This window comes from Streptomyces sp. NPDC020845, from assembly GCF_044334165.1.
GTDB lineage: Bacteria > Actinomycetota > Actinomycetes > Streptomycetales > Streptomycetaceae > Streptomyces.
In genome coordinates this window covers 454522-568447 of sequence record NZ_JBIRSJ010000003.1, presented here as the reverse complement: position 1 = coordinate 568447, position 113926 = coordinate 454522, and the positions used below count along the sequence as shown (strand labels likewise).

Here is a 113926-nt window from a genome sequence, read left to right as displayed (position 1 = left end):
GCGGAGGCCTACGACCCCGAGCCGATCGCCCTGCGCTACGAGCGCCTTTTCGAGGACCTGGCGGCGAGCCGCCTCTCCCGCGGCTGGGAGCGCGGCCGGGCAGCCGCGCGCCGCCGCGCGGGGCGGGTGGCGCGCCGCTGGCTCACCGCGGCCCGCCGCGCGACCCACTCGCACCGCCCGGCCCCCGCGACCCCCGCGACGGGCGCCAAGCGCCCATGAGGAACGGTCCCGGCCCCCGGACCACCCCGCCCACCGACCGCCGCCCGGCCACCTGGCCGCGCCACCCCGGCACGCGCATCGCGCGGGGCCCCGGGCGCCCCGCCACGCGGTGCGAAACGCCCGCCGCCCCGCGAGGCCGACGAGGCCACGTGGGTCTCGCGGGAGCCGGCGCCACCCCATGTCCGCCCATGCCCGGGCGCGCGCGGGGGGCCGCGCGCCCGGCGGCGGGCGGCGGCCGCGTCCCGATGGCGGCCCGCGCGCGACGCGGCGCGGCGGCGGTGGCCGCGTACGCCGCCGCGCCCCGGTGGGAAGCCGACGGGCGGGCCGAGCCGTGACCGCGACGGTGGTGGGCCGGCCCGTCGCCGCGCAGAGCGCGGCGCGGGCTCGGCGGGAGGTGCCGTGGCTCGCGGTCGTCGCGGCGGTGTACGCCGTGGTGCAGCTGGCCATGGTCGTACCGCATATGGGCGGTGGGCTGCTGTGGGACGAGAGCGTCTACGCCTCCCAGGTGGATCCGCACCGTCCCGCGGCCTTCTTCAGCGCGCCGCGGTCCCGCGGTATCAGCTATCTCGTCGCGCCCGTGGTCGCCGCGACCTCCTCGGTCGGGGCGCTGCGGGTGGTCCTGGCCCTGCTGTCGGCGGTCGCGCTGTATGCCGTCTTCCGGGTGTGGGGGCCGCTGGTGGGGCGGGGCACCGGCGCGCTGGCCGCGCTGTTGTTCTCCGGGCTGTGGATCACCCAGATCAGCGGGTCGCAGGTGATGCCGAATCTGTGGGTGGCGCTCGGCGCGGTGGCCGCCGTCGGCTGGTTTCTGCGGGCCCCGGCCGAGCCGCGCGGCCGCTGGTGGCTGGCCGCCGCCGTGGCCGGGGTCACGCTGCTGCGGATGCCGGACGGCGGCTGGCTCGGGCTGCCACTGCTGGCGGCCGCGGTGTGCGTACGCCGGTGGCGGCCCGCACTGCCCGCGCTGCTGGGCGGGCTCGCGCTGGGCGCGGCGCCCTGGGTGGCCGAGGCGTACGCGCGGTTCGGCGGCGTCGGGGCGCGGCTGCGTGCCTCAAGCGCCACGGAGGGCGGGATGGTGCCGCAGCTCAACGTGGGCACCGCGCTGCGCAGCCTCAACGGCCCGCTGCTGTGCCGCCCGTGCCAGGTGCCGCTGCGCCATCCGGAGCTGACGCTGTGGTGGCTCGCCCTGCCCCTGCTGGCCGCCACCGCGCTCGCCGTGGCCGTACGAGACCACCGCGCCGGGCGTGGCCGGGCGCTGTCCGCGACCGTGCTGCCGGTGGTGTGCGCCGCCTCGATGGCCGTGCCGTATCTGCTGCTCATCGACTACTCGGCGCCCCGCTTCCTGCTGCCCGCCTACGCACTGCTCGCCCTGCCCCTGGCCGCCTTCGCGGCGCGCGCGGTACGGGCCGCGCGCTCGCCGGTGCCGGTCGCGGCCGCCCTCGGGCTCGTACTGGCGCTGCAGCTGGGCAGCCAGTACGCCGTCCTCGCGGACACCACGCGCCAGGCCGCCGCCACCGCCGAGCGGTACCAGCGGGCGGCCGCCGGACTGCGGGCGCTGGGGCTGCGGCCGCCGTGTCTGGTGGCCGGCCCGCGCGCGCTGCCGATCGGCTACGCGGCGGGCTGCGCCTCCGCCGAGGTGAGCGGCAACAACACCTCGACCACGGCGGCCGCGCTGCTGCGCCGGGCCGCCCATGAGCCGACCGCGGTATTCGGCCACACCCCCGGGCACGGCCTGCCGTCGCTGCGGGCCCGCGGCTGGACCCGGCACACCCTGCCCGGCACGGGCGGCTTGAGCGTGTACGTGGCCCCGGTCTCCGGACGCGCCGAGCATCCGGGGCAGCGGTAGATTGTGAAGGTCCGGGGCGCCCTCCAGCCCACGTGACCACTCCCTTGCGACCACTCCCGGTGTCACCTCTCTGCCGACCCCTCCCGCCGAGCCGAAGGAGTCCGCTCATGTCCAAGGGCTACTGGGTCGTCGCCTACCGCTCGATCTCCGATCCCGCGAAGACGGCCGCCTATGTGAAGCTGGCCGTCCCGGTCGTCGAGAAGGCCAAGGGACGGTTTCTCACCCTCGGAGGACAGGTCGTCGCGCACGAGGCCGGGGTGGCCGAGCGAACGGTCGTCATCGAGTTCGACAGCTTCGAGCTGGCCGTCGCCACGCATGACAGCGAGGACTACCAGAAAGCGCTGACCGTGCTGGGCGACAGCGCGGACCGGGACTTCCGCATCGTCGAGGGCGCCGACTGACCGCCTACCGGTCCGTACGCCTACCAGTCCGTGGGGGCGTAGTCCTTCAGGAAGCAGCCGAACAGGTCCTCGCCGCCCTCGCCCCGCACGATCGGGTCGTAGACGCGGGCCGCGCCGTCGACGAGGTCGAGCGGGGCGTGGAAGCCCTCGGCCGCCAGCCGCATCTTGTCGGGGTGCGGGCGCTCGTCGGTGATCCAGCCGGTGTCGACGCTGGTCATCAGGATGCCGTCGGCCTCGAACATCTCACGCGCGCTGGTGCGGGTCAGCATGTTCAGGGCGGCCTTGGCCATATTGGTGTGCGGATGACCCGCGCCCTTGTAGCCGCGGCTGAACTTGCCCTCCATGGCGGATACGTTCACCACGTACTTGCGCCGCGCGGGCGAGGCCGCCATCGCCGGGCGCAACCGGCTGACCAGGATGAACGGCGCCGTCTCATTGCACAGCTGCACTTCGAGCAGTTCGACGGGGTCCACCTCGTGCACCCGCTGGATCCAGGTGTTGGTGTCGTCGAGGTCGGGCACAAGACCGCCCGCGTCGATCGCGGTCCCCGCCTTGATCCGCGCGGGTGAGGCGGAGCCGCTGGTCAGGGCGAGGGCGGTGAGGTCCTGTGGGCTCAGCGCACTGTCCCGCGCGGCCGCCGGCCCCGGCAGGGCCGCCTGCGCGCCACTGCCGAACGCACCCAGAACGGCGGAGTCCGGCAGCTCCCCGGCGGGCAGCGCGGCCGATTCGCCCGCTATGAGCTCCGCGTACGCGGCGGGCGTACGGCGCACCGTCTGCGCGGCGTTGTTGATCAGGATGTCCAGCGGGCCCGCCGCGCTCACCGAGTCGGCGAGCGCGATCACCTGGGCCGGGTCCCGCAGATCGATGCCGACGATCTTCAGCCGGTGCAGCCACTCCCCGCTGTCCGGCATGGCCTTGAAGCGGCGGATCGCGTCGTTCGGGAAGCGCGTGGTGATGGTGGTGTGCGCACCGTCGCGCAGCAGCCGCAGCGCGATATACATGCCGATCTTCGCCCGGCCGCCGGTGAGCAGCGCCCGGCGCCCGGTGAGATCGGTGCGCGCGTCGCGGCGGGCCCGGTTCTTGGCGGCGCAGTCCTGGCAGAGCTGGTGGTAGAAGGCGTCGACCTCGACATAGCGGGTCTTGCAGGTGTAGCAGGACCGGGGCCGCTGCAGGATGCCCGCGATCGGGGTGGTCACCGAGCTGGTCAGGGCCAGGCCCAGCGTCTCGTCGTCGATGCGGTCGGCGGCGCCCGTGGCCGTGGCCTCGGTGACCGCCTTGTCGTGGGCCGTCTTCGCGGCCCGGCGCTCCTGGCGCCTGCGCTGCTTGACCGTCCGGTAGATGCCGGAGGTGGCGCGGCGCACCGCGATGGCGTCGGGGTGGTCGACCGGCAGCCGGTCGAGCTCTTCGAGCACGCTCAGGCAGGTCGCCAGACGCTCCGGGTCGATGCCCGCCTGCTCGGCCCGGCCCTCTTCAGTCACCGTCATTCGCCGCTGCCGCTTTCTGCTGAGCCCGTTCCAAGGGCGGTGCCCTGGGTGGTGGTGGGGTGGGTAACGGCGAAACTTTACGGAAGCGGGGGCGGCAGCGCCAAACCCGGGGCCGGCTCACCCCCGCCCGGGTTTGCGGTAGACGTAGCCCGGGCCCACCGCGGCGGTGTCGTCGTCGGTGTCGTCCGGCCCGGGCCCAGGGGCTCCGGCGAGCGCGCGGATCAGACCGTGGTGCGGGGAGAGCCTACAGGCCGGGTCCGCGGCGGCGGCGTCGCCGGTCAGCGCGTACGCCTGGCAGCGGCAGCCGCCGAAGTCCTCCGCGCGGTGCGCACAGCTGCGGCAGGGCTCCTTCATCCAGGTCTCGCCGCGGTAGTGGTTGAAGGCCCCGGAGTGGTTCCAGATCCAGTCCAGCCGGTGGTCGCGTACGTTCGGCGGGTCCAGGCCGGGGATCGTGGCCGCCGCCGGGCAGGGCAGCGCGGTGCCGTCGGGCGCCACGGTGAGCGAGACCGCTCCCCACCCGCCCATACAGGGCTTGGCCACCCCTTCGAAGTAGTCGGGGACCACCCACACCAGGTCCATCGAGCCGTCCAGCCGCTCCCGCCACCGCTCGACCGCGTCGCGGGCCCGCGCCAGCTGTTCGCGGGTGGGCAGCAGCGCGGTGCGGTTGCGCAGGGCCCAGCCGTAGAACTGGGTGTTGGCCAGCTCGATCCGCTGGGCGCCCCAGGCGGCGCCCAGCTCCACCAGGTCGTCGAGGGCGTCGAGGTTGTCGCGGTGCAGCACGGTGTTGAGGCCCAGTGGCAGCCCCGCGTCCCGGACCAGAGCGGCGGCCCGCTCCTTGGCGGCGAAGGACCGGCGCCCGGCGATCCTGTCGGAGGCGCCCGGGTCAGAGTGCTGGACGGACAGCTGGACGCCGCGCAGCCCGGCGTCCACCAGCGCCGCCAGCCGCGCGGCCGTCAGCCCGACGCCGCTGGTGACCAGCTGGGTGTAGATCCCGGCGGACTCGGCGGCCGCGGTGATCGTCTCCAGATCGGTGCGCAGCAGCGGCTCCCCGCCCGAGAGATGGGTGTGCACCACGCCCAGCTCCCCGGCCTGCCGCATCACCTCGGCCCACTCCTCGCCGGTCAGCTCCCGGGAGCGGCGGACCAGCTCCAGCGGGTTGGAGCAGTACGGGCAGTGCAGCGGGCAGCCGTGGGTGAGCTCGGCCAGCATGGCCCAGGGGGGCGGCGCACCGGTCATCGCAGCCAGCCCTCCCGCCGCAGTCGGCCCAGGAAGGCGGGGACCTCGGTGGCCACGGGGGCGCCGGGGAAGCGCCCGGCCAGGTCCGCGACGATCGCGTCCACGTCGCGGATGCCGTCGCACAGCCGCAGGATCTCGCCCGCGGTGCCGCGCAGCACCACGACCCGCTCGGGCAGCACCAGCAGGTCCCCGTCGCGCACCCGGTCGTGGCGGAGGTGGACCGTGGGCTCGAGGGCGGGCCGCCACGGGGGCGTGGCGGCCGGGGTGGTGTCGGCTTTTTTGGCCGTGTCGGCTTTTTTGGCCGTGTCGGCTTTTTTGGCCGTGTCGGCGGTTTCCTTGGCCGTGTCGGCGGTCACGGCCCCTCCTTGGGGTCGGCGTGGTCGATCGCGTCCAGCAGCGACCAGAGCACATCGCATTTGAAGGTGAGCGCCGCCACGGCCCGCTCCCGGTCGTCCTCGGTACGCGCCCAGGACAGCACCAGGTCCAGGGCCTCCCGGCTGTCCTGGCGCCCCTGGGTCTCGCGGGTGCGGAAGTACGCGAGCCCGTCGCCGTCGATCCACCGGTAGTGGCGCTCGAAGGCGTCGATGCGGGTGCGCATGATGTCCGGGGCCGACAGCTCGGTGAGCGAGGCGGCGACCGCCTCCAGCGGGGAGCGCAGCCGGCAGAAGTTGACGTAGCCGTCCACGGCGAGCCGCACCCCCGGCAGCACGCTCCGGCCGGACAGCAGCAGGGTGCGGTCGAGGCCCGCGGCCTCGCCGAGCCTGAGCCACCGCTCGATCCCGCCCTCGCCCTCGGCCGCGCCGTCGTGGTCCTGGATGCGCCGCAGCCACATCCGGCGCAGCGCCGAGGTCTCCAGCTTGGCGGTGATCAGGGCGTCCTTGACGGGGATGTAGCGCTGGTAGTGGAAGCGGTTGGCGATCCACCTGCGCAGCTCATCGGGGGTCAACTCACCTTGGTGCATCCGGATGTTGAAGGGGTGGCGGTCGTGATAGCGCTCGCGCGCCACGGTCCGCAGCCGCTCCTCGAACTCCTCGACGTCGCTCATGGCCACTCCGTTCGCTTCTCCGTCCGCGCGGCGCAGAGGTGCGGGCATCGTCGTCGTCTGCGGCCCGGCGGCCGCGCGTACGACGCTCATAGCTCGATCACCATCCCGTCAGCGGCCACCTCGAGACCGAGCCCGGCCAGCGCCTCGTACTGGGGCGCCGCCGGGTCGGCGAGGGGGTTGGTGTTGTTCAGATGGGTGTAGAGGCAGCGGCCCGGCAGTTCGGCGAGCCGCTTGGCGGTGCCGCCGGGGCCGTCGATGGGCAGATGTCCCATACCGGTGGCGGTGCGGGTGGAGAACCCGGAGCGCCGGGGCTCCTCGTCGTCCCAGAACGTGCCGTCGACGATCACGCAGTCCGCCTCGGCGGCCGCCCGCTGGAAGGCGTCCGGCCAGGCGGCGAGGGCGGGGGCGTAGAGCAGGGACCCGCCGGTGTCCCGGTCGGCCAGGCGCAGCGCCACCACCCACGCGTCGTCCCCTGCCACGTCGGCCTCCATGTCCGCCGCGTAGCGCGGGCGTTTGGCGGAGACCGGTACGGCGCTGACGGTCAGCGGCGAGCCCTCGGCCAGGGGCATCGGATCGCCGTCGAGGTCACGCCACCGCAGGGTGGTGTACGGGCCCAGGACATCGCCGAGGTGGAGGCCGTCGAGCAGGGCGCGGCGTACGGGCGCGGTGGCGAGTACGTCGACGCCGCCGGCCGCCTCGCGGAGCCGGGCGATGCCGAGGGTGTGGTCGAGTTCCGCGTCGGTGAGGACCACTCCGGCCAGTGGGGTCTGGCGGGGCCGCGGCCCGGGGTGCAGTTCCGGGCAGTCCTCGATCTGGTCGCCGAGGTCGGGGGTGGCGTTGACCAGGTACCAGTGGCCTTCGGTGGCCCGTACGGCGAGGGAGGCGTGGCGGCGGCGCCGGCCGGGGTGGGCGCGTGCCCCGGAGCAACCGGGGCACGCGCAGTTCCACTGAGGCAGTCCGCCGCCCGCCGCGGTGCCGAGCACGCGCAGCAGCATGGCGGCGCCGTCAGCGGGTGGTCAGCGAGTAGGCGGTGACCTCCAACGCGGTGTCCACGACCACGTAGTCGGGGGTCTGCCAGGCCGTCTCCTCGATGCGGGGGCGGGCCTGCTCCGCCGTGCGCCTCGACTGGGGTTCGTTGCGCTGCACGGTCTCGTTCATGTCCGTACCTGCCTTCCTGTGTGTTGGGGGTGATCCACGGGACGGTTTCCCGCGGATCCGCACGGAGGGTGAAGGGGTGCCGGGGGGTGAGAGGGGGCGAGGGGTTCAGGGGTCTTATGAGCTCTTCCCCGCATAGCCGGAGCCGATCCGCACCTCGTCGATGAGCAGCTTTTTGTAGCGCTTGGTGTCGGTGGCGGCGGCCCAGGTGCTGTTGACGGTGAGCCGGACATAGCGCTTGGTGGTGGCGGGGATGTCGATGAACTGCACGCCGCGGGCGCTGGGGAGGGTGCCGGTTTTGACGGCGCTCCCCCAGTCGGTGCCGTCGCTGGAGACCTGGATCTGGTAGTCGCGGATGCGGGCGGACTGTTCGGTGTCCGAGCGGGCGTAGCTGACCGACCATTCCCGCTGGTTGATGGCCAGGTACTGAATGCTCTTGGCGGAGCGCAGATCGAAGATGAGCGAGACGGGGAGCTTGGTGTTGTTGTCCCAGTAGCTCTGGGGATCGGCGTCGAGGACGGCGGACGCCGGGTGTCCGCTCGCCGAGGAGCTTGCGCTCGCGGTCATGGAGTCGGCGGGGATCAGGCCCTGCCTGCCGTCGGTCTCGACCTTGAGGACCGTGTCGTACGGGTCCCAGTCGGCGATCCCGGTGATGGTGATCTTGCCGCCGCCCTGGCTGAAATTCAGCTGCTTACCGGTGCGGAAGTCGGTGATCCGCTGGGCCCGGTAGCCGTTGTCGCGCAGCGTCAGGGTGGTGCCGGAGGGCTTGGTCAGAACGTGTACGAAGTGCAGATCCGGATCGGCCTTGGAGACCGTGGTCACGCCGTGGGCCCCGTCGTTCCAGGCCCCGGGGGCGAGCCCGCCGTAGCTGTAGCCGCCGCCCTCGGTGCCGTTCAGCGAGCCCCAGATGGCGTCCAGATAGGTCTTGGCGACGTTGTTGAACGCCTCCTGTTTGCTCGGGAACCGGCCGTTCACCTGAGCGGTCTCGGCCATGAGCGATTTGACGGAGGAGCCGGAGTTGGCGATCAGCCGGCGGAGGGTGAGCGCCTGGTCCACCGCCGAGTCGGTGCCGCTGTACCACCAGGCGCCGCTGCTGGGCAGCTTGAAACAGGCCTCGGTCAGCCGGGGCTGGGGGCTCCAGACCGCCTGCGGGTAGTCATAGGCCGGGGTCATGCCGGTCTTCTGCTCATTGCTGACCGTGTCCATGATCGGCGTGTCTTCGTTGTTGTTGCTCAGCAGCCAGCCGGGGCGGTCCGCGCGGACCTTCTCGTAGAGGCCGTGGTCGATCCAGTAGTCGTTGTCGTTGTCGATCCAGAAGCCGGACAGCTTCGGGTAGTTCCGCATGACCTCGACGAAGTTGTCGTACGAGAACTCACCGAACCCGTCGCGCGTGGTCAGATCGACATCGCGCCCCTTGTAGTCCGAGTACGCGTCCGAGTCCAGCCATTCATGGCCGCCCTCGTCGTGCCACTGCGGATCGTCGGTCATGTAGAGCACGACCTTGAGCCCCCGGGCGTCGGCGGCGCTGATCAGCTCGCCCAGGAAGTCGCGTTTGGTGGAGCAGCTGCCGGGGATGTCGGACGGCCAGGCGCGGGAGTACCCCAGACGGCTGTGGAAGGAGGCCAGCACGAGGTATTTCGCATGCAGTTTCTCGGCCTCGCCGACCCAGTAGTCGGCGTTCCAGCCGCCGTCGGTCACGGCCTTCTCCCAGGCGGAGCAGCTGGTGTAGCCCGGTGAGGTGCGCATGCCCCAGTGCAGGAAGAGTCCGGCCTGGGAGTCGCGCAGCCACTGCTGCCGCGCATGCACGACCTCGGCCCGCGCGGGGGCGGGGCCCGCGAAGAGGAGGGTGCCGACGGCGAGCAGTGCGGTGGCCAGCCAGGCGCGAAGACGTCCGCGCGGTCTGCGGCTCATGGGGCTCCTTCCCCGGGGCTGTCGGTACCGGGCGAGGGGAGACGAGTGGTGGTGTTCGGGGGTGGTGTTCTGTTGAAGAGTTGCGAGCCACTTGGCCCGGGTCAATGGGGCGGACACAAAAATCCTCCGATCTCTATTGCCCGACCTGACGGATTATCACTTATCAAGTCAGCAGAAATCGCAGGTAGTTAGCCGCAGGCGTGCCACCGAGCGGCCTCTGGTCATCTTCTGGCCCGTACCAATCCTTGACTCGGCAGACCACACCTCCTACCTTCCGCGATGCATCGCACACGGATGCCTCAGCTGCGTTCGGAGGAGATGATCATGCGAGGAAACGTACGATCCGGCGGACTCCGCTCATTGGTCGCGGTGGCCACCGCCACCGCGACCACCGCGGCAGCCGCCATCACCTTCACGCTCACCGCCGGGGCCGGACAGGCCGCCGCGCTGGACAACGGCCTGCTCCGCACGCCCCCCATGGGCTTCAACAACTGGAACGCCACGCACTGCGACTCCTCGTTCAACGAGTCCATGGTCAAGGGGGTCGCCGACGCCTTCGTCTCGCTCGGCCTCAAGAACGTCGGCTACGAGTACGTCAACATCGACGACTGCTGGGCGGAGCCCAGCCGGGACTCGGACGGCAATCTGGTGCCCGACCGCACCCGCTTCCCGAACGGCATCAAGGCCGTGGCGGACTATGTGCACTCCAAGGGGCTCAAGTTCGGCATCTACACCAGCGCCGGCACCAAGACCTGCAACAGCGCCGGCTTCCCGGGGGCGCTGAACCACGAGAAGCAGGACGCCAAGCAGTTCGCGTCCTGGGGCGTGGACTACCTCAAGTACGACAACTGCAATAACCAGGGCGTGGACGCCCAGCAGCGCTACAAGGCCATGCGCGACGCGCTCGCGGCCAGCGGGCGGAAGATCGCGTACAGCATCTGCGAATGGGGCCAGACCAACCCCAAGGTGTGGACCTGGGGCGAGCCGGTCGGGAATCTGTGGCGCACCACCGGCGACATCAGCGACAAGTGGTCCAGCATGATCGACAAGGTGCACATCAACGACGACCTCGCGCAGTACGCGGGCCCGGGCCACTGGAACGACCCGGACATGCTGGAGGTCGGCAACGGCGGGATGACCGCCACCGAGTACCGCACCCACTTCAGCCTCTGGGCGATGATGGCGGCGCCGCTGCTCATCGGCAGCGATATCCGTGACGCCTCGGCCACCACCCAGTCGATCCTGAAGAACACCGACCTCATCGCGGTGGACCAGGACACCCTGGGCAAGCAGGCGACCATCGTGTCCTCCAGTGGCGGCAAGGTCGTGTACACCAAGCAACTGGCCAACGGCGACCGGGCGGTCGCCCTGCTCAACGAGAACTCGTCCACCAAGACGATCTCCACCACGGCCACCGCGATCGGCCTCGGCGGCTCGTCCTCGTACGGGCTCAAGGACCTGTGGTCCAAGGCGACCAGCACCACGACCGGTTCGATCAGCGCCTCGGTGCCCGCGCACGGCACGGTGGTGTTCCGGGTCTCCCGCGGCTGAACCGCGGCAGAACCACGAACCCGCGCCGGGCTGTTGACGGGATAGGAACGTTTCTTTACAGTCCCCCTCAACAGCGATTCACCTCATGCGTCACTCCCCCACCGCGGCCTCTCCATATCCAGTCAGTTCATGGATATGACCAAAGGTCAGACAGGAGAATCACTGATGAAGCGCAAACGGCTGCCCGGGCCCCGCACCACGGCGGCCCTGGCGGCGGCGGTCGCGCTGCTCCTCCCCACCACAGTCGCCGCCCACGGCGCGGAGCGCACACGGCAGGCACCCACGGCTTCCTGGAGCCTCAAGTGGAGCCCCGCGTCGGGGGCCGGCGTCGCCGACTCCTTCGAGGGCGCCGAGGACGACCGCGCCGACTCCCACCCCGGGGTCACCCATATCTACCCGAGCGGGGGCGGGTTCCGCACCGACATCCACTATCCCAAGGACGTGGACACCAGCACCGACCGCCAGCGCAACGAGGTCAGGGGCATGCGGCAGAACGGCGCCGCCGTGAAGATCCTCAAGGACGAGACCTGGCGGGTCCAGTACCAGATGTATGTGCCGGACACGCTGGACGCGACCACCGGCTTCACCCACATCATGCAGATCAAGGTGGGGGACGTCGCCGCCCCGCTGTTCACCATGTCGCTGCACCAGCACGACAACGGCCCGAAGGTCGAGATGCGCACCTCGGACGACGCGGAGAACCTGACAGAGGCCGGGGCCGCCGATATGTCGCCGATCCAGGGCAAGTGGAGCGATGTGTCGGTCGAGGTGAAGGCGTCCGACTCCGGGGCATACATCGACTGGTCGGTCGTCACCGACGGGAAGACCGTGGCCAAGTACAAGCGCACGGGTCTCGACATGTGGCGCGGCAAGAACTATCTGCGGCCCAAGTGGGGCATCTACCGCAGCCTCAACAGCAGTGGACTGCAGACGACTTACCTGCTCACCCGCAACTTCAAGGCGTACAAGCTCCAGTAGGAGGAGACGCGCGATGAAGAGCCATCGGAACCTCGTGGTGGCGGCCACCGCCGCCGCACTCGCCGCCGGGCTGCTGGTCGGAACGGCAGGCACGGGCAACGCCTCGTCCGACAGAGTCGACTCGGCACCGTCCAGTATCAAGACCGTCTCGTCCGGCTGGTCGATCCCCTGGGGGCTCAGCTGGCTCCCCGACGGGTCGGCGCTGATCACCGAGCGGGACTCGTTCAAGGTGTTCAAGCTCACCCAGTCGGGTACCAAGACCCAGGTCGGCACGGTGCCCAACGTCGTGACCACCAGCGGCGAGGGCGGGTTACTGGGGATCGCGGTCTCCCCGAACTGGAACACCGACCACTACGTGTACCTCATGCACACCGCGTCCGAGGGCAACCGGATCGCCCGGATGACCTTCGACGGCTCCTCGCTGAGCGGCTACACCACGCTGGTCAGCGGCATCAAGAAGAACAAGTACCACAACGGCGGACGCCTCAAGTTCGGCCCGGACGGCTATCTGTACGCCACCGCCGGGGACGCCCAGACGTCCGACCTCGCCCAGGACAAGAACGCGCTCAACGGCAAGATCCTGCGGATGACCACGGACGGCAAGCCCGCCCCCGGCAACCCGTTCGGCACCCTGGTCTACTCCTACGGCCACCGCAACCCGCAGGGCCTCACCTGGGACTCGGCGGGGCGGCTGTGGGAGGCCGAGCTCGGCAACAGCAAGTACGACGAGCTGAACCTCATCGAGCCGGGCAAGAACTACGGCTGGCCGACCTGCGAGGGCAACTGCTCCACCTCCGGGATGACCAACCCCAAGCGCCAGTGGTCGGTCGGCGATGCCTCGCCCAGCGGGGTCACCTACGCCGACGGAGCCCTCTACATGGCGGCGTTGAGGGGCGAGCGGCTGTGGCGGATCCCGGTCGACGGCACCTCCGCGGGCACCCCGCAGGCGTACTACGTCAGTGAGTACGGGCGGCAGCGCACCGTCGAGACCGTCCCGGGCAAGAACACCCTGTGGCTGTCCACGACCAACGCCGACAACAACGGCGGGGAGCCGGACGGCGCGGACAAGGTGTTCCAGGTGGAGCTGAAGTAGTCTTCGCCACCGGCGCCCGGACACCTCACCTCACGTCGCGCTCCGCGGTCCGCCGCGGAGCGCGACCGTGCGGGTGGTCAGTACGCGAGCTGCTCATTCATGAGCAGGAAGGCGCCCAGGCCATGGAGATCGTTGGTGTTGCGCTTGCGGCCGAAGTAGTAGGCCAGATCCCCGACGTTGGTGCCCTCGCTGATGTCGGTGATGTCGGTCAGCCCGTCGGAGTTGACCTTCACCTTCTTCAGGACACCCTGATATCCGCGGCGCGCCGCGGACACATAGTCGCCACCGGTGATGTAACCGCGCTCCAGCGCCGCGTGCAGCATCAGGGTGTACATGCTGGAGGCCGAGGTCTCGGTCCAGTTGCCCGTCTCGCTCCCCTTGTCGACCACCTGGAACCAGCGGCCGGTGTTCCGGTCCTGGTAGCGGACGAACCCCTTGGCCAGGTGTTTGACGTTGGCGATGAGCTCGGCGCGCCGCGGGTGGTCCGCGGGCAGCAGATCCAGCGCCTCGATATGGGTCATCGCGGTCCAGCCGATGGCCCGGGCCCAGTGGTAGGCGGAGGTGCCGGTGGTCGGGTTGGGCGACCAGGGGGCGTCGCCGTCCGCGTCGAAGGCGTGGTAGAGCAGCCCGTTGGACGCCTTGAGGTGGGTGAAGTACACGGCCAGATTGCGGGCGACCTCGTCGTACGCGTAGGCCTCGTCCCCGTACGCGATGCCGTAGCGCAGCAGGAACGGCTGGGCCATGAACACGCCGTCCGCCCACAGCTCGTTGGTCTTGCTGGTGGCGTGCCACATGCCGCCGTCGGAGGTACGCGGATAGGTCGTGATGCGGGTGCGGATCTGGTCGGCGGCGGTGCGGTAGCGCGGATCGCCGGTCTCCTTGTGGAGGATCAGCAGCAGGTTGCCGGACTGCATGGCGTCGAGGTTGTTGAAGCTGTGGTCTATGTGGCCGCCCGCGTCCACGTAAGTGTCCACCCACCCCTTGATGTACGCGAGGTAGGACGGCTCCTTGACCCGCTGGTACACGCGGTAGGTGCCGTAGAGGAACAGCCCCTGCGTGTAGCCCCAGCCGCCGAGCGACTTCGGGTCGGGCTTGCGGGCGATGGTGGAGTCCACCACGGCCCGGGACCAGTCGGCGGGGGCCGCTTCCGCGGCGGTGCCGAGTGCGAGGCCGCCGGTGAGGCCCAGGGCGCCGGCGAGTACGGTCCTGCGTTTGATCACTGGTCGGCTCCCGAGTGTAAGGTTTCCGGATTTGTTCTGGACATGTCATCAATCGTAACGCTTGTGAGCCACGCGCGTTAGACCTCGATGACCCGCGAACACACCGGATGAGCGCACCCCGGACAGGAGCCGCCCGTGGACACCGAACACCGCGCACAGGCTCGGGCCCGGGCACGCGAGGCAGCCGGGGAGCTGGCCGCCCAGGGGATCGTCGGCACCGCGCTGACCTGGGTGGACAACGCGGGCCTCACCCGCGTCAAGGCCGTCCCCACCGCCCGGCTCGAACACGCCGCGCAGTGGGGCGTCGGCATGTCCCCCGTTTTCGATGTCTTCCTGGTGGACGACTCCATGACCACCAGCCGCCACATCGGCGGCCCCGACGGCGATCTGCGGCTCTTCCCCGACCTCGACCGGCTCACCCCGTTGGCCGCCCAGCCCCGCTGGGCCTGGGCCCCGGCGGACCGGTACGACGTGAGCGGGCGGGAACACCCGGTATGCCAGCGCCGGTTCGCGCACCGGATGGCCGAGCGGGCCCGGGAGCGCGGCCTTGGGGTGCTCATGGGCTTCGAGACCGAGTGGGTCGTCGCCACCGCCGACGCGCCGGAGTCGGAGCCGCGCTACCCCACCGCCGGGCCCGCCTACGGGATGAGCCGCCTGGTGGATCTCTCCGACTATCTCGCGGATGTGCTCGACGCCCTCCAGGCCCAGCGGGTCGAGGTGTTGCAGATTCACCCCGAGTACGCGCAGGGGCAGTTCGAGGTGTCCGTGGCGCCCGCGGGCCCGGTCGGCGCGGCCGATCTCGCCGTGCTGGTGCGCCAGACCATCCGGGGCGTAAGCGCACAGCACGGCCTGGCGCCGTCGTTCGCGCCCGTGGTCACCCCGGACACCGTCGGCAACGGCGGCCATCTTCATCTGAGCCTGTGGCAGGGCGAGCGCGATCTGTGCCGCGACGGGGACGGGCCGTGCGGTATGACGGCGACCAGCGAGGCGTTCCTGGCCGGCGTGCTGCGCGCGCTGCCCGCCCTGCTGGCCATCGGCGCCCCCTCGCCCGCCAGCTATCTGCGTCTTGAGCCCTCCCGCTGGGCCGGGGCGTATCAGTGCTGGGGGCTGGAGAACCGCGAGGCCGCGCTGCGCTTCGTGGCGGGGGCGCCGGAGGACCCCAGCGGGGCCAACGCCGAGGTCAAGTGTGTCGACCAGGCGGCCAATCCGTATCTGCTGACGGGCGCGGTCATCGCCGCCGGGCTCGCCGGGCTCGACTCCGGTCTGACACTGCCCCCTCCGGTGGCCGGCGACCCGGTGCACGCGGGCCATGAGCAGCGGCTGCCGACCTCGCTGCCCGCCGCCCTGGAACACTTCGACGCCTCGGACACGCTCCGCGAGGCGCTGGGCGATCCGCTCTTCGAGTCGATCGCCGCCGTGCGCCGCGCCGAGGCCGAGCTGTTCGAGGGGGCGAGCCCGCAGGACATCGCCGAGGCCACCCGCTGGAGGTACTGAGCCATGTCCGGCCACGGCGCGGCACGGCCCCGGCCGCCCCTAAGCGACCCCGAGGAAGTAGAGGCACGCCCCCACGCCGCCTGGCACGGCACCTCGCCGCGTTGTCGGAGTCGCCCAAGTACGCCCAGTACGAGGGCGCTCCTCCGCCTTGCGATGCTCCCCCAGCTACCGCTGGGAGGTGCCCCCTGACCAGACGACGCGGGAACCCACCCCTACTTCCCCGGGGCCGCTTGGTGGACCACCACTGCCACGGCCTGCTGCGCGGCGAGCCGGACGCCGCGGCGTTCGAGGCGTATCTGACCGAGTCGGACGCGCCCGCCGCGCCCGGCACCAGCTACTTCGACACCCAGCTCGGATTCGCGGTGCGCCGCTGGTGCCCGCCGCTGCTGGGTCTTCCGCCGCACTGCCCGCCCGAGCGCTATCTCGCCCGGCGGCGCGAGCTGGGCGCGGCGGAGGTCACCCGGCGGCTGCTGCGCGCCGCCGGTATCACCGAGTTTCTGGTGGACACCGGGCTGCCCGGGGATCTTATGAGCCCTCAGGAAGTGGCCGAGGCCGCCGGAGGCGCGGCGCGCGAGATCGTACGCCTGGAACACCTCGCCGAGCGGGTCGCGGACGCCTCACGGACCGCCGACTCCTTCCTCGCCACGCTCGACGGCGCCGTACGGGGGGCCGCGCTCACCGCCGCCGGGTTCAAGTCGGTGGCCGCCTACCGCTACGGTCTCGACCTCGCGCCCACACCGCCCGCCCCGGCCGCGCTCCGCGCGGCGGCGGACCGCTGGCTGGCCGCCCGCACCGACGGCGGCGACCCGGACGCGGCGCGGCTCGCCGATCCGGTGCTGCTGCGCCATCTGCTGTGGTCCGCCGCGCGTACCGCCCTGCCACTGCAGCTGCACACCGGGTTCGGCGACCCCGATCTGCGCCTCGACCGCTGCGACCCGCTGCTGCTCACCGACTTCATCCGCGCCGTGCGCCCCACCGGCTGCCCGCTGATCCTGCTGCACGGCTATCCGTACCACCGCGGCGCCGCCTATCTGGCCGCGGTGTATCCGCATGTGTACGCCGATGTGGGCCTGGCCCTGACGCACACCGGGGCGCGGGCGGGGGCGGTGCTGGCCGAGGTGCTGGAGGTGGCCCCCTTCGGCAAGGTGCTCTTCTCCACCGACGCCTACGGCCTGCCCGAGCTGTACGCGGTCGGGGCGCTGCTCTTCCGGGAGGCCCTGGACGCAACTCTGGCCCGCTGGGTCCGCGACGGCGCCTGGAGCGCGGCGGACGCGGAGCGGGTGGCGGCCCTGGTGGCCGCGGGCAACGCCCGCCGAGTGTACGGGTTGAACAGCACAATCACCGGCAATATCTAGAGTCGACCGTAAAATCATCTGCAACTGACGCGTATGGCACGGGTTTTCGTCACGATGGTGTCATGGACGAAGAGCACTTCCTGGAGCGCGCCAAGCAGTTCGCCCACCGGCTGGCCGAGCTCCAGAACCGTCTGGACCCCGATTCGTACGACCTCCTGCTGCGCATCCTCCGCGGTATCAACGACGCCATCGTGCACCGCCGCGACGGCGGCAGCGACAGCGGCAGTGTTGACGTGGCGTTCTCCCCGCGCGACCAGGATCGGTTCACCCCCGCCCTCAGCCGGGAGCTGGAGGAGCTGACCAGCCTGCTCGGGCCGCATGGCCTGCGGCTGGTGGTGGACTTCGGGGCCGAGCAGGAGCGCGACCGGATGGAGGTGGAGGCCATCGCGCGGGTGAGCGGCATGGACCCCGGGTGGTCGTGACATGAGCCGCGCGCCGTCGGGCAGTACCGTTCGTCCGGTAGTCCTGACCGGCCGTACGGCCACCACCCGGACAAGCCCACTACGCGGAGGAGACACGCATGCGGATCGGCGGCGCGACCGTCCTGCTCACCGGAGCGACCGGAGGCATCGGGCAGTCACTGGCCCGCGCCCTCGCGGCCAGGGGGGCCAAGCTGCTGCTCACCGGCCGCCGCGAGGAGGTGTTGCAGCCCTTGGCCGACCGGCTGGGCGCCCGGGCCGTCGTCGCCGATCTGGCCGACCGGGCTCAGGTGGACGACCTGATCGCCGAGGCCGCCGATGCCGACATCCTCATCGCGAACGCGGCGCTGCCGTCCAGCGGTGAAGTCCTCGGCTACGCCCCCGACGAGGTCGACCGCGCCCTGGAGGTCAATCTGCGCGCCCCGCTCCAGCTGGCCAGGGCGCTGGCGCCGCGGATGGTGGCGTCCGGCTCCGGCCACATCGTGATGATCGGCTCGCTGTCGGGCCGCACCGCCTCCCCCGGGGCGGCGCTCTACAACGCGTCCAAGTTCGGGCTGCGCGGCTTCGCGCTCGGGCTGCGCCAGGATCTGCACGGCACCGGGGTAGGGGTCTCGGTGGTGCAGCCGGGGTTCGTCCGCGACACCGGGATGTTCGCGGACTCCGGCGCCACCACGCCCCCCGGTGTCCGTACGGTCTCCGTCCGCCAGGTGGCGGTGGCGACCCTGCGCGCCATCGAGCGGGACCGCGCCGAGGTGAACATCGCGCCGCTCGAACTGCGCCTGGGCAGCGCCCTCGGCGGGCTCTTCCCGAGCCTGGCGGCGGTGGCCCAGCGCAACTCCGGGGCCGACCGTACGACCCGCCAGCTGGCGGAGGGCCAACGGCACAACCGCTGAGCCGAGCCTCGCGGCCCTGGCACGGGCTTCGTTCGCCGTACTCCCCCGGGCGCGGCGCCCGTGCTAGGGTCCACGCACCGTTCCTAAGCTGATTGGCCAGTATTGGCCGTATCGGGCATTCCGGACAGCTTGAGTTGCTGGTCGTGGATGCTGGGCCCCGAACGGTGTTGGGGCCGTGGGGCGGGTGCTTTCCGGGTGGGCGCGCTCGCGTCTGACGCACCACGGGGGTGCTGCGCGAGGTCCGTGCCGGAGCTGTCCGCTCCGTACGGTCTGAGGTGTGGTGACTCGACGCTGCGGGGGCGGTTGTCCCGGTGCGATCCTCCGGTCGCACGGCCCCTGTCTCAGCACACCGCAAGGCGGTGGTGGCAGGGGTTTGGCGGGGTCCGTCATGCCTGCGTCGGGCCGTACGGCCCAGACCGCGTCTGCCGACGACCACCGCGGCGGCATGATGCCCGCTCACGACGGTCGTCGAGCCGGTAGAAGTCTGCTCCTTCAAGGGGTTCAGCCAGTGCTGGGCGCCCCATCTACTCGTGTACGCCGGGTCGACCGCGATCACGGAGAGCCCGGCGTGGTGGGCCATCCCGGACAGGCGGTCACGAAACTTGGCCGTCGGGATCCCCGCCACCATGCGGCGGAAAGCCCTGCCGCGCCGCCCACGGCCCAGTTTCCGATACGCACCCGAGCTGCCAGATCCGCCCCCGCCAGAGCGCCAAGGTGAGTGCCCACCGCGCGAAGCACCTCCTCGTCGGCGGGCGAGAGGTGCAGGCCGGTGCGGATGCGGCACCCGGAGGGCGGGGCGACCACGAACGGGACGGACAGCGCACGGTAGGGGCGCTGCTCCCGCCCTTTCGCTCCCCGCGCCCGCTTGCCCATCGCCTTGCACCCCCACCCACCCGTGATGATCTCGACGAACCGAAGCTAACCCCCGCCCCACACCCCGGGAAGCACATGACAGCGATTGGAGAACAACTGATCCCATCTGTGCAGGAAGGGCCGAAGATGACCGCCGGCCAGATCATTCACCGCCGACCACAACACCCTGACCTGTCCGAAACGGCCGACGCCGGCCTACACATCCGGGAACTGCTTCCAACCCGACCATGAGCGGCGGCGACTTCCTGGCCGTCTCCAGCACGCAGTTCGATTCGGCGGCGGTCCGTGTTGGCCGTATCGGCCGCTACGGCACCCGGCAGGGCGGCACGCTCACCGTCACCGCGCCCGGTGCGAGCGACGAGCGGCGCTATGTGCGCGATGTGTCGCTGAACGGACGGGACCTGCCGCGGACCTGGCTGCCCTGGTCCTCGGTCGCCCACGGCGGTTCGCTCGCCCACCGGCTGGGCACCGAGCCGTCCGCCTGGGGCACCCGGCCGGGCGCGGAGCCGCCGTCGGTGGGTGGGGCCGGTCGCCCTGAGTCGAACGTGGTGTAGGTTCTACGGCCCCCACCATGTGCGGCTGAGCGAGGGAGCGGGTCCATGCGCGCTGTGGTCTTCGATGCCTTCGGGCACCGGCCCGAGGTCCGGAACGTCCAGGATCCGACTCCCTCGCGACGCGGCGCGGTCATCCGCGTCGAGGCGACCGGGCTGTGCCGCAGCGACTGGCACGGCTGGATGGGGCACGACCCCGACATCCGGCTGCCGCACGTACCCGGCCATGAGCTGGCGGGGGTGGTCGAGGAGGTGGGGCCCGAGGTCCTGAACTGGCGCCCCGGGCAGCGCGTCACCGTGCCGTTCGTCTGCGCGTGCGGGCGCTGCGGCGCCTGCGCGGACGGTGCGCAGCAGGTGTGCGAGCGGCAGACCCAGCCGGGCTTCACCCACTGGGGCTCTTTCGCCGACTACGTCGCGATCGAGAACGCCGATGTGAACCTGGTCGGCATCCGCGGCGAGCTGGCCTTCACCACGGCCGCCGGTCTGGGCTGCCGCTTCGCGACGGCCTTCCGCGCCGTGGTGGCGCAGGGCCGGGTGGCCCCGGGCGAATGGGTCGCGGTGCACGGATGCGGCGGGGTGGGGCTGTCCGCGGTCATGATCGCGTCCGCGGCGGGGGCACGGGTGGTCGCGGTGGACATCTCACCGCGCGCCCTGGCCCTCGCCCGGCGGTTCGGGGCGGAGGTGTGCGTGGACGCGGCCTCGACCCTGGGGTCCGTGGCGGACGCGGTCGCGGACGCGACCGGCGGCGGCGCCCATGTCTCGCTGGACGCGCTGGGCTCCCCGCGGACCTGCGCCGCGTCTGTCAATAGTCTGCGGCGGCACGGCCGCCATGTGCAGGTCGGTCTGCTGCCGCCGGCCGCCGGGAGCCCGATGCTGCCGATGGACCGGGTCATCGCGCTCGAACTGCGGCTGCTGGGCAGCCATGGCATGGCGGCGCACGCGTACGGGCCGATGATGGAGATGGTCGAGGCCGGGACGTTGCGGCCGGATCTGCTGGTCACCGACACCATCGGGCTCGACGAGGTGCCGGAGGCGCTGATGGCGATGGGGGCGGCGGCCGGCGCCGGGGTCACGGTCATCGAACCCCGGCGGCCGGCCACGGCCGCCCGGCGGTGAGGGCCTGGCGGTGACGGCCGCGCGGTCCGGCCGTGGCGGTCAGTCGGCTCAGCCGGGGATTTGTACCGTCTCGCCCGCGATCCTGACGCGGTCCCCGGCGGCCGGGCGGTCCGCGATGTCCGGGACGTTGGCGGCCGTCAGATCCGGGGCGTGGCCCGGCTCGCCGCCCCGGGGGACGGTACGTACGACCTGGCTGGGCGGCAGCTGTCCGCGCTCCGTGAGCCGCTGCCACATCAGGTCCAGCGCCTGCTGGTAGTAGTAGCCCAGCGGCACATAGCGGTTGTCGAAGCCGGGTGCCGTGGAGTCGAAGTGGTGGGCGTTGGTGACCTCGACATAGGCGACGGTCCCGGCGCCGTGCTGGGCACGGGAGTTGAGGCCCAGATAGGGCCTGGTGCTGTGGTTGACGGGGACCCGGGTGTCGTCGCGGCCGTGCACGATCAGCGCGGGCTTGCCGTGCAGATCGCCGGTGCGCCGGGTGGCGTCAAGACCCTCGGCGAGCCGCGCCGCCCACTCCCCTTCGGCGCGCGGGGCCTTGTTGAACGCCAGCCGGTAGACGCAGCTCTCGCCGCGCAGGTTGTAGTCGTGGCGGCCGTCCGGGCCTTGGGACTTGGCGTCGGCGACGGGCCCGCCCGGTGAGTTCTCGTCGATCAGCACCCCGGGCGCGGGCGCCCGGCCGGAGCTGGTGCCGAAGGCGGCGGCCAGTTCGGCGGTGCGGTACGGGACGGGGGTGCCCGAGGCGTCGGTGCGGGCCCAGCCGTAGCCGCACAGGGAGTCGACGACCGAGGCGCGGGCGAAGCTCATCGCGTACGAGGCGGGGGTCTGCGGATCGTAGTGCGCGAGCTGGAGATAGCTGGACTGCGGCTGGTATCCGGCGCGTACCAGGGCCTCCTGGGCCAGCCGGGGCAGCCCGTCAGGGCCCGCACGCTTCGCGTCGCGCCGGGAGATCAGCCGGGGGTCGTCGCCGACGAGGGCGGCGCAGCGGCGGTGGGCGGCCGCGGTGTCCAGGGAGGAGTAGCCGGGCGCGGTGGGCTCGGTGAGCGCGGCGCACGGCTGGAGCAGCGAGGCGAGGGAGCCGTACCGGATCAGCGGCAGTCCGGCGGCCGGCACCGCGCGCCCGCCCTGGGTGACCCGTATCCCGTTCAGCGGTGCGAGGTTCATCTGCGGCTCGGAGGCGACGACCGCGTCGATCAGCCCGCCGTGGTCGTCCTCGCCTGCGGCGACGGCCGCACCGCCGCCGTTGGAGACCCCGGTGGCGAGGACGGTGGTGGTGGCGGGCGTATAGCCGGCGCGGGGCGCGCCCTGGCGCCAGTCGCGGTCGAGGAGGGCGAGGGCCAGCTCCACCGAGCGCAGCACATCGCGCCCCCAGGTGGCCTGCGGGTTGGTCTTGGCATGCGCCGTCTTGTACGCGACGCGGTAGGGGCGCTCGGCGTCGAACCGGGCCCGCTCGGTGTCGCTCAGCCCGGCGTCGAACGCGGCGCGGTCCGCCGTCTGCGCCCGGGGGCCGGTCGTGCCGTCGTAGGCCATGACGGTGCCGGAGTGCAGATCGTCGAAGGCCGGGCCCATGCCCTTGTCGGTGTAGGCGACCGCGCAGCGGCGGTGCAGCCCCCAGGCCCCGGCGGTGCCCACCATGTTGTAGACGCCGCCCAGCCCGGAGGCGGGCGCGGCGACGACGCAGGGGCGGGACCTGTCGAAGTCGTCCGGGACCTGGACGACGAAGCTGACGCTGTGTGAGCCGCTGCCCGCCACGGCGCGGTACTCGACGCCCGCGACCTTGCCGTCGCCGGGCACAGGGCGGCCGCGGTCGACGTTCGGCCCGTACAGCCGCCCAAGGCCGCCGCCCGACCCGGCGGACAGCCCGGCGGAGGCCCAGATGGCCTGGCGGCGCAGCTCGGCGGCGGTGGGCCGGTCGGGGTCGGCCGGGGCGGGCGGCGTGGCTGTGCTCAGCCCGGAGAAGCCGAGCCCGGCGGTGAGCAGGTCGTCGCCGGCTCCGTCGTACCGTACGGAGCTCAGCGCGCTGATGTAGGAGGGGAGCCCGGCGCGGGGGGCGGCGGGCGCGGCCGTGGCGGCCGGGACGAGGGCGGCGGTGAGCGCCGCGGCCAGCAGCGGCGCGAGCGCGGCTGACCGGCGTACGGGTCTGGGCACAGGTACTCCTGAAGGTGAGGTCACAGCGGCAGGGCGCCGGTCAGCAGGGCGGCGGCGGTCATCACGAGCGTGGTGCCGAAGGCCCAGCGGAAGATGAACCGCTGGTGTTCGCCGAGCTGTACGCCGCTCATGCCGAGCAGGATGAAGGTGGCGGCGGTGAGCGGGCTGAGCGGGAAGCCGGTGGTCATCTGGCCGAGGACGGCGGCGCGGGCGACCTCGGCCGGGTCGGTGCCGAAGGAGTCGGCGGTGCCGGCCAGCACCGGGAGGATGCCGAAGTAGTAGGCGTCGGGGGTGAAGACGAGGCTCAGCGGCATGCTGGTGACCGCGACCAGCACCGGCAGATGGCCGCCGAGGCTGTCGGGGATCACCTCGACCATGGCCTGGGCCATCTTCTCGATCATTCCGGTGCCGGTGAGGATGCCGGTGAACACCCCCGCGGCGAAGATCATGGTGGTGACCAGCACCACGCTGTTGCCGTGCTTCTCCAGCAGGGCCTGCTGCTCCTCCCAGCCGGGGTGGTTGACCAGCAGCGCGATCACGAAGGCGAGGACGAACAGCACGGGCAGCGGCATGACCTCCAGCACCAGGCAGGTCAGCAGGGTGACGGTGAGCAGCAGGTTGAAGACCGTCAGCGCGGTGCCGGCCCGCGTGGCCACCCGGGGCGTACCGGGGCCGTCGCCGACCACCGCCGCCTCGGCCTGCGGCGCGTCGAGTTCCCCGAGCCGGCGGCGCTCGCGGCGGCCGATCAGATACGCGGCCAGCAGCACCCAGACGATGCCGGCGGCGAGGGCGGGCAGCAGCGGGGTGATCACATCCGAGGTGTCCAGCTTGAGCGCGGCGGCCGCCCGGGCGGTGGGGCCGCCCCACGGCACCATGTTCATCACGCCAGCGCCGAGGGCGACCACCCCGGCGAGGACCAGCCGGCTCATACCCAACCGCTGGTAGACGGGCAGCATGGCGGAGATGGTGATGAGGAAGGTCGACGCGCCGTCCCCGTCGAGCGCCACACAGACCGTCAGGGCGGCGGTGCCGACGGTGATACGCAGCGGGTCTCTGCGGGCGATCCGCAGGATGCCGCGGATCAGCGGTTCGAACAGGCCCGCGTCGACCATCAGGCTGAAGTAGAGCACCGCGAAGGCGATCATGATCCCGGTGGGCGCGACCTTGGACAGCCCGTCAAGCGCCATCGGGCCGAGATCGTCCCCGTATCCGCCGATGACCGCGGTGATCACCGGGGTGAGGACCAGGGCGACCAGGACGGAGACCCGTTTGGTCATGGTGAGCAGCAGGAAGCCGCCGATCGTGCAGAAGCCCAGTGCTGCCAACATGGCCCGCTCGCTTTCTCTTACCTCGGACGCGTTGCCGATGAGTTTCCGAGCGGCGAAAGATCCGCGTCCAGCATCGAACACAGATCTCTCTATGCGTTTAGCGCAACAGTTCCCCCGCGCGCCTCCCGCGTCTACTCTCCCGCTTCATGATGGACGTCACTTTGCGCCAGCTCGCGGCCTACGCCGCGGTGGCCCGCGCCGCGAGCTTCACCGCCGCGGCGGCCGACATGCATGTGTCCCAGTCCTCGTTGAGCCGCGCCGTCGCGGACCTGGAGCGCACGCTCGGCATGCGGCTGCTGGAGCGCGACACCCGCAATGTGCAGCTGACCCCGGCCGGGGCCGAGGCGCTGCGCATCGCGGACCAGATCCTGTCCGCGCACCGGGCGGGGCTGGCACAGCTGGGGCGCTATGTCTCCGGTGAGCGCGGCACGGTGGCGCTGTCGACCCTCCCCTCGGTGGCGGCCGTGCTGCTGCCCCCGGTGATCTCCGCCTTCCGCGCACGGCGCCCGGAGGTGACCGTACGGCTGCTGGACGGGCTTGAACGCCCGGTGCTCGAGCGGGTCGTGGACGGCGACGCGGACTTCGCCGTGTCCACCGTGGCCCGGCGTACGGCCGGGATACGGCTGCGCCCACTGGTCCGCGACCGGTTCGACGCCGTACTCCCCGAGCACCATCCGCTCGCCGAGAAGCCCGAGGTGAGCTGGGCGGACCTGGGCCGCGAGCCGTTCCTTGCGGTGGGCGCGGACTCCAGCGTGCGCCGGATGACGGACGCGGCCTTCGCCCAGGCGGGCCTGTCGGCGGACCCGGCGGCGGAGGCGTCGAGCGTGGCGACGGTGGGCGGACTGGTCGCGGCCGGGCTGGGGGTGTCCGCGATGCCCGCCCTGGTGCATCCGCTGGTGCCCCCGGGGAAGCTGGTGCGGCGCCCGCTGGTGGAGCCGGTGGTGGAGCGGCGGCTGCATGTGGTGCTTCCGGCGCGGCGGGCGCTGCCACCGGGGGCGCGCCGCTTTCTGGAGCAGTTGGAGGAGTTCCGCGACGCGGGTCATGGGCTCCCCGACGGGGTCTTCTGGGAGGACGGCGAAGCGCGGTGAAAGGGCCGCCCGGAACTATTGTGAGATCCGCATGAATTGATGCCCGTTCATTGCTGGACCCGCATATGGCCGACCCCGCAGCCTGACCCGTATGGACCGTATGGACAACGACAGCCGCGCGCCTCAGGGACAGCAGGGGCCCCGGGGACAGCAGGGACAGCAGGGACAGCAGGGACAGCTGACCGGCTTGAAGGTGGTGGAGTTCGCCCACGTCGTGGCGGGCCCCCTCGCCGGAGCGATGCTCGCCGACCAAGGGGCCGATGTGGTGCATGTGGAGCCCCCGGGTACGGGCGACGCGGCCCGCGCCATGGGGCCCCGGCGCGACGGTGTGCCGCTGTGGTTCAAGGTCGCGGGCCGCAACAAGCGCTCCGTCACCCTGGATCTGCACCACGAGGAGGGGCGGCGGATCGCCCATGACCTCATCGCCTGGGCCGATGTGGTGATCGTGACCCTGCGCGCGGGGCGGCTGCGCGCCTGGGGGTTGGACTGGGAGGCCGTGCACGCGGTCAACCCCAAGGCGATCCTGCTGCAGATCTCCGGCTTCGGCGCGACCTCCTCACGGGCCGACGCCCCCGGGTTCGGCAAGATGGGCGAGGCCCGCAGCGGGGTGGTGCATCTGACCGGGTTCCCGGACGGGCCGCCCGTGCACACCGGGTTCTCGCACGGGGACGCGGTCACCGGCCTGATGGGCGCGTTCGCGATCCTGGCGGCGCTGCACCGCCGCGACACCGATCCGCACTTCGACGGCGAGTGGATCGACCTGGCCCTCTTCGAGCCGCTGTTCCGGCTGGTGGAGTGGCAGATCATCGCGTACGACCAGCTCGGCGCGGCCCCGGAGCGGGCCGGCAACCAACTGGCCGTCGCGCCCGCCGCCGTCATCAACACCTACCGCAGCGGCGACGGCGACTGGCTGACGGTCACCTCGGCCACCACCCGCTCGGTGCTCAATGTGGTGCGGCTGCTGGGCCTGGACGAGGAGGCGTACGCGACCGTGGAGGCGCAGCACGCCGGGCGGGAGCGGCTGGATCACGCGCTGCGCGCGTGGGTGGCGGCGCGCCCGGCAAACGAGTGCCTGGCGGCCTTCGAACGCGCCGAGGTGGTGGCCTCCCGGGTGTTCAGCGCGGCGGACATCGTCGCCGACCCGGTCTACGCCGAACGCGAGGACGTCGTCACCGTCGACGACCCGGACCTCGGCCCGGTCCGGATGCAGGCCGCGCTGCCGCACTTCCGCCGCAACCCCGGTGCGGTGTGGCGCACCGGCCCGGCGCTGGGCGCGGACAACGGCCTGGTGTACGGGGAGTGGCTGGGCATCGACGGGGAGCGGCTGGCGAAGCTGGAGGGCCAGGGTGTCATCTGACCACTCCATCGACCACGACGGGGACCGCGAGCCGCTGCGTTCGCTGCTCTTCGTACCGGGCAGCCGCACCGGCTGGCTGCCCAAGGCCGAGGCGGCCGGCGCCGACGCGGCGATCCTCGACCTGGAGGACGCGGTACCGCGGGGCGCGAAGGAGGCGGCGCGGGAGGCGGTGGCCGAGGCCGTCGAGCGGGCGGCGCGGACACCGGCGCCGATGCGGCTGCTCGTACGGATCAACCCACTGGATCACGGGTCGGGCTGGGCGGGGGCCGAGGACCTGCGCGCGGTGGCCCGCCCGGGGCTGTACGGCGTGGTGCTGCCGAAGGTGCGCTGCGCCGACGACGTACGGATCGCCGACCGGCTGCTGGCCTGGTGCGAACGCGAGACGGGCCTGCCCGAGGGGCGGATCGCGCTGGTGCCGCTGCTGGAGACGGCGCGCGGGCTGCGCGAGGCGTACGACATCGGGCGGGCCGCCGGCCGGGTGGCGCACCTGGGCGCGCTGACCGCCCCGGGCGGGGACGTGGAGCGCGCGGTCGGCTACCGCTGGAGCCCGGGCGGCGAGGAGACCCATCCGCTGCGCGCCCGGGTGCTGCTGGACGCGCGCGCCGCGGGCAGCCCGCATCCGGTGGCCGGGCTGTGGGCGGATGTCGCGGACCTCGGGGGGCTGCGGCGCTTCGCGGAGCAGAACCGGGCGCTGGGGTACGAGGGGATGACGGTGATCCACCCGTCCCATGTGGCGGTGGTCAACGAGGTGTTCTCGCCGGACGCCGAGGAGCTGGCGCGGTGCGAGCGGCTGGTGGCGGCGGTGACGGCGGCCCAGGCACGGGGCGAGGGCGCGGTGTTGTTCGAGGGGCGGATGGTGGACGAGGCGATGGCGGAGACGGCGCGCCGCACCCTGGCCCGCCGGGTTTGACGACTCTGACCGGTTTGACGACTCTGACCGGCCGTCACCGGCCGGTCACTCTCATCCGCCCAGCCTCTTGACGCACCTCAGCAACGTGGCTACACACGATTGGGAGCGCTCCCATACCCCCCACCGAGCCGAGGAGGAACTCCCGTGCGGAGAACGAGGCTTCTGAGAACACTCCTGGCGATCCCGGCGCTGACCCTGGCCCTGACCGCGCTGCGGCCCGTAGGCCCCGCACCGGACACCGCGACCGCCGCACCGGACACCGCGACCACCACGTCGGACACCGCGGCCACCGCTGCCGCCGCTCCGGTGCGCATCATGCCGCTGGGCGACTCGATCACCGGCTCGCCCGGATGCTGGCGGGCGGTGCTGTGGAACAAGCTGCAGAGCACCGGCTACACCTCCGTCGACTTCGTCGGGACGCTCGGCCCGCAGGGCTGCGGGGTGCCGTACGACGGCGACAACGAGGGCCACGGCGGCTTCCTGGCGACGGCCGTGGCCCAGCAGAACCAGCTGCCCGGCTGGCTCTCCGCCACGCAACCGGACATCGTTGTCATGCACTTCGGCACCAACGACGTCTGGAGCAATATCGCCCCCGACCGGATCCTGGCCGCCTACAGCACGCTCGTGGACCAGATGCGCCAGAGCAACCCGAACATGAAGGTCCTCGTGGCGCAGATCCTCCCCATGAACCCCGGCTCATGTCCGGAGTGCGCCGCCCGGGTGACGGCGCTCAACGCCCAGATCCCCGGATGGGCGGCCACCAAGAGCACATCGCGCTCCCCCGTGATAGCGGTGGACCAGTGGAGCGGTTTCTCCACGGCCACCGACACCTACGACGGGGTGCACCCCAACGCCACGGGCGACAACAAGATAGCCGCGCGCTGGTACCCCGCGCTCACCAAGCTGCTGACCCCTGGTCCGGCGGACCGGGCCCCGAGCACCCCCGGGAGTCGATGATGCGCAGCCCCACCCGCACCGGCACCGCACTCGGCGCCATCGCCGCCGTCCTGATGTCCGTCCTGGCCCTCGCCCCGACCGCCCACGCGGCCACCGGATTACATGTCAGCAACGGCCGCTTGGTCGAGGGCAACGGCAGCGACTTCGTGATGCGCGGCGTCAACCACGCCCACACCTGGTACGCGTCCAGGACCACCAAGGCCCTGTCCGACATCAAGGCTCTGAAGGCCAACACGGTGCGCGTGGTGCTGAGCACCGGGGACCGCTGGACGAAGAACGACACGGCCGATGTGGCGAACGTCGTCGCGCAGTGCAAGCAGAACCGGCTCATCTGTGTGCTGGAGGCCCATGACACCACGGGCTACGGCGAACAGAGCGGAGCGGTCACCCTCGCCCGCGCCGCCGACTACTGGATCGGTGTCCGCTCCGCCCTGGCCGGTCAGGAGAACTACGTCGTCGTCAACCTCGGCAACGAGCCGTACGGCAACAACAACGCCACCGCCTGGACCGCGGACACCAAGGCCGCCATCGCGAAGTTGCGCGGCGCCGGGATCCACAACGCGCTGATGGCCGACGCCCCCAACTGGGGCCAGGACTGGACCTTCACCATGCGCGACAACGCGGCCTCGGTGCTGGCCGCCGACCCGGACCACAACACGGTCTTCTCCATCCACATGTACGGCGTGTTCGACACCGCGGCCGAGGTCAAGGACTATCTGACCCGCTTCGTCAACGCCAAACTGCCCATCGTGGTCGCCGAGTTCGGCCATAACCACTCCGACGGCAACCCGGACGAGGACGCGATCATGGCAACCGCGCAGTCGCTCGGGCTCGGCTATCTGGGCTGGTCCTGGAGCGGCAACAGCGGCGGGGTCGAATACCTCGACATGACCACCAACTTCGACCCGGCCGCCCTCACCGGCTGGGGCCGGCGGATCTTCAAGGGCGTAGGCGGCATCGGCGCCACGGCCAAGGAAGCCACGGTCTACCGCTCCTGACCCTGACGCCTGAAACACCGCCACCCGACACCCGCGCCGGCCGGACACCGGCCGCGACAGAAAGGTCCACCATGCCCGCTCGCCCCCGCCCGCGCGGTGCCCGCGGCGCCGCCGCTCTGCTGGCCGGCGCGCTGCTGCTGATCGCCGCCCCAGCCGCCCCAGCCGCTCCGGCCACCCCCGCCACCTCGGCTACCCCAGCCGCCGCGGCAGCGCCCTCCGCCGTCCAGGTCAACCAGCTGGGATATCTGCCCTCCGGCCCCAAGCGCGCCACCGTAGTCACCCCCGCCACCACCGCGCTGCCCTGGCAGCTGCGGGACGCCACGGGCGCGGTGGCCGCCTCCGGCACCACCACCGTGCACGGTGCCGACACCGCTTCGGGCGACGCCACGCACCTGGTCGACTTCTCCACGTACCAGGGCACGGGCACCGGTTACACGCTCACCGTGGACGGCCAGGCGAGCCATCCCTTCGACATCCGCGCGGATCTGTACGACGCGCTGCGCTCGGACGCGATGTCCTTCTTCTACCAGCAGCGCAGCGGCATCCCGATCCAGGCGTCGCTGGCGGGGGCGGCGTACGCCCGGCCCGCAGGACACCTGGGTATCGCGCCGAACAAGGGGGACACCAGTGTCCCGTGCCAGACCGGGGTGTGCGACTACTCCCGGGATGTCCGCGGCGGCTGGTACGACGCCGGTGACCAGGGCAAGTACGTGGTCAACGGCGGCATCGCGGTATGGCAGACGGTGAACTCCTTCGAGCGCGCCAAGCGCTCGGGGCACGAGTCGGCGCTCGGGGACGCCACGCTGCGGGTGCCCGAGCGCGGCAACCGCGTCCCCGATGTGCTGGACGAGGCCCGCTGGGAGCTGGAGTTCCTGATGCGGATGCAGATCCCGGAGGGCAAGCCGCGGGCGGGCATGGCCTTCCACAAGATCCATGACGCGCAGTGGACCGGTCTGCCGACCCGGCCCGAGCAGGACTCCCAGCCGCGCGAGCTGCACGCCCCGTCGACCGCCGCCACGCTCAACCTGGCGGCGGTGGCGGCCCAGTGCGCCCGGGTGTTCGCGCCGTACGACAAGACCTTCGCCGCCCGCTGTCTGGCCTCCGCCCGCCGCGCCTGGACCGCGGCGAAGGCCAACCCGAACGTGCTCGCCCCGGATTCGGACGGCACCGGTGGCGGGGCGTACGGGGACACGCGGGTCGACGACGAGTTCTACTGGGCAGCGGCCGAGCTGTACGCGACCACCGGGGAGAGCCCGTACCGGGACGCGGTCACCTCCTCGCCCTTCCACACCTCGGCCGACGCCTTCACCCCGCTCGGCTTCGCCTGGCCCGACACCGCGGCCCTCGGCCGGATCACCCTGGCCACCGTCCCGAACGGCCTGGCCGCCGACGACCGGGCGCGTGTCCGCGCCTCGGTGGTCTCGGCCGCCGACGGCTATCTGGACGCCATGTCCCGCCAGGGCTACGCGGTGCCGCTGCCGGAGGACGGCTATGTGTGGGGCTCCAACGGCCAGGTGGGCAACAACGCGACCGTCATCGCCGTCGCCTACGAGCTCACCGGCCACCGGCGCTACCGCGACGGGGCGCTGGAGACGCTGGACTATCTGCTCGGCCGCAACGCGCTCGGCCAGTCCTATGTGTCCGGCTACGGCGAGCAGGCGTCCCACAACCAGCACCACCGCTTCTGGGCCCACCAAGCGGACGCCTCGCTGCCCAACCCGCCCGCCGGGTCGCTCGCGGGCGGTCCGGACTCGGCCCTGCAAGACCCGGTGGCGCAGGAGAAGCTGCCGGGGTGTGCGGCGGCCAAGTGCTACATCGACGACATCGGCTCGTACTCGACCAACGAGGTGGCGATCAACTGGAACGCCCCACTGGCCTGGCTGGTCGCGTTCGCCGCGGAGCGCTGAGCGAAGCGCGGTTCGGGGCTGAGCGGAGCGCTGAGCGGGGCTGAGCGGAGCGCGGTTCGGGGCCTGAGCGGGGGCAGCGGGCCCCCGCTCAGGGTATGACCTCCCGGCACGCCGCCCAGTGCACATTGCCCATGTTCGGCTGCAGCAGCTGCGAGAGCGGGGTCTCCCTCGTCACCATCACCGGATTGCCCATGATCGTCAGACCGTCGGGCGGGAAGAGCGAGTAGTCCCACACCTGTTGGCCCGGTTCGACGACCTCGGCCAGGGTCGCCGGCTCAGTGCCGAGCTCGATGCGGTTGGCCCTCGGATTCTTGAGCATCTCGCCGTGGTCGACGTACAGGTGGAGTCTGGTCCCTTTCGGGACCGTGACCATGAGCTCTCGGCCCGGACGGGTGTCTTCCGACCAGATGGCTCCGTGGCCGCTGAGAACGGTCTCGCCGTCCGGCCGCCCCGTCGGCGACATGCCCGGCGTACACGGGCAGAGCCCCAGCGGGTCGACCCAGGCGTGCGGGTTCGCCACATACGCGACGGGGTTGGGCGCGGCGGCCAGGCCGAGCGGGTCGGGGCTGGTGTAGCGGGCGGTCTCGGGGTCGTAGTAGCGGAACCGGTTGTAGTGGAGTCCGGTTTCGGGGTCGTGGTACTGGCCGGGGAAGCGCAGTGGCGTATGCGCCTCCCCGGCCGCCCCGGGGCCGGTCGCGCCCCACAGGGTGCCGTGGTGGCGCGCGACGATGTCGCCGTTTTCGTCGAGGAGTTCGCGGGGGGTGCCCACCAGGTCGGTGACGATGGCGAAGAATCTTCGGTCGATCTCCCGACGCCCCATGTCGTCGGTGACGCGCTCGGTCTGGGCGACCGGGCGGAGCCCGTCGTGGTCCCAGGTGAGGGTGGTCGGCTCGGGCCGGGCCTGCCCGGTGGTGGTCTGCTCGACGAGTGTGGAGCCGTCCCAGACGAAGTCCACGCGCTCGACGACGGTTTCGCCGTCGGCGGCGAGCCGCTGTTTGGCGGTGCGCCGGCCCAGCGGGTCGTACAGATAGCGCCAGACGGTGCCGTCGGGAGTGGTGACGGAGGTCAGCCGGTCCTCCGCGTCCCATGCGTACCGCCAGGTGTCCGGCTTGCGCGACAGCCTGTTCCGCTGCCGCAAGGTGATCCGGCCCGCCGCGTCGTACTCGTAGCGGACACGTCCCGCGCGGGTGACACGGGTGCCGGTGTACGTGCGGGGGCCGGTGGCATCGGAGTGCGAGGCGAACGGCGCGGGCCAGGAGGCGTAGGTCTGGTTGCCCGTCTCGTCGTACGCGTAGCTCTCGCCCCGCCCGCCGGGCCCGTGGACGGCCGTGACCCGGCCCGCCGGGTCGAGTTCGAAGCCGCGGACGCCGCGCAGCTGGTCAGCGACTCCCGTCAGATGGCCGTCGGCGCGATAGGTGTACTCCCGGCGCTGCACGGTGGCGGCCTCTTCGGCGGGCTGGGGGTGGCTGGTGAGGATCTGTTCGGCCAGCCGGCCGGCCGGGTCCCAGACCTGCGCGAGCGTGGCGGCGCGGTCGATGCGGCGGGTGGTCTCGCGGCCGGACTCGTCGTACGCGGAGGCGATGGTGTGGCCGCCGGCCTTGAGCGTGGTGCGGTGGCCGGCGGCGTCGTACGCGAAGGAGGACAGCGCGCCGGAGGGGGTGACGCGCCGGACGGGCCGGCCGAGCGCGTCGTAGGTGTGAGCCAGGACCCGTCCGCCGGACAGCTCCGACTTGACCCGGCCCATCAGGTCGCGGTGGAAGGCGAGTTGCGCGTCCGGGCCCTCGGCCGACGCCAGCCGGCCCGCCGGGTCCCAGCCGAAGGTGGTGACCCGGCCGTCCGCCGCCTTGCGCACGATCCGGCCCATGGGGTCCCGGGTGAAGTCGACCGTCTGGCCGAGGGCGTTGGTGCGCGAGACGAGCCGGCCGGCGGCGTCGTACCGGTAGGTGGACGTACGGCCGTCGAAGTCGGTCTCGCTCACCGGGCGGCCCGCCGGGTCGTACTCGTAGGTCCAGGTGAGGCCCTGCGGGTCGGTCACCCGGGTGAGGCGCAGCCGGGTGTCGTAGGCGTACTCGACGCGGGCGCCGTCGGGCCCGGTGCGGGCCGCGACCAGGTCGAAGTGGGTGTACTCGTACGAGGTTGCCTGGCCCAGGGCGTCGGTGTACGCGACGCAGTTGCCCTCGCCGTCGTAGCGCCAGCTCTCGCGTGCGCCGCCCGGGTCGGTGTGCGCGGCGAGCCTGCCCTCGACCGTCCACTCCATGCGGGTGGTGGCGCCGAGCGGGTCGGTGACGGTGGTCGGGCGGCCGAAGGCGTCGCGGTGGTAGACGGTGGTGGCGCCCAGTGGGTCGGTGATCTCCAGCGGCAGGCCGGCCGTGTCGCAGCGGACCCGGGTGGTCCCGCCGAGAGGGTCGATCACCGAGGTCAGGGCGCCGCGCTCGTCGTAGGTGCAGCGGGTGGTGTGGCCGGCGGGGTCTGTGGTGGCGGTGCGGTTTCCGCGTTCGTCGTAGGTGTGGCGCCACACCGTTCCGTCGGCGTCGGTGATCTCCACCGGCAGCCCCAGGCGGTTGCGGGCGATGGTACGAGTGTGGCCGTCCGGAGTGGTCAGCCGGGCCAGGCGGCCAGCCTCGTCGTAGGCGTAGCGGGTGGTGTGCCCGAGCGCGTCGGTGTGGGCCAGCGGGCGGCCGTGGCGGTCGGACCTGGTGCGGACGGTGTTGCCGAGCGGATCGGTGACGGCGATGATCTGGCAGCGGTCGTCGACCAGATAGCGGGTGGTGTGCCCCTCGGGGGTGCGGACCGCGGTGACCTGGTGGCCGGTGTCCGGGTCGGCGCCGGCGCCGGCGCCGTCATAGTCAATGCACAGCGACACATGGCCTTCGGTGCCACCCTCGGAGACGACGCGGTCGCGGTCGTCGTAGACGTACTCGTAGCGTCGGCGGTTGGTGTCCACCCAGGCGATGACCCGGTGGTCGCTGTCGTACTCGAAGCGCAGCGGGAGGCCGCTGGAGCCGGTGACCTCGGTCAGGTCGCCGTCGGTGTAGCCGTAGCGGACCAGTTCGGTGTCGCCCAGGCGCAGGGCGGTGATCCGCCCGCCCTCGGTGGCGAACGTCAGGTGATAGCCGCCGTCGTGGACGATGCCCGTGGGGGTGCCGTCGGTGTCGTAGGTGAAGGTGAGGCGGTGGCCGTTGCGGTCGGAGATCTCGGTCAGCGGCGCCTCGCCGTCCCCGCCGGGCGGCACGCCCTCGGGTCCTGCGTAGCGCCGGACGTGGCCGGTGTCCGGGTCGGTGACGGTGTAGTCGCCGTCGGGGGTGCGCTCCAGCGGCCACCGCGGGCCCAGTTCGGGCAGCGTCGGCACACCGGGGGCGGGATGCGGATAGGACAGCAGCAGTCCATCGGCACCGACGAGGACGACGCCCCGGTCAAGGATCTCCAGGCGCTGATCGGCCGTGCTCGACCACGAGGGGCCGAACCACCGCCCGGCGCGGTAGCCGGACTCGGCCCTGCGCTGGAACACCAGCGGCAGCAGGCCAGGCAGGGACACATCGGTCTGCGGCAGGTACATCTTCCCGGTGGCCAGGTCCACCGGGTCGGTGTGGCCGTGAGTCTTGGCGTGGTCGGGCACGCTGTGCGGCGCGGCTCCGTCCTTCTTGAGCTGAGCGTGGCCGCCGAACTTCCCCTTCCAACTGCTGGGTTTCCAGCCCCTGCCCGGTACCCGTTCGGCGATCCTGGCGAGGTCCTTGCCCGCGGTGGCGAGCGACCGCACACCCCCGAGACCCTTGGTGCCGACCAGTTCGGGCACCAGTCTCCCCAGGCCCTCCGCGGGGTCCTTCTCGAAGGAGTCCCACATGGCCTTGAGCGCCGTGGACGGGTCGTTCGCCATCCGGAGCAGACCTGCGGCTGTGTCGTTGAGGCGGGTGGCGTATTCGGCGGGGTGCGTGAGGTTGTAGGGGTCCAGGGGGTCCATGGAGCGGACGAAGTTCACAAGACCCGCCGTGCCCTTGACCACGCCACCGACGAAGTGGCTCCCGTCCAGCCGCAGCCCCTCCGCCCCGTCCGCCGCCCGCCGGAGGTACGAGGGTTTACGCGGGGCCTTGTCCCGCGCCGCCGCCACCGCCCGCTGAGCGGTGAGGTGTGCCGTGTCCCGCTGCCTCCGCGCCTCGCCGAGGATGTCCTTGGCCGCCTCGATATCGGCGCTGCCGGGGCCGTGACCGGCGGACGGCTGGGCGTGGTCGGCAGACGTCTCGGCGTGCTGGGCGTCGCGGGCCGCCTCGGACGCCTTCCTGCCCCTGCGGTAGGTGCGAACGGCGTCGTCCGCCTGCTTCTGGGCCCACTCCACCGTCTCGGCGAACTCGCGCAGCGCCGCTGCCGCTTTTCCGCAGGCGTCGGCTGCCACGTACCACTTCTTCGGCTCGGCGGACACCTGCCGGGTGAAGGCCGCGGCGGCCCGTCCCTTCAAGGTGTCGAGGGCGTTGGGGCCGACGCCTTGGAGCCCCTTGCCGACGTCGTTGAAGGCGTTCTCGAAGGTGGTCAGGTGGTCGGCCGTGGCCCGCAGCTTGTCGGGGCTGCCGTGGACGAGTTGCTTGGGGTCCTCGGTCTGGTCAAGACCCATCTCCTCGACGTCCGCGCCCAGCGCGTTCGCGGCCGAGTCGGACGTACGCCGGAGCCAGTCGGCCCCGCCGGACCAGCCCATGTCGTCCAGCCGGTCGGCGGTGAAGTCGCCCGCCCCGTCGATGGCTTCGCCGACGTTCTCCACCTGGCCGTCGACGAAGCGCTGCACCGGATCAGGTATGAAATCCCCGAGTCCCACCGCGTGTACCCCCGTACGTGTGCTGGTGCCGCGATGAGCCTACTTGCGCCGCGGGCCACCGAGAACGCGCAGGCCACGGGTTTGAGCAGGTTCTGAGGAAGCACATACGCGGCCAGGCTCCCTTTTCGAGGCTCGGTTCTCCCCCAGCTACCGCTGGGAGGTGTCCCCAGGGGGCGCTACAGCCCCTGTCGACGGTCGACCGTGCTCGGCCACCCGCGCGGCGGAGCCGCATATCGATTGCAGCCTCGCGGCCTCCGCGCGCTCTCCCTTTCACAGCGACATCAGCGCCTCCGGCGCGGGCGGACGCGCCCCTTCGGCCCACCGGCCCGCGAGGGCGGTTTCCTCGCGGGCCGGTGAGGGGGCGTTCGCCCGGTGTGCGGTGGTTGCCCAGCCTCCGGGGCTCAGCGGGGCAGCTGCGCCTCGATCGCCGCGACGACCTCCGCCGCCTCCGGCTCGGTCCGCGGCCGGAACCTGGCCACGACCTCACCGCCCGGCGAGACCAGGAACTTCTCGAAGTTCCACTGGACGTCGCCCGCCTCGCCCGCCTCGTCCTCGGTCTTCGTCAGCTCCGCGTACAGCGGATGCCGCCCCTCGCCGTTGACCTCGATCTTCTCCATCAGCGGGAAGGAAACCCCGTACGTGGTCGAGCAGAACGTCTGAATCTCCTCGCTGCTCCCGGGCTCCTGACCGGCGAACTGGTTGCAGGGGAAGCCCAGCACGGTGAAGCCGCGCTCCGCGTAGCGCTGCTGCAGCCGCTCCAGGCCCTCGTACTGCGGGGTCAGCCCGCACTTGGAGGCCACGTTGACCAGCAGCAGCGCCGTGTCCTGGTGCGCGCCGAGGGTGGTGGGCTCGCCGGAGAGGGTGTGCAGGGGAATGTCGTACAGACTCATCGGTGCAACTCGCCTTCGTCGTTCCGTCGGTGCATGGCAAATCTATGCGCTGCCGTCGGCCGTCTGCGGTTACGCTCGGTGGTCCGGGGCATCGGGGCGCGAGAGCTCGTCGAGGGGGATGTGTGTCACGGGACGAGGAAGCCGTCGTCGGCAGGCTGCTCATCGTGGAATACGAGCAGGTGAAGGAGGAACAGCGGGCACGTATCGGGTTCCGGGACAATCTGCTCTACGCGACGCTCGCCTCCATGGCGGCCATCATCACCTTCTCGCTGCAAGGCGGCGGCCGGCCCGAACTGCTTCTGCTGCTGCCCCCGGCCTCGGTGCTGCTGGGCTGGACCTATCTGGTCAACGACGAAAAGATCTCGGCCATCGGCCGCTATATACGCCAGGACCTCGACCCACGGCTGGCCACGCTGGGCCCCGACCGGACGCGGGTCTTCGGCTGGGAGACGGCCCACCGCGACGACCGCCGCCGGATCTCCCGAAAGCGGCTGCAACTCGCCGCCGACCTGCTGCTCTTCGCCGTGGCGCCGATCGCCGCCCTGATCGTCTACTGGACCAGCGGCCCGGCCAAGGCGCCGCTCGTCGCGATCTCGGTGGCCGAAACCCTGCTGATCGCGGTGTTGGCGGTGCAAATCGTGCTGTACGCGGATCTGCACCGGCCCTGACACCACCTGACAGCATGGAACCGCATGGACATGCGCGACCTAGGGGGACAAGGTGTGGTCTGACGGGAACGGGGGTCCGGCGGGCGGCGCGCGGGCGGAGGCGGTCATCCTCACCGCGCTCGAGGTGGAGTACCGGGCCGTACGGGCGCATCTGGAGGAGCTGCGCACCGTGGCGGCCGAGCGGGGGTCCCTGTTCGAGGTGGGCGTCTTCCGCGAGGGCCACCATCCCGGCACCTCGGTCGCGATCCATATGACGGGCCCGGGGAACCCGGGCGCCGCGGCCCTGGTGGAGCGGGCCTCGGCGCTCTTCGCCCCGCGGACCCTGCTGTTCGTCGGGGTGGCGGGCGGCCGCAAGGACGTGGGCCTGGGGGATGTGGTGGCCGCGGAGGCGGTGTACGACTACGAGACCGGCAAGGACACCGAGGACGCCTTTCTGCCCCGCCAGAAGACCCATCAGCCGACGTACGACCTGGTCCAGCTGGCCAGGATGGTCGCGGTCGACGACGAGTGGCAGCGCGGAATCCGCCCCGCCGGGGGCGACGCCGCGCCGCGCCCGAGGGCCCATGTCAAGCCCATCGCGGCGGGCGGCCGGGTGGTGGCTCACCAGCGCTCGGAGGTCGGCCGCCGGCTCACGGCGGGCGCGGGCGACGCGGTGGCGGTGGACATGGAGGGCTTCGGCTTCCTGGCGGGCGCGTATGTCAACCGGCAGGTCGACGCCCTGGTGATCCGCGGGATCTCCGATCTGCTCGCCGACAAGGACGAGGCGCACGACGAGCACTGGCAGCCCGTAGCCTCCCGGCACGCGGCGGCGTTCGCCTTCGAACTGCTCCGCCGACTGCCCACGGTCGCCACGAAGCCGACCACCGCGACCACCACGCCACGCCACGCCGCCCCCCGCAAGCTGAGGATTCGCGAACTGGGCGAGCTGACCGACCTGTTGCTCGCCGTCCCCGGGCTGTCCTCCCCGGCCAGCTGGCAGCAGCTGCTGGACGAACTGCCGGGCGTCGGCACACAGGTGGCCAGGCAGTCGGCGAGCCGGGCGGAGGCCCTGGCCCTGCTGCGCACCTGTGAGGCGTACGGTGCATGGGACGCCCTGGCTGACGTCCTCGAGGTCATCGCGCCGGACGCCCCGGCCACGGCGGAACTGATCGCTCGGCTGAAGCCGCTCGGCCTCGGCTGACCGCCGCGCGGCGCCCGTGACCTGGCATGTCCGGGACCGGCGCCATGTGACGGGGGCGACTCTCGCGCCTTACGGGGTGTCAGGTGAAGCGTTCGGGGCATACAAGTTGTCCGGAGTCCGGGCCGGGCGGGGACCGCCTGTGGCAGGGTTCCGGAGAAGATCACCGGCGACGGGGACCGGTGATGGGGGCACGGGAGGTTCATGCATGGCGGCCACGGGGGAAGGCGGCCTGAGACTGGTCCAACATCTCGTCACGGCGTTGAAAGAGTTCCGGTGTCTGATGGATCCGGACTCCCGTGAGCTGTGTCTGGAACTGGTCGCCAGGGAACTGGACGAGGTGCTGCCCGTCCGCAACCACCGGGTGACCAACTACTTCCTGGTGGAGCTGGCCAAGGAATGCCTGGACAACGAGCGCTTCATGTGGGCGCTACGCGGGTCACTCGCGATCCTGGCCCCGGACGCGCCCGCCATGACGGGGCTTGACTCCGTCATGGAGCAGATGACGGCCCGTCCGGCGCTGCCCACGGACGCGACCGAGCGGCTTCGCTCACTGCTCGAAGGGCTGGAGGTAGCGCAGCTGACGCGGCTGTGCCAGGGCGCGGCGGGGCCGCTGCAGGAGGTGCCGCCGGTCACCGGCCCCTGGCACGCCTTCGAGACCCTGAGCCGGATGAACGCCCGGCCGGACGGCCTGCCGCCCAACCTGGCCCTGGTGGAGTACCTGGCCGCGTCGGCCCGGCCGCTGGAACTGGCCGACCACCTGCGGAGCTGGGCGGACGAGCAGGCAGGCGGGCTGTCGCTGACCTCGCCGCTGAGGTCGCTGCGCCAGCAGGTGGGGCACGCGGCCCCGGCCGAGGCGATCGACGCCTATCTGGTGATCCAGCTGCTGCCGCGGGACGAGCCCGGCCGGTACGAGCTCTCCTCGTGGCACGCCTACGACCCGACGGGCTGGTACCCGGTCCGCGGCCCGGCCAGCACGGTCTCGGTCGCCACGGCGGAGCGCGCCGTACAGGACCTGGTGCGTGAGGCCGCGGCGGAGTGGGAGGACGCGCACTGCATCCACCTGGAGTTCGTCCTCAGCGCCGAGGACCTTCATCTGCCGGTGCATATGTGGCGCCATGAGCTGGACAGCGACTTCCCCACCCCGCTGTGCGACACCTACCCGGTGGTCGTACGGAGCCTGGAGCGCAGCCAGAACAGGCACTGGTACCGCCCCTGGAAGAAGCGGTGGCAGACCTTCAGCTCCCAGCCGGAGCGGTCCCGGCACCTCGTCGTCGACGGGACGGATCCGGACAGTCCGCCCCCCGGTGACCCGGGCGCCCTGCTGGCCCGGCTCAACGCCGACGAGCATGTGGTCGCCCTGGTCCTGAACGCGCCGCCGGGCGCGAGCCAGGAGGGTAGCCGACAGGCCTCGGCGGCGTGGCGGGCGGGCATCCCCGTCGTCGTTTGGGACCGGCGGCACCCTCGGGATCCGGACTTCGCTCATCACTTGAGACAAAAGGCCACCGGGGACCTGGCACGGCTCCGCGAAGCCGTGAAAGAGTTGCGGGTGGAGTCCCAAGGGTTAGCCTCCGCGGAACGCGAGCAGCACCTCGGGCAACATGTCATGCTCGTTTGGGACGACCCGACCCGTCCCGTGTCGACGCAAGGACGGTTGGCGGGGCCGGACGAGGGGGTGGGCAGTCGATGACCGACGCAGGGCCTACGAGTCGGCACAACGGACACGCGAACGGCGATCCGGGCTCCGCGTCCCGCGTCGGCCCGCCGTCGGCCGGCGTCCCCCGCCCCTGGTGGATCTATCAGGGCACCGGCCGCCCCCTGCACGACGTCAGCCTGGAAGAGATCCTTCCGCCGCCGCCTCCGTGGCGCACCTTCCACGGCGTCTCCCCGGACCCCGCGGACGGCCTCGAGGCCGGAGCACGGGAATCGTCGGGTGAGGCATCGGAGAGCGACGGGGAGGGCGAGGCACCGACCGAGCCGCCCGCGCCGCCCGAGGACGAGCAGGACGCCGCCCGGCGGCTGGGCGCCGCTCCCCTGGGCATGCGGTCGGACCCGGAAGAGGCCGATGTCGTCAACGCGGCACTGATTCTGCGCCGTCCCCTTCTGGTCACGGGCCGCCCGGGGACGGGCAAGTCCACGCTGGCGTACCGCATCAGCAGGGAGCTGGGGCTCGGCCGGGTGCTGCGCTGGCCGATCACCACCCGTACCACCCTGCGGTCGGGTCTGTACGACTACGACGCGGTCGGCCGGGTGCACGCCGCGGCGGCCGGACAGGCGGCGGACGCGGAGCTGCACGAGCCCGGGCCGGAGGACATCGGGGACTTTCTCCAACTCGGCCCGCTGGGCACGGCGATGCTGCCGCACCGGCTGCCCCGCGTCCTGCTCATCGACGAATTCGACAAAAGCGATATCGATCTGCCCAATGACCTCCTCGACATCTTCGAGGCCGGCGAATACGCCGTTCCCGAGTTGGTGCGCATCCGCAGCCGCCGCCCGGCCGTCCGGGTGCTCACCGACGACCCCGACCGCAGCACCGTCATCGCCTCGGGCCGGGTGCGCTGCCGCGCCTTCCCCATCGTCGTCATCACCAGCAACGACGAGCGGGAATTCCCGCCCGCCTTTCTCCGCCGCTGTCTGCAGCTGCGACTGCCCGACCCGGACGCCGACCGGCTCGCCGCGATCGTGGCCGCGCACCTGGGCCGGGCGGACGATCCGCGGGCCCTGGATCTCATCCAGATGTTCCTCGAACGCAGCCGGCTCGAAGGCGGGCTCGCGGCCGACCAATTGCTCAACGCGGTGTACCTGGTGACGTCTCAGGCCCAGGTTCCGGGTCCCGAATGGGAGGAGCTACTGCACGCCGTCTGGCACCGGCTGGATGCAGCAGGCCCAAAGCCATGACACACGACCCAGCCGACGGGTCCTCCGAGCGCGGCCGGCCGGACCTCGACTGGCAGCAGATCGCCGACGCGTTATGGCTCGCGGTCTGCAAGGCGGAGACCGACCGCGAGGCCGCCCGCCCCACCCCCGCCCCACCCTCCCCCACGCCCGCCGTGGATCAGCCGCCGCGCACCCCGGATCCGCCGCAGGACTCGCCCACGGACACCGAGAACGAGGCGCCGCGCCCCGAGGGTGACCTGGTCTGGACCGCTCCGCGCCCGGTCGAGCTCGTCGGCGCCCCGGCCCCGGCCGACGAGACCCCTGTCCGGGCGATCGCCGCCGAGGTCGTCACCCGCGCCCCCCGGCTCACCGCCGTCTCCCCGCCGACCGCGGAGCGCGCCCTGTCCCGGGCGCTTCGGCCGTTCAAGCGCACCTCGCCCTCGCCGGTCGAGGACGAGATCGACGAGGACGCCACGGCCGAGCGCGCCGCGCGCGAGGGGCTGTGGCTGCCCGCGTGTGTGCCGGTGCGGGAGCGCTGGATGGACATGGTCCTCGTCGTGGATTCCAGCAGCTCCATGGTGGTGTGGCGGCAAACGGTCGGCCAGTTGGTCACCATCCTCGAGCGGACCGGCGCCTTCCGTATGGTCCGCGTGCAGCGGATCAACAGCGACCACCCGCTCCCCGCGGACCCGGCGGACCGCCGGAGCGCAGCCGACCGCGCGCGGAGCGGCGGCCGCTCCCCCGTCGACGGCATCCCGCCCCGCGGCAGACGGGCCGTCCTCGTCCTGACCGACGGGATCGGCGCCGCGTGGGCCGACGACAGCGGCAAACAGGCGCTGGGACGCTGGGCCCGGCATGCCACGGTCGCCGTACTGCATGTGCTGAACCAGGGGCAGTGGCACCACACCGGGCTGATCCCCGAGCGGGTACGGGTACGGGTGCCCGAGCCGGGGGCGCCCAACGGCACCTGGCAGCGCGCCGACGGAGCCCCCTGGCCAGGGGGCGAACCCCCGGTGCCGATGCTGGAGCTCGAAGCGCGGTGGCTGCACCGCTGGGCACTACTGGTGACCCAGCCGTCCACTCGCGGCCGTGACACCCTGGCGCTGCTGCCGGGCGTGCCCGCCGAGCGCTGGGAGCGGGAGCCGGAGCCCACCGCCCGGGACCGGGTCTTCCGCTTCCGTGCCACCGCGTCTCCGAGCGCTTTCAGACTGGCCTCCCGGCTGGCAGCCGCCCCGCTGAACATCCCGGTGATGGAATTCGTCCAAGGGATGCACGAGCCACAGGGCAGCCCCGGCGACCTCGCCGAGATTCTGCTGGGCGGGCTGTTGCGCAAGGTCGGAGCCGCTGATCCCCTGGACGAAACGGGAATTGGCTATGAATTCCACCAGGGGGTAAGGGAGTTACTGCTGTCGGCCGGGATGCGGGACGAGTCGCTGTACATTCTGCGCAGCGTCCTGGACCGGCTCGGCCGCCGCTGGAAACCCCTGCACGTGCTGCGGGACGCTCTCAATCACCCTTCGGGGACCCTGCCCGAGCTGCCCGAGACCGAGCGGCTCCTGCCCTATATGCGCGTCCAGGAGAAGGTCTACCAAGCGCTCTCCGGGCCCTACCTGGAGGGCGCACGGACGTTTCACGCACGCGCCGCGCTCGCTCAGCAAGCGCTCGGCCGCTCGGGCGAACGCGGCGCCGGACCAGTTGAAGACCCACCACATGGGGGAAGTGCGGTGAGTAACGCCAAGATGTCACGTTCCAAGCCGACCTCCCCCAAGGAAGAATCATCACCCCCGCAGGCGCACGGCACGCCGGGCGCGGCGGTTGAGCACCCGAGAGGAAGTTTTGTGCCCGTGACCGCTGCCCGGTCCCTGCCCGCCGTGGAGGAGCGCCGCGCCGGGGATCCCCCGGCCATCTGGGGGAACGTCCCGCCCCGGAACAACAACTTCACCGGGCGACAAGCGTTGCTCGACACCTTGCACGAGCGTCTGAGCAGCGAGGGCACGGCCGCCGTGCTCCCCGAGGCCCTGCACGGGCTCGGCGGCGTGGGCAAGTCGCAGATCGCCCTGGAGTACGTGCACCAGCACGCCTCCGACTACGACGCGGTGTGGTGGATCCCGGCCGAGCGCCCGGAGCAGATCCGCCAGGCGCTGGTGCAACTGGCGGACCGGCTGGGGCTGCAGGTCGGCCTGGAGTCGAACATCGCCGTGCCCAGCGTCCTGGAGGCGCTGCGCACCGGCCGCCCCTGCCGCGACTGGCTCCTGGTCTTCGACAATGCGGAAGAGCTGGATACGGTACGCCCCTTCTTCCCCAACGGCGGCCCCGGCCGCATCCTGGTGACCTCCCGCAACGCCCAGTGGTCCCGTGCCGCCCGCACGGTCGAGGTGGATGTCTTCGACCGGGAGGAGAGCATCGAGCTGCTGCGGCGCCGGGGCCCTGAGCTGCCGGACGAGCAGGCCGACCGGGTGGCCGAGGCGCTGGGCGATCTGCCGCTGGCGATCGAGCAGGCAGCCGCATGGCTGATCGAGACCGGTATGCCGGTCGACGAGTATCTGCACGTCTTCGAGGACGAGCGGGCCGATGTCAGCACCCGGCGCGCCGAGTTGCTGGCCCAGGGCGTCCCGGTCGACTACCCCGAACCGGTCGCCGCGGCCTGGAACATGTCGCTGCGGCGGCTCGCGGAGCAGCATCCCGGGGCACTGCAACTGCTACAGGTGTGCTCCTTCTTCGCCCCGGAGCCGATCTCGCGGCGGCTGTTCTCCGGGGTCCGTGGGGTCTCCCTCTCCCCCGAGCTCTCGGAGGTGCTGCAGGATCCGATCAAGCTCGGTCATGCGATCCGTGAGATCAATCGCTATGCGCTGATCAAAATCAATCACCGGAACAACACCATCGAAATGCACCGGCTGGTGCAGGCGGTGCTGATGGGTCAGATGTCCCACCAGCAGCAGGCGGATATGCGGCACAGCGCCCATGTACTGCTCGCCTACGGCGACCCCAACGACGTCGCCCCCGCCAACTGGCCGCGATACGCCGATCTACTGTCCCATGTCCGCGCCTCCCGCGCCATGGAGTGCGATGACAAATGGGTGCGGCAGATGGTGCGCAACCTGATCAGCTTCCTGTTCGTCTGGGGAGACCACCAGGGCGCCCGTGAGTTCGGCAGCCAGGTGGTGGAGACCTGGCGCCAGTCGCTGGGCGAGGACAGTCTGGAGACGCTGGCCGCGTCCCGGACCCTCGGCCACGCGCTGACCTCGCTCGGCCACTACGAGGAGGCCCGGGAGCTCAACGACCGGATCCTGGAGTTGCTGCGGGCCCACCCACAGGCCGGCGAGAACAACGAGGACACCATCGCGACCATGGGGGCCGTCGCGAACAGCGCCCGTCTCCAGGGGGATTACGCCAGGTCCGTCGAGTTGGAGAAGGACCGGTGGACCAGGGGCCTCCGCGTCTTCGGCGAGGAGGACCCGTACACGCTGGCCGCCGCGAACGACTACGGGCTGGCGCTCCGCGCCGTAGGCGACTTCGCACTCGCCCAGGAGATCCACCAGTCCGCGCGCGACACCGCGGCCATCGTCCTCGGGGAGGACTCCCTCACCACGATCCTGCTCTCCACCCACCTCTCCAGCGACGCCCGCGGCATCGGCCAGTACCACGCCGCCCGTGCGATGCAGGAGGAGACCTTCGCGCTCGCGCTGCGCAGCGTGCCGCCCAACGCGCCCGTGTTCGTGGTCGCGATGCGCACCCTGGCCGTGGCCCGTCGCAAGGCCGGCGATCACGAGGGGGCGATCGAGCTGACCCGGCAGGCCCTGGACAGCTACCGGCTGCGCTATATCGAGCCCAACCTCGACATCACCACGACGGAGATGAACCTCTCCATGGATCTGCGCCAGAACGCCGACCTTTCCGGCGCCCGGGAGCTCGGCAGAAAGTCCCTGGAGGATCTGCGGGTCATCCTCGGCCCCCGGCACCCCTACACCTCGAGCGCGGCGACCAACCTGGCCGTCACACTCCGGCTGCTGGGCGAGACCGAGGAGGCGCTGGCGCTCAACAAGGAGACGCTGCCGGTCTTCGTCGAAACGCTGGGGGCCGACCACCCCTGCACCCTCACCTGCGCCATCAATCTGGCCAGCGATCTGTACACGCTGGCGGACTACGAAGAGGCGCACAGCCTGGACACCGAGAGCCTGGCCGCCTGTCGCGAGCGGCTGGGCGAGGACCATCCCACCACGCTGGCCTGCGCGGTCAATCTCTCGGCTGACCTGCGCGCCCTGGGCGAGAGCCGGTCGGCCGAGGAACTGCACAACGACGCCCTGGAGCGGTTCCGCCGGGTGCTGGGCACCCAGCACCCGGCGACCATCGCGGCGGCCCGTGGTATCCGTGCGGACTGCGACCTGGAGGCGTACACGTTCTGACGCGACGCCTTGGCGTTCAGCACCGGGTCCCGATCCAGCGGGCGAGAGCCACCGGGTCGGGGCCGCCACCGGCCGCATCGCGCAGCGCCCGGTACAGCGCTAGCACGACCTCCGGGCAGCCCAGCAGTGCTTCCTTGGCCGGGCCCGCGGGCATGGTCAGGGCGAGCCCCGACCAGGCGGGGAGGTCGTCAGGACGCTCGGCGACACGGTCGCGGTAGCCGCGCAGCGCGGCCGCCGTGTCCCCGGCGGCCCAGTCGAGGTCGGACCTCAGCGGGGCGTCCATGCCGTCGAACGGGTCCCCCTCCGGCTTCTCCCGCAGCAGGGCGAAGCCGGCCGGGTCGCGCAGGCGCAGCCGGACCAGCGCCGGGCGCGCCGCCACCGCCGTCCGGGACGCGCGCAGCATCGTCGTCGGAAGGGTGTCCGGAGCGGGTCGGCCCAGCCGCCAGGCCCGCGCCCACTGCCCGGTCCGGCCGGGGTCCACCGACAGATGATGCAGGCGGTAGAGCAGCCGGTGATCGAGGATGAGGTCTTCGGCGGCGCGCAGCGGAATCTCCGACACGGGCTCTGTGAGCCATTCGGCCAGTCGGACCTCGATCCCCCGCAGAAAACGGTCGCCCAGGGCGGTGAGCTCCGCGTGGGCGCGCAGCATCCGCAGCCCGTGGGAGGTCTGCGCGCGCCGCAGCGCGAACTCGAACTCCGAAATGGCCCGTGTGGTCTCGTCCGCTACGACATGCCTGTGGGCTTGCCAGAAGGCCGTGACGCCCAAGAAGGCGTACACGCCGTGCAGCAGACCGCGCAGCGGGCGGGGATCCACGCGCCAGGGCGCGTAGTGAATCTCCTCCAGACCACCGTGGATCAAAGGCACCAGGTCGAGGAGCGCGCTGAGTTTGACGTGCTGGGCCTCGTGGATCAGGGAGGCGGCGAGGGTGACCGAATCAGCCGGAGGGTTCAGCAGGACGCAGCCGTATGCCTCGGGTGACGAGGCACTGAAAGGTTCCGCCCGGGCGGGGTAGCGCACGGGGACGACGGAGATCAGACAGTCGGCCACACCGGCCGGATCCACATTGCTCTGCCGGGCGACGAGCGCCCAGGCGCTGTCGAAATGTTCCTGCCACCGCCACGCCTCCGGTTCACTCAGCCGCGTCGGAGCGGTGGGGCGCAGAAAGTCCCGGTAGGGGTCGAGGTCGTCCAGATAGGGCGAGCAGGGGTGGGCGGGGTGCCGTCCGTGCAGCCGTCTCAGAGGGTGCCAGCCCTTGACGTCCCGGGTGAGGTCGGAGGGCAGCGGCACCGTGTGCGGGCCGGCTCGCAGGGCTCGGCCGCCCGCGCCGTCGGCGACGATCTCTGCGACGGGGGACTCGCAGCCCGCCAGGTCGACGAAGCCCAGCGCCGGTAGCATCACCCCGCCGTCGCGGACTCCGACCACGATCCGGAAGTCGATCCCCGCTAGGAGGGCCGCCGAAGCGGCCACGGTGTGCAGATAGCCGGTTTCCAGCCACAGCGGGACCGCTGTGGTCTCCTGCTCTCCTTCCTCCGCGATGCCCCGCAGCCTGCGCAGACAGCGGCTGAGCCAGGCACCGACCGGGGGGTGCAGCAGCAGCCGCTCCACGCTCGGCGGGCTGCGCCGCTCGGCCTTTATCAGCAGCTCCCACGCCTCACGGGGGGCCGCCAGCGGCCCTGGCACCCGGGGATGGGAGGAGGCAAAATCGGTCAACGCGCGTAGCAGAAGCAAGAGGCGACTGCGCTGGCCCGCCCGTAACTCGGCGATCGCCGCCGCTCCCCCACCGCCATGTGCCATCTCTTCAAAGCACGCTTCGGACAGCCGGTGGTGACGGCTCATCGGTGACGCGGGGAGCGGCTGCGTACGGCGCGGGGCCGGGAGCGGGTAGGGAGGGCCAGCTGAATAGTCCGCCGGCATGGCCGCCTTTCTTGGTGGGGTGAATGCTGTCGCGCCACGCCGGGATTCCATCAACAGCCCTGTTGGTTCGCAGCGGAGGTCGTGAGTGTCGGCGGGGACTGTACGAGTTCGAGCAACCGCTGGGTCGCGAGAGCGAACTCCTGACTGTCGCCCAGTTCTTCGAGCGTCGTTCCCGAGAGGTCCACCAACTCCGTCTCGACCCCGGTCGCCGCTCGCTCCATGACATCGTCCCCCTCTAGACGCTCCGCGCCGGCTCAGGCGAGGCCTCTTCACATGGTGGCCCACCCGATAATGATTGCGGAAGGGCGAAAGGGGCCAGTGGGTGTCGGGCCCATCAAGATTTTGGGACATCCGGGGGCGTCATGTGGCCCCGCTTCCCGGCCAATTCATTTCCGGCGCCGCACGGTCGGGCGCGGGCGGGGGGCAGCGGTTCCGCGCCCGGCCGTGGCGCTCCGGGTCAGGGCTGGGAGCCCGGCTCGAGGGCGGTGACTTCGAATACTTCGCCGCAGACCTGGAGGGAGCGCGCCGACGTCTTCATCGAGCGGTAGGAGTCCGGCGGGTAGGCGCGAATTTTGGACGCGGTCCGCCAACAGGGCTTGTCGGACAGGCCTTTGTTGAGGGTGTGCAGACTCGCGTAGGCGCTGTCGCCGGGTTTCAGGACGACCGTGGGCCGCGCCGGTCCTCGGCGGGCGGCGGGGTCGCCGATAGCCGTGCCGGGGCTGTCGAGCAGGGAAACGCCGGGAAAGCCCGTCAGCGTGCAACTGGCCTCACCGGTATTGGTGAAGGCCAGAGGAACATAGACATTGCCCGCGCCGATATCCATCCGGCCGACGGACAGTTTCAGCTGATCCTCGGCGCAGATGCGGCGCGCGGCGGGCGGGGCGCCGGAGGCGCCCTCGGTGCCGACGGACGGCTTGGCCGCGCTCGGCGCCTTCGCGGGGGTCGAGGCCCGGCCGGAGTCATGCGCGCGTCCGCCGGGTTCAGCGGCGCCGGGCCGGCCGGCGCTCGCGGCCGAATGGGATGCACCCGCGGCGCCGGGCGGCGCGGGCGCCCCGGAGTCCTCGTCGGCGCCGCAGGCGGTGACCGCGGCCAGCGCGCCGATGAGCAGTGCGGATACGGATAAGACCGGCGGCAGACGCCTCGCGGGCGTCCCGCCGTACCGCTGAGCCATGGGCAACCTCCTGTGGGTCGGGCATCCGGCGGCCCGTCAGCCGCCGCGCCGAGTGCCCCGACTTTCCCCGTCCATTCCCCTTCGGCTCCTCTTCCCCCGATCAGCGTCCTTATGTCTGCGACGGCATTAATCGCATAACAGGGGCAATTCGGCATTGCGGATTCCGCACCACAATCACCCCATCCGTAAAGCGGTGACGCGGATCACAGTTCATCACCGCCGTGATCGATTTCCGGACACAGGTCCGTCGAGACCTTGTCGTGACCTAAACCATGTGTTTACTGTGCCGCACCCGGCGCATTCCATGCACGGGTCTCTCCCTCGCCGGAGCGCCGAGTCCTGCCGTGGCGGAGGAGTGACACGACGACCTGTCACGGCAGGAGCGGGGGAACCAGGTAGGCGCCGTGCCGCGCTATGTCGGGCGGGACGGCTAGGGGTGAAGTCGCGCCACGGTGCCGGGGGCACCGGGAACGGCGCGGCCGGGCAGCTCCCGCCCGAACCCGACAGCTCACCTCGCAGGCGTCAGGAGAGGATGAGCTCAATGGCTGCACGCGGACGTCACCGCCGGCCCCGGCCCCGCCGCGTCTCCCGCGCCTCGCTCGCGTTCACCGCGGGCGGCGCCGGCGTGGCACTGCCCCTCATAGGCGTCGGCCAGGCGAACGCCGCCTCCGTCGACACCTGGGACAAGGTGGCGGAGTGTGAGTCCACCGACAACTGGAGCATCAACACCGGGAACGGCTACTACGGCGGCCTCCAGTTCTCACAGTCCACCTGGAAGGCGTACGGCGGGACGTCCTTCGCGCCCCGGGCCGATCTGGCCTCCAAGGACCAGCAGATAGCCATCGCCGAGAAGGTACTCGACGCCCAGGGCCCCGGCGCCTGGCCGGTCTGCTCGGTCAAGGCGGGGCTGACCCGCGGCGGCCAGCCCGCGGATGTCACCCCCGGCACCGCGAGCGGCCGCGCCCAGACCCAGACCGCTCCCAAGGCCACCCCCAAAGCGACTCCGAAAGCCACCCCCAAGGCCACTCCCAAAACCGAGTCCGCTCCGGAAGCCGCGCCCAAGGCCACCACCAAGGCCGTCGACCAGAGCGCGGCCACCACCGGGCGGTCCGGCTCCTCGTACACCGTGGTCAGTGGCGACACCCTGTCCCGAATAGCCGACGCGCAGAACATGGACGGCGTCGGCGGCTGGCAGCGGCTCTACGAGGCCAACCGCCGCGTCATCGGCGACGACCCGGACCTGATCTACCCCGGCCAGAAACTCACCCTCGACACACACCGGTCCCCCGCCGCACAGCCCCGCGAGAGCCAGCCCCGGACCGAGCAGCGTACGGATCAGGCCAAGCAGCGCGCCGAGCAGGCGGCCAAGCAGCGGGTCGAGCAGGCCAACAAGGCCCGCGAGCGCGCCAAGAAGAAGTCCGGCTCGGCGGCGCACTCGTCGTCCTCGTCGGCGTCCTTCACCTCGCCCGTCGCCAGCCACGCCGTCGGCACCGCCTACGGCATCTCCGGCAGCAACTGGTCCAGCGGCCACCACACCGGGGTCGACTTCCCCGTCGCCACCGGCACCCAGGTGCGGGCGGTGGGCTCGGCCGAGGTGGTCGCCGCGGGCTGGGGCGGTGCGTACGGCTACCAGGTCGTGCTCCGCCACCCCGACGGCATGTACAGCCAGTACGCGCACATGTCGGCGCTGACCGTCCACGTCGGCCAGACGGTGTCCGCCGGCCAGCAGATCGGCCGGTCCGGGGCGACCGGCAACGTGACCGGACCGCATGTGCACTTCGAGGTGCGCACCGGCCCCGACTACGGCTCGGATGTCAACCCGCTCGCCTATCTCCGGTCCAAGGGCGTCCAGATCTGAGAGGTGTGTGAACGAAGGGTGCTCTGCCGCGGCCCGGTGCCGCGGCAGACCCGCCCTACATCACCAGATGTGCCTTCGCGTGCGTAACCTCCTCGATGTCACCGCCCGCCTTCGAGATCAGCCGGTGAGCGAGGTTGTTCAGCGCACGCGCCGCCGCGATCTCCTCGCCGACCCGCGGCTGCGCCGGGTCGTCGGGATTCCGGTTGGCCCGGCCCTGTGCCAGGATCTCGGTCCCGTCGTGCATCCTCAGCCGGACGACCGCCTCGGTCAGGGGTCCGAGCTCACGGAACTCCATTTCGATGTCGCATCCCACGATCGTCTCCATCGCGGTCATCACCTCCTGCTTCACTTACCAGGATGCGCCTGACCCGGCATCCCGGTCGACCGGGAGAGCAGCTCCACGACCTCGGCGTCGCTGGTCTGGGAGAAGTCCTCGTACCATTCGCCGACCGCCGAGAACTCCGCGGGGGTGGACAGACACACCACGTCGTCCGCGTCCTGCCGCAGCGCCTCGGCCGCGTCCGGCGGCGCGACCGGGACCGCCAGCACCACCCGGGCCGCGCCCTGGGCCCGGGCGACCCGGCAGGCCGCCCGTGCCGTGGCACCGGTGGCGATCCCGTCGTCCACGACGATCACCGTCCGGCCGCCGACCGCGACCCGCGGCCGGTCGCGCCGGAACCGCCGCGCCTGCCGTGCGAGCTCCTCTTCCTCGGTTCGCTCCACCTCCTCAAGCTCCTCTTTGCGCGCCCGGCTCATCCGTACGATCGCGTCGTGCACCACCCGCACCCCGCCCTCGCCGATGGCGCCGAAGCCCAGCTCGCGGTGGAAGGGGACGCCCAGCTTGCGGACGATGATCACGTCCAGGGGCGCCTTCAGCTCCCGCGCCACCTCGAAGGCCACCGGCACCCCGCCCCGCGGCAGCCCGAGCACCACGGGGTCCTCGCCGCTCAGGGGGGACAGCCGGGCCGCCAGCCGCCGCCCGGCGTCCACGCGGTCGACGAAGATCATGACTCACCCCGCTCGTACAGGGAGACCCCGCTCTTACGACTCCATCCGAAGATTCCCCCATCCGCAAACCGGCGGGGACCCGGTCGGCCGCGTCGGCGCGCGCAAGCGGGCCGGGGCGGCCCACCCTGGAACCATGGAGAACGCCACGGATCCGAGCGAGTCCGGCCATCTCGTCTTCGTGGACGCGTACGACGCGGACACCAGATACCGGCGGGTGTGGCTGCGCGGCCTGGGCTGGGAGCCGCTGGAGCGGGAGGAGTTCGAGCCGCGGGTGCGACGGCTGTTCCCGGACATCGACCTGGACGACCCCGAGCAGGTCCACTGGGTCGACCGGCCGGGCCAGTGGCCGCCCTGGCATCCGGGTGAAGCATGACGGTCCTCGTCGGCACCTCGGGGTGGCAGTACAAGGACTGGCGCGACGTACTGTATCCGTCCGACTGCCCACAGCGGCTGTGGCTGGAGGAGTACGCGCGGGGGTTCGCCACCGTCGAGTCCAACAACGCCTTCTACCGGCTGCCCACCCGCGAGCAGTTCGCCGCCTGGCGGGAGCGCACCCCCGCCGGGTTTGTGATGGCCCTCAAGGCCAGCCGCTATCTCACCCACATCAAGCGGCTCCGCGACCCCGAGGAGCCGGTCGCGCGGCTGATGTCGCACGCCGAGGGCCTGGGCAACCGGCTGGGCCCCGTGCTGCTGCAGCTGCCGCCCACCCTGCGCGCCGACAGCAGGCTGCTGGACACCGCGCTCGGCTGCTTCCCCGCCGGGACGCGGGTGGCCGTCGAGCCCCGCCATGACTCATGGTGGACCGACGAGGTCCGGGGGGTGCTGGAGCGCCGGGGAGCGGCGCTGTGCTGGGCGGACGCCGCCTCCCGGCCGGTGACCCCGCTGTGGCGCACGGCCACGTGGGGCTATGTCCGCTTCCACCACGGGCTGGCCAGGCCCGCGCCGCGCTACAGCCACCAGTCGCTGACCGCCTGGGCGCGCCGGGTGACCGACGCCTGGCCCGAGCGCGGCGATGTCTACGCGTACTTCAACAACGACCCGGGCGGAGCGGCCGTCCACGACGCCGTGGTCTTCGCCCGGGCCGTGGCGCGGCGCGGCCGCGAGGTGAGCCGCACCCCCGACCTGTGACCGGCCGCGCTCCCTTCGGTAAGTGGTCACTCCTTGACCGCGCCGCCCAGCATGCCCTCGATGAACCGGCGCTGCAGGGCCACATAGACGACCACCACCGGCAGCGCGATGAGCACCGAGGCCGCCGCGAGCAGCGCCGCGTCGGAGCTGTGCTGCCCCTGGAAGAAGGCCAGGCCAAGCGGGACCGTACGGTGGGCCTCGTCGCTGACCATGACCAGCGCCATCAGGAATTCGTTCCAGGTCCACATGAAGGTGATGACCACCATGGTGGAGATGGCCGGGCGGCCCATGGGCACCAGGACCCGCCACAGCGTGGTCCAGGTGTTCGCGCCGTCGATCCGGGCCGCCTCGATCACCGACCGCGCGCTGCCCCGGAAGTAGGTCCGCATCCAGAAGACGCCGAAGGCGAGGGACTGCGCGGTCTGCGGCAGGATCAGCGCCCAGTAGGTGTCGGTGAGCTCGGCGTACCGCAGATCGAAGTAGAGCGGTACGACCAGCGCCTCCTGGGGCAGCGTCAGGCCGATCACGAAGAGGTAGAACAGCACCGTGGAGCCGGGGAAGCGCATCACCCCGAAGGCGTACGCGGCGAGCACGGCCAGCACGGTGGTGGCCGCCACCACCGCTGCCGTCACCAGGACCGAGTTGCCGAGGTAGGTGCCGAAGTGGCCGCGGTTCCAGGCGTCGGCGAAGTTGCTCCAGTGCAGTCCGCCCTCGGGCAGCGAGAAGCCGGTGTCCAGGGAGTCCTGGGAGCCGAAGGCGGTGGAGAGGATGCCGATGACCGGGGTGAGCGCGATGACCGAGAAGAGGGCGAGGATGCCGTAGGTGACAGTGCGTTCGAGGCGCGTGGTCATGACCGCCGCCCTTCCACGAGCCGGGAGACCGTGACGGTCATGACGAAGATCAGGACCGTGAGGGCCACCCCCACGGCGGCGGCCGAGCCGACCTGGTTGGTCTCGAACGCCCGGTGGTAGACCTCGTAGGCGGGTACGGAGGTGGAGTTGCCGGGGCCGCCGCTGGTGGTGATGTAGATGAGGTCGAAGTTGCGCAGCCCCGCCACGATCGTCAGGGTCAGCGCGACCGCGATCTGCGGCCGCAGCCCGGGCAGGGTGACGGAGAAGAACTCCCGCACCGGCCCGGCGCCGTCCATCCGGGCCGCCTCGTACAGCTCGCGCGGGATGCGCTGGGCGCCCGCCAGGAAGAGGACCATGCAAAGACCGGTGCCGACCCAGGTGCCGACGATGCCGACGGCGGGCAGGGCCCAGTCGTAGTCGCCGAGCCAGGGGCGGGCGAGGGAGCCGAGGCCGACCGCGTGGAGCGTGTCGTTGAGCAGCCCGTCCGGGGCGAGGATCGAGCGCCAGGCGACGCCGACCACGATCAGCGCGAGGACCTGGGGCAGGAAGAGGACCGTACGGAAGAAGGTCATACCGCGGACCCGGGCGCGGGACATCAGGGCGGCCAGCAGCAGCCCGATGGCCACCGGCAGAGCCGAGTAGAAGACGAGCAGCAGCAGGGCGTGCGCGAAGGGGGCGCGCAGCGCGGGGTCGGTGAACAGGTCGCGGTAGTTGTCGAACCCCGCGGGGGTGGCGACGGTCAGGCCGTCCCAGTGCACGAACGACAGCCAGACCGACTGGCCGAAGGGGTAGAGCAGGAAGGCTGCGTACAGGAGGAGGGCGGGCAGGATATAGAGATAGCCGATGGCGCGGGGCTCACCCGGCGCCCGCCGCCGGTACGCGGCCGCGGAGAGAGGGTTTTTCATTTCGGCTCCGCCGGGGCGGGCGTGGCCGCGTGGCGCTCACGCTGTTTCTTCATGAAGGCGCCGTAGTCCTGTTGCAGGGTGGCGGCGAACCTCTCGGGCGAGGTCTTGCCGCTGATGACGCCCTGGAGGGCTGCGGTGATGGTGTCGAAGAAGGTGGGGCTGGAGTAGTCGAGGTACGGGACAAGACCGTCGGCCGCGCTCAGCCGCTTCCATCCGGCGATCATCTGGCCGTCCACGGTGTCCGGGTCCACCCGCTCGGCGGCAGCTCCGGGCACCGCGGGCAGCACACCGTTCTCGGTCATCACATCGGCCGCGTGCTTGTTGGTGATGAAGTCGAGGTAGGCGGCGGCGACTTCGGGGTGCTTGGAGCGGGAGGTGATCGACCAGGCGAGCCCCTGGCCGCCGGTGGTGACGGGGGCGCCGCCGGCCGAGGCGGGGGGCGGGACCATCAGGCCGAGCTTGTCGCCCATGGCCTTCTTCAGGTCGGCCAGCAGCCAGGTGCCGGTCAGCAGATAGCCGCCGTCGCCGGAGGAGAACTTCTTGGCGGCGTCGTCGTAGCCGAGCCCGTTGGAGCCCTTGGGGAGGTAGCCGCGCTTCGTCCAGTCGGCGAGGGTGGCCGCCGCGCCCTTGGTGGCGGCGGTGTCGAAGCCGGTGCCGCGGCCGAGTACGGTGTCGCGGACCTCGGCGGCGGCGAGCTGGTCCTGGAGCACGCCGAAGGTGTGGATGGCCGGGTACTTGTCCAGGTTTCCGAACTGGATGGGCAGCTTGCCGCGGTCCTTGAGGCGCGGGAGGCTCGCGGTGAACTCGCCCCAGGTCTTGGGCGGTTTGACGCCGGCCTTCGCCAGCACGTCCTTGTTGTAGTAGATGCCTACGTACTCACCGGTCTGGGATATGCCGTAGAGCCGGCCGGTGCCGAAGTCGGTGCCGTCGGCGGAGACCCGGTTGAGGTTGAGCAGGGTGTTCGGGTAGCGGGTGTTCCAGGCGTAGATCCCGGCGTAGTTGTCCAGCGGGGCGAGCAGCCCGGCCTGGACGAAGGACACCATGTCCGGGTAGCCCTGGTTGGCCTGGACCACATCGGGAGGGTTGTTGCCGGAGAGGGCGAGCTTGAGGGTGGTCTTGAGATCGTTGAAGCTGCGCGCCACCCGCTTGATCTTGACATTGGGGTACTTGCGCTCGAACTCCTTGTTGAGCTGCTGCAGTTCCCCGTTGGTGCCGCCCCGGATCTCCTGGTCCCAGACCGTCAGCGTGACCTTCCCGGCCTTGGCCGGGTCCGGTACGGCGACGGCGGGGCCGTTGCCCGGGCCGTAGGCCTGCGATCCGTCGGTGCCCGGCACACAGGCCGTGGCCAGCAGCGCGAGCCCGGCGGTGAACAGGACCGGCACAGCCCTCCGGCGTATCCGGCGCGAGCCGGTACGGGGGAATCTCATCAAGATCTCCTTCAGACGTATCCGTGGACCCGCGGGCATCGTCACGCGCCCCGGAAGCCGATGGTGGGCAGGGCTCGCAGGCGCGGCCACTCGCGCACCCCGGCGGGAATCAGCTCGTTCAAGAACCCGTAGCGGTGGGCCAGTTCACCGCAGGCCGCGCCGTCGTCGGCGGCCTGGGAGGTCAGCGCCCACCACGCGGCCACCTCCGCCCAGCCCGGGGCGGCCAGCGAGCCGCCGAAGTGCTGGACCGAGAGGGCCGCGGTGAGGTTGGCGAAGGCGAGCCGTTCGGCGAGCGGCCAGCCCGCGAGGGTGCCGGTCATAAAGCCCGCGACGAACACGTCGCCGGCCCCGGTCGGGTCGAGCGCGGCCACGGGCAGCCCGGGCACCTCGACGCTCTCCCCGGTGAGCGAGTCGATGGCCACGGCCCCTTCGGCGCCCCGGGTGACCACCGCGATGGGCACCAGGTCGGCCAGCGCCCGTACGGCCTGCTCGGGGGTGTCGGTGCGGGTGTAGCGCTGTGCCTCGGCCGCGTTGGGCAAAAAGGCGTGCGCGTACGCGAGGTCGGGCAGCGCGGCCAGGTCCCAGCGGCCGGAGTCGTCCCAGCCCACGTCGGCGAAGATCCGGCTGCCCTGGTTGTGCGCCTGGCGCACCCAGTCCTCCTGCCGCCCCGGCTCGAAGGCGGTGACGCAGGCGCGGGAGGGCGGCGGTGTGGTGTGGGTGGCGGGCGGCGGGGCCAGGTGCTCATGGGTGACCATGGTGCGCTCGCCGTCGTACGCCATGGACACGGTGACCGGCGAGTGCCAGCCCGGCAGCCGCCGGGAGTGGCTGAGGTCGACGCCCTCGCCACTGGCCAGGGACTCCCAGCAGTAGTCGCCGTACACATCGGCGCCGAAGGCCGCGGCGAGGGTGGTGTGCAGGCCCAGGCGGGCGAGGGCGGTGGCCATGTTGGCGATGCCGCCGGGGCTGGAGCCCATGCCGCGCGCCCAGGTCTCGGTGCCGCGCACCGGGGCGTGGTCGAGGCCGGTGAAGATGATGTCGAGGAACACGGTGCCGGTGAGATAGACGTCGTGCTCGGGGTCTCCGGGGGCGCGCAGGGCGGCCAGCGGGTCTATGGAATCTGCGGTTCCGGCAGTGCTCACCGGTGCGCCCTTCCTGTTCATCGCGGTGTTCTCGTGGTGTTCGCGAGGTGTTCGCGAGGTGTTCGCAGAGATGTTCTCTATGTCTTGGTCGTACTGCGCAGGGGGTGATCTGCGTGAGCGACACCTTGCATGGCCCAGCCAACGAATGCAAGAGGTCGGTCACACTCGCGCAAACCCGCTCACGTGGAGTACGTTTGCCGACATGCTGCGAGAGACCCGGCACGAGAAGCTGCTGAGCATCCTCGGTGACGAGGGCGTGCTGCCCATCGGCGAGATCGCCAAGCGGCTCGGGGTCAGCGAGGCCACCGCCCGCCGGGATCTGACCGAGCTGGGCCGGGCCGGCCGGCTCACCCGGGTCTACGGCGGCGCGGTGGCCACCCCCCAGCCGGACGAGGAGCGGCCCTTCGGCGAGGTGGCGGTCGACGACCTGGCCGACAAGACGGCCGTCGCCCGCCGGGCCGCCCGGCTGATCGCCGACGGGGACGTGGTGCTCCTGGACATCGGCACCACCACACTCCAGCTCGCCAAGCTGCTGCGCGGCCGCCCGGTCACCATCGTCACCAGCAACCTCGCCATCTACGACGAGCTGCGCGACGACCCGGAGGTCACCTTGATCCTGCTGGGCGGACAGGTGCGCAGCAACTACCGGTCCGTGGTCGGCTTCCTCACCGAGTCCAACATCCGCCAGCTGCGCGTCGGCCGTCTCTTCCTCGGCGCCAGCGGGGTGCTGCCCGACGGAAGCGTGCTGGACAGCACTCATGTGGAGGTGCCCGTCAAACGGGCCATGCTCGCCTCGTCCCGCGAGGTGGTGCTGCTGGCCACCGCCGGGAAGTTCCCCGGCGACACCGGGCTCGCCCGGATCTGCGGGCCGCAGCAGATCGACACCCTGATCACCAACGAGACATCAGACCCGGCGACCCTCGAGGTGTTCCGCGAGGCCGGTGTGGAGGTAGTGACCGTATGAGGCTGACTGTGCTGGGCGGCGGCGGATTCCGTATGCCGCTGGTGTACCGGGCACTGCTCGACGACAGTGGGGACGCCGCCGGGCGCTGCACCGAGCTGGTCCTGTTCGACACCGACCGCGGCCGGCTCGACGCGATCGGGGCCGTCCTGGCAGAACAGGCCGCCGGCCGCCCCGGCGCACCCGCCGTCCGCGCAACCACCGACCTCGACGACGCGCTGCGCGGCGCCGACTTCATCTTCTCCGCCATCCGCGTCGGCGGCCTGGCCGGCCGGGCGCGCGATGAGCGCGTCCCGCTGGCCGAGGGCGTCCTCGGCCAGGAGACAGTGGGCGCCGGCGGGGTGCTGTACGGGCTGCGCACCCTGCCGGTGGCGCTGGAGATCGCCGAGCGGATCGCCGCCGTGGCCCCCGACGCCTGGGTCATCAACTTCACCAACCCGGCCGGCATGGTCACCGAGGCGATGCAGCGGGTGCTCGGCGACCGGGTGATCGGCATCTGTGACTCCCCGGTCGGGCTGTGCCGCCGCGCCGCGCGGGCGCTGGGCGCCGACCCGGGCCGGGCCAGTTACGACTATGTGGGCCTCAACCACCTGGGCTGGCTGCGCGGGGTGATCGTGGACGGGCGGGACCGGCTGCCCGAGCTGATGGCGGACACCGCGGCCCTGGAGTCCTTCGAGGAGGGCAAGCTCTTCGGCGCGCCGTGGCTGCAGGCGCTGGGCGCCCTGCCCAACGAGTATCTGCACTACTACTACTTCAACCGGGAGGCGGTGAGCGCCATCCGGCAGGCCCCGGCCACCCGCGGGGAGTTCCTGCGCGACCAGCAGGCGGGCTTCTACGCCGAGGCCGCGGCGGCGGGAACGGCTGAGGGGGCCGCCGGGGCGGGGGCGCTGGAGCTGTGGGAGCGGACCCGTATGGAGCGCGAGGCCACGTACATGGCCGAGAGCCGGGAGGCGAGCGGCGGCTGGCAGCGGGACTCCTGTGACCTGGACGGCGGTGGCTACGACCGGATCGCGCTGGCCATCATGCGGGCCATCGCCCGCGACGAGCGCGCCACGCTGATCCTCAACGTACGCAACCGCACCGCGGTCCCCGGTCTGGACGCGGACGCCGTGGTGGAGGTCCCCTGTCTGGTCGACGCGGGCGGGGCGCGCCCGCTGGCCGCCGGGCCCGTGGCGCCGGACCAGCTCGGGCTGATGCTCACCCTCAAGGCCGTGGAACGTGCCACGATCGCCTCGGCCACCTCGCACGGCCCGGCCGCCCGCGCCGCGGCCCTCCGCGCGCTCGCCGTGCACCCGCTCGTCGACTCCGTCAATGTGGCGAGCCGTATCCTCGACGCCTCAGGAGCGCTCTCAGCCTCCTAGCACATGCCCGAACGGGCTTTCCCTAGTCTCTGAACGCGCCCGGCCGGGCGCCGTTCATGCCCATTTTCCAGAATCGGGCAGCGAACGGGCAGGCCGGGCGCGTCTTCGGTCACCCCACCGCGCAACCACCGCTCCCCGCACCCTGGCCGACCAGGCAAGACAACGGTCCTGCAACGGGCGCAGCCGGGCACGATCCGCCCTGTGCCGCCACTGGCGGCCGTGTTGCCCGTTTGTAAAACTGCCACGCAAGTCAGCAGCAGGCAGGAGGTGCGGTGTGGACGCGGAGGAACGCCGTCGGGAGATCCTCGACGCGGCCCGGCGCGCGGGGTCCGTCGATGTCGGGAAGCTCGCCGCGGACCTCGGGGTCTCCAAGGAGACCGTGCGGCGCGATTTGCGGGTGCTGGAGGACCACGGTCTTGTACGGCGCACCCATGGCGGTGCGTACCCCGTGGAGAGCGCCGGTTTCGAGACCACCCTCGCCTTCCGCACCACCATGCACGTCCCGGAGAAGTCACGGATCGCGGCGGCCGCCGCGGATCTGCTCGGCGACGCCGAGACCGTCTTCATCGACGAGGGCTTCACCCCCCAGCTGATCGCGGAGGCCCTGCCCCGGGACCGTCCGCTCACGGTGATCACCGCCTCGCTGTCGGCCGCGAGCGGCCTGGCCACCCGCGAGAACACCACCGTGCTGCTGCTGGGCGGCCGGGTGCGCGGTGGCACCATGGCCACCGTCGACCACTGGGCCACCCATATGCTCTCGGGCTTCGTCATCGACCTGGCGTTCATCGGCGCCAACGGCATCTCCCGGCAGTACGGGCTCACCACGCCCGATCCGGCGGTGAGCGAGGTCAAGGCGCGGGTGGTCAAGGTGTCCCGGCGCAGAGTGTTCTCCGGGGTGCACAACAAGTTCGGGGCCGTCAGCTTCTGCCGCTTCGCCGATGTGTCGGACTTCGAGACGATCGTGACGGACACCGGGCTCCCGCTGACCGAGGCCAACCGCTACTCGCTGCTGGGCCCGCAGATCATCCGGGTCTGACGCCCCCGTCCCCGCAGTTCTGACTCCCCCTCACTTCTCCTCACTTCTTCAACTGTTCCTTCGATTGGACCCGTTATGCCCATCCTGACACTTCGTGCTGCCCGGATACCGGTCGTGGCCATGGCCGCGGGGGCGCTCCTCGCGGGGTGCGCCGGTATGGGGGGCGGTGGTTCCGGTGGCAAGACCATCAACGTCCTGATGGTGAACAACCCGCAGATGATGGATCTGCAGAAGCTCACCGCCAAGCATTTCACCAAGGAAACGGGCATCCGGGTCAACTTCACGGTGATGCCCGAGAACGACGTCCGCGACAAGATCAGCCAGGACTTCTCCAATCAGGCCGGCCAGTACGACGTCGCCACCATCAGCAACTTCGAGGTGCCGTTCTACGCCAAGAACGGCTGGCTGCTGCCGCTGGACGACCATGTCGCCGACGACCGGACGTTCGACCAGAAGGACATCCTGCCCTCGATGCGGCAGTCCCTGACCGCCGACGACGGCAAGCTGTACGCCCAGCCGTTCTACGGTGAGTCGTCCTTTCTGATGTACCGCAAGGACGTCTTCGCCGAGAAGAACCTGAAGATGCCCGAGCATCCCACCTGGCAGCAGGTCGCGGACCTCGCGGCCAAGGTGGACGGCGCCCGCAAGGGGATGAAGGGCATCTGTCTGCGCGGGCTGCCCGGCTGGGGCGAGCTGATGGCCCCGCTCACCACGGTCGTGAACACCTTCGGCGGCACCTGGTTCACCAAGGACTGGAAGGCGCAGCTCACCTCACCCGAGTTCACCGCGGCCACCGAGTTCTATGTCGATCTGGTGCGCAAGCACGGCGAATCCGGGGCGGCCCAGTCGGGCTTCGCCGAGTGCCTGAACAACCTCACCCAGGGCAAGACGGCCATGTGGTACGACGCCACCTCCGCGGCCGGTTCGCTGGAGGGCACCAAGTCGCCCGTACGGGGCAAGATCGGCTATGTCCAGGCGCCGGTGGTGAAGACCAAGAGCTCCGGGTGGCTCTACACCTGGGCGTGGGGCGTGCAGAAGGCGTCCCGTAACAGCGACAACGCGTGGAAGTTCGTCTCCTGGGCCTCCAGCAAGAAGTACGAGGCCCTGGTCGGCAAGACGTACGGCTGGTCCAGCGCGCCCGCGGGCAAGCGGGCCTCCACCTACGCCAACCCGGAGTACCGCAAGGCGGCCGGCACCTTCTCCGAGGTCACCCGGCAGTCCATCACCAGCGCCAATCCGCGCGACCCGGGTGTGCAGCCGCGGCCGACCATCGGCATCCAGTTCGTCGACATCCCCGAGTTCTCCGACCTCGGGACCAAGGTCGCCCAGGAGATCAGCGCCGCCATCGCCGGAAAACAGTCCGTCGAGTCGGCACTCAAGAAGTCGCAGAAGCTGGCCGAGAAGGTGGGCGAGGAGTACCAAGATGACTAATCCACTCACGGCGACGCCCGTGCGCAGCGGACCGCCCCCGGCCGTGGCCGCCTCGCCCCGGCGCGCCCCGCGGAAGCCCAGTGCGGCCCGTGCCTGGGCCACCCGGGCGCCGCTGATGCCCGCCCTGATCTTTCTGATCGCGGTCACCCAGCTGCCGTTCGTGGCGACCTTGGTGATCTCCCTCTTCGACTGGAACTCGCTCAAGCCCGATGAGCGCGAGTTCGCCGGTCTGTCCAACTACACCTCGGCGGTGAGCGACGAGGGGCTGCGCGAATCGATCGTCACCACCGTGCTGCTGACCGCGACCGTGGTCATCGTGAGCGTGGTGCTCGGGCTGATGCTGGCGCTGCTGATGGACCGTAAGTTCCGTGGCCGGGGGCTGGTGCGCACCATGCTCATCGCGCCGTTCCTGCTGGTCCCCGTGGCGTCCGCGCTGCTGTGGAAGCATGCGCTGTACAACCCGGAGTACGGCCTGTTCAACGGCGTGCTCAGCTGGGTGGGCGATCTGTTCGGCATGGACAACCCGCCGCAGCCGGAATGGGTCTCCGATATGCCGATGTTCGCGGTCGAGGCCTCGCTGGTGTGGCAGTGGACGCCGTTCATGATGCTGATCCTGCTGGCCGGTCTGCAGGGCCGCCCCCTGGAGATGATCGAGGCGGCCCGGCTGGACGGCGCGAGCAACTGGCAGATCTTCCGCTATCTGACCCTGCCGCATCTGCGGCGCTATCTGGAGCTGGGCACCCTGCTGGGCTCCATCTACATCGTGCAGAACTTCGACGCGGTGTTCACCATCACCAGGGGCGGACTGGACACGGCCAACCTCCCGTACACCATCTACGAGACCTTCTACAACGCCCACGAGTACGGGCAGGCATCCGCCGCGGGTGTGCTGGTGGTGATCGGCACGATCATCATCGCCACCTTCGCGCTGCGCGTGGTGTCGTCCCTGTTCCGTGAGGAGGTGTCCCGCGCATGACCTCCTTGACCGCCACGGCCCCGGTGACCTCGGTCCCGCCGGCCGCCCGCCGGGCCCGCCGCCGCGGCGCCGCGCTTGGTCTGCTGGCCTGGCTGACCGGCATCTTCTTCGCCCTGCCCGTCGCCTGGATGGCGCTGACCTCGTTCCACTCCGAGGCCGACGCCGCCACCAACCCGCCGTCCCTGACCGCCCCGCTCACCCTCGACGGCTACCGCGAGTTCTTCGGGGTGAACGGCGGGGCCGACCCCTGGCCACCGCTGCTCAACTCGCTGGGCGCCAGCCTGTTCTCCACCCTCTTCGTGCTGGTCCTGGCGCTGCCGGCGGCGTACGCGCTGTCCATCCGGCCGGTGCGCAAGTGGACGGATGTGATGTTCTTCTTCCTGTCCACCAAGATGCTTCCGGTGGTGGCCGGGCTGCTGCCGGTGTATCTGTTCGCCAAGAACACCGGTTTCCTGGACAACATCTGGCTGCTGGTCATCCTCTACACCTCGATGAACCTGCCGATCGCGGTGTGGATGATGCAGTCCTTCCTCTCCGACATCCCGGTGTCCATCATCGAGGCGGCCCAGATGGACGGGGCGAAGCTGCCGACCGTACTGCTTCGGGTCGTCGCCCCGATCGCCGGGCCCGGTATCGCCGCCACCTCGCTGATCTGCTTCATCTTCAGCTGGAACGAGTTGTTGTTCGCCAATGTGCTCACCGGCGTGGTCGCGCAGACCGCACCGGCGTTCCTGACCAGCTTCGTCACCAGCCAGGGCCTGTTCCTGGCGCAGGTGTGCGCGGCCTCCATCGTCATTTCCCTCCCGGTACTCGCCGCCGGTTTCGCCGCCCAGGACAAGCTGGTCCAGGGCCTCTCGCTAGGAGCAGTCAAATGAGGGCCGCCGTCATCGAAGCCCCCGGCAAGGTCAGCGTCGCCACCGTCCCCGACCCGACCCCCGGGCCGCGCGAAGTGGTCGTCGATGTGGCGGCCTGCGGGCTGTGCGGCACCGATCTGCACATCCTCCAGGGGGAGTTCGCCCCCACCCTGCCGATCGTCCCCGGACACGAGTTCGCCGGCGAGGTCGTCGGCATCGGCAGCGAGGTCACCGAGGTGGCGGTGGGCGACCGGGTCGCCGTCGACCCGTCCCTCTACTGCCATGAGTGCCGCTACTGCCGCATCGGCCGGGGAAACCTCTGCGACCGCTGGAACGCCATCGGGGTCAGCGTGCCCGGCGGCGCCGCGGAGTTCGCCGTGGCGCCGGTGGCCAACTGCGTACGGCTGCCCGAGCATGTGGACGTGGCGGACGCGGCGCTCATCGAGCCGCTGTCCTGCGCGGTGCGCGGCTACGACGTGCTGAACAGCCGGCTGGCCAACGAGGTGCTGATCTACGGCTCTGGCACCATGGGCCTGATGATGCTGGAGCTGGCCAAGCGCACCGGGGCGGCGAGCGTCGACGTTCTGGACATCAACCCCGACCGGCTCGCCACCGCGAACCAGCTCGGCTGCTCCCGCTCCGCCGCCTCGGCCGATGAGCTCGACCAGCCGCGCGGCTGGGACGTGGTCATCGACGCGACGGGCAACCAGGCCGCGATCCAGGACGGGCTCGGCCGCGTCGCCAAGGCGGGGACGTTCCTGCAGTTCGGGGTCTCCGACTACGCGACCAAGGCCGTGATCGAGCCGTACAAGATCTACAACCAGGAGATCACCATCACCGGCTCCATGGCCGTGCTGCACAGCTATGAGCGCGCGGCCCAGCTGTTCGCCACCGGGGTGCTCGACCCGAAGGTCTTCATCAGCGACCGGCTGCCGCTTGAGCAGTACCCGCAGGCACTCGACCAGTTCCGCGCGGGACAGGGCCGGAAGATCGTCGTCGAGCCCTGAGGCCGGCCCTGAGCCCCGGCGGCTGATTCGACACGCGCCCCACCATGCGCCGTTGACGGCCCAAGCCAGGCACCCCAGGCTTGGGCCGTACCGATCACCGGAGACGACGAGGGGTGCGTTATGAGCGGCGGCGCGGCGGTGGTGGGCGGCGGTCTGGCCGGAACGCTGGCGGTGGCGGCGCTGCTCGGGCAGGTGGAGACGGTGACCGTCATCGAGCGCGACCGCTACCCGGAACAGCCGGTGTTCCGTAAAGGGGTTCCCCAGGGCCGCCATCTGCACGTCTTCCTCTCCGGCGGACAGCGGGCCCTGGAGAAGCTGCTGCCCGGGACCGTCGCGGAGCTGGAAGCGGCCGGAGCGCGCCGTATGGAGGCGCCGCGCGATGTGCTCACCAGGACCCCGCACGGCTGGCACCGCCGTCTGCACGAGGGCAGACACGCCGTGATCAGCTGCACCCGTCCGCTCCTGGACGCCACCGTACGGGCCCAGGTCCTCGCCAGGGCCGCCGAGTCCGGGACCCGGGTGGAGGTGTTACAGGCGTGGGAGGCGATCGGGCTCCTCGGCGGCGCGGACCGGGTGACCGGCGTCCGCGTGCGCTCGCGCGATGCCGGGCACGCCGAGCGGGAGCTGCCCGCCGAGCTGGTCGTCGATGCCTCCGGACGTGGCTCGCGCGCACCGCGGTGGCTTACGGAACTCGGCCGCCCGGCGCCGCGCGAGGAGGTGATCGACGCCGGAATCGGCTACTCCACCCAGATGTTCCGGCCCGCCGAGCCGCTCCGCACGGCCGTGGTCCTCGAGCCCAGGCCCGCTCTTCCGCGCGGCGCGGCGTGGTCGCCCGTCGAGGGCGGCAACTGGCTGCTGACCCTCGCCGGGGTGCGCGGCCACCACCCGCCGACCGACGGTTCGGCGGTACCCGATTTCGTGGCCTCGCTCGGCGAACCGTATCTGCTGGACCACCTCAAGACCTGCGAAGCGGTGTCCCCGCCGTACGCCTACCGCGACACCGCCAACCGCCGCCGCGACTACCACACTCCGGGCGGCGTCCCCGAGGGGTTCCTCGCGGTCTCGGACGCCGCCTGCACGTTCAATCCGATTTACGGGCAGGGCATGTCGGTGGCCGTTCTGAGCGGACTGGCCCTGCGCGAGTGCCTGGCCGACGGCGGTCCGCGCCGCCCCGGCTTCGCGGCCACGGCCCAGCGCGCCGTCGCCCGCGCGAGCGAGACCGCGTGGCTGACCGCCGCGGGGGCGGACCGCCCGTACTCCGCGGGCGCCGACGCCACTTCCCCGGGGACGGCCGAGCGACTGCAGACCTGGTACTTCGGCCGACTGGCGGCCCGGGCGACCCATGACCCGACCGTCGGGGCCGCCTTCCGCGACGTCACCCATCTCGCCGCGCCGCCGTCCCGGCTGCTGACCCCCGCGGTGGCGCTGCGCACGATACTGCTGCCGCGGCGGCCGGGGCTGGCGAGCATTCCCCTGCGGGTGGAGGGCGCGGCGGGCTAGGCCCTTTACGCCGCGGTGCGCCGCGCGTACACCTCGATCTCGATCTTCATCCGGGGGTCCGCGAGGCCGCACATGAGCATCGTGGCGGCCGGCCGGACCTCGCTGAAGCGGCGGCGCAGGACCGGCCAGCAGGGCTCGAAGTCGGCCCGGTCGGGCAGCAGATAGCGCACCCGCACCACATCGGCGAAGGTGCACCCCGCCTCGGCCAGCGCGGTCTCGATATTGCGCAGACACTGCTCGGCCTGGACCGCCACATCGTCGGAGATGGTCATCGTGGTGTAGTCGAATCCGGTGGTCCCGGACACATGCACCCAGTCGCCGTCGACCACGGCGCGGGCATAGCCGATCTGCTCCTCGAAGATCGATCCGCTGAGGATCGCACGTCGCTCCGTCATGCGCCGCACGCTAGGCGACCAGCGCTGATACGTCTAATACGAGCACAGGCATGAGCTGATATCTCTAGGCGTATGGAGCGCCCCGAACTCCCCCTGCCCCAGCTGCACGCCTTCGCCGTACTCGCCGAGGAACTTCACTTCGGCCGCGCGGCCACCCGCCTGGGCATCGCCCAGCCACCGCTGAGCCAGCAGATCCGCCGCCTGGAGGACAAGGTGGGCCATGCGCTGTTCAGCCGCGAGCCGGGACGTGTGGCCCTCACCCCGGCGGGCCGCGAACTGCTGCCCGCCGCCCGGCGGGCCCTCGGCGACCTCGCCGAGGGCCTGGCCGCGGCCCGCGCCGTCGGCAGCGGCCGGGCCGGCTGTCTGCGGATCGGCTTCGCCGCCTCCCTCGCCCTGACCGTCCTGCCCGGTCTGCTGCGCACCTTCCGGCAGCGGTTTCCCGAAGTGCGGCTGAGCATCCACGAGATGACCACCGCGCCGCAGATCGCCGCCCTGCGCGACAAGGCCATCGATATCGGCCTGCTCCGCGAGCCCCCCACCGACGAGCCGGACCTCGGCTTCGAGACCGTACTCAGCGAGCCCTTCGTGGCCGTACTGCCGTCCGCCCACCCCCTGGCCGCCGGGCGGACCGTGGAGACAGCGCAGTTGGCAGACTCTCCCTTCGTGCTGCTGCCCCGCGAGGTCGGCCCCGGGCTGTACGACCGGATCACCGGCCTGTGCGCGGCGGCGGGCTTCACCCCCCGAGTGGCCCAGCACGCGGTGGAGTGGCAGACGGTGTGCGCCCTCGTGGAAACCGGCCTGGGTGTCTCCCTCGCCCCGGCGAGCATCCGGCGCATCCGCCTCAGGGGTGTCGCCTTCCGCGGGCTCAGGCCCGCCACCGCCCGTACCCGGGTCGCCGTCGCCTGGCGCAGAAACGACCCGAACCCCCTGGTCGGGCAGTTGCTCACGACGCTCGGCGAAGATGAGCGCCAGTAGCGCGGCCCCGCCCCTGCGCGGGCGCGGGGGCGGGGTGCGGCGGCGGTCAGTCGCGGGCGTCGCGCAGGTGGCCGGCCGCGGCCTGCTCCAGGTGGACCAGGTCGCTGCTGACCGTGGCGAAGGTGAAGCCCTGGGCGAGCCGCTTGGCGGCCGTGGCGCCGTTCGGGCAGTGGATCCCGGCCGCGATGCCCGCCGACTTCGCGGCCTCGGCCACCTTCGCGAGCGCCGCCTCGAACTCCTCGCTGACCGAGGTGTCGGTGGAGGTGCGCCCGCCGAGGGCGATGGTCAGGTCGGAGGGGCCGATGTAGACGCCGTCGAGCCCCTGGGTCGCGCAGATCTCCGCGGTGTTACCGAGCGCCTGCGCGGTCTCGATCATCACGATGCAGGCGACCTGCTCGTTCGCCTCGGCCGGGGTCGGGCCCACCCGTAGCCCCGAGCGCATCGGGCCGTAGCTGCGGACGCCGTGCGGCGGGTAGCGGCAGGCGCTGACGGCGGCGGCCGCCTCCTCGGCGGTGTTGACCAGGGGGACGATCACCCCGCGTGCACCGGCGTCGAGGGCCTGGCCGATCCAGAAGCCGTCGTTGGCCGGGACCCGGACCATCCCGGCGCTGACGCCGCGCGCGTCGATGGCGGTCATCGCGCCGAGGGTGCCCTTGTAGTCGAGGAGGCCGTGCTGGGCGTCCACGCAGACGTAGTCGTAGCCGAGCCCGGCCAGGCGTTCGGTGCCGACCGGGTTGTCGAGGACGACCCAGTAACCGAGGATCCGCTGGCGTGCGCGCAGGCGGGCCGCGAAGTCGGCGGGGGAATTGGTCATGCTCTCAGCTTCTCTCATCAGCTCCCCACCTCATGCATGTTGCGAGCGAAACGCTCGCATGACTGCACGCACCACGCAAGACTCCGGACAATCACGCAGGAGAAATGGCGCGTAATGCGCAGACTGATAAGGTAGCCCGCCAATCGCGGCCAGTCGCGGCGGCCGGTCGCGGAGAGGATGACACGCATGAGTCCGGCAAGTTCGCGCACATCACGCACGACGGCCGCGCCGACCGGGGCGGAGGATCCCAGAAGGCTGCGGGCCCCGGACCGCCGTGCGCTGATCGCCCGCATGATCCAGACCGACGGGACCGTCGTCGTCGAGGAACTGGCCCGCTCCCTGGACGTCACCCCGTCCACGATCCGCCGGGACCTGGCCCTGCTCACCGAGCAGGGCACCATCGCCCGCACCTACGGCGGCGCGATGAGCGCGGGCCATACGGCCGAGCCGACGCTCGGCCAGCGCAGCGGCCTGGCCGTGGCCGAGAAGGACCGCATCGGGCGCTGGGCAGCCGCCCGGATCGCCCAGGGCGACACCGTCATCCTGGACGCCGGCACCACCACCGGACGGCTCGCCCACCATCTGCGCGGCCGGACCGAACTCACCGTCATCACCAGCGGACTGACCGCCCTGCGGGAGCTGGCCGAGGCCGACGGCATCGAGCTGATCACGCTCGCCGGGACGCTGCGCCACGTCAGCCAGGGCTTCGTCGGCCCGCTCGCCGAGCTGACCCTGACCCGGCTCACCGCGGACAAGGTGTTCCTGGGCGCCGACGGCCTCGACGCGAAGCTCGGCATCTGCGAGGCCAGCCTGCAGCAGACCGCGCTCAAGGAGCTGATGGCCCGGCGCGGCGGACAGCTGTACATACTGGCCGACAGCAGCAAACTCGGTCAGTCGCCCTTCACCGCCTGGGCCCCGCTGACCGGACCCTGGACGCTGGTCACCGACGACGGCGCCACCGATGACCAGCTCGCGCCCTTCCGGGCCCTGCCCGAGGTGGACGTCGTCACCGTCTGAAGGTGTGCCGCCCCGAGCCCACCTCGAACGGTTCTGCGTCGCCCGGCAGCTGGACCTCGGCCCGGGTGTTCGGCGGCACCAGCACCTCGACGACCAGCCGATGACCGCTGTCGCCCTCGCCACGCTCGTAACGCCAGCCCGCCTCGGCCCGCCCGTACGGGGTCAGATGGGCTGCCTTGGCGTGGTCGAGCCCGCCGCCGGGGACGGGCGCGATACGCAGCCGCCGCCAGCCGGGGGCGGCCGGGGCCAGCCCGGCGACGGTGCGGTGGAGCCAGTCGGCGACGGCGCCGAGCGCGTAGTGGTTGAAGGAGGTCATCTCGCCGGGGTTGATGGCGCCGTCGGGCAGCATGGAGTCCCAGCGCTCCCAGACGGTGGTCGCGCCCATGGTGACCGGGTACAGCCAGGACGGGCAGCCCCGCTCCAGCAGCATCCGGTAGGCGAGCTCCGGCTCACCGGCCGCGCACAGCGCATCGCAGATCAGCGGGGTGCCCGTGAACCCCGTGGCGATCCGGAAGTCCGCGTCCCGCACGATCGTGGCCAGCCGCGCCCCGGCCCCCGCCCGCTGGCGCTCGGTCGGCAGCAGTGCGAAGCACAGCGCCAGCGCGTACGCGGTCTGGGCGTCGGAGGACAGCCGTCCGGCCGGGGTCACGAACTCCTCCTGGAAGGCCGACCGCGCCTCCTTCGCCAGCTCGTCGTAACGGACCGCGTCGTCCGCCTCGCCCAGCAGCCGGGCGGTCTCGGCCAGCACCTCGGCCGAGCGCACCAGATAGGCGCCCGCCACCAGATCGCCGTCCGTACGGACGGCTTCCGGGCGGTCCGGCGGGGCCGTCGGGTCGAGCCAGTCGCCCAGGTGGTGGTGGTCGCGCCACAACCCACCGCCCTCGCTCGCGTACCGGGCGGCGGTCTCCACCCAGGCGCGCATACCTGGGTACTGGTCGCGCAGCAGCCCCAGATCGCCGAAGCGCTGGTGCAGCACCCACGGCAGCAGCACCGCGACATCCGCCCAGACGGCCTGCGCCCTGGGGAAGCCGTCGAACTCCGGCGGTATGACGTCGGGCACCACCAGCGGCGGCACCTGCTCGGGGTGGGCCAGCTGCTCGGCGGACAGGTCGCGCAGCCAGCCGGCGAGCATGCCGGAGCAGTCGTAGAGGAAGGTGGCGGTCGGCGCGAACACCTGGATGTCGCCGGTCCAGCCCAGGCGTTCATCGCGCTGCGGGCAGTCGGTGGGGATGTCCAGGAAGTTGCCGCGCATGCTCCATACGACGTTCTCGTGCAGCCGCTCCACCAGCGACTCGGAGCAGGAGAACCAGCCGGTGCGCGCCATGTCGGTGTGCACCACCACGGCCCGCACATCCGCCGGGTCCAGCGAGCCCGGCCAGCCGGTGACCTCGGCGTAGCGGAAGCCGTGGAAGGTGAACCGCGGCTCGTAGGTCTCGGTGCCCTCGCCGCGCAGGGTGTAGACGTCGGTGGCCTCGGCCTCGCGCAGCGGCCGCACCCCCAGCTCGCCGCCTTCCAGCACCTCGGCGTGGCGCAGGGTGACGGTGTGCCCGGCCGGGCCGCTGACCGTGATGCGCAGCCGCCCGACCAGGTTCTGGCCGAAGTCCAGGACGGTACGGCCCGACGGAGTGGTGATCACCTCGGTCGGCGCCAGGGTCTGGACGCGGCGGACCGGCGGGCCGGTCGGCGCCACCAGCTCCCCGGCCGGCGGGTCGGTCTGCTCGACCGGGCTCCAGCCGGTGGTGTCATGGCCGGGGCGGGACCAGCCGTCGCGCTCCAGGCGGGCGTCGTACACCTCGCCGTCGTAGATCTCCGAGCGCAGCACGGGTCCGGTGGCGGCCCGCCAGTCGGGGTCGGTGGCCACGGTCTCCCGCGTCCCGTCGGCGTAAGCGATCTCCAACTGGGCCAGTAGCGAGGTTTGTTCGCCCCAGATTGCGCGCCGCCCGCCGTTGAAGCCGATGCGGCCCGCATACCAGCCCTCCCCCACCAGCGCGCCGACGGCGTTCGCGCCCTCGCGCAGCAGATCGGTCACGTCGAAGGTCTGGTACCGCAGCCGGTGGGCGTACGAGGTCCAGCCCGGCGCCAGTACGTGATCCCCGATCCGTACGCCGTTGAGCTCGGCCTCGTACACACCGCAGGCGGTGATGTACAGCCGCGCGGCCGCCACCGGCCCGCGGACGGTGAACTCGCGGCGCAGCAGGGCGGCGGGCCGCGGGCCGTCCGCCTGGGACCGGCCGGGGGTGATGGGGCGGGCCGTCCAGTCCTCGGGCTGCAGCAGCCCCGTCTCGGCGTGGGCGGGTTCGGACCACGCGGAGGGCTCGTCGCTGCCGGTGCCCCAGACCCGGACCCGTACGGCCACCCGCTGCCGGGAGCGCAACGCCGGGCCGGGCCAGGGGACGAGCACGGACTCCGCGGACTCCACCCGCCCGGGCGCGGCGAGTTCGGTGCCGTCCTCGGCGCACACCCGCACCTCGTACGCGGTCTGCTGCCAGCCCTCGGCGTCGGTGGCGGTGCGCCAGCTCAGCCGGGGTTCGGGCTCGCCGATGCCGAGCGGTTCCCGATGGTGTTCGAAGACCGGTGTGGTGACCTGCAACGCTGGTTCACTTCCTTTTCAGTCGGACTGGACGAGTCGGACCGGACCGAACAGGCCCGCGCGTATCTGGCCCGCCGCGACCGCGCGGGTCGGCGAGGCGTCGTCGAGATACCCGGCGAGCGTGCCGCTCACGACGATCTCGATGTCGTTGTCGCCCGCCCTCAGGGCGTCGGTGACCTCGACCGCCCATGGCCCCCACACCCGGCGGCCGACCGGGGCGCCATTGACACGGATCTCGGCGGTGCCGCGGACCTCCCCGAGGTCGAGGAGGGTGCGCCCGGCCGGTGCGGCGGGCAGTTGGGCGGTGGTGCGGTAGCGGACCCGCCCGCCCAGGGCGCGCAGGCCGAGCTCTTCCCAGGCCGCGAGCTCCACCTCGGCCTCGGCGACCTCGGCCTCGATCGCCGCGTCGAGCAGGGCGCCGCCCCGGCGGCCGTCCACCGCGACCACCTTGAGCAGCACCGGGGTGGCGGCGGCCAGCGGGGCGGGCAGCCGCACCCACCCGTCGCCGTCCGTCGCGTACTCCCGGCCCTCGACCAGGACCGTGACGCTCAGCGGGGTGGGCACGCGCAGCGCCGTCGTGCCGAGCGGGGCCGGGAAGCGCAGCCACTCCACGCGCTCGGGCCCGGGTGCCAGGTCCGGTACGAGCGGCAGGGCCACGCCGCCGGGGGCGGCGGCCGGCTCCAGCCAGTGGGCGCCGGGCAGCGGATGGGGGCGGGCCCAGGAGCAGATCCACCGCGGATCGCGGCCGCCGCTGGCGATCCGCAGCCGCAGCGGCACGGGTGCGCCGTCGTGGCTCGCCCGCCACCCGCCGCCGCCACTGCCACCGCCACTGCCACTGATCCAGCCGAGGCCGCCGCGCGCCACCGGGGCCGAGTCGAGGGCCGCCCCGGTCGGAATGGTGCCCGCGTCGGTGACCCGCAGCGTGAGGGTGTTCTCGCCGACGCACAGCAACTCGCCGAGGTCGTACGCGTGGACGCGGATGTCGCGGTGTCCCGGATACGGGGCGAAGTCGCCCTGGCGGCCCACCTCGACGCCGTTGACCAGCACGGCACACGCGCCGTCGGCGGCCACTTGGACGACCGGGTCGTCCGGGATCCGGTCCAAGCGGGCCCGCAGCGTCAGCTCGTGGGTGCGGCCGGGCACCGAACCGTCCCCGGCCTCCATCCACTCGGGGCGGCGGTACGCGTCCGGGTCGCCGACCACCGCGAACGACGCGCGCACCGGCCCGTCCTCGACGGCCGTCAGCTCGATCTCCAGGGCGACGGTACGGCCGCGGGCGGACGGCGGCAGCGGGCTGAGGGTGCGGTACCCCTCCCCCTCCACGGGCAGCTCCGCCCCGTCGAGCAGCACCCGGCGAACCGCGCCCGCGCCCACCGCGAGGTGCAGCCCGCCGAGACCGTCGAGCCCGTCGAGTCCGGCGTGCCCGTCGAGTCCGGCGTGCCCGTCGCGGTCGGGGATCGTCAGATGCGTACGGACCGCGACACGCCCGCCCGCCGGGACGGCGCGCCAGTCCAGGAACTCCTCGGGGACGTATCCCTTGGGGCCCAGCCGTTCGTCGTGCAGCGGGTCGTCGGGGATGCCGCGGGACAGCGACCACACCGCGGGCCGCCACTCGTCCGATCCCACCCCCCTGACCAGGGCGAACGGGCCGAAGCCGGCCGTGACGGGCGACCAGCCCCGCTCGTCCTTGTGCTCCAGCCTCCACACCTCGATGGGCAGCATCCCCGTGCGGTTCGCGGCCGCCAGGTCCCCGTCGCTGTTGTCCAGGGTGGAGGTGGCGAGCCCGCGCCAGGGGCCGGGCAGCGGGATGGTGCCGGTGGCCGGGCCGAGGGGGGCGCGGGTCGGCTCGGGCAGCTCTTCGGCGAGCACCACCAGCGCCACCGCCCCGTCCTCGAACGGCACCTCGAGGAGCCAGGCCCCGTCCGGCGCCCGGGTCACGGCGAGTTCGGTGCGGTGGCCGGTGCCCGGGTCCCAGCGCTGGGCGCGCGGCCGGTCCGGGCCTTCCAGGCGCACCCGGGCCGTACGGCCGTCGGCGGGCACGAAGTCATAGCCCTCGGTGCGCAGTTGCTCCCAGTACCGCTCCCAGGAGAAGCCGTCCGTGGGCCAGTCGCCCATGGGGAAGGCGACGATCGGCGCCTTGGTGCCGCTGCGGTCGTCGTGCGCGACCAGGGCCAGGACCAGGGCGTCGCCGTGGCGGCGGAGCAGATACGGCGCGTCGGCGCTGACCCGGACCGGGCCCCGGGCCACCGCGGCGGGCACCTGCTCGGCGCTCTCGACGACCGTGATGTGGCCCCGCGCGACGGCGTCGGCGAACAGCCCCGCGGCCTCCGCACCATCGCTGTCGGGGCCGCCGGGGAACAGCTCGGGTGCCCGGGCCACGCACACCACCCGGCCGCCCGCCGCCGCGAAGCGGACCAGCGTACGGGCCGCCGCGGCGTGCAGGGCCGACGGCCCGGGCAGCACCACGGTGCGGTACCGCTCCTGGCCGATGACCAGGGCGGGGCCCGCCTCATCGGCGGTCACCTCGCCTCCGGCGAGCGTGTTCTCGTCGAAGGTGTCGTGGTCGAGGCCCGCGCGCTCCAGCACCCCACGGCGCTCGGCGAACCAGCAGTTGACGCCGTTCAGCTCGTGATAGAGCCGCCCCGCCTCGGTCGCCGGGGCCAGCGGACCGTCCAGGGTGAGATACGCCTGGGCGGTCGTGGTCGGCGAGAGCAGGACCGTGTCGCACACATGGGTGCCCTCGGTCAGCACGGAGCACAGCCTCGCCACCGCGGTGGCGAACACGTGGTACGAGGACCAGTACGGCTGGCGCCAGCAGGTGGACGGCGGCGCCCACTCCCACCAGCCGCCGACGGTGCTGTAGTAGACGGCGTGCGGGTCGTACAGGGTGGCGCCGCGGCGCAGGAAGGGCGCGAGCCAGTCGTACGTCTCCTCCAGCGTGCCGCCCCAGCCGGAGGAGTGGAACGCCTCGATCCAGGTGCGCCGATGGCCGAAGGCGTGCGCCATCGAGCTGTGCGCCTTGGCGTCGCCCCAGTGGTCGCTGCCCGGCGCCCCGTATCCGGCGTGGGTGCCCTGGTAGTCGCCGTACACCCGGACACCGCCCACCGGGTCCCCCTCGCGGGCCGGTGAGGGCTGGTCGAAACCGCAGACCAGGCCGTGCCGGGCGAAGAACGCCTCCTGCGGGTCGAAGAAGGCCCGGCGGCCCAGCCGGGCGCGGTGTTCCTGGTAGTCGCGGCGCACCCGCGCGGCGTGCGGGTCCTCGCCCTCCCACAGCGCCCACAGCTCGGGCACCAGGTCGTAGCCGTACACCTCGGCGAAGCTCGCGGCGAAGTCGCGGCCCCAGGTGGGCATGGCGGGCAGCTCGTCCTGGAAGAAGCCGCCGATGGCGCGGCCGAACCACTTTCCGACGTGCCGCTCCAGGGTGCCGTGCACCCGGTCGAGCAGCGCCGCGCAGGCGGCCTCGCCGAAGTAGTCGAAGCCGCTGACCCCGCTGTGCACCAGGGTGATCTCGGCGGGGCCGCCGCTCCAGCGGGCCGCGCCGCCGCGCACCGGCACCGCGACCCGCCCGGCCGCGGCGCCGCCGTCCCCGCCGCCGGCCCCGGCGGGGACGGCGACGGGGACGGCGTACGCGGCGAGCGCGGTGTGGCCGGTCGGCGGGCGCAGCACGGTCTCGCCGCCCTCCGCGGATGCGCTCGTACGGTAGAGGGCGAGCCCGGCGAACTCGGGGTTACGGGCGGTCAGCTGACCCTGGAAGTTGGCGCCGGAGAACCCGATCTGGTCGTACATCCACAGGCTGAACCCCAGCTCGTCGGCGTCCGCGCAGGCCCCGTCGAGCAGCCGCAGCCACTCCTCGCTCAGATACGGCGGGTCGTCCGCCAGCGAGCCGAAGGTCGGGCCGGTCGGCGCGAGGCACATCACCACGGCCTGCCGGATGCCCTGGGAGGTCAGCTCCGCCATCTGCCGGCGCAGCCGCTCCCGGGTCACCTTCGCACCGCTCCACCACCAGATCGGCAGCGGCCCGTATTCGGGTGCGGGGTCGGTGAACCGGGAGAGCAGTTCGTCCGCGTCCGGCGTCACGCGGCCGCCCGGCGCTCGGCCTCGATGCGGTCCAGGGACTTCCCGGCCGTGTCCGGCATGAAGAAGTAGCCGATGCCGCCGCTGATGACGAGGAACGCGGTCAGCAGGGCCGCGATGGTGGAGATGCCCGAGTCGGCGAGGTGGGGCACGAAGTAGCTCCAGATGCCCAGGCAGGTGCGCGCCGTGCCGAAGGTGAAGCCCTGGGCGGTGCCGCGCAGCATGGTCGGGAAGAGCTCCTGGCTGAACGTCTTGTAGACCGCCTCACCGGCCAGCGCGGCCCCCACGCCGAACAGGAAGGTGTTGAGGAGGATCGTCGGGACGGTGAAGGGGAACCACAGGAAGAGCGCGTAGGCGGCGATCTGCATCACCGCGCCCACGGCCCACAGCATCCGGCGGGTGCGGTGGTCGCGGTCGGTCAGCGGCATGAACACCAGGACGGTCGCGGCGATGCCGACGCCGAACCCGGCGCAGGACAGCGCCACGCTCGTCCCCTGGCCCCCCGCGCCCAGGTTCTTGACCATGTACGGGGTGAACAGGCCCGCGGTGCCCGCGGCCAGGTTCCAGAAGAGGTAGAAGCTTCCGGTCCACAGCAGCGCCTTCAGATGCGCCCCGCGGAACAGCTCCCGCACCCCGGCCGCCGCGGCGGCCGTCCCCTTGGCCGCCTTGTCCGCCTTGTCCGCGGCGGCCTTCCACACCGCCGACTCGGTCATCCCTCTGCGCAGCGCCCAGGTGATCAGCGCGACCACGAACAGATGGAGGAAGACGATGCGGATGCCCAGCAGATCCAGCGAGGAGAGCGCGAGCGCGAGCAGGAGCACGATCATCGGCCCGACGTTCCAGGCGACCTGGGTGAACCCGAGCAGCTTGCCCCGGGCCCTGGCCGGCGAGAACTCCCCCACCAGGGCCAGCGAGGTCGGCACGTCGGCGCCCACCGCCACGCCCACCACGAAGGTGCCGATGAACAGCATCGCCGGGTTGACGGCGAACGCGATGCACAGGATCGCGGCCGCGTAGACCAGCAGATCCCACTGGTAGATCCGCTTACGGCCGAGCTTGTCGCCGAGCCGGCCACCGATGAAGGCCCCGACGGCCGCGCCGATGGCGTTGGGCCCGATGGCCGCGAGCGCGCCGACGCCGGTGAGGCCGGAGTCGCTGAGGCCGAGTTCGTCCTGGAAGAGCGCCAGGCCCGCGCCCAGCGCCACGATCGACCCCGCGTCCAGATACGAGGCCATGCCGGCCAGGACCGACCACTTCCACTGCTGACGGCTGACGGTGCCCTCGGCCTCGGCCGAGGTGGCTTGGGTGGATTGATCCATGGTCATCCGGTGGCTCCCGTCTTCTTTGACATGCTCCGGAGTCCCGACTCGGAGAATACGTGTGTAGAACGTTCTCCGAATTGAAACGACTCAAAGGTGAGGTGCGGAGAGTGCGGGGGTCAAGTCACGGGCAGGTAACGATGTGAAAAGCACTACGGGCGGCCATCGGCGGCGCGCCCTCTTCGACGGCGTACAGTGGCGTTCTGTAGACCGTTTCACAGGACACCGGAGGGATAGACCCCATGGCGCCCACGAGCGGCAAGCGCCGCGTGACGATCACGGATGTCGCGCTGCACGCCGGGGTCTCGACATCAGCCGTGTCCAAGGTGCTGCGCAACGCCTACGGGGTGAGCCCCGAGATGCGCGAACGGGTGCGCGCGGCCATGGCCGAGCTCGACTACCGCCCGCATGCGGCCGCCCGCGGGATGCGCGGCCGTACGTACACGATCGGCGTACTGCTGGACAACATCCGCAACGCCTTCTTCGCCGACATCCTCGAGGGCGTCAACACCGAGCTGCGGGGCGGCGACTACCAGGTGCTGATCGGCGCGGCCGGCTTCGGTGAGGAGGACCAGACCAGGCTGGCCCGGGCCCTGGTGGACCGCCAGATGGACGGGCTGATCCTCATCGGCCCCGGCTTTCCGCGCACCGAGGTGCTGCGCACGGCGGCCACCGTGCCCACGGTGGTGATCGGCCACCACGACGTGGCGGAGGAACACGACTCGGTCGTCGACGCCGACGCCCTCGGCGCGGGCCTGGTGATCGACCACCTGGTCCGGCTCGGCCACCGCCGGATCGCCCTGACCTCCACCCCCGGCAACCGGGGCAGCGGCTGGTCGGGCACGCCCGAGCGGGTCCAGCGCCGCGGCTATCACGAGGCGATGCGGCGGCACGGGCTCCAGGACCTGGCGCGGGTCGCGATGACCGCGTTCTCCGAGGAGGGCGGCTACCGGGCCGGGATGGAGCTGCTGGCCTCGGCGGACCGGCCGACCGCGGTCTTCGGAGGGGCGGACGTGGCCGCCATGGGCGTCTTCCGCGCCGCGCGCGAACTGGGGCTGCGGATCCCCGAGGACTTCTCGCTGGTCGGCTACAACAACACCGCCGTCGCCGCGCTCGCCCCGGTCCGGCTCACCAGCGTCGACCAGGCGGGCGGCCTGATGGGCACGACGGCGGCCCGGCTGCTGCTGGAGCGCATCGAGGGCCGTACGCGGTCCGTGCTGATGACGGTGTCCCCGACCCTGGTCGTCCGCGGGACGACGGGGCCCCCGCCGGACACCGAGGGCTAGTGCCGCGTCAGTCAAGGTTTGCCCGATAGCGAGGCGTCCTGGTGCGTGCGATCGCAAGGCGGCCGGAAGGTTCGGATGGGGTATCCCCTGCTCGAGCGAAGCCGAGAGCTTGGGGAAGGGCCTACTCGGGTTTTCGGCCAACGCAGCGAGCGTGCGTGCCAGGGCGGCGAGCGGGGCAAACCTTGGCTGATGCGGCACTAGGTACCGCTCCCCCGGACCGGTGGGCACAAAGCTGCGGGCCGGGAGGGGTGCTCCCGGCCCGCGTGGTGGGTCAGTCCACGAACAGCAGGTCGCGCGTGGCCGCCGAGGAGGCGAGCGCGCCGGCGAAGTTGTCCTCGACCTCCGCCTTTTCGGCCGCGTTCGGGTTGGGGTTGGTGCACGAGGTACCGGCCGTGGAGCCGGACATCAGGCTCGAGCAGGGGCCGGGCTTCATGTCCGGCAGGCCCAGGATGTGGCCGAGCTCGTGGGACGAGATCCGCACGGTGTTGTAGCCCTCGTCGACGGCCTGCCGACCGAAGTAGATCGTGCCGCTGCCCAGGCTGGTCGTGGCGGTACGCGGCCAGCCGTTGTCCGCGATGATGCGGATGTTGGCCCGCTGCCCCGAGGCGACCGGCTTGAGCTCCACGTTCGCCACGCTGTCGTTCCAGATCGCGGCGCCCTTGGTGACGGCGTCCTTGAACTCCGCGGCCTGGGACGAGTCGTACGTCAGCACCCTCGCGGCAATGACCTGCTGCTGCGCCGCCCCGGACGCGGGCGCCGCCACCGCTTGGCCGCCCGCCAGGGCGAGCACCGCCACCGCGACGGCGGGTAATGCGCGCAGAGCCTTGCTTGATCTCACGATCGGCCTCCTCGTGGGGTAAGGACGGTATCGATACGCGGCTACGCCGCGCGGTCATTGACGCGGGCATGACTAGTCCGTCTGCCTCACGGCCACACTGCCCACTCACAGCCATCCCCAACCGGCGCGCACCGGCGGTCGTCACGCGGCCCGATCCACCCTTTCGGCCGACTAGACTCGCCGGGTGCCTCTCCCCGAAAACGATCCCCTCACGAACGGTGCCATCAGCGACTCGCCCCCCAGCAGCCTGGACACCAGAGATCCGGACTCGGGCGATATGAGCGACGCGCTGCGTGTGCTGCGCCGGGTCTTCGGCTATGACGCGTTCCGGGGCGATCAGCAAGAGATCATCGACCATGTCGTGGCCGGGGGCGACGCCCTGGTTCTGATGCCGACCGGCGGCGGCAAGTCGCTGTGCTACCAGATCCCCGCGCTCGTCCGCCGCGGCGTCGGCGTCGTCGTCTCACCGCTCATCGCGCTGATGCAGGACCAGGTCGACGCGTTGCGGGCGCTCGGCGTACGGGCGGGTTTCCTCAACTCCACCCAGGACCTGGACGAGCGGCGGCTGGTCGAGGCGGAATTCCTGGCGGGCGAGCTCGACCTGCTGTACCTCGCGCCGGAGCGGCTGCGGGTGGAGTCGACGCTCTCGCTGCTGGGCCGGGGCTCGATCTCGCTGTTCGCCATCGACGAGGCGCACTGTGTGGCCCAGTGGGGGCACGACTTCCGCCCCGACTATCTGGCGCTGTCCGAGCTGCACGAGCGCTGGCCCGATGTGCCGCGCATCGCGCTGACCGCGACCGCCACCGAGGCCACCCACTCCGAGATCGCCTCCCGGCTCAAGCTGCAGGACGCCCGCCACTTCGTGGCGAGCTTCGACCGGCCGAACATCCAGTACCGCATCGCGCCCAAGAACGACCCCAAGCGACAGCTGCTCGAGCTGCTGCGCACCGAGCACCAGGGGGACGCGGGCATCGTCTACTGCCTGTCGCGTGCCTCGGTCGAGAAGACCGCCGAGTTCCTGGTGAAGAACGGGATCGAGGCGCTGCCGTACCACGCGGGCCTTGACGCCCGGACCCGGGCCGAGAACCAGGCGCGGTTCCTCCGGGAGGACGGGCTGGTCGTGGTCGCCACGATCGCGTTCGGCATGGGCATCGACAAGCCCGACGTACGGTTCGTCGCCCATCTCGATCTGCCCAAGTCGGTCGAGGGCTACTACCAGGAGACGGGCCGGGCCGGGCGGGACGGGCTGCCCTCCACCGCCTGGCTGGCGTACGGCCTCCAGGACGTCGTCCAGCAGCGCAAGATGATCGACGGCTCGGAGGGCGACGCGGCCCACCGCCGCCGCCTCGGCAGCCACCTCGATGCGATGCTGGCGCTGTGCGAGACGGTCGAGTGCCGCCGGGTGGGGCTGCTGGCCTACTTCGGTCAGCAGAGCACCGCATGCGGCAACTGCGATACGTGTCTGACGCCCGCGGAGTCCTGGGACGGCACCGTCCCCGCGCAGAAGCTGCTGTCGACCGTCGTACGGCTCAAGCGGGAGCGGAACCAGAAGTTCGGCGCCGGTCAGGTGATCGACATCCTGCTCGGCAAGAAAACCGCGAAGGTGATCCAGTTCGACCATGACGCGCTGTCCGTGTTCGGGATCGGCACGGAGCTGCGCGAGGCCGAATGGCGGGGCGTGGTGCGCCAGTTGCTCGCCCAGGGGCTGATCGCCGTGGAGGGCGACTACGGCACGCTGGTGCTCGCCGAGAGCAGCGGGGAGGTGCTGGGCGGGCAGCGCCAGGTGATGCTGCGGCGCGAGCCGGAGCGGGCGCCACGGGCCGCGAAGTCCTCGTCGTCGTCCACCAAGTCCGGCCGCGCCGCCGCCCCGGTGGACCTGCCGCCGGAGGCGGTGCCGCTGTTCGAGCGGCTGCGCGCGTGGCGCGGGGCCACCGCCAAGGAGCAGGGCGTCCCGGCGTATGTGATCTTCCACGACGCCACACTGCGCCAGATCGCGACGCTGTCGCCCGGCACCCTGGCGGAGCTCGGCGCGGTCAGCGGCGTCGGCGAGAACAAGCTGGCCAAGTACGGCGAGCAAATCTTGAACGCCGTAGCGGTCGCGGCCGCGGAGGAGTGATGCGTACGGGGGGAGGTCCGGCCGACCTCCCCCCGTACGGTGTCCGCGCTACAGCGTGCGCTGCAGCCGGTCGGACATCAGCTTGATGAAGCGTGCCGGGTCGCCGAGTTCGCCGCCCTCGGCGAGCAGCGCCATACCGTGGATGAGCTCGGCCATCTCCGCCAGCCCGTCCGCGCTCCCGTCCGCGCCGTGGGCCTCGCGCAGGCCGGTCACCAGCGGGTGGGTGGGGTTGAGCTCGAGGATGCGCTTGATCTGGGGCATGTCCTGGCCCATGGCTCGGAACATGTTCTCCAGCGCCGGGGTGACGTCGTGGGTGTCACCCACGATGCACGCGGGCGAGGTGGTGAGGCGGGAGGACAGCCGCACCTCCTTCACCTGCTCGCTCAGGGTCGTCGTCATCCAGGACAGCAGCTCGGCGAAGTCCTTCTGCCGCTGCTCGCGCTCGGCCTCGCCCTCCTTCTTCTCCTCTTCGGTGTCGAGGTCGACCTGGCCCTTGGCGATCGACTGGAACTGCTTGCCGTCGAACTCCGGCACCGACCCGACCCACATCTCGTCGATCGGATCGGTGAGCAGCAGCACCTCGTAGCCCTTGGCCCGGAAGGCCTCCATATGGGGCGAGCTCTCGATGATCGAGCGCGACTCGCCCGTCACGTAGTAGATGTGCTGCTGCCCGTCCTTCATACGGTCCAGGTACTGCCGCAGGGTGGTGGGCTGTTCCGCGTCATGGGTCGAGGCGAACGAGGAGATCTCCAGGATCGCGTCGCGGTTCTCGAAGTCGTCGAGCAGGCCCTCCTTGACGGCGCGGCCGAACTCCCGCCAGAACGTCGCGTAGCCCTCGGCGTTGGCGGACATCATGTCCTTGACCGTCGACAGCACCTTCTTGACCAGGCGCCGGCGCATCAGCTGGATCTGGCGGTCCTGCTGAAGGGTCTCGCGGGACACGTTCAGCGACAGGTCCTGCGCGTCGACGACACCCTTGACGAAGCGCAGATACTCCGGCATGAGCTCTTCGCAGTCGTCCATGATGAACACGCGCTTGACGTAGAGCTGCACACCGCGCTTGCGCTCCCGCATGAACAGGTCCAGCGGGGCCTGGGACGGGATGAACAGCAGCGCCTGGTACTCGAAGGTCCCCTCCGCCTGCATGCGGATGGTCTCGAGCGGGTTGGTCCAGTCGTGGCTGATGTGCTTGTAGAACTCGTGGTACTCGTCGTCGGTGACCTCGTCCCGGGAGCGCGCCCACAGCGCCTTCATCGAGTTGAGCGTCTCGACCTCGGGCTCGGGCGGAGTCTCGGCCTCGGCCTCGCCTTCCCCGTCCCCGTCCTTCTCCGCATCCGTGGCCGTGGCCGTGTTCGTCGACTCGGCGGTCATGCGGATGGGCCAGGTGATGAAGTCGGAGTATCGCTTGACGATCTCCTTGAGCTTATGCGGGGAGGCGTAGTCGTAGAGGTGGTCCTCGGTGTCCTCCGGCTTCAGCCGCAGAGTGACGGAGGTGCCCTGGGGCGCCTCGTCGACCGCCTCGATGGTGTACGTGCCCTCGCCCGTGGACTCCCAGCGGGTGCCCTGGCTCTCGGTCGCGTGCCGGGTCACCAGCGTGACCTGGTCGGCCACCATGAAGCCGGAGTAGAAGCCGACGCCGAACTGCCCGATGAGGTCCTGCGAGGCCGCGGCGTCCTTCGACTCCTCCTTCGAGTCCTTCAGCTCGCGAAGGAACTCGGCGGTGCCGGACTTGGCTATGGTGCCGATGAGTTGCACCACATCGTCGTGCGACATGCCGATGCCGTTGTCGCGCACGGTCAGCGTGCGGCGCTCCTGGTCCACTTCGAGCTCGATGTGGAGATCGGACGTGTCCGCGTGCAGGTCGGTGCCACGGAGCGATTCCAGCCGCAGTTTGTCCAAGGCGTCGGACGCGTTGGAGATGAGCTCCCGCAGGAAGACGTCCTTGTTGGAGTAGATGGAGTGGATCATCAACTGCAGGAGCTGGCGCGCCTCGACCTGAAACTCGAACGTTTCGGCCTTCGTGTTCACATGCTTCCTTTCACGAGCGAGCACTTGTAGCGAGTACCTGACGTCAGCTTAGAGGCGAAGGCCCCCCTCAGAGGGCTCGAATGGGGTGCAAACTGGCATGCTGACGGCCGATGAACACGGATACCGTCACCCTCGACGACATCGACCGGGGCCTGGTCCACGCCCTCCAGATCGACGGCCGGGCGCCGCTGCGCACGCTCGGCGAAGCCCTCGGCGTCTCCGAGAACACCGTCGCCCGCCGCTACCGTCGGCTGCGCTCCGCCGGGGTGCTGCGCGTGGTGGGCGCCCTCAACGGCGGCCGGCTCGGCTACAACGCCTGGACCATCCGTCTGCAGTGCACCCCGGACGCGGCGGGCGCCATCGCCCGGGCGCTGGCCGCCCGCCCCGACACCTCGTATGTCCATCTGCTCTCGGGCGGCACCGAGATCTCGTGCAGCGCCCAGACCCGCTCAAGCGACGAGAGCGACGCGCTGCTGCTGCACCGGCTCCCCCGTACCGGCCGGATCACCGCCATCTCCGCCCATCTGCTGCTCGGCCACTCCGCCCTGCCCGACAGCTGGGCGGGGCCCGCCCGGCTGACCCCGGAGCAGACCGCGCTGCTCAGCCCACCACCGCTCGATGACGCCGACGGCGCGGTCACCCTGGACGACGGGGATCAACCGCTGTTCGATGTGCTGTCCCGGGACGGCCGGGCGAGCTATGCCGAACTGGCGTCCGCCACCGGCTGGTCCGACTCCACGGTCCGCCGCCGGCTGACCGCGCTGCGCCGCGCCGGGGTGCTCGCCTTCCTGGTCGACATACCGCCCGCCGTGCTCGGCTTCCGCGCCGAGGCGCGGCTGTGGATGTCGGTGCGCCCGTCGCGGCTGGCCGAGGTGGCGTCGGCGCTGGCCGAACACCCCGAGGTGTCGCTGGTGGCCATGACCACCGGCCCGACCAATCTCCTCGGCGCCGTCAGCTGCCGGGACGCCCGGCATCTCGCGCGCTATCTCACCGAGCGGATCGCCTCGCTGGACGCGATCCGCTCCCTGGAGACGGCCCCGGTCATCCGCACCGTCAAGCGCGCCGGGGCGTTGCTGCCCATCTGACCGGGCCGTACGGCCCTGCGCCGCGCTCCCCGCCCCCTTGTCAGGGCTGTCGCGCGATGGTTTCCTTCGCAGCGGCATGAAGGGAGCTGCCTGCCCATGGCCCTGTTCGACCTTCCGCTCGACCAGTTGCGCGACTACCGGCCGCGCGTCCCCGAGCCCGAGGACTTCGACCGGTTCTGGGAGAAGACTCTCGCCGAGGCCCGTGAGCACGATCTGAACGCCACCTTCGAGCCCGTCGCCACGGCGCTCACCGGTGTGGCGGTGTACGACGTCACCTTCGCGGGGTTCGGCGGCCACCCGGTCAAGGGCTGGTTTCTGCATCCGGCCGGGGCCCGGGAGCCGCTGCCGGTCGTGGTCGAGTACATCGGCTACGGCGGCGGACGCGGGCTCGCGCACACCCATCTGCTGTGGCCGGCCGCGGGCTTCGCCCACCTGGTGATGGACACCCGCGGCCAGGGCAGCGGCTGGGCCAGCGGCGACACCCCGGATCCAGTCGGCTCCGGGCCCGCGTTCCCGGGGTTCATGACCCGGGGGATCGAGAACCCCGAGGACTACTACTACCGGCGGGTCTTCACCGACGCCGTACGTGCGGTGGAGGCGGCCCGGTCCCATCCGCTGGCCGACCCGGCCCGTACCGCGGTCACCGGCTCCAGCCAGGGCGGGGGCATCACGCTCGCCGTGGGCGGTCTGGTGCCCGACCTGGTCGCGATCGCCCCCGATGTGCCCTTCCTGTGCCACTTCCGGCGGGCGGCGACGCTGACCGACCGCGATCCGTACCGCGAGATCGGCAACTACCTCAAGACCCACCGCGGCCGGGACGAGCGGATCTTCCGTACGCTCTCGTACTTCGACGGGGTCCACTTCGCCGCCCGGGGACGGGCGCCGGCGCTCTTCTCGACCGCGCTGGAGGACCAGACCTGCCCTCCGTCCACCGTGTTCGCCGCGTACAACGCCTACGCGGTCGAGGACAAGCACATCGAGGTGTACTCGTTCAACGACCATGAGGGCGGCGGACCCGTCCATCAGGAGGTCCAGCTGGACTGGCTGCCCCCAAGGCTGCGGTAGCCCCCCAGCGACCGAACCCTCACAGCCCCCACAGCCCCCAAGGACGGACGGCCGTGTCCGGAGATGGTTGAGAGCCTTCGGGGAGGCTCCCTCCGGACCGGCCGTCCGTCCTTCTTCCCCCCTTGCGGGGATAAATCCTGGCTGGTGGCCGAGGGCGAGGGCAGGGCCGACCGGCCCTTGATCCAGGGCCGGTCGGCCCTGGACGGGCAAGGCCAGGCCGCCGGACGGGGCCTAGCGGCCGAACTGGGCGCCGCCGTTGATGTGCAGCACCTGACCGGTGACATAGGCGGCCTCCGGGGAGGCCAGATAGCGGATGGCGGCCGCGATCTCGGCGGGGTATCCGGGCTGCCCGGTGAGCGTCTGCCCGATCTGCTGCGCGATGAACTCGGGAGTTCCCCGCTCGCCGAAGAACTCGGTGTCCTGGACATAGCCGGGGGCCACCGCGTTGGCAGTGATGCCCTCCGCACCCAGGCGTTTGGCCAGGTCGTAGGTGTAGACGTGGAGATGCGCCTTGGTGCCGCCGTACGAACCGGGGCCGCGCAGCGCCGCCACGGAGGACAGATGCACGATCCGGCCGCCGGGCCGGGTGAGATGCGGCAGCAGGGCCTCGGTCAGCAGCACCGCGGTCAGTACGTTGGCCGAGAAGTTCCGCTGGAACTGGTCGGCTATCCCTTCGAGGGTGCCGTCGTTGCCTGGCGCGACATTGCCGCCCGCGTTGGTGACCACGACGTCGACCGGGCCGTCGGCGGCGATGAACTCGGCGGCGCTCCGGGTCTGCCCGGGGTCGCTGAGGTCGGCGCTGGTCCAGGTGACCAGGTCGGCTCCGTGTGCGGCGTTGACCTTGTCCGCGGCCGCGCGGAGCACCTCGGCGCGGCGCCCGACGATGACCACCCGGTCCCCGTCCGCGGCGAAGGATTCGGCGGTCGCCAGCCCGATGCCCGTGCCGCCGCCCGACACCACGATCCGTCGTCCCATTCCGGCCTCCCCGTACACCTTGTTGAATCCCGGTCATATTCGTGAACAGACGCTAGGGAGTAAGCCCTTTCCTGTCAATGGCCGCAAGGGTGCGGCCGCGACCCGCCCTTCGGCCGTATCCGCGTTTGGCCGCCCGGCCGCGGGGATGACCCAGGACTTGGCTCGTACCTCGCCCCGGAGGGTGCTCAACAGCGTGTTCCAGCGCGAGCCGGAGCCGGCAGCGGCGCCCGGCGAGCCCGGCCACCAGCGGCCGAAAGCTGTGCACACGGGGCCGCGAAGTTTCTGGCGACCCGAGCGTTACGAGGCGACATATCGGGCACCCGGTGTTCGGAGCGAATTGACCGCAGGAGGCGATCATGACGGAACCGACCCATGCGACCATGGAGTCCCATCCGGACATCCTGGCGATGCGGGAACGCCACACCTGGGCCGAACAGGCCGCTACCACGCCCGTGGTCCAGGCAGTCGAAGCGATATCCCTGATCACCGGTCTGTACCTTGCCGCTTCCCCCTGGATCGTGGGTTTCAACGGCATGACGACGCTGGCCGTGACCAACCTGATCACCGGAGTCGCTTACGCGGTGCTCATGGGCGGCTTCGGCCATGCCTATGAACGCACCCATGGCATGGCCTGGGCCGCCGCGCTGCTGGGCGTCTGGGCAATCGTCGCGCCGTGGGTGGTGTCGGGCAGCGTGGCCACCATGCGCACCATCATCAGCAACGTCATCGTCGGCGCTGTCGCCCTGGTGCTCGCACTGTTCGCCAGCTCGAAGGCGAGGGCGAAGGCGTCCACCCCGGGCCGCGGGGGCTCATCCGCTCGCGCGGGGCGCTGACGGCCCGGGACAGAACGGAGGCGTGCGATGACCGAGCCCTACCGTTCCACCCCGTCCCAGGCGGAAGGCGAGCGCGAGAACGACACACCCGGGCGCACGGTTCACCCCGATGTGCCGGTGTCGACCCCCTCCCAGGCAGAAGGGGAGCGCGAGGAGGAAGAGAAGAACGAGCGGAAGAAGTAAATAACCAGGCCACGAGGGCTCGGGCCGGGCCGGTGACGGCGGTCACCGGCCCTCCTGGAAAGAAGGAGCCGCCGTGAAGATCGGTGTATCGACCTTCGTCACCGACCAGGGAATCGGGCCCGCCCCGCTGGGGCGAGCCCTCGACGAGCGGGGCTTCGACTCGCTCTTCATCGCCGAGCACACGCATATCCCGGCGAGCCGCCGTACGCCCTACCCGGGCGGCGGGGAGCTGCCGGAGATCTACTACCGCACGCTCGACCCGTTCATCGTGCTGACCACGATCGCCGCGGTCACCGAGCGGCTGCTGCTGGGGACGGGCATCGCCCTGGTGGCACAGCGCGACCCGATCATCATGGCGAAGGAAGTGGCGTCGCTCGACCTCGTCTCCGGCGGGCGCGTCATCGTCGGGATCGGCGCCGGATGGAACCGCGAGGAGATGGAGAACCACGGTACGGACCCGACCACCCGAGGCCGGCTGGTCAACGAGCGGCTACAGGCGATGCGTGAGCTGTGGACCCAGGAGAAGGCCGAATTCCACGGGGAATTCGTCAACTTCGACCCGGTGTACCTGTGGCCCAAACCGGTGCAGCGCCCGTATCCGCCGATCTACGTGGGCGGCGTCGAGGCCGCCTTCAAGCGGATCGCCGCCCTCGGCGACGCCTGGCTCGCCAACGCCTCGTCGCCTGAGCAGCTGGCCCCGCTGATCGAGCGGCTGCGGAGTGTGGCCGGCCGGGACGTGCCGGTGACGGTGTACGCGGTGCCACCCACACCGGAGGCGGTCGAGGGATACGGGCGGCTGGGCGTGGAGCGGGTCCTGTTCTATCTGCCGACCGTGCCGGAGAGCGAAACACTCGGCCAACTCGACACGATGGCCCAGGTCGCCGCCCGGTTCCGGTGAGCCGCCGGGAGCCACGCGGTGCCCACGACGACAAGTGCCCGGGCGCGGGAGCGCTTCGCGCGGGCCAGGGTGGCCCGTCTGGCGACCGTCGACGCCGGGGGGCGGCCGCATCTGGTGCCGGTGGTGTTCGCGCTGACCGGTGACATGGTGGCGACGGCAGTCGATCACAAGCCGAAACGCTCACAGCGGCTCAGACGCCTGGACAACATCCGCGCCAACCCCGCCGTATGCCTCCTGGTGGACGGCTACGACGAGGACTGGGACGTCCTGTGGTGGGCGCGGGCCGACGGCACGGCCCGCGTCCTGCCGCCCGCCGACGAGTCGGCCGCCTCCGCCGCGTACGTACGGCTGCTGGTCGACAAGTACGCGGCGCAGTACGCGGACCGGCCGCCAACGGGGCCGGTAGTGGAGATCGCGGTCGACCGGTGGAGCGGCTGGCAGGCCACCGGTACCACCTGAGGCCATCCGGCCCGCCCGAGACCGCCCGCGCCGCCAGGCGAAAAGGCCCGTACGGGGAGAGGATGGTGGTGTCGGGTACGGCCTTCTGTTCCATCGAGGAGGTGGACAGCCATGAGTTTCTCCTCCGACGACGCACACGGCGCCGAGCAGCGGCGCGAGCAGCCCTACGGCGCCGAACAGCGAGGCGCAGAGCAGCGAGGCGCAGAGCAGCGAGGTACAGAGCCCTACGGCACGGCTCAGCGAGGCGAGCGGCCCCCGGAGTCCGAGAGCCCGTTCGCCGGTGCCCTGGGCGTGCTGTCCAATGCCACCTGGCAGGTCATGGTGACCACGGGCATCATCGCGGTCGCGCTGGGCGTCATGGTGCTGGCCTGGCCCGGGGCCACCCTGGCGGTGCTCGGCGCCCTCTTCGGCGCCTATCTGCTGATCACCGGGATCTTCCAGCTGGCGGGGGCCTTCGGCGCCCACGTACCAACGCATCTGCGCGTGCTGAGCTTCATCAGCGGCGCCCTCGCCGTGCTGCTCGGCCTGCTCTGCTTCCGGGGACCGGCACAGTCGATTCTGCTGCTGGCCCTGTGGATCGGGTTCGCCTGGCTGATTCGGGGCGTCATGGTGACCGCCGCGGCGATCTCCCACGAAGGGCTTCCGGCCCGCGGCTGGCAGATCTTCTTCGGTGTCATCAGCATGCTGGCCGGCATCATCCTGATCGTCGCGCCCTTCGGCTCCATCACGGCGCTCGCCGTGGTGGCCGGTATCTGGCTGCTGGCGCTGGGAGTGATCGAGGTGTTCCACGGTGTCCAGCTGCGGGTGCAGCTGGGCCACCACCCTCCGCGCGAGGCGGAACGCCGCCCGCACTTCCCGCGCTTCCGGCCGCATCCCCAGCCGTAGCCCCGGTCAGGGCCCTCCCCGCGCGGCTCCCCCGCTGTTAGCCTCTGCTGTGGCAACCGGTTGTCATGCGGTTACCCGACTCGGGGGCACAGCGAGGGGTGGGCCATGGTGCGGAAGGGCGGCGGCGACGGGGGACGTCGCACGATCCGGGATGTCGCGGCCCGCGCGGGGGTGTCCGCGTCCACGGTGTCACGGGTGCTCGGCGGCGTGTACCCGGTCAGCACACAGACGCGTACCCGGGTGATGCGGGCGGTCCGCGAGCTGGACTATGTCGCCGACGCCCACGCCAAGGCGGTGGCGGGCGCCGGCACCCCGACGCTCGCGTTCGTCCTCGACGACATCACCGGCCCGTCGTTCGCGCATATGGCACACGGCGTGGAGCGCGAGGCGGCCCGGCTCGGCCATCTGTGCCTGGTGTGCAGCACGGACGGCGACGCCGACCACGAACAGCAGTTCATCGAGATGATGCGCGCCCAGCGCGCCGCCGCCGTGATCCTGGTGGGGGGCGCCGCGGACACCCCCGACTACCGTCGGCGCATGGCCCGTATCGCCGAGTCGCTGGCCTCGGCCGGCTCACGGCTGGTGCTGTGCGGGCGGCCGCCGCTGGATCCCGGCACCCCGGTGACGGTCATCGAGTACGACAACGAGAGCGGGGCCTACGCGCTGTGCTCGCATGTCCTCGCCCAGGGCCACCGGCGGGTCCTCTTCCTCGGGGGCAAACCGGAGAACACCGCGGCCCAGGGGCGCGAGCGCGGCTATGTGGCCGCGCACCGTGCCCGGGGCCTGGATCCGGACCCGGTGCTGCGGCTGTCCGGCGACTTCACCCGTGACTCGGGCCACCGCCTGATGCGCCAAGCCCTCGACGCGGGGCTGGAGTTCACCGCCGTGGTGGCCGCCACGGACATGGTCGCGGCGGGGGCGCTCACCGCGCTCCACGAGGCGGGGCTGCGCGTACCCGGCGATGTGTCGCTCGCCGGGTACGACGACATCCCGTTCGCCCGGGATCTGCATCCGCCGCTGACCACGGTCCATGTGCCCTACGAGGAGCTGGGCCGGCTCGCCGTCCGTACCGGTCTCGGCAGAACGCCGGACACCCCGGATGAACACCTGCTCCTGGGCACCCATGTGGTGATCCGTGACTCGGTGGCCCCTCCGACGGAGCCGGCCCGCTAACTACTGCCCGGCAACCGGTTTCTGGCCTTGTCCGTCAGCCGGTGCCGATGGTGGAGCTGGGCCCGGAGCGGGACTTCACGATCGAGGGCACCTGGGCGGCGGGGTCCAGGGTGTACGAGTAGTACGACTTCGGGTCGAAGGCCGTACCGCCACTTTCATTGCGCCCGGAGGTGTTCGCGAACACGCTGCCCCGCTGGACCAGGGAGGCGGTGGCGTCCTTGATCACCGGGTTCTTCATGCCCTCGAAGTAGCTGTTCTCCAGCACCATCTTGGTGTTGCCGCGGGCGTAGTTGCCGTACGAGGAGTTGATGCTCGTCCCCGGGTCGTCCTGCAGATAGTTGTTGTACAGATGGGCGTGCGCGACGTTGTCGGTGGACGGGTTGCGCTGTTCGGTCTCGTGGAACCAGTTGTGGTGGATCGTGATGTCGGCGGTCGTGTTCTCCGTCCAGCCGATGCCGAACGCCTTGTTGTGCTGCTCCAGCCGGTTCCAGGACACCGTGAGATAGGTGGTGTCCTTACGGCTGTCGATCAGGCCGTCGGCCATGTGCCGCAGATCGTTGTGGTCGATCCACACATGGTGGGCGCCGTCCATCTGGATGCCGTCCCAGTCGTGGTCCTTGTCGTTCCACGTGCCCTCGTAGGAGTCGCGGATCGTCAGGTTGCGGATGATCACGTTGTGCACGCCCTGGCCGAGGAAGAAACCGCCGCCGACGATCTGGCCCGCGGTCCCCGAGCCCACGATCGTCTTGTTCGAGGCGACCTTGATCTCCTTGCCCTTCGGGTCCATGGTGATCGCCCCGGCCACCACGATGACGTACGGCTCGGCGGCCGTCGCGTACTTCTCCAGATCGGCGAGCGTGCGCACGGTGACGGTCGTCCCGCCGCGGCCGCCGTATGTGCCGTTCTGTCCCAGCGCGTTGACCGAGGCGAAACCGTCGGCGACGTCATCGGCCCACGCCGCCGCGCTCGTCGTCAGCTCCGCCCGCGGCCCGGATTCGGCCCGCGCGAAGGTCCCGCCGTCCGCGAGACCCACCGCGGCGCCCAGGGTCAGGGCCAGTCCGGCCGTCAGGCCGAGCCTGCCCCAGCCCCTGCTGCGCCGCGCATTCTGCCGCTCGGCTTCCATGGCTACCTCTTCCACAGCTCGGGGGATGTCGTCCATGCCCCTGTCGCCGCCGCGGGCCGAGAGGTTGCCCCATCGGGTCATCGGGCCGGGCCGGGCCGGGTCAGGTCGGGCCGGGTCAGGTCAGATCGGCTCAGCTCGGCTCGGGCATCTCCCCCAGGGCGGCGCTCAGCGCGCCGGCCCGCGGCTCGAAGGGCTGCTCGGTCCAGACCGTCTTGCCCCCGGTGGTGTAGCGGGTGCCCCAGTCCTGGGCGATATGGGCGATGAGGAACAGCCCGCGGCCGCCCTCGTCCGTCGCACCGGCCCGGCGCAGATGCGGGGAGGTGCTGCTGCGGTCGGAGACCTCGCAGATCAGGGCGCGCTCGCGGATCAGGCGCAGCCGGATCGGCGGGGAGCCGTACCGCAGGGCGTTGGTGACCAGTTCGCTGACGACCAGTTCGGTGGTGAACGCCAGGTCGTCGAGGCCCCATTCGACCAGCTTCCCGGCGGCCCAGGCACGGGCGTCCGCGACGGCGGCCGGATCGTAGGGGACCTCCATGGAGGCCACCCGCTCGGCGCCGAGCGCGTGGGTACGGGCCAGCAGCAGGGCCACGTCGTCGACCGGCGGGGTGACCGGCAGGGTGTCCATGACCTTCGCGGACAGGGTGGGCAAGGGCTCCTCCGGCCTGGCCAGCGCGGCACACAGCCGCTCGATCCCGCGGTCGGCGTCGAGGCCGCGCGTGGTGATGAGGCCGTTGGTGTACAGGGCGAGCACACTGCCCTCGTCGAGCGTGAACTCGACGCTTTCGAACGGCAGGTTGCCAAGGCCCAGGGGCGGTCCGACCGGCACGTCGAGCACCTCGGCGCTGTGCCCGGGGGTGGCCACCAGCGGCGGAGGGTGCCCCGCCCGGGCCACCGCGCAGCGCCGGCTGACCGGGTCGTAGACCGCGTACAGACAGGTGGCCCCCACGATTCCGGCCTCGGCCGCGGGCCGGCCATGGCCCTCGGCCTCGGTCAACCGTCCGATCAGGTTGTCGAGTTGGGCCAGCAGTTCGTCGGGGGCCAGGTCGAGGACGGCAAGCGTCTGCACGGCGGTGCGCAGCCTGCCCATCGTGGCGGCGGCGTGGATGCCGTGGCCGACCACATCGCCGACGACCAGCCCGACCCGCGCCCCGGACAGCGGGATCACATCGAACCAGTCCCCGCCGACCCCGGCCCGCGGATCGGCGGGCAGATAGAGCGAGGCCGCCTCCACCGCGGTCTGCTCGGGAGCCCCCTGCGGCAGCAGATCGCGCTGAAGGGTCAGGGCGGCGTTGTGTTCGCGGGTGAACAGGCGGGCGTTGTCCACCGCGACGGCCATCCGGGACGCCAGCTCGGTCGCCAGGGCCAGGTCCGTCTCATGGAAGGGCTGTGGCCGCGGCCCGCGCCAGAAGACGGCCACCCCCAGATGGCTGCCCCGGGCCCGCAGCGGCACCACCATCAGCGAGTGGAAGCCCAGCTCCCGCATCAGGACCACCGATTCGGGCTCCCGCGCCGCGCCCTCGCCGGGGCGTGGCTCCAGCCGCTCCACCAGTTGCGGCCGGCCGGTGCGCAGCGCCAGGGCGACGGGTGAGGTCGCGGGGTACGCGATGGTCTTCCCCACCTTGATCAGCCCGTCCGGCCCGCCGTCGCGTGCGGACCGCAGACCGGCCCGGCGCAGCGCGGCGGCCACCTGCGCACGGCGGTCCCGCTCCGTACGCACCTCGGCCCCGTGGAACACCGGGTCAAGCAGGTCCACGGTGACGAGGTCGGCGAGCTCGGGCACGGCCACATCGGCCAGGTCCTGAGCGGTCTGTCCCACGTTCAGTGTCCGTCCGATGCGCTCGCCGGCCTGGCCCAGCAGGGCCAGCCGGCGGCGGGCCAGATAGCGGTCGGTGACGTCGATGGACATGGTGCACAGGCCCAGTGGGTTCCCCGCGCCGTCGTCCAGCCGGAAGACGGAGGTCTGCATCGCCTGCTCGCGATCGGACTTCCACAGCCGTTGGCCCACGTATTCGCGGCCCAGCAGCGGGGTCCCGGTGGCCAGCACCTCGCGCCACTCCGCCTCGATCGCTTCGATATCGAAGCCGGGGCCGATCTCCGCCAGGGAGCGCCCGAGCCACTTCTCGGCCGGGGCGCCGCTGGAGCGCGCCGTCGCCGCGTTGACCCAGACGTAGCGCAGGTCGGTGCCCACCACGCCCATCCAGATCGGCGAGAGCGCGAACATCCGCTCGATCGTCGATCCGCTGACGCCCCACCACGGCACCCCCGCCGTGCTGACGGCGCTCACCACCCACCGGGTGGTGCCGTCGCCGCTGGTGACGGCATTGACCCGGACCCCCAGATCCACCCGGCGCCCGTCCCGGGTCATCGCGGGCACCAGTCCGCTCCAGCGGCCCTCGTCCCTGATCCACTCCAGGGCGGCCGAGACGCCTTGGGCGTCCACCGCGAGCAGCCTTCCCACGGGGGTGCCGAGCACGTCGGCAGTGCGGAAACCGAGCAGCCCGGTGGCCTCGGCGCTCCATCCCGTGACGATCCCGTGTTCATCCAGCAGAGCCGTGGCCGTCTCGGCGGTCTCGAACGGAACCCCCGGGGCCCCGACCCCCGCTTCCTCGGCTCTCACCATCGTCAATCGCCGTTCTGCCCTCGCGGCCCACCCTACTCCGCGACGGGCGGCTGCCATTCGATCATAAGAATGGTGGCGTCGTCGCTGAGTTCGTTCTTCCGCTGGTCGAGGATGGCGTGGATGAGCAGGCGGAGCACTTCGGAGGCGGTGTGCCCGGCGGCCGTCGACCGGATGATGTAGTCGGCGAAGCGCTCCAGGCCGAACTGCTCGCCGCCCTCGTCCCGCCCTTCGACGACACCGTCGGTGTAGAGCAGGATCCGGTCCCCGGGTTCGAGCGCCGTCTCGTACACCTGCCGGCTGTCGCCGGCCAGGCTGGCGGGCAGGCCGAGGGGCGGTTCGGGGGGCCGCGCCAGCGCCTTCTGGTGCAGCCGGTGGCGGCGGATGAGCAGTGGCGCCGGATGGCCGCAGTTGCACCAGCGCAGCATGCCGGTGGGCATGTGCAGCTGGGTGAAGATGCCGGTGCAGAACTGGTCGGGCAGCCACCGTGTCAGCGCCTGGTCCACCTCCGTGACCAGCTGCGCCAGCTCCGCGCCGGTCCGCCGGGCGTTGCGGCAGCCCGCCATGGCCACGGAGGTGGTGAGGCCGGACGCCAGGTCGTGGCCCATGGCGTCGAGGATCGTGGCGTGCAGGATGTCCTCGGTGAACGAGTGGTCGAAGGCGTCGCCGCCCAGCTCGTACGCGGGCTCCACGACCGCGGTCGACACCACCCGGCCGGTGCCGATCGAGCGCGGCGGCAGAAACGCCCGCAGCATCTCCGTGTGCAGCTGCATGGGCCGGGTGCGGGTGCGCTGCGCGATGGTGTCGATGTAGGTGCGCTTGGAGGTGATGATCAGGGTGAGGATCGAGGTCAGCGCCCGGCAGCGCCAGAGCCTGTGCCCGTCCAGGGTCTTCATCGAGAAGCGCACGAGGCCCAGCCGCTCCGCCGCGTTGATCAGCGGCAGCCATACGACCAGACCGCCCGCACCGTCCTCGGCCACCCGCAGGGAGTCCGTGCGGTACGCCCAGCCGGCCAGGGTGCCGTCGACCTCCAGCTCTTCTTCACCCTCGGTCAGCGGCAGCAGCCGCCTTTGCTGGAGATCGATGAGAAACACGACGACCCGGCCCAGGCCCATGGCCGTGACATAGCGGTCCAGGACCTCGGGGAGCTCCGCGGGGGAAGCCTCCTGGGAAGTCCTGACCAGCTCTTCCAGCAGGGCTTCCGCGGTTCCGGCCGATATCGACGCCTCCGCGCCCACCATAGGGTCAACTGTACGGAATCCCGCTCAGACGGGCAGGCGCGGCACACTGTCGACGAGGCGGCGGGTGTACGCATGCGCCGGGTCGCCCAGCACCTGGGCGGTGTCGCCCTGCTCCACGATGCGGCCGCGCTCCAGGACCGCGGTGCGCTCGCACAGGGACGCGACCACCGACAGATCATGGGAGACCATGACGATCGTCAGCCCCCGCTCCTGCTGCAACTCGGCCAGCAGATCGACGACTTTGACCCGGGTCGTGACGTCGAGCGCGCTGACGGGTTCATCGGCGAGCAGCACCCGCGGGTCGCATACGGTGGCGCGGGCGATCGCGATGCGCTGGCGCTGGCCGCCGGAGAACTCGTGCGGATAGCGCCGCGCCGCGTCGGCCGGCAGCCCGACCCGCTCCAGGGCCTCGGCCACCTTGGGCGCCGCCGTACGTCTGCTGTCGATGCCGAGCGAGCGCAGCGGCTCGGCCACGGTGGCGCCCACGCGGCGGCGCGGGTCGAGCGAGGAGTACGGGTCCTGGAAGACGCACTGCACGCTGCCGCGGAAGCGGCGCATCAGCTTGGCGTCGCGGAGGCGCAGCGCCTCGCCGTCGAAGCGCACGGTGCCGGTGGTGGGCCGGGCGAGCCCGAGCAGCAGGCGCAGCAGGGTCGTCTTGCCCGCGCCCGACTCGCCGACCAGGGCGAGGCTGTGCCCGGCGGTGACGGCGAGGGACACGTCCTCAACGACGGGGGCGGTGCTCCCCCGGTAGCGCAGCGCGACGTCGTCCAGCTCCAGTACGGGGGGCGTCGCGTCCACTGCGGCGGTCATCGCGCGCTCCTCGGGGCCAGGGCGGACTCCAGCTTCCGCGCGCTGGCCACCAGCGTCCTGGTGTACTCCTCGCGCGGCGCCCGGACGATCTCGTCGACGGTGCCCTCCTCCACGGCCCGGCCGTCCTTCATGACCAGGGCCCGGTCGGTGACCTTGGCGACGACCGCCAGGTCGTGGCTGACGAACAGGACGGCCATCTCACGTTCGCGCACCAGGGTGTCGATCAGGGCGAGCATGTCGGCCTGTACCGACACGTCCAATGCGGTGGTCGGCTCGTCCGCGATGAGCAGCTTGGGCTCGCAGGCCAGCGCCATGGCCAGCGCCACGCGCTGACGCTGCCCGCCGGAGATCTCATGCGGAAAGGCGCGGGCGATACGGCCCGGCTCGGGCAGCCGCACCTGCTCCAGCGCCTCGGCGACGGCCCGCTTGAGGGCGCCGCCGGTCAGCCCCCGCCGCTGGCGGAGCGGTCCGGCGATCTGCCGGCCCACCCGCATCAGCGGGTCGAGCGCGGTCAGCGGCTCCTGGAAGACGATGGCGGCGTCCCGGCCGCGTACGCCGGTGAGCCGCTTCTCGCTCGCGCCGACGATCTGGGTGCCGCCCAGTTCCACGCTGCCGGTGGCGGTCATGCCCTCGGGCAGCAGCCCGAGGACGGCGAGGGTGGTCAGCGATTTTCCGGAGCCCGACTCGCCGATGACGCCGAGCCGTTCTCCGGGGGCGATGGACAGCGAGAGGTCGTCCACGAGGGTGCGCCCGTCCGCCGTGCGTACGGTGAGGCCGCGTACGTCGAGGAGGGGGGTCATGCGCGCCTCCGCCGGGTCGCCGGGTCGAGGGTGTCGCGCAGGCCGTCGGCGATCAGGTTGACGCCGATGACCAGCAGTACGAGCAGGATGCCCGGGGCGAGCGCACCCGCCGGGGCGGTGGTGAAGGTGGCCTGGGCCTCTTGGAGCATCCGGCCCCATGAGGCGCTGGGCGGCGGGGCTCCCAGACCCAGGTAGGAGAGCCCGGCCTCGGCCAGCACCGCGAGGCCGAACTGGAGCGCCAGGTTGACCACGAGGGTGGGCCAGATGTTGGGCAGGACGTGTCCGGCCACGATCCGGGGCCAGGAGGTGCCCGAGGTGCGGGCGGCCGTGATGTAGTCCTGCGCCAGGACCCGTTTGGCCAGGATCCGCACCAGACGGGCCACGACCGCGCTCTGCGCGATGCCGATCGCCAGTACAGCCGACCCCAGGGTGGCCGAGCGGGCGGCGACGATCAGCATGGCGAGCAGCAGCGTCGGGAAGGCGATCAGGATGTCGAGGAACGCGGAGAGCGTGTCGTCGAGCCAGCCCTGCGCGAACGCGGTCAGCACGCCCAGGGTGACCCCGACCGCGGCCGCGATGAGGACGGAGCCGAGCCCCGCCTCGACGGCGATCCGGGAGCCGGTCATCAGCTGGGTGAACAGGTCGCGGCCGAGCTTGTCGGTGCCCAGGAGGTGGTCGGCGGCGGGGCCGGTGAGCCGCCCGCCGGAGGTGTCGTCGGCGGCGTACGGGAGCCAGAACAGGGAGACGAGGGCGAGCAGGAAGATCAGACCGGCCAGGACGCAGCCCACGATCAGCGTGTACGACCGCTTGGCCCGGGGCTTGGCCTCCGACTTGGTGGAGAGCTTCGCCGGGGATGTCGCGCGCGTCATCGGGAGCCTCCCGACAGCCTGCCCCGCAGCCGCGGGTCGATGATCCGCTGGATGAGGTCGGCCGCGAAGCCGATCAGCAGCACCGCGAGCGTGGAGACGAACAGCACGCCCTGGATGACCGGGTAGTCGTGCTGGGCGATACCGGTCGCGAGCATCGAGCCCAGGCCCGGCAGTGCGAACACCGACTCCACGACGACGGCGCCGAGCAGCGTGGACGCCAGCTCGATGCCGAGGATCGAGATCACCGGCACGGAGGCGTTGCGCAGCCCGTGCCGCCACATGGCCCGCCCGAACGAGGCGCCCAGGGCCCGCGCGGTCCGCAGATAGTCGCTGCCCAGCACGTCGAGGGTGGCCGACCGCACGTACCGGGTCAGCGACGCGCCCATGACCAGCGCGATCGTGACGACCGGCAGCGCGAGTGAGCGGATCGCCTCGGCGGGCTCGGCCCAGCCGTCCTGGGGGAAGCCGCCCGCGGGCAGCCATCCGGCGTTCAGCGCGAAGACGGCGATGAGGATCATGCCGAGCCAGAACACCGGGATCGCGATGCCCAGCTGCGACACCCCGCTGAGCAGCGCGCCGTACCAGGTCCGCCGCTTGTACGCGGCGAGGAAACCGGCCGGGACGGCGATCAGCACCGCCAGTACGAAGGCCGCGAGCGTCAGCGGGATGGTGACGTTCAGCCGCGAGGAGACCTCGGGACCGACCGGCAGCGAGCTGACGAACGAGGTGCCGAGGTCGCCCCTGGCCAGCTGCCCGATCCAGTGCGTGAACTGCTCGGGCAGCGGCCGGTCGGAGCCTATGGAGTGGCGTGCCGCCGCGATCTGCTCGGGGCCCGCGCCCACCGAGGTGAGCGCGTTGGCGGGGTCCCCGGGCAGCATGCGCAGCAGTACGAACAGCACCACGCTCGCCAGCGCCAGCGACACCAGCAGGAAGGCGAGGCGGCGCAGGAGATACCGCGCCATCAGCCCTTCTTCTGGATGTCGTAGGCGTAGAACTGCGAGTTGAGGCCGTTGACGGGGTAGCCCGAGAGCTTGCTGTTCGCGACGACGATCTGCGGGTACAGGTACAGCCAGTCGCTGGCCGCGTCCTCGGCGGTCTTGCGGTTGACCTTCTTCAGCAGCTCGGTCTGCGCGGCCGTGGTGGGCGCCGCTTCCGCCTGCTCCACCCAGCGGGTGACCTGCTTGTTGTCGTAGCCCCAGTAGAAGTCGGGGTTGCCGTACCAGACCAGGTCGCGGTCGTTGACGTGCTCCTGGAGGGTGGCCGCGAAGTCGTGGTTCTTGTAGACCTTCGTGTACCACTCGTCCGGCGTGATCGTGTTGATCTTGACGGTGATGCCGACCTTGGCGAGCTGCGACTTGATGAAGGTGGCCGCGGTCGGGTGCGGGTCGTAGTTCGGGGTGTCGAGGGTGAAGGTGAAGCCGTTCTCGTAACCGGCGTCCTTCAGCAGCTTCTTGGCCCGGGCGGTGTCATAGGCGTTGACCTTGGTGAGGTCTTCGTACCAGGGGTCGGTGGGCGGCACCATCGAGCCGATGAGCTTGCCGTATCCGCCCCAGACGGACTCCAGCAGCTTCTTGTCGTCGATGGCCGAGGACACCGCCTGGCGGACCCGGACATCGGTGAACGGCTTGGCCTTGTCGTTGAAGGCGAGCAGCAGCTTGGTGGTCGAGTCGCCGTCGTTGACCTTGTAGTTCTGGTTGTTCTTGAACTGGTCGAGGGCGTCCGGCGACTGCTCGCTGGTGACCACGTCCACCGCGTTGGTCAGCAGGGCGTTGTTCAGCGCCGTGGCGTTCTTGTAGTAGTGGAAGACGACGCCCTTGTTGGCGGCCGCGCGGCCCCAGTAGCCGGCGAACCGGTCGAGGGAGAGGGCCGAGCCGCGGGTCCACTTGTCCAGCGTGTACGGCCCGGTGCCGTCCTCGCTCGTCTTCAGGCTCTTCGCCTCGGAGTTGACGATCCAGACGTAGGAGAGGTTGTAGACGAAGGAGATCGACTTCTTCGAGAGCGTGACCTTCACGGTCTTCGCATCGGGTGTGGCGATGTCCTTGATGACCTCGAGGTTGCTCTTGCGGGCGGACTGCGAGTCCTTCCCGATCACCTTCTCCAGGCTGTATTTGACGTCCTGGCTGGTGAGCTTCTTGCCGCTGTGGAACGTCACGCCGTCGCGCAGGGTGAAGGTGTAGGTGAGCCCGTCGCCGCTGACCTTGTAGTCCTTGGCGAGCAGCTTCTCGACCTTGCCGTCGTCGGTGAGCCGGAACAGCCCTTCGTAGACATTGCCGGCCAGCGCCTCGGTGACTCCCTGGCCGCCGCCCGCGGTGTTGTCGAGGTTCTGCGGTTCGTAGAGCGAGCCGACGTTGACGCTGGCGTTCTTGTCGTACGCGCCGCCCGAGGCGCTTCCTCCGTTCCCGCCCCCGCCGCAGGCGGTGAGGGTCAGGGCGAGGGTGGCGGCCGTGGCGCCGCCGTACAGGGCGGACTTGGTGATGTTCATGGCGGGTGAACTCGTTTTCTGCGGGGTGTGCCGCGAATTCTGCGGGTGTGCCGCGAAGGGGTGTGCTGCGGGGGGGATCAGTGCTGTGCGAGGAAGCCGTCGCGGAAGACGGGGAGCTGCTCACCGGCCTCGACGGGCAGGTGGAAGCGGTTCTGCCGCGGCGGCATCGGACAGTTGTACTGGTCGGAGAATCCGCAGGGCGGCACGAAGGCGCGGTTGAAGTCCAGCCGGACCCGGCCCGGGTCGGCGGTGCGCTCCACGAAGAGGAAGCGTCCGGCGCCATAGGTGGTGTCGCCGTTGGTGGGGTCGCCGAAGACGAGCAGCAAGGTGCCGTCGTCGTCGAAGGCGCTGAGCGTGTAGTCGCGGCCGTCCACGGTGAGCGCGATATCGCCCGGCACGACCAGGTCGCGGGTGCCGCCGTTGTCCCGGATGTGCTCGAACGCGACGCGCCGGGCGCCCGGCACCGGGTGGTACGAGGCTTCGAGGACCCACGCCGGGTCGTACGGGAAGGCGTCGATGCGCTCGAAGTGGCGGATGGCCGGCGACTGGGCGTCCCAGAAGCGCAGGCCGTGCTCGGGCTCGCCGGTGACCAGGTCGGTGCGGGCGAGGGCGGTGACGGTGATGTGCTCCGGCTGTCCCGCGCGGGCCGCGTCGAGGTCGGGGCGCTCACCGGCCGGCAGCCAGCGGGTCTCCACGAGGGCGAGGTTCCCGGTGGCGGAGGTGACCGAACGCCGACGCCGGGCTCGCCAGTCCTCCCAGGCCGCGGCGGGGTCCGCGGTCGGCTGGTCGGCGGTCGGCTGATCCGGGGTGGCGGATGTGCGGGTCACGGCGGGCGGCTCATTTCGGAGTGTGTCACGCCTCGATGATCACGCTGCGTGAAGTACTCAAAGGGCCTTCTTTATCACCCATAAGCCTTCCTAATGTCAAATTCGCGCCAGATGGCGAGATGCCCTCGGCTCACAGGGGGCGCGGACGGCGGATTCGGCGAGGCTTTGTCCTGAGACAGGAGAAAGTCCACAGCGATTGCAGCGTAAGTTCTTCCCACGCCGGACAACCGCTGCTACGTTCCCCCTGAAAGCCCGACCAGTGGCATGCCGATGACGGCGGGAGGGGCAGTGTGAGGCGCATGACGGCACGACCCGCGAACGCCCATCAGGCGCGTCTGCTGCGTCTGCTGCGCGACGGGGGACCCACCTCCCGGGCGCAGCTGGGCGACTGGATGGACCTCTCGCGCTCCCGGCTGGCCGTGGAGGTCGACCGGCTGCTCGAAACCGGGCTCGTGATCGCCGACGGGCTCGCCGCCTCCCGCGGCGGGCGCCGCTCGCACAACATCCGGCTCGCCCCCACGCTGCGCTTCCTCGGCGTCGACATCGGCGCCACCTCGGTCGACGTGGCCGTCACCAACGCCGAGCTGGAAGTGCTCGGCCACGTGACCCAGCCCATGGATGTGCGCGAGGGCCCGGTCGCGGTCTTCGAGCAGGTCCTGGCCATGGCCGCGAAGCTCCGGGGGTCCGGGGTGGCCGAGGGGTTCGACGGGGCCGGGATCGGGGTCCCGGGCCCGGTGCGCTTCCCCGAGGGGGTGCCGGTCGCGCCGCCGATCATGCCCGGATGGGACGGCTTCCCCGTACGGGAAGCGCTCAGCCAGGAGCTGGGCTGCCCCGTCATGGTGGACAACGACGTGAACCTGATGGCGATGGGAGAGCAGCAGGCGGGCGTCGCGCGCTCCGCGAAGGACTTCCTCTGCGTCAAGATCGGCACCGGTATCGGCTGCGGCATCGTGGTCGGCGGCGAGGTCTACCGCGGTACGACCGGCAGCGCGGGCGACATCGGCCATATCCAGGCCGAACGCGACGGCCGGCCGTGCGCCTGCGGCAACCGCGGCTGCCTGGAGGCGTACTTCGGCGGCGCGGCCCTCGCCCGCGACGCCGAGGCGGCCGCGCGGGAGGGCCGGTCCGCCGAGCTCGCCGCCCGGCTGGAGGCCGCCGGAAGCCTCGCCGCCACCGATGTCGCCGCCGCCGCTTCGGCGGGCGACGCCGCCGCACTCGACCTCATCCGCGACGGCGGCACCCGCACCGGCCAGGTACTCGCCTCGCTCGTCAGCTTCTTCAACCCCGGCCTGGTGGTGATCGGCGGCGGGGTGACCGGCCTCGGTCACAACCTGCTCGCCGCCATCCGCACCCAGGTCTACCGCCAGTCACTGCCGCTGGCCACCGGCAATCTCCCCATCGTGCTGGGCGAACTCGGCGCCGTGGCCGGGGTCATCGGGGCGGCCCGTCTGATCAGCGACCACCTCTACTCCCCGGCCTGACCCGACACGCACCACCCGCAACCACAGGCACCACACCTACCCACCGCACGCACCGCACGCACCGCACGCACCGCACGCACCGCACCGCACCCGCACGCGCACACCATTGGCACGCGCGCACGTAAAACCGCGCGACGCGCGCCACACCCGCCGCATTCCGTACGCACCGCACCACGCGCACCACACCAACCCCCCGCCATTCCGCGCTCAGCCCTGCCCACTCACCGGCGCACCGCCGAGGAGGCCCGCCATGGCACCGCCCGCACCGCCACCACTGCTCACCATGTCCGCCATCGCCAAGTCCTTCCCCGGCGTACGGGCCCTCGACGGGGTCGACCTCGACGTCCAGGCGGGTGAGGTCCACTGTCTGCTCGGCCAGAACGGCGCGGGCAAGTCCACCCTGATCAAGGTGCTGGCCGGGGCCCATCAGCCCGACCAGGGCGAAATCCACTGGCAGGGCCGCCCGGTGCGGCTCAAGTCGCCGGTCGCCGCCATGCGCCTGGGCATCGCCACCATCTACCAGGAACTCGACCTGGTGGAGGGGCTGTCCGTGGCCGAGAACGTGTTCCTCGGCCATGAGCTCGCCACCGGCGGATTTCTGCACCCGCGCTCGGCCCGCGCCGCCACCGCCGATCTCCTCGCCCGCCTCGGCCACCCGGAGATCCCCGCGGACGCGCTGGTCGGCTCGCTCCCCGCGGCCGGACAGCAGATCGTCTCCATGGCCCGCGCCCTCTCCCACGACGTACGCCTGATCGTCATGGACGAGCCGTCCGCCGCCCTCGACCCCGACGAGGTGGACAACCTCTTCCGCATCGTCGGCGATCTGACCGGGGACGGCGTCGCCGTCGTCTACATCTCCCACCGGCTGGAGGAGATCCGCCGCATCGGCGACCGCGTCTCCGTCCTCAAGGACGGCCGCGTCGCCGCCCGCGGACTGCCCGCCCGCACCACCCCGACCCGCGACATCGTCGCCCTGATGACCGGCCGCGACGTCGAGTACGCCTTCCCCGAGCGGCCCGCAGGGGCCTCCAAAACCGCGGACCCCGGCAACGGTACGCCCGTGCTGCGGCTCGAAGGCCTGGCCAGGGCGGGCGAGTTCGAACCGCTCGACCTGGATCTGCGCCCCGGCGAGATCGTGGGTCTCGCCGGCCTCGTCGGCTCCGGCCGCTCGGAGATCCTGGAGACCGTCTACGGGGCCCGGCGGCCGACCGCCGGCCGCGTCCTCGTCGACGGACGCCCGCTGCGCCCCGGCAGCGTCACCGCCGCCGTACGCGCCGGGCTCGGCCTCGCCCCCGAGGAGCGCAAGGCGCAGGGGCTGCTGATGCTGGAGTCCGTCACCCGCAATGTCTCGGTGTCCTCGCTGGCCCGCTTCTCGCGCGCCGGGTGGCTGGACCGCGGGGCCGAACGGGCCGCGGCCCGGGAGGCCGTACGGGATCTGTCGCTGCGCCCGGACGACCCGGAGCGCCCGGTGCGCACCCTGTCCGGCGGCAACCAGCAAAAGGCCGTGCTCGCCCGCTGGCTGCTGCGCGGCTGCCGCGTGCTGCTGCTGGACGAGCCCACGCGCGGCGTCGACGTGGGCGCCCGCGCCGAGTTGTACGCCCTGATCCGCCGCCTCGCCGACGACGGCGTGGCCGTCCTGCTCGTCTCCAGCGAACTGCCCGAGGTCCTGGGCCTGGCCGACCGGGTGCTGGTGCTCCGCGAGGGCCGCGTCGTACACACCGCACCGGCGCGGGAGCTGGACGAACACCGCGTCCTCGACCTCGTCATGGAAGGGAGCCCGTCGTGCTGAATCAACCCGGGGGGCAGCCGGGGTCCGCCGCCCCCGCGAATGCCGCCGCCGAATCCACCGCCACGCTCACCAAGCAGAGCCCGCCGGGAGCAGCCAACGGCCGGCCGCCGGCCGGCCGGGCCGCCGGGAGCGGCCGGCTGCGGGCGCTCGTCGATCTGCGCAATCTGTCCCTGGTCGGGGTCCTCGCGGTGCTGGTGGCCGTGGGCGGCTTCACCAAGCCCAATGAGTTCCTGACCACCGACAATCTGCAACTCGTCCTCACCCAGGCGTCCGTCATCGGCGTCGTCACCGTCGGCATGACCTTCGTCATCACCAGCGGCGGCATCGACCTGTCCGTCGGCGCGATGGTCGCCCTGGCCTCCGTATGGGCCACGACACTGGCCACCCAGGACTTCGGGCTCGGCGGCATCCTGATGTGCGCCGTCCTGGTCGGGCTCGGCTGCGGCCTGGTCAACGGCGTGCTCATCGCGTACGGCGGCATGGTCCCCTTCATCGCCACGCTCGCCATGCTCGCCTCGGCCCGCGGCCTCGCGCTGCACCTCAGCGACGGCAAGACGCAGGTCGTCACCGTGCAGCCGGTCCTGGACCTGGGGCTGCCCGACGCGTACGTACTGGGCATCCCGCCACTGGTGATGATCTTCGCCTTGGTCACCGTGGTCGGCTGGCTGGTGCTGAACCGTACGACCTTCGGCCGGCGCACCGTCGCCATCGGCGGCAACGCGGAGGCCGCCCGGCTCGCGGGCATCGACGTCAGGCGGCAGCGCCTGATGCTGTATCTGCTGTCCGGGCTGTGCTGCGGTATCGGCGCGTTCATGCTGATCGTCCTCACCGGCTCCGGTCAGAACACCAACGGCAATCTCTACGAACTCGACGCCATCGCAGCCGCGATCATCGGAGGCACGCTGCTCAGCGGCGGCCGGGGCACCATCACCGGCTCGGTCCTCGGCGTCCTCGTCTTCACCACCATCACCAACCTGTTCGCCCTGAACAACCTGCAGAGCGATGTCCAGCAGATCGCCAAGGGGGCGATCATCGTCGCCGCCGTCCTGGTCCAGAAGGGTCGTACGAACCATGAGGGATAACCCACGCACACCGGCCAACTCCCCGATGAGCCCCAGCCGGAGAAATCTGCTGTTCGGCACCGCCGCCGCGGGTGCGCTCTTCGCCGCGGGCTGTACGAGCAACGAGAACAACGACGACAACGAGAAGAGCAGGCAGGCCGCGAACACGGCGGACACCAAGCCCGGCAAGGCGGTCACCATCGGCTTCGCCGGCCCGCAGGCCGACCACGGCTGGCTCAACGCCATCAACCAGCAGGCCAAGCGGCGCGCCAAGGAGTACGAGGACGTCACCCTCGAGACCACCGAGGGCTCGAATGACACCGCGCAGCAGATCGGCCAGATAGAGACGCTGATCAACAAGAAGGTCGACGTCCTGGTCATCCTGCCCGCCGACGGCAAGGCGCTGACCCAGGTCGGGCTCAAGGCCATGAAGGCGGGCATCCCCGTCGTCAACCTCGACCGGATCTTCGCCTCCCCGCAGGCGTACCGCTGCTGGATCGGCGGCGACAACTACGGCATGGGGCTCAACGCGGGCCGCTACATCGGCGAACAGCTCAAGGGCAAGAAGAACGCGAAGGTCGTCGAGCTGGCGGGCCTCGACAACCTGGAGCTGACCGGGCAGCGCACCAAGGGGTTCGACGACGCCCTGAAGAACTACCCCAACATCGAGAAGGTCGGCCGCCAGGCCGCCGAGTTCACCGTCGAGTCGGGCCAGGCGAAGATGGCCCAACTGCTCCAGGCGCATTCGAAGTTCGACGCGCTGTGGAACCACGACGACGACCAGGGCGTGGGCGCGGAGCGCGCCATCCAGCAGGCCGGGCGGGACGACTTCCTCATGGTCGGCGGCGCGGGCGCCAAGCGCGCCATGGACGCCATCAAGGCCGACAACAGCGTGCTGAAGGCCACCGTCCTCTACCCGCCGACGATGGCCGCCTCCGCCATCGACCTCGCCCGCGCGCTCGGCCAGGGCAAGGGCGTCGGCGGCCTCGCCGAACTGGAGATCCCGGCGTCCCTGACGCTCTACTCCGCCGTGGTCACCAAGGACAACGTCGACGACTACCTGCCCACGGGCTTCAGCTGACCGCACCCCCGCCGGCCCTGATCCCCCAGCGAAGGAGTCCCATGCAACATCCTGCGGAAACCGCGGAAACAACCAAGCCCGCGCTCGGTGTCGGCATGGTCGGCTACGCCTTCATGGGCGCCGCCCACTCCCAGGGGTGGCGCACCGTGGGCCGCGTCTTCGACCTGCCCCTGCGCCCGGCCATGGCCGCCATCTGCGGCCGCGACCCGGACGCGGTGCGGGCCGCGGCCGAGAAACACGGCTGGGCCGCCGCCGAGACCGACTGGCGCGCCCTGATCGCCCGCGATGACGTGCAGCTCGTCGACATCTGCACACCCGGCGACAGCCACACCGAGATCGCGATCGCGGCGCTGGAGGCGGGCAAGCATGTGCTGTGCGAGAAGCCGCTCGCCAACTCGGTCGCCGAGGCCGAGGCCATGGTGGAAGCGGCGCGGCGGGCGCGGGAGCGCGGGCAGATCGCGATGGTGGGGTTCAACTACCGCCGTACGCCCGCCATCGCACACGCCCGCCGGATGGTGCGGGACGGGCGGCTCGGGGTGCTGCGCCACGTACGGGTGTCGTATCTGCAGGACTGGCTCGTCGATCCGGAGTCCCCGCTGGTGTGGCGGCTGCGGCGGGAGCACGCGGGCTCCGGCGCGCTCGGCGACCTGGGCGCCCACATCGTCGACCTGGCGCAGTATCTGGCGGGCGAGCCGCTGGTCGGGGTCTCGGCGCTGACCGAGACCTTCGTACGGGAGCGGCCGCTGCCCGCCGGGACGGCGACCACCGGCCTCGGCGGCCAGGCGGGCGGCGCGGCGCGCGGGCCGGTCACGGTCGACGACGCGGCGCTGTTCAGCGGGCGGCTGGCCTCCGGGGCACTCGCGTCCTTCGAGGCCACCCGGTTCGCGGCGGGCCGCAAGAACGCGCTGCGGATCGAGCTCAACGGCGAACGCGGCTCGCTCGCCTTCGACCTGGAGCGGCTGAACGAGCTGCACTTCCACGACCACACCGAGCCGGCCACCGACGCCGGTTTCCGCCGGATCCTGGTCACCGAGCCCGAACACCCCTATCTGGAGGCGTGGTGGCCGGCCGGCCACGCCCTCGGGTACGAGCACACCTTTGTCCACCAGGCGCGCGATCTGGTGCTTGCCATCGACGCGCGGACCGAGCCCGAACCGTCCTTCGCGGACGGGCTGCAGGTGCAGCGGGTGCTCGCCGCGGTCGAGGAGAGCGCCGAGAAGAACTGCGTCTACACGCCGGTACCCGCCTGAGGAGGCCCCGGATGCCCCGACAATTCACACTCTTCACCGGACAGTGGGCCGATCTGCCGCTCGAGGAGGTCTGCCGGCTGGCCCGCGACTTCGGCTACGACGGACTCGAACTCGCCTGCTGGGGCGACCACTTCGAGGTGGACCGGGCGCTCGCCGAGCCCGGCTATCTGGACGGGCGGCGGCAGCTGCTGGAGAAGTACGGGCTCCAGTGCTGGGCCATCTCCAACCACCTGGTCGGCCAGGCCGTATGCGACTCCCCCATCGACGAGCGCCACCAGGCCATCGTGCCGGGCCGGATCTGGGGCGACGGCGACCCGGAGGGGGTGCGGCAGCGGGCGGCGGCCGAGCTGGCGGACACCGCGCGGGCCGCGGCCGCCTTCGGGGTCCGTACCGTCATCGGCTTCACCGGGTCCTCCATCTGGCATCTGGTGGCGATGTTCCCGCCGGTGCCACCGCATATGATCGAGCGCGGCTACGAGGACTTCGCCGAGCGCTGGAACCCGATCCTGGACGTGTTCGACGCGGAGGGCGTGCGCTTCGCCCACGAGGTGCACCCGAGCGAGATCGCGTACGACTACTGGACCACCCACCGCGCGCTCGAAGCGGTCGGCCACCGCCCCGCCTTCGGGCTCAACTTCGACCCCAGCCATTTCGTCTGGCAGGACCTCGACCCGGTCGGCTTCCTGTGGGACTTCCGGGACCGGATCTACCACGTGGACTGCAAGGAGGCGCGGAAGCGGCTGGACGGCCGCAACGGCCGGCTCGGCTCGCATCTGCCCTGGGGCGACCCGCGACGCGGCTGGGACTTCGTCTCGGCCGGACACGGGGATGTGCCGTGGGAGGACGTGTTCCGGATGCTGCGCTCCATCGGATACGACGGGCCGGTGTCGGTGGAGTGGGAGGACGCCGGGATGGACCGGCTCCAGGGCGCGCCGGAGGCGCTGAAGCGGCTGAAGGCGTACGACTTCGACCCGCCGGCGGCCTCCTTCGACGCGGCCTTCGGCGGCGGGAACGGCTGAGGAGGATCGGGGGCCGTCGGGGTCGGGGCCGGGGAGGGGAAGGGCCGTCCGTGCGGGGGGCACGGACGGCCCTGAGGCCGTTCCTACGTCCGATGGCTCACCATGGTGACATGACCATCCGCGTCCTGCTCGCCGACGACCAGACCCTGCTGCGGGCCACCTTCCGGATCCTGATCGACTCCTGCGAGGACATGGAGGTGGTGGCGGAGGCCGCCGACGGCGCGGAGGCGGCCGAGCTGACCAGCGCACACGCCCCTGACGTCGTCGTCATGGACATCCGTATGCCCGGCACCGACGGCCTGGCCGCGACCGCCGCGATCTGCGCCGACCGGGAGCTGTCCGCCACCCGTGTGCTCATCCTCACCACCTTCGAGACCGACGAATACGTGGCCCGGGCGCTGCGGGCGGGCGCGAGCGGCTTCCTCGGCAAGGACGTGGGCGCCGATGAACTGCTCTCCGGCATCCGCACCGTGGCCTCCGGCGACTCCCTGCTCTCCCCGGTGGCCACCCGCGCACTGATCACCCGCTTTCTCGCCGCCCCCGACCCCGAGGCCCCACTGGCACCGAGCGAACTCCTCGCCTCGCTCACCGCCCGCGAGCGGGAGGTGATGGCGCTGGCGGCGGAGGGGAAGTCCAACGCCGAGATCGCCGAGGTGCTTTTCGTCAGCCCGCTGACCGTACGCACGCATGTCCAGCGGGCCATGAACAAGCTCGGGGCGCGGGACCGCGCCCAGCTGGTCGTCATCGCGTACCAGTCCGGTCTTGTGCGTCCCGCGCCGCCGCGCGACCAGTTCTAACTGTCCAGGCCGAAGAAGGTGATGGCCCGGGCGGCCATACCGGCGAGCGGGAGCGAGTGTCCCGTGCCCTGGATGCTGATGGCCTCGACCGGGGCCCGGTCACCGGTGGCTCCGTAGCGGGTGCGGGTCCAGTTGGCCTGCGGACTGTCCGTGCTCGCGGGTGTCTGGCTCGCCCCGAGGACGTTCGTCCACTGCTTGATCTCCTCACCGAAGTTCGGATAGCGCAGGGTGGTGTCCGCGGTGCCGTGCCACAGCTGCATCCTCGGCCGGGCGCCGGTGTATCCGGGGTAGGCGCCGCGGGCCAGATCGCCCCACTGCTGCGCCGTCTTGGTGATCGTGCCGTTGGCGCAGGCGGTGTTCCAGCCGGATCCGTCCGTGGTGGCGAAGCAGCCGAAGGGCACGCCGGAGAACGCCGCGCCCGCCTTGAACACGTCCGGGTAGTCGCCGAGCAGGACGTTGGTCATCATGGCGCCCGAGGAGGCTCCGGTGACATAGACCCGGCTGGGGTCGGCGTTGTTGTGCTGGAGGACGTAGCGGACCATCGACACGATGCCCACCGGGTCGCTGCCCCCGTCGTGCCGCAGCGCCTGCGGCGAGGAGACGTCGAAGCAGGAGCCGCTGCGGGTGGCGGACGGGTAGATGACGATGAAGCCGTAGCGGTCGGCCAGCGAGGCGAACTCGGTGCCGGAGTAGAACGCGGGGCCCGAGCCCGTGCAGTAGTGCACCGCGACGAGGACCGCGGGCCGCGCCGCGACGTTGTTCGGCACGTACTGGTACATCCTGAGGTTGCTCGGATTGTTGCCGAATCCGGTCACCTCGGTGAGCGAGGCGGCGGCCGCGGGGGTCGGTGTCAGCAGGAGCAGCGACGCGAGCAGCGGCAGGATGCCGCCGAGTAACGCCGCGAGCACCGACCTGGGTGTTCTGCGCCGCCTTGCGGACGTGGCGGTGGTTCCCGCCGACGCGGGGCTGTTGGTCATGTCCCTGTCCTTTCTAGACTGGTGGCTGTGAAGGGCTTGCTACTGCGGCTCTCGGCGCTCGACGCGGATGCCGCCACCGCGGTTCGCGTGATCGCCCACTTCCAGGCGCTGCTGGGCAGCGGCGCCCTCGACGCGATATCGCTGGCCCGGTCCACCGCGGGGCTCGCGGAGTGCGCGGCGGGCCTGGAGCTGCCCGACGGCCGCACGGCCCGGTTCGGGCCGGGCGGCGCCGCCCTCCCGGGTGAGCCGGAGGCGGTGTCCCAGGGCGCGGAGCTCGGCCCGTCCGGGCGGGTGTGGCTGGAGCGGCCGGGGCCGCCGGGCCCGTTCGACGAGCTGATCCTCGAATGGATGGCCATCGCCGCCCGGACACTGTGCGGCGGCCCGACACCGCCTCGTGCGCCCTGTGCCCCGCTCGCCCCTCGTACGCCCGGTACGCCCGGCGCGGCCGATCCCGCGCTGATGGAGCTGGTGCTGTCCGAGCGCGAGTCCGACCATGACCGCGCCCGCGCGCTACGGCTGCTGGGCCTGGCCCCCGAACTGCCGCTGCGGATGGTGGCGGTGCGTGGCGCCCCGGCCGTCGACGCGGGCCTGGACGCGGTCGCGCTGCTCGGCCGCGCGGGGCTCGAGGCCGTCGTCCGGGTCACCCGGACCGGCCCATGGGGCACGGTCCTGGTGCAGCCCCCGGATCCGGCGGCCGACTCGCCCGCCCCGGCGCTGCGCGCCGCGGTGGCCGACCCACGCCGTGGCCCGGACGTGGCGCGCGACGCGGCGCGCCGGCTGCGGGTCGGCGTCGGCGGCCTGGTCCACGCGCTGGCCGCCCGCGACTCCTGGGCACAGGCGTGCACGGCGCTGCGGTTCGCGGTGGCGGGCAGCCCGCGGGAGGCGGTGGCCGACCATGACGCGCTCGGCCCGGTCGCGCTGCTGGCCGACATCCCGGCGGAGCGGCTGGCCGCGCTGCCCGAGGCACGGCGGTTGGACGCTCTGGCCGCCCAGCCGAACGGGGACCTGACCATCGCCGCGCTGGCCGCCTTCTGCCGTACCGGCTCGCTGCGCCAGGCCGCCGCGGAACTGCATCTGCACCACAGCTCCGTGGCCGCCCGGCTGGCCCATGTCGAGGCGGCACTGGGCTGGCGGCTACGCGACCCCGAACACCGCCTCCACGCCCAACTCGCCCTATATGCGCGGCGATTGGCTGCGGCGCCAAAATGAGTGCGGGCTCTCATCGGCCCAGTGCCCGCCGCAGGACCGCGACCGTCTCGTCGCTCATCCGCCGCACCGCCCCGGCGTACTCCACGGCCACCGCGCCGTGGAAGGTGCCCGGGAAGAGGTGGAGTTCGGTGCGGACACCGGCGGCCAGCAGGGCGCGTGCGTAATCGATGCCCTCGTCGCGCAGCGGATCGAACTCCATCACCGCGACATAGGCGGGCGGCAGCCCCCGCAGCCCGGCCACACCCGCCCGGGCGGGGGCCGCGTACGGCGACACGTCCCCCGTACCGGGCACCCCGGCCCCCAGATACGCCTCCCAGCTCTGCCGGGCGAGTTCGCGGGTCCATACGGGCGTGTCGGTGAAGGCCCGCGCGCTCGGCGTGTCCAGCCGGTCGTCGAGCGCGGGGCTGAACAGGACCTGGAAGCGGATCCCGGGGCCGCCGCGCGCGTGGGCGAGCATTGTCAGGGCGGTGGCCATGCCCGCCCCGGAGCTGTCGCCGAGGACCGCGATCCGGTCGGCCGCCACCTCCAGCCCCGCATCGCCCTTCGCCAGCAGGCACAGCCCGGCGTAACAATCCTCGAGACCGGCGGGGAAGGGGTGTTCGGGAGCCAGCCGGTAGTCC

At 71.7% G+C, this 113926-nt stretch carries 92 protein-coding genes, 3 pseudogenes and 1 riboswitch (2 of these 96 running past the window's edge); of the genes and pseudogenes, 55 read left to right on the top strand and 40 right to left on the bottom strand.

Annotated features, from left to right (window positions below):
* The 4 genes from ACH4U7_RS09665 to ACH4U7_RS09650 form a co-directional block, all read left to right on the top strand.
* On the top strand, window positions 1-219 hold the final stretch of the coding sequence (locus ACH4U7_RS09665) for a glycosyltransferase family 4 protein (protein WP_398527408.1). Its footprint begins 1068 nt before the window's first position; 219 of the gene's 1287 nt are visible here — the last part of the coding sequence; the start codon falls outside the window, past its left edge; its stop codon occupies window positions 217-219.
* A 188-nt stretch (window positions 220-407) separates the two neighbouring features.
* Window positions 408-554 carry a hypothetical protein gene (locus ACH4U7_RS09660; RefSeq protein ID WP_398527407.1) on the top strand — a complete coding sequence of 49 codons (147 nt, stop codon included), beginning with the start codon at window positions 408-410 and terminating at the stop codon, window positions 552-554.
* On the top strand, window positions 551-2059 hold the full coding sequence (locus ACH4U7_RS09655; protein WP_398527406.1) for an ArnT family glycosyltransferase: 1509 nt from the start codon (window positions 551-553) through the stop codon (window positions 2057-2059). The genes ACH4U7_RS09660 and ACH4U7_RS09655 overlap by 4 nt, the downstream gene beginning before the upstream one ends.
* A 107-nt stretch (window positions 2060-2166) precedes the next feature.
* A complete protein-coding gene (locus ACH4U7_RS09650) occupies window positions 2167-2460 on the top strand; it encodes a DUF1330 domain-containing protein (RefSeq protein WP_398527405.1) in 294 nt (97 codons plus the stop codon).
* A gap of 20 nt (window positions 2461-2480) precedes the next feature.
* Here ACH4U7_RS09650 and ACH4U7_RS09645 read toward each other — a convergent pair whose 3' ends face one another.
* The 7 genes from ACH4U7_RS09645 to ACH4U7_RS09615 all read right to left on the bottom strand — a co-directional run bounded on the left by ACH4U7_RS09645 (window position 2481) and on the right by ACH4U7_RS09615 (window position 9291).
* Window positions 2481-3944: an SDR family NAD(P)-dependent oxidoreductase gene (locus ACH4U7_RS09645; protein ID WP_398527404.1), complete on the bottom strand. Its 1464-nt coding sequence runs from the start codon at window positions 3942-3944 to the stop codon at window positions 2481-2483.
* Between the two features lie 117 nt (window positions 3945-4061).
* Entirely contained in the window at window positions 4062-5180 is a 1119-nt protein-coding gene (pqqE, locus tag ACH4U7_RS09640) for a pyrroloquinoline quinone biosynthesis protein PqqE (protein ID WP_398527403.1), read from the bottom strand.
* Entirely contained in the window at window positions 5177-5536 is a 360-nt protein-coding gene (pqqD, locus tag ACH4U7_RS09635) for a pyrroloquinoline quinone biosynthesis peptide chaperone PqqD (protein WP_398527402.1), read from the bottom strand. Before pqqD ends, pqqE begins: the two co-directional genes overlap by 4 nt.
* Window positions 5533-6225, bottom strand: a complete 693-nt coding sequence (gene pqqC / locus ACH4U7_RS09630) for a pyrroloquinoline-quinone synthase PqqC (RefSeq protein ID WP_398527512.1) — start codon at window positions 6223-6225, stop codon at window positions 5533-5535. Before pqqC ends, pqqD begins: the two co-directional genes overlap by 4 nt.
* 86 nt (window positions 6226-6311) lie before the next feature.
* Window positions 6312-7220: a pyrroloquinoline quinone biosynthesis protein PqqB gene (pqqB, locus tag ACH4U7_RS09625; RefSeq protein ID WP_398527401.1), complete on the bottom strand. Its 909-nt coding sequence runs from the start codon at window positions 7218-7220 to the stop codon at window positions 6312-6314.
* Window positions 7221-7230: 10 nt separating this feature from the next.
* A complete protein-coding gene (gene pqqA / locus ACH4U7_RS09620; RefSeq protein WP_014174696.1) occupies window positions 7231-7383 on the bottom strand; it encodes a pyrroloquinoline quinone precursor peptide PqqA in 153 nt (50 codons plus the stop codon).
* A 114-nt stretch (window positions 7384-7497) separates the two neighbouring features.
* A complete protein-coding gene (locus ACH4U7_RS09615; RefSeq protein ID WP_398527400.1) occupies window positions 7498-9291 on the bottom strand; it encodes an alpha-L-fucosidase in 1794 nt (597 codons plus the stop codon).
* A gap of 318 nt (window positions 9292-9609) precedes the next feature.
* On the opposite strand from ACH4U7_RS09615, the pseudogene ACH4U7_RS09610 reads away from it, so the two are divergent.
* The 3 genes and pseudogenes from ACH4U7_RS09610 to ACH4U7_RS09600 all read left to right on the top strand — a co-directional run.
* Window positions 9610-10833, top strand: a pseudogene (locus ACH4U7_RS09610) (glycoside hydrolase family 27 protein); the annotation flags it as partial.
* 174 nt (window positions 10834-11007) lie between these two features.
* Window positions 11008-11820, top strand: coding sequence for a hypothetical protein (locus tag ACH4U7_RS09605; RefSeq protein ID WP_398527399.1), 813 nt, complete (start codon window positions 11008-11010; stop codon window positions 11818-11820).
* A 13-nt stretch (window positions 11821-11833) separates the two neighbouring features.
* Entirely contained in the window at window positions 11834-12913 is a 1080-nt protein-coding gene (locus ACH4U7_RS09600) for a PQQ-dependent sugar dehydrogenase (protein WP_398527398.1), read from the top strand.
* Between the two features lie 77 nt (window positions 12914-12990).
* On the opposite strand, the gene ACH4U7_RS09595 is transcribed toward ACH4U7_RS09600, so the two are convergent.
* A complete protein-coding gene (locus tag ACH4U7_RS09595; protein WP_398527397.1) occupies window positions 12991-14133 on the bottom strand; it encodes a glycoside hydrolase family 105 protein in 1143 nt (380 codons plus the stop codon).
* 135 nt (window positions 14134-14268) lie between these two features.
* Between ACH4U7_RS09595 and ACH4U7_RS09590 the strand changes: the two genes are divergently transcribed.
* The 6 genes from ACH4U7_RS09590 (at window position 14269) to ACH4U7_RS09565 (ending at window position 20834) form a co-directional block, all read left to right on the top strand.
* On the top strand, window positions 14269-15627 hold the full coding sequence (locus ACH4U7_RS09590; RefSeq protein ID WP_398527396.1) for a glutamine synthetase: 1359 nt from the start codon (window positions 14269-14271) through the stop codon (window positions 15625-15627).
* Between the two features lie 230 nt (window positions 15628-15857).
* A complete protein-coding gene (locus ACH4U7_RS09585; RefSeq protein WP_398527395.1) occupies window positions 15858-16982 on the top strand; it encodes an amidohydrolase family protein in 1125 nt (374 codons plus the stop codon).
* 62 nt (window positions 16983-17044) lie between these two features.
* On the top strand, window positions 17045-17404 hold the full coding sequence (locus ACH4U7_RS09580; protein ID WP_398527394.1) for a hypothetical protein: 360 nt from the start codon (window positions 17045-17047) through the stop codon (window positions 17402-17404).
* A 98-nt stretch (window positions 17405-17502) separates the two neighbouring features.
* Complete coding sequence (locus ACH4U7_RS09575; RefSeq protein WP_398527393.1) at window positions 17503-18294, top strand: SDR family NAD(P)-dependent oxidoreductase; 792 nt, start codon at window positions 17503-17505, stop codon at window positions 18292-18294.
* A gap of 1100 nt (window positions 18295-19394) precedes the next feature.
* On the top strand, window positions 19395-19721 hold the full coding sequence (locus ACH4U7_RS09570; RefSeq protein WP_398527392.1) for a glycoside hydrolase domain-containing protein: 327 nt from the start codon (window positions 19395-19397) through the stop codon (window positions 19719-19721).
* Window positions 19722-19766: 45 nt separating this feature from the next.
* Window positions 19767-20834 carry a zinc-dependent alcohol dehydrogenase family protein gene (locus ACH4U7_RS09565; RefSeq protein ID WP_398527391.1) on the top strand — a complete coding sequence of 356 codons (1068 nt, stop codon included), beginning with the start codon at window positions 19767-19769 and terminating at the stop codon, window positions 20832-20834.
* Between the two features lie 48 nt (window positions 20835-20882).
* Here the strand turns inward: ACH4U7_RS09565 and ACH4U7_RS09560 are convergent, their stop codons facing one another.
* Together ACH4U7_RS09560 and ACH4U7_RS09555 are read right to left on the bottom strand one after the other, a co-directional pair.
* Complete coding sequence (locus ACH4U7_RS09560; protein ID WP_398527390.1) at window positions 20883-22976, bottom strand: 3-hydroxybutyrate oligomer hydrolase family protein; 2094 nt, start codon at window positions 22974-22976, stop codon at window positions 20883-20885.
* A 20-nt stretch (window positions 22977-22996) separates the two neighbouring features.
* A complete protein-coding gene (locus ACH4U7_RS09555) occupies window positions 22997-24304 on the bottom strand; it encodes a CitMHS family transporter (protein WP_398527389.1) in 1308 nt (435 codons plus the stop codon).
* A gap of 149 nt (window positions 24305-24453) precedes the next feature.
* Here ACH4U7_RS09555 and ACH4U7_RS09550 point away from each other — a divergent pair, with 149 nt between their 5' ends.
* The 6 genes and pseudogenes from ACH4U7_RS09550 to ACH4U7_RS09525 all read left to right on the top strand — a co-directional run bounded on the left by ACH4U7_RS09550 (window position 24454) and on the right by ACH4U7_RS09525 (window position 31521).
* Window positions 24454-25392, top strand: coding sequence for a LysR family transcriptional regulator (locus ACH4U7_RS09550; protein ID WP_043489464.1), 939 nt, complete (start codon window positions 24454-24456; stop codon window positions 25390-25392).
* Window positions 25393-25483: 91 nt separating this feature from the next.
* Window positions 25484-26749, top strand: a complete 1266-nt coding sequence (locus ACH4U7_RS09545; RefSeq protein WP_398527388.1) for a CaiB/BaiF CoA transferase family protein — start codon at window positions 25484-25486, stop codon at window positions 26747-26749.
* Window positions 26739-27659: an HpcH/HpaI aldolase/citrate lyase family protein gene (locus tag ACH4U7_RS09540; protein ID WP_398527387.1), complete on the top strand. Its 921-nt coding sequence runs from the start codon at window positions 26739-26741 to the stop codon at window positions 27657-27659. Before ACH4U7_RS09545 ends, ACH4U7_RS09540 begins: the two co-directional genes overlap by 11 nt.
* 162 nt (window positions 27660-27821) lie before the next feature.
* Window positions 27822-28607, top strand: a pseudogene (locus tag ACH4U7_RS09535) (SGNH/GDSL hydrolase family protein); the annotation flags it as partial.
* Window positions 28608-28612: 5 nt separating this feature from the next.
* Window positions 28613-29614, top strand: coding sequence for a glycoside hydrolase family 5 protein (locus ACH4U7_RS09530; protein ID WP_398527386.1), 1002 nt, complete (start codon window positions 28613-28615; stop codon window positions 29612-29614).
* 71 nt (window positions 29615-29685) lie between these two features.
* Entirely contained in the window at window positions 29686-31521 is a 1836-nt protein-coding gene (locus tag ACH4U7_RS09525; RefSeq protein WP_398527385.1) for a glycoside hydrolase family 9 protein, read from the top strand.
* An 88-nt stretch (window positions 31522-31609) separates the two neighbouring features.
* On the opposite strand, the gene ACH4U7_RS09520 is transcribed toward ACH4U7_RS09525, so the two are convergent.
* Window positions 31610-36322 carry a putative T7SS-secreted protein gene (locus tag ACH4U7_RS09520; RefSeq protein WP_398527384.1) on the bottom strand — a complete coding sequence of 1571 codons (4713 nt, stop codon included), beginning with the start codon at window positions 36320-36322 and terminating at the stop codon, window positions 31610-31612.
* A gap of 401 nt (window positions 36323-36723) precedes the next feature.
* Window positions 36724-37212 carry a glutathione peroxidase gene (locus ACH4U7_RS09515; protein WP_385613167.1) on the bottom strand — a complete coding sequence of 163 codons (489 nt, stop codon included), beginning with the start codon at window positions 37210-37212 and terminating at the stop codon, window positions 36724-36726.
* Between the two features lie 122 nt (window positions 37213-37334).
* On the opposite strand from ACH4U7_RS09515, the gene ACH4U7_RS09510 reads away from it, so the two are divergent.
* The 5 genes from ACH4U7_RS09510 to fxsT all read left to right on the top strand — a co-directional run bounded on the left by ACH4U7_RS09510 (window position 37335) and on the right by fxsT (window position 46337).
* Window positions 37335-37880 (top strand): hypothetical protein, encoded by a 546-nt coding sequence (locus ACH4U7_RS09510; protein WP_398527383.1) that lies wholly within the window; start codon window positions 37335-37337, stop codon window positions 37878-37880.
* 52 nt (window positions 37881-37932) lie between these two features.
* Complete coding sequence (locus ACH4U7_RS09505; protein ID WP_398527382.1) at window positions 37933-39060, top strand: hypothetical protein; 1128 nt, start codon at window positions 37933-37935, stop codon at window positions 39058-39060.
* A 205-nt stretch (window positions 39061-39265) separates the two neighbouring features.
* Window positions 39266-40747 carry a hypothetical protein gene (locus tag ACH4U7_RS09500; protein WP_398527381.1) on the top strand — a complete coding sequence of 494 codons (1482 nt, stop codon included), beginning with the start codon at window positions 39266-39268 and terminating at the stop codon, window positions 40745-40747.
* The gene (locus ACH4U7_RS09495) at window positions 40744-41955 is read left to right on the top strand and encodes an AAA family ATPase (protein WP_398527380.1); all 1212 of its coding nucleotides are present in this window, start codon (window positions 40744-40746) and stop codon (window positions 41953-41955) included. The genes ACH4U7_RS09500 and ACH4U7_RS09495 overlap by 4 nt, the downstream gene beginning before the upstream one ends.
* Window positions 41952-46337, top strand: coding sequence for an FxSxx-COOH system tetratricopeptide repeat protein (gene fxsT / locus ACH4U7_RS09490; protein ID WP_398527379.1), 4386 nt, complete (start codon window positions 41952-41954; stop codon window positions 46335-46337). Before ACH4U7_RS09495 ends, fxsT begins: the two co-directional genes overlap by 4 nt.
* 16 nt (window positions 46338-46353) lie before the next feature.
* Here fxsT and ACH4U7_RS09485 read toward each other — a convergent pair whose 3' ends face one another.
* The 3 genes from ACH4U7_RS09485 to ACH4U7_RS09475 form a co-directional block, all read right to left on the bottom strand.
* Complete coding sequence (locus ACH4U7_RS09485) at window positions 46354-48048, bottom strand: HEXXH motif domain-containing protein (protein WP_398527378.1); 1695 nt, start codon at window positions 48046-48048, stop codon at window positions 46354-46356.
* A gap of 254 nt (window positions 48049-48302) precedes the next feature.
* Window positions 48303-48473 (bottom strand): hypothetical protein, encoded by a 171-nt coding sequence (locus ACH4U7_RS09480; protein ID WP_398527377.1) that lies wholly within the window; start codon window positions 48471-48473, stop codon window positions 48303-48305.
* A gap of 236 nt (window positions 48474-48709) precedes the next feature.
* A complete protein-coding gene (locus tag ACH4U7_RS09475) occupies window positions 48710-49423 on the bottom strand; it encodes a DUF4232 domain-containing protein (protein WP_398527376.1) in 714 nt (237 codons plus the stop codon).
* A 354-nt stretch (window positions 49424-49777) separates the two neighbouring features.
* Window positions 49778-49959, top strand: a riboswitch (cyclic di-AMP (ydaO/yuaA leader).
* Between the two features lie 5 nt (window positions 49960-49964).
* Between ACH4U7_RS09475 and ACH4U7_RS09470 the strand changes: the two genes are divergently transcribed.
* Window positions 49965-51281, top strand: a complete 1317-nt coding sequence (locus ACH4U7_RS09470) for a transglycosylase family protein (RefSeq protein ID WP_398527375.1) — start codon at window positions 49965-49967, stop codon at window positions 51279-51281.
* Window positions 51282-51336: 55 nt separating this feature from the next.
* On the opposite strand, the gene ACH4U7_RS09465 is transcribed toward ACH4U7_RS09470, so the two are convergent.
* Both ACH4U7_RS09465 and ACH4U7_RS09460 read right to left on the bottom strand, forming a co-directional pair.
* Window positions 51337-51606 carry a dsRBD fold-containing protein gene (locus tag ACH4U7_RS09465; RefSeq protein ID WP_043489472.1) on the bottom strand — a complete coding sequence of 90 codons (270 nt, stop codon included), beginning with the start codon at window positions 51604-51606 and terminating at the stop codon, window positions 51337-51339.
* A gap of 41 nt (window positions 51607-51647) precedes the next feature.
* Window positions 51648-52289 (bottom strand): annotated as a pseudogene (locus ACH4U7_RS09460) (phosphoribosyltransferase); the annotation flags it as partial.
* A 133-nt stretch (window positions 52290-52422) separates the two neighbouring features.
* Here ACH4U7_RS09460 and ACH4U7_RS09455 point away from each other — a divergent pair.
* Entirely contained in the window at window positions 52423-52662 is a 240-nt protein-coding gene (locus tag ACH4U7_RS09455) for a hypothetical protein (protein ID WP_398527374.1), read from the top strand.
* Complete coding sequence (locus tag ACH4U7_RS09450) at window positions 52659-53417, top strand: DUF72 domain-containing protein (protein ID WP_398527373.1); 759 nt, start codon at window positions 52659-52661, stop codon at window positions 53415-53417. Before ACH4U7_RS09455 ends, ACH4U7_RS09450 begins: the two co-directional genes overlap by 4 nt.
* A gap of 26 nt (window positions 53418-53443) precedes the next feature.
* Here ACH4U7_RS09450 and ACH4U7_RS09445 read toward each other — a convergent pair whose 3' ends face one another.
* Genes ACH4U7_RS09445 through ACH4U7_RS09430 form a run of 4 tightly spaced genes read right to left on the bottom strand, consistent with a single transcriptional unit; the run spans window position 53444 to window position 57760 of the window.
* Entirely contained in the window at window positions 53444-54268 is an 825-nt protein-coding gene (locus ACH4U7_RS09445; protein WP_398527372.1) for a carbohydrate ABC transporter permease, read from the bottom strand.
* On the bottom strand, window positions 54265-55173 hold the full coding sequence (locus ACH4U7_RS09440; protein WP_398527371.1) for a carbohydrate ABC transporter permease: 909 nt from the start codon (window positions 55171-55173) through the stop codon (window positions 54265-54267). Before ACH4U7_RS09440 ends, ACH4U7_RS09445 begins: the two co-directional genes overlap by 4 nt.
* Window positions 55170-56600, bottom strand: coding sequence for an extracellular solute-binding protein (locus ACH4U7_RS09435; protein WP_398527370.1), 1431 nt, complete (start codon window positions 56598-56600; stop codon window positions 55170-55172). Before ACH4U7_RS09435 ends, ACH4U7_RS09440 begins: the two co-directional genes overlap by 4 nt.
* Window positions 56601-56641: 41 nt before the next feature.
* Window positions 56642-57760: a carbohydrate kinase family protein gene (locus ACH4U7_RS09430; RefSeq protein ID WP_398527369.1), complete on the bottom strand. Its 1119-nt coding sequence runs from the start codon at window positions 57758-57760 to the stop codon at window positions 56642-56644.
* Window positions 57761-57941: 181 nt separating this feature from the next.
* Here ACH4U7_RS09430 and ACH4U7_RS09425 point away from each other — a divergent pair, with 181 nt between their 5' ends.
* From ACH4U7_RS09425 to ACH4U7_RS09390, 8 genes are all read left to right on the top strand, one after another.
* A complete protein-coding gene (locus ACH4U7_RS09425) occupies window positions 57942-58703 on the top strand; it encodes a DeoR/GlpR family DNA-binding transcription regulator (RefSeq protein WP_398527368.1) in 762 nt (253 codons plus the stop codon).
* Complete coding sequence (locus ACH4U7_RS09420; protein WP_398527367.1) at window positions 58700-60061, top strand: 6-phospho-beta-glucosidase; 1362 nt, start codon at window positions 58700-58702, stop codon at window positions 60059-60061. Before ACH4U7_RS09425 ends, ACH4U7_RS09420 begins: the two co-directional genes overlap by 4 nt.
* Window positions 60062-60335: 274 nt before the next feature.
* Entirely contained in the window at window positions 60336-61097 is a 762-nt protein-coding gene (locus ACH4U7_RS09415) for a DeoR/GlpR family DNA-binding transcription regulator (RefSeq protein ID WP_353591831.1), read from the top strand.
* A 75-nt stretch (window positions 61098-61172) separates the two neighbouring features.
* Window positions 61173-62528 (top strand): ABC transporter substrate-binding protein, encoded by a 1356-nt coding sequence (locus ACH4U7_RS09410; protein WP_398527366.1) that lies wholly within the window; start codon window positions 61173-61175, stop codon window positions 62526-62528.
* Entirely contained in the window at window positions 62521-63504 is a 984-nt protein-coding gene (locus tag ACH4U7_RS09405; RefSeq protein WP_398527365.1) for a carbohydrate ABC transporter permease, read from the top strand. The genes ACH4U7_RS09410 and ACH4U7_RS09405 overlap by 8 nt, the downstream gene beginning before the upstream one ends.
* Window positions 63501-64379, top strand: coding sequence for a carbohydrate ABC transporter permease (locus ACH4U7_RS09400; protein ID WP_398527364.1), 879 nt, complete (start codon window positions 63501-63503; stop codon window positions 64377-64379). Before ACH4U7_RS09405 ends, ACH4U7_RS09400 begins: the two co-directional genes overlap by 4 nt.
* Window positions 64376-65365 carry a zinc-dependent alcohol dehydrogenase family protein gene (locus ACH4U7_RS09395; protein ID WP_398527363.1) on the top strand — a complete coding sequence of 330 codons (990 nt, stop codon included), beginning with the start codon at window positions 64376-64378 and terminating at the stop codon, window positions 65363-65365. Before ACH4U7_RS09400 ends, ACH4U7_RS09395 begins: the two co-directional genes overlap by 4 nt.
* Before the next feature lie 120 nt (window positions 65366-65485).
* Window positions 65486-66865: an NAD(P)/FAD-dependent oxidoreductase gene (locus ACH4U7_RS09390; RefSeq protein ID WP_398527362.1), complete on the top strand. Its 1380-nt coding sequence runs from the start codon at window positions 65486-65488 to the stop codon at window positions 66863-66865.
* Window positions 66866-66870: 5 nt separating this feature from the next.
* On the opposite strand, the gene ACH4U7_RS09385 is transcribed toward ACH4U7_RS09390, so the two are convergent.
* The gene (locus tag ACH4U7_RS09385) at window positions 66871-67260 is read right to left on the bottom strand and encodes a RidA family protein (protein ID WP_398527361.1); all 390 of its coding nucleotides are present in this window, start codon (window positions 67258-67260) and stop codon (window positions 66871-66873) included.
* 72 nt (window positions 67261-67332) lie between these two features.
* On the opposite strand from ACH4U7_RS09385, the gene ACH4U7_RS09380 reads away from it, so the two are divergent.
* On the top strand, window positions 67333-68235 hold the full coding sequence (locus ACH4U7_RS09380; protein ID WP_398527360.1) for a LysR family transcriptional regulator: 903 nt from the start codon (window positions 67333-67335) through the stop codon (window positions 68233-68235).
* A 46-nt stretch (window positions 68236-68281) separates the two neighbouring features.
* Here ACH4U7_RS09380 and ACH4U7_RS09375 read toward each other — a convergent pair whose 3' ends face one another.
* The gene (locus ACH4U7_RS09375; RefSeq protein WP_398527359.1) at window positions 68282-69049 is read right to left on the bottom strand and encodes an HpcH/HpaI aldolase/citrate lyase family protein; all 768 of its coding nucleotides are present in this window, start codon (window positions 69047-69049) and stop codon (window positions 68282-68284) included.
* A 186-nt stretch (window positions 69050-69235) separates the two neighbouring features.
* Between ACH4U7_RS09375 and ACH4U7_RS09370 the strand changes: the two genes are divergently transcribed.
* Window positions 69236-70066 carry a DeoR/GlpR family DNA-binding transcription regulator gene (locus ACH4U7_RS09370; RefSeq protein WP_398527358.1) on the top strand — a complete coding sequence of 277 codons (831 nt, stop codon included), beginning with the start codon at window positions 69236-69238 and terminating at the stop codon, window positions 70064-70066.
* On the opposite strand, the gene ACH4U7_RS09365 is transcribed toward ACH4U7_RS09370, so the two are convergent.
* Genes ACH4U7_RS09365 through ACH4U7_RS09355 form a run of 3 tightly spaced genes read right to left on the bottom strand, consistent with a single transcriptional unit; the run spans window position 70056 to window position 78055 of the window.
* Window positions 70056-72656, bottom strand: a complete 2601-nt coding sequence (locus tag ACH4U7_RS09365; protein ID WP_398527357.1) for a family 78 glycoside hydrolase catalytic domain — start codon at window positions 72654-72656, stop codon at window positions 70056-70058. The genes ACH4U7_RS09370 and ACH4U7_RS09365 overlap by 11 nt on opposite strands.
* Before the next feature lie 18 nt (window positions 72657-72674).
* Window positions 72675-76733, bottom strand: coding sequence for a hypothetical protein (locus tag ACH4U7_RS09360; protein ID WP_398527356.1), 4059 nt, complete (start codon window positions 76731-76733; stop codon window positions 72675-72677).
* A complete protein-coding gene (locus ACH4U7_RS09355; RefSeq protein WP_398527355.1) occupies window positions 76730-78055 on the bottom strand; it encodes an MFS transporter in 1326 nt (441 codons plus the stop codon). Before ACH4U7_RS09355 ends, ACH4U7_RS09360 begins: the two co-directional genes overlap by 4 nt.
* A gap of 236 nt (window positions 78056-78291) precedes the next feature.
* Between ACH4U7_RS09355 and ACH4U7_RS09350 the strand changes: the two genes are divergently transcribed.
* Window positions 78292-79335, top strand: coding sequence for a LacI family DNA-binding transcriptional regulator (locus ACH4U7_RS09350; RefSeq protein ID WP_398527354.1), 1044 nt, complete (start codon window positions 78292-78294; stop codon window positions 79333-79335).
* A gap of 271 nt (window positions 79336-79606) precedes the next feature.
* Here the strand turns inward: ACH4U7_RS09350 and ACH4U7_RS09345 are convergent, their stop codons facing one another.
* Window positions 79607-80173: a snapalysin family zinc-dependent metalloprotease gene (locus tag ACH4U7_RS09345; RefSeq protein ID WP_385613090.1), complete on the bottom strand. Its 567-nt coding sequence runs from the start codon at window positions 80171-80173 to the stop codon at window positions 79607-79609.
* A gap of 277 nt (window positions 80174-80450) precedes the next feature.
* Between ACH4U7_RS09345 and recQ the strand changes: the two genes are divergently transcribed.
* On the top strand, window positions 80451-82289 hold the full coding sequence (gene recQ, locus ACH4U7_RS09340; protein ID WP_398527511.1) for a DNA helicase RecQ: 1839 nt from the start codon (window positions 80451-80453) through the stop codon (window positions 82287-82289).
* A 48-nt stretch (window positions 82290-82337) separates the two neighbouring features.
* Here recQ and htpG read toward each other — a convergent pair whose 3' ends face one another.
* Entirely contained in the window at window positions 82338-84257 is a 1920-nt protein-coding gene (htpG, locus tag ACH4U7_RS09335; RefSeq protein ID WP_398527510.1) for a molecular chaperone HtpG, read from the bottom strand.
* A 170-nt stretch (window positions 84258-84427) separates the two neighbouring features.
* Between htpG and ACH4U7_RS09330 the strand changes: the two genes are divergently transcribed.
* Window positions 84428-85402, top strand: coding sequence for an Lrp/AsnC family transcriptional regulator (locus ACH4U7_RS09330; protein WP_398527353.1), 975 nt, complete (start codon window positions 84428-84430; stop codon window positions 85400-85402).
* Between the two features lie 96 nt (window positions 85403-85498).
* Window positions 85499-86467 carry an acetylxylan esterase gene (locus ACH4U7_RS09325; RefSeq protein WP_398527352.1) on the top strand — a complete coding sequence of 323 codons (969 nt, stop codon included), beginning with the start codon at window positions 85499-85501 and terminating at the stop codon, window positions 86465-86467.
* Between the two features lie 231 nt (window positions 86468-86698).
* Here the strand turns inward: ACH4U7_RS09325 and ACH4U7_RS09320 are convergent, their stop codons facing one another.
* Entirely contained in the window at window positions 86699-87442 is a 744-nt protein-coding gene (locus tag ACH4U7_RS09320) for an SDR family NAD(P)-dependent oxidoreductase (RefSeq protein ID WP_089510190.1), read from the bottom strand.
* 356 nt (window positions 87443-87798) lie between these two features.
* Between ACH4U7_RS09320 and ACH4U7_RS09315 the strand changes: the two genes are divergently transcribed.
* The 6 genes from ACH4U7_RS09315 to ACH4U7_RS09290 all read left to right on the top strand — a co-directional run bounded on the left by ACH4U7_RS09315 (window position 87799) and on the right by ACH4U7_RS09290 (window position 91873).
* On the top strand, window positions 87799-88275 hold the full coding sequence (locus ACH4U7_RS09315; RefSeq protein ID WP_398527351.1) for an SPW repeat protein: 477 nt from the start codon (window positions 87799-87801) through the stop codon (window positions 88273-88275).
* Between the two features lie 27 nt (window positions 88276-88302).
* Window positions 88303-88458 (top strand): hypothetical protein, encoded by a 156-nt coding sequence (locus ACH4U7_RS09310; RefSeq protein ID WP_014174767.1) that lies wholly within the window; start codon window positions 88303-88305, stop codon window positions 88456-88458.
* Window positions 88459-88531: 73 nt separating this feature from the next.
* On the top strand, window positions 88532-89356 hold the full coding sequence (locus ACH4U7_RS09305) for an LLM class F420-dependent oxidoreductase (RefSeq protein WP_398527350.1): 825 nt from the start codon (window positions 88532-88534) through the stop codon (window positions 89354-89356).
* Window positions 89357-89374: 18 nt separating this feature from the next.
* Entirely contained in the window at window positions 89375-89815 is a 441-nt protein-coding gene (locus ACH4U7_RS09300; protein ID WP_398527349.1) for a TIGR03668 family PPOX class F420-dependent oxidoreductase, read from the top strand.
* A gap of 111 nt (window positions 89816-89926) precedes the next feature.
* Window positions 89927-90700, top strand: a complete 774-nt coding sequence (locus ACH4U7_RS09295; protein WP_398527348.1) for an HdeD family acid-resistance protein — start codon at window positions 89927-89929, stop codon at window positions 90698-90700.
* Window positions 90701-90805: 105 nt separating this feature from the next.
* A complete protein-coding gene (locus tag ACH4U7_RS09290; RefSeq protein ID WP_398527347.1) occupies window positions 90806-91873 on the top strand; it encodes a LacI family DNA-binding transcriptional regulator in 1068 nt (355 codons plus the stop codon).
* A gap of 34 nt (window positions 91874-91907) precedes the next feature.
* Here ACH4U7_RS09290 and ACH4U7_RS09285 read toward each other — a convergent pair whose 3' ends face one another.
* The 9 genes from ACH4U7_RS09285 to ACH4U7_RS09245 all read right to left on the bottom strand — a co-directional run bounded on the left by ACH4U7_RS09285 (window position 91908) and on the right by ACH4U7_RS09245 (window position 102642).
* Entirely contained in the window at window positions 91908-93077 is a 1170-nt protein-coding gene (locus tag ACH4U7_RS09285) for a polysaccharide lyase family 1 protein (protein WP_398527346.1), read from the bottom strand.
* 49 nt (window positions 93078-93126) lie between these two features.
* Complete coding sequence (locus tag ACH4U7_RS09280) at window positions 93127-95616, bottom strand: SpoIIE family protein phosphatase (protein ID WP_398527345.1); 2490 nt, start codon at window positions 95614-95616, stop codon at window positions 93127-93129.
* A 32-nt stretch (window positions 95617-95648) separates the two neighbouring features.
* Window positions 95649-96854 carry a PP2C family protein-serine/threonine phosphatase gene (locus ACH4U7_RS09275; protein WP_398527344.1) on the bottom strand — a complete coding sequence of 402 codons (1206 nt, stop codon included), beginning with the start codon at window positions 96852-96854 and terminating at the stop codon, window positions 95649-95651.
* 24 nt (window positions 96855-96878) lie between these two features.
* Complete coding sequence (locus ACH4U7_RS09270) at window positions 96879-97664, bottom strand: ABC transporter ATP-binding protein (protein ID WP_398527343.1); 786 nt, start codon at window positions 97662-97664, stop codon at window positions 96879-96881.
* Window positions 97661-98464, bottom strand: coding sequence for an ATP-binding cassette domain-containing protein (locus ACH4U7_RS09265; RefSeq protein ID WP_398527342.1), 804 nt, complete (start codon window positions 98462-98464; stop codon window positions 97661-97663). The genes ACH4U7_RS09270 and ACH4U7_RS09265 overlap by 4 nt, the downstream gene beginning before the upstream one ends.
* A complete protein-coding gene (locus ACH4U7_RS09260; protein WP_398527341.1) occupies window positions 98461-99333 on the bottom strand; it encodes an ABC transporter permease in 873 nt (290 codons plus the stop codon). Before ACH4U7_RS09260 ends, ACH4U7_RS09265 begins: the two co-directional genes overlap by 4 nt.
* Window positions 99330-100295 carry an ABC transporter permease gene (locus ACH4U7_RS09255; protein ID WP_385613039.1) on the bottom strand — a complete coding sequence of 322 codons (966 nt, stop codon included), beginning with the start codon at window positions 100293-100295 and terminating at the stop codon, window positions 99330-99332. Before ACH4U7_RS09255 ends, ACH4U7_RS09260 begins: the two co-directional genes overlap by 4 nt.
* Window positions 100295-101815 (bottom strand): ABC transporter substrate-binding protein, encoded by a 1521-nt coding sequence (locus ACH4U7_RS09250; protein ID WP_398527340.1) that lies wholly within the window; start codon window positions 101813-101815, stop codon window positions 100295-100297. Before ACH4U7_RS09250 ends, ACH4U7_RS09255 begins: the two co-directional genes overlap by 1 nt.
* Before the next feature lie 77 nt (window positions 101816-101892).
* Window positions 101893-102642 carry a DUF1684 domain-containing protein gene (locus ACH4U7_RS09245; protein ID WP_398527339.1) on the bottom strand — a complete coding sequence of 250 codons (750 nt, stop codon included), beginning with the start codon at window positions 102640-102642 and terminating at the stop codon, window positions 101893-101895.
* A gap of 299 nt (window positions 102643-102941) precedes the next feature.
* On the opposite strand from ACH4U7_RS09245, the gene ACH4U7_RS09240 reads away from it, so the two are divergent.
* From ACH4U7_RS09240 to ACH4U7_RS09210, 7 genes are all read left to right on the top strand, one after another.
* On the top strand, window positions 102942-104123 hold the full coding sequence (locus ACH4U7_RS09240) for an ROK family protein (RefSeq protein ID WP_385613033.1): 1182 nt from the start codon (window positions 102942-102944) through the stop codon (window positions 104121-104123).
* Between the two features lie 250 nt (window positions 104124-104373).
* Window positions 104374-105912, top strand: coding sequence for a sugar ABC transporter ATP-binding protein (locus ACH4U7_RS09235; protein ID WP_398527338.1), 1539 nt, complete (start codon window positions 104374-104376; stop codon window positions 105910-105912).
* Window positions 105906-106994, top strand: a complete 1089-nt coding sequence (locus ACH4U7_RS09230) for an ABC transporter permease (protein WP_398527337.1) — start codon at window positions 105906-105908, stop codon at window positions 106992-106994. Before ACH4U7_RS09235 ends, ACH4U7_RS09230 begins: the two co-directional genes overlap by 7 nt.
* Window positions 106984-108054, top strand: coding sequence for a substrate-binding domain-containing protein (locus ACH4U7_RS09225; protein WP_398527336.1), 1071 nt, complete (start codon window positions 106984-106986; stop codon window positions 108052-108054). The genes ACH4U7_RS09230 and ACH4U7_RS09225 overlap by 11 nt, the downstream gene beginning before the upstream one ends.
* 41 nt (window positions 108055-108095) lie before the next feature.
* Entirely contained in the window at window positions 108096-109304 is a 1209-nt protein-coding gene (locus tag ACH4U7_RS09220; protein ID WP_398527335.1) for a Gfo/Idh/MocA family protein, read from the top strand.
* A gap of 11 nt (window positions 109305-109315) precedes the next feature.
* Complete coding sequence (locus ACH4U7_RS09215; RefSeq protein WP_398527334.1) at window positions 109316-110323, top strand: sugar phosphate isomerase/epimerase family protein; 1008 nt, start codon at window positions 109316-109318, stop codon at window positions 110321-110323.
* Window positions 110324-110433: 110 nt separating this feature from the next.
* Window positions 110434-111120 (top strand): response regulator, encoded by a 687-nt coding sequence (locus ACH4U7_RS09210; RefSeq protein ID WP_398527333.1) that lies wholly within the window; start codon window positions 110434-110436, stop codon window positions 111118-111120.
* Here ACH4U7_RS09210 and ACH4U7_RS09205 read toward each other — a convergent pair.
* Window positions 111117-112097 carry an alpha/beta hydrolase family esterase gene (locus ACH4U7_RS09205; RefSeq protein WP_398527332.1) on the bottom strand — a complete coding sequence of 327 codons (981 nt, stop codon included), beginning with the start codon at window positions 112095-112097 and terminating at the stop codon, window positions 111117-111119. The genes ACH4U7_RS09210 and ACH4U7_RS09205 overlap by 4 nt on opposite strands.
* A gap of 27 nt (window positions 112098-112124) precedes the next feature.
* Here ACH4U7_RS09205 and ACH4U7_RS09200 point away from each other — a divergent pair, with 27 nt between their 5' ends.
* Window positions 112125-113306: a PucR family transcriptional regulator gene (locus ACH4U7_RS09200; protein WP_398527331.1), complete on the top strand. Its 1182-nt coding sequence runs from the start codon at window positions 112125-112127 to the stop codon at window positions 113304-113306.
* A 10-nt stretch (window positions 113307-113316) separates the two neighbouring features.
* Here the strand turns inward: ACH4U7_RS09200 and ACH4U7_RS09195 are convergent, their stop codons facing one another.
* Window positions 113317-113926, bottom strand: the 3' portion of a protein-coding gene (locus tag ACH4U7_RS09195) for an alpha/beta hydrolase (RefSeq protein WP_398527330.1). Its footprint extends 347 nt past the window's final position; 610 of the gene's 957 nt are visible here — the last part of the coding sequence; its start codon lies beyond the right edge, outside the window — the gene reads right to left on this strand; its stop codon occupies window positions 113317-113319.

What these genes read in the sequence shown, in the direction of transcription:
- ACH4U7_RS09530 (WP_398527386.1), top strand. Translation starts at nt 28,613, where the DNA reads ATGATGCGCAGCCCCACCCGCACCGGCACCGCACTCGGCGCCATCGCC.
- ACH4U7_RS09455 (WP_398527374.1), top strand. Translation starts at nt 52,423, where the DNA reads ATGGAGAACGCCACGGATCCGAGCGAGTCCGGCCATCTCGTCTTCGTG.
- ACH4U7_RS09270 (WP_398527343.1), bottom strand. Translation starts at nt 97,664, where the DNA reads ATGACCGCCGCAGTGGACGCGACGCCCCCCGTACTGGAGCTGGACGAC.
- ACH4U7_RS09265 (WP_398527342.1), bottom strand. Translation starts at nt 98,464, where the DNA reads ATGACCCCCCTCCTCGACGTACGCGGCCTCACCGTACGCACGGCGGAC.
- ACH4U7_RS09450 (WP_398527373.1), top strand. Translation starts at nt 52,659, where the DNA reads ATGACGGTCCTCGTCGGCACCTCGGGGTGGCAGTACAAGGACTGGCGC.
- ACH4U7_RS09465 (WP_043489472.1), bottom strand. Translation starts at nt 51,606, where the DNA reads ATGGAGACGATCGTGGGATGCGACATCGAAATGGAGTTCCGTGAGCTC.
- ACH4U7_RS09240 (WP_385613033.1), top strand. Translation starts at nt 102,942, where the DNA reads ATGACGGCACGACCCGCGAACGCCCATCAGGCGCGTCTGCTGCGTCTG.
- ACH4U7_RS09370 (WP_398527358.1), top strand. Translation starts at nt 69,236, where the DNA reads ATGAGTCCGGCAAGTTCGCGCACATCACGCACGACGGCCGCGCCGACC.
- ACH4U7_RS09420 (WP_398527367.1), top strand. Translation starts at nt 58,700, where the DNA reads ATGAGGCTGACTGTGCTGGGCGGCGGCGGATTCCGTATGCCGCTGGTG.
- ACH4U7_RS09210 (WP_398527333.1), top strand. Translation starts at nt 110,434, where the DNA reads ATGACCATCCGCGTCCTGCTCGCCGACGACCAGACCCTGCTGCGGGCC.
- ACH4U7_RS09290 (WP_398527347.1), top strand. Translation starts at nt 90,806, where the DNA reads ATGGTGCGGAAGGGCGGCGGCGACGGGGGACGTCGCACGATCCGGGAT.
- ACH4U7_RS09580 (WP_398527394.1), top strand. Translation starts at nt 17,045, where the DNA reads ATGGACGAAGAGCACTTCCTGGAGCGCGCCAAGCAGTTCGCCCACCGG.
- ACH4U7_RS09375 (WP_398527359.1), bottom strand. Translation starts at nt 69,049, where the DNA reads ATGACCAATTCCCCCGCCGACTTCGCGGCCCGCCTGCGCGCACGCCAG.
- ACH4U7_RS09605 (WP_398527399.1), top strand. Translation starts at nt 11,008, where the DNA reads ATGAAGCGCAAACGGCTGCCCGGGCCCCGCACCACGGCGGCCCTGGCG.
- ACH4U7_RS09435 (WP_398527370.1), bottom strand. Translation starts at nt 56,600, where the DNA reads ATGAGATTCCCCCGTACCGGCTCGCGCCGGATACGCCGGAGGGCTGTG.
- ACH4U7_RS09570 (WP_398527392.1), top strand. Translation starts at nt 19,395, where the DNA reads ATGAGCGGCGGCGACTTCCTGGCCGTCTCCAGCACGCAGTTCGATTCG.
- ACH4U7_RS09525 (WP_398527385.1), top strand. Translation starts at nt 29,686, where the DNA reads ATGCCCGCTCGCCCCCGCCCGCGCGGTGCCCGCGGCGCCGCCGCTCTG.
- ACH4U7_RS09515 (WP_385613167.1), bottom strand. Translation starts at nt 37,212, where the DNA reads ATGAGTCTGTACGACATTCCCCTGCACACCCTCTCCGGCGAGCCCACC.
- ACH4U7_RS09480 (WP_398527377.1), bottom strand. Translation starts at nt 48,473, where the DNA reads ATGGAGCGAGCGGCGACCGGGGTCGAGACGGAGTTGGTGGACCTCTCG.
- ACH4U7_RS09650 (WP_398527405.1), top strand. Translation starts at nt 2,167, where the DNA reads ATGTCCAAGGGCTACTGGGTCGTCGCCTACCGCTCGATCTCCGATCCC.
- ACH4U7_RS09410 (WP_398527366.1), top strand. Translation starts at nt 61,173, where the DNA reads ATGCCCATCCTGACACTTCGTGCTGCCCGGATACCGGTCGTGGCCATG.
- ACH4U7_RS09355 (WP_398527355.1), bottom strand. Translation starts at nt 78,055, where the DNA reads ATGACCATGGATCAATCCACCCAAGCCACCTCGGCCGAGGCCGAGGGC.
- ACH4U7_RS09350 (WP_398527354.1), top strand. Translation starts at nt 78,292, where the DNA reads ATGGCGCCCACGAGCGGCAAGCGCCGCGTGACGATCACGGATGTCGCG.
- ACH4U7_RS09255 (WP_385613039.1), bottom strand. Translation starts at nt 100,295, where the DNA reads ATGGCGCGGTATCTCCTGCGCCGCCTCGCCTTCCTGCTGGTGTCGCTG.
- ACH4U7_RS09295 (WP_398527348.1), top strand. Translation starts at nt 89,927, where the DNA reads ATGAGTTTCTCCTCCGACGACGCACACGGCGCCGAGCAGCGGCGCGAG.
- ACH4U7_RS09260 (WP_398527341.1), bottom strand. Translation starts at nt 99,333, where the DNA reads ATGACGCGCGCGACATCCCCGGCGAAGCTCTCCACCAAGTCGGAGGCC.
- fxsT (WP_398527379.1), top strand. Translation starts at nt 41,952, where the DNA reads ATGACACACGACCCAGCCGACGGGTCCTCCGAGCGCGGCCGGCCGGAC.
- ACH4U7_RS09385 (WP_398527361.1), bottom strand. Translation starts at nt 67,260, where the DNA reads ATGACGGAGCGACGTGCGATCCTCAGCGGATCGATCTTCGAGGAGCAG.
- ACH4U7_RS09400 (WP_398527364.1), top strand. Translation starts at nt 63,501, where the DNA reads ATGACCTCCTTGACCGCCACGGCCCCGGTGACCTCGGTCCCGCCGGCC.
- ACH4U7_RS09550 (WP_043489464.1), top strand. Translation starts at nt 24,454, where the DNA reads ATGGACGTCACTTTGCGCCAGCTCGCGGCCTACGCCGCGGTGGCCCGC.
- ACH4U7_RS09440 (WP_398527371.1), bottom strand. Translation starts at nt 55,173, where the DNA reads ATGAAAAACCCTCTCTCCGCGGCCGCGTACCGGCGGCGGGCGCCGGGT.
- ACH4U7_RS09330 (WP_398527353.1), top strand. Translation starts at nt 84,428, where the DNA reads ATGAACACGGATACCGTCACCCTCGACGACATCGACCGGGGCCTGGTC.
- pqqE (WP_398527403.1), bottom strand. Translation starts at nt 5,180, where the DNA reads ATGACCGGTGCGCCGCCCCCCTGGGCCATGCTGGCCGAGCTCACCCAC.
- ACH4U7_RS09250 (WP_398527340.1), bottom strand. Translation starts at nt 101,815, where the DNA reads ATGAACATCACCAAGTCCGCCCTGTACGGCGGCGCCACGGCCGCCACC.
- ACH4U7_RS09445 (WP_398527372.1), bottom strand. Translation starts at nt 54,268, where the DNA reads ATGACCACGCGCCTCGAACGCACTGTCACCTACGGCATCCTCGCCCTC.
- ACH4U7_RS09425 (WP_398527368.1), top strand. Translation starts at nt 57,942, where the DNA reads ATGCTGCGAGAGACCCGGCACGAGAAGCTGCTGAGCATCCTCGGTGAC.
- ACH4U7_RS09545 (WP_398527388.1), top strand. Translation starts at nt 25,484, where the DNA reads ATGGACCGTATGGACAACGACAGCCGCGCGCCTCAGGGACAGCAGGGG.
- ACH4U7_RS09615 (WP_398527400.1), bottom strand. Translation starts at nt 9,291, where the DNA reads ATGAGCCGCAGACCGCGCGGACGTCTTCGCGCCTGGCTGGCCACCGCA.
- ACH4U7_RS09320 (WP_089510190.1), bottom strand. Translation starts at nt 87,442, where the DNA reads ATGGGACGACGGATCGTGGTGTCGGGCGGCGGCACGGGCATCGGGCTG.
- pqqB (WP_398527401.1), bottom strand. Translation starts at nt 7,220, where the DNA reads ATGCTGCTGCGCGTGCTCGGCACCGCGGCGGGCGGCGGACTGCCTCAG.
- ACH4U7_RS09275 (WP_398527344.1), bottom strand. Translation starts at nt 96,854, where the DNA reads ATGGTGGGCGCGGAGGCGTCGATATCGGCCGGAACCGCGGAAGCCCTG.
- ACH4U7_RS09220 (WP_398527335.1), top strand. Translation starts at nt 108,096, where the DNA reads ATGCAACATCCTGCGGAAACCGCGGAAACAACCAAGCCCGCGCTCGGT.
- ACH4U7_RS09395 (WP_398527363.1), top strand. Translation starts at nt 64,376, where the DNA reads ATGAGGGCCGCCGTCATCGAAGCCCCCGGCAAGGTCAGCGTCGCCACC.
- ACH4U7_RS09315 (WP_398527351.1), top strand. Translation starts at nt 87,799, where the DNA reads ATGACGGAACCGACCCATGCGACCATGGAGTCCCATCCGGACATCCTG.
- ACH4U7_RS09475 (WP_398527376.1), bottom strand. Translation starts at nt 49,423, where the DNA reads ATGGCTCAGCGGTACGGCGGGACGCCCGCGAGGCGTCTGCCGCCGGTC.
- ACH4U7_RS09565 (WP_398527391.1), top strand. Translation starts at nt 19,767, where the DNA reads ATGCGCGCTGTGGTCTTCGATGCCTTCGGGCACCGGCCCGAGGTCCGG.
- htpG (WP_398527510.1), bottom strand. Translation starts at nt 84,257, where the DNA reads ATGATCCACTCCATCTACTCCAACAAGGACGTCTTCCTGCGGGAGCTC.
- ACH4U7_RS09205 (WP_398527332.1), bottom strand. Translation starts at nt 112,097, where the DNA reads ATGACCAACAGCCCCGCGTCGGCGGGAACCACCGCCACGTCCGCAAGG.
- pqqC (WP_398527512.1), bottom strand. Translation starts at nt 6,225, where the DNA reads ATGAGCGACGTCGAGGAGTTCGAGGAGCGGCTGCGGACCGTGGCGCGC.
- ACH4U7_RS09225 (WP_398527336.1), top strand. Translation starts at nt 106,984, where the DNA reads ATGAGGGATAACCCACGCACACCGGCCAACTCCCCGATGAGCCCCAGC.
- ACH4U7_RS09285 (WP_398527346.1), bottom strand. Translation starts at nt 93,077, where the DNA reads ATGACCCGATGGGGCAACCTCTCGGCCCGCGGCGGCGACAGGGGCATG.
- ACH4U7_RS09575 (WP_398527393.1), top strand. Translation starts at nt 17,503, where the DNA reads ATGCGGATCGGCGGCGCGACCGTCCTGCTCACCGGAGCGACCGGAGGC.
- ACH4U7_RS09645 (WP_398527404.1), bottom strand. Translation starts at nt 3,944, where the DNA reads ATGACGGTGACTGAAGAGGGCCGGGCCGAGCAGGCGGGCATCGACCCG.
- ACH4U7_RS09500 (WP_398527381.1), top strand. Translation starts at nt 39,266, where the DNA reads ATGGCGGCCACGGGGGAAGGCGGCCTGAGACTGGTCCAACATCTCGTC.
- ACH4U7_RS09600 (WP_398527398.1), top strand. Translation starts at nt 11,834, where the DNA reads ATGAAGAGCCATCGGAACCTCGTGGTGGCGGCCACCGCCGCCGCACTC.
- ACH4U7_RS09495 (WP_398527380.1), top strand. Translation starts at nt 40,744, where the DNA reads ATGACCGACGCAGGGCCTACGAGTCGGCACAACGGACACGCGAACGGC.
- recQ (WP_398527511.1), top strand. Translation starts at nt 80,451, where the DNA reads ATGAGCGACGCGCTGCGTGTGCTGCGCCGGGTCTTCGGCTATGACGCG.
- ACH4U7_RS09660 (WP_398527407.1), top strand. Translation starts at nt 408, where the DNA reads ATGCCCGGGCGCGCGCGGGGGGCCGCGCGCCCGGCGGCGGGCGGCGGC.
- ACH4U7_RS09405 (WP_398527365.1), top strand. Translation starts at nt 62,521, where the DNA reads ATGACTAATCCACTCACGGCGACGCCCGTGCGCAGCGGACCGCCCCCG.
- ACH4U7_RS09555 (WP_398527389.1), bottom strand. Translation starts at nt 24,304, where the DNA reads ATGTTGGCAGCACTGGGCTTCTGCACGATCGGCGGCTTCCTGCTGCTC.
- ACH4U7_RS09325 (WP_398527352.1), top strand. Translation starts at nt 85,499, where the DNA reads ATGGCCCTGTTCGACCTTCCGCTCGACCAGTTGCGCGACTACCGGCCG.
- ACH4U7_RS09280 (WP_398527345.1), bottom strand. Translation starts at nt 95,616, where the DNA reads ATGGTGAGAGCCGAGGAAGCGGGGGTCGGGGCCCCGGGGGTTCCGTTC.
- ACH4U7_RS09390 (WP_398527362.1), top strand. Translation starts at nt 65,486, where the DNA reads ATGAGCGGCGGCGCGGCGGTGGTGGGCGGCGGTCTGGCCGGAACGCTG.
- ACH4U7_RS09235 (WP_398527338.1), top strand. Translation starts at nt 104,374, where the DNA reads ATGGCACCGCCCGCACCGCCACCACTGCTCACCATGTCCGCCATCGCC.
- ACH4U7_RS09310 (WP_014174767.1), top strand. Translation starts at nt 88,303, where the DNA reads ATGACCGAGCCCTACCGTTCCACCCCGTCCCAGGCGGAAGGCGAGCGC.
- ACH4U7_RS09380 (WP_398527360.1), top strand. Translation starts at nt 67,333, where the DNA reads ATGGAGCGCCCCGAACTCCCCCTGCCCCAGCTGCACGCCTTCGCCGTA.
- pqqA (WP_014174696.1), bottom strand. Translation starts at nt 7,383, where the DNA reads ATGAACGAGACCGTGCAGCGCAACGAACCCCAGTCGAGGCGCACGGCG.
- ACH4U7_RS09470 (WP_398527375.1), top strand. Translation starts at nt 49,965, where the DNA reads ATGGCTGCACGCGGACGTCACCGCCGGCCCCGGCCCCGCCGCGTCTCC.
- ACH4U7_RS09430 (WP_398527369.1), bottom strand. Translation starts at nt 57,760, where the DNA reads ATGAACAGGAAGGGCGCACCGGTGAGCACTGCCGGAACCGCAGATTCC.
- ACH4U7_RS09215 (WP_398527334.1), top strand. Translation starts at nt 109,316, where the DNA reads ATGCCCCGACAATTCACACTCTTCACCGGACAGTGGGCCGATCTGCCG.